The organism is Novosphingobium sp. SG720 (genome assembly GCF_012275365.1).
In the GTDB taxonomy this organism is placed as follows: Bacteria; Pseudomonadota; Alphaproteobacteria; order Sphingomonadales; family Sphingomonadaceae; genus Novosphingobium; species Novosphingobium rhizosphaerae.
In genome coordinates this window covers 389071-480131 of sequence record NZ_JAAZQN010000004.1, presented here as the reverse complement: position 1 = coordinate 480131, position 91061 = coordinate 389071, and the positions used below count along the sequence as shown (strand labels likewise).

Annotated in this window: 92 protein-coding genes and 2 pseudogenes; 22 read left to right on the top strand and 72 right to left on the bottom strand. The window is 65.7% G+C overall.

Annotated elements, in window-relative coordinates:
- Positions 1 to 373 precede the first annotated feature (373 nt).
- On the top strand, positions 374 to 1237 hold the full coding sequence (locus tag FHW94_RS16990; RefSeq protein ID WP_168556983.1) for an SDR family NAD(P)-dependent oxidoreductase: 864 nt from the start codon (positions 374 to 376) through the stop codon (positions 1235 to 1237).
- Between the two features lie 777 nt (positions 1238 to 2014).
- Here the strand turns inward: FHW94_RS16990 and FHW94_RS16985 are convergent.
- Genes FHW94_RS16985 through FHW94_RS16940 form a run of 10 tightly spaced genes read right to left on the bottom strand, consistent with a single transcriptional unit; the run spans position 2015 to position 12620 of the window.
- Positions 2015 to 2962 carry a hypothetical protein gene (locus FHW94_RS16985; protein ID WP_168556982.1) on the bottom strand — a complete coding sequence of 316 codons (948 nt, stop codon included), beginning with the start codon at positions 2960 to 2962 and terminating at the stop codon, positions 2015 to 2017.
- The gene (locus tag FHW94_RS16980) at positions 2959 to 4917 is read right to left on the bottom strand and encodes an ATP-binding protein (protein ID WP_246866189.1); all 1959 of its coding nucleotides are present in this window, start codon (positions 4915 to 4917) and stop codon (positions 2959 to 2961) included. The genes FHW94_RS16985 and FHW94_RS16980 overlap by 4 nt, the downstream gene beginning before the upstream one ends.
- Before the next feature lie 40 nt (positions 4918 to 4957).
- Positions 4958 to 5923 (bottom strand): P-type DNA transfer ATPase VirB11, encoded by a 966-nt coding sequence (gene virB11, locus FHW94_RS16975; RefSeq protein WP_349237540.1) that lies wholly within the window; start codon positions 5921 to 5923, stop codon positions 4958 to 4960.
- 10 nt (positions 5924 to 5933) lie between these two features.
- Positions 5934 to 7010 carry a TrbI/VirB10 family protein gene (locus FHW94_RS16970; protein WP_168556980.1) on the bottom strand — a complete coding sequence of 359 codons (1077 nt, stop codon included), beginning with the start codon at positions 7008 to 7010 and terminating at the stop codon, positions 5934 to 5936.
- Positions 7007 to 7855, bottom strand: a complete 849-nt coding sequence (locus FHW94_RS16965) for a TrbG/VirB9 family P-type conjugative transfer protein (RefSeq protein WP_168556979.1) — start codon at positions 7853 to 7855, stop codon at positions 7007 to 7009. The genes FHW94_RS16970 and FHW94_RS16965 overlap by 4 nt, the downstream gene beginning before the upstream one ends.
- Positions 7852 to 9021 (bottom strand): type IV secretion system protein, encoded by a 1170-nt coding sequence (locus FHW94_RS16960; protein ID WP_168556978.1) that lies wholly within the window; start codon positions 9019 to 9021, stop codon positions 7852 to 7854. Before FHW94_RS16960 ends, FHW94_RS16965 begins: the two co-directional genes overlap by 4 nt.
- A complete protein-coding gene (locus FHW94_RS16955; protein WP_168556977.1) occupies positions 9018 to 11414 on the bottom strand; it encodes a VirB4 family type IV secretion/conjugal transfer ATPase in 2397 nt (798 codons plus the stop codon). Before FHW94_RS16955 ends, FHW94_RS16960 begins: the two co-directional genes overlap by 4 nt.
- Positions 11411 to 11695, bottom strand: a complete 285-nt coding sequence (locus FHW94_RS16950) for a type IV secretion system protein VirB3 (protein WP_168556976.1) — start codon at positions 11693 to 11695, stop codon at positions 11411 to 11413. Before FHW94_RS16950 ends, FHW94_RS16955 begins: the two co-directional genes overlap by 4 nt.
- Before the next feature lie 5 nt (positions 11696 to 11700).
- A complete protein-coding gene (locus tag FHW94_RS16945; protein ID WP_168556975.1) occupies positions 11701 to 12018 on the bottom strand; it encodes a TrbC/VirB2 family protein in 318 nt (105 codons plus the stop codon).
- Positions 12015 to 12620, bottom strand: coding sequence for a lytic transglycosylase domain-containing protein (locus FHW94_RS16940; protein WP_168556974.1), 606 nt, complete (start codon positions 12618 to 12620; stop codon positions 12015 to 12017). Before FHW94_RS16940 ends, FHW94_RS16945 begins: the two co-directional genes overlap by 4 nt.
- Positions 12621 to 12845: 225 nt before the next feature.
- On the opposite strand from FHW94_RS16940, the gene FHW94_RS16935 reads away from it, so the two are divergent.
- The 3 genes from FHW94_RS16935 to FHW94_RS16925 all read left to right on the top strand — a co-directional run bounded on the left by FHW94_RS16935 (position 12846) and on the right by FHW94_RS16925 (position 16033).
- Entirely contained in the window at positions 12846 to 13610 is a 765-nt protein-coding gene (locus tag FHW94_RS16935) for a response regulator (RefSeq protein ID WP_168556973.1), read from the top strand.
- A gap of 86 nt (positions 13611 to 13696) precedes the next feature.
- Positions 13697 to 14644, top strand: coding sequence for an intradiol ring-cleavage dioxygenase (locus tag FHW94_RS16930; RefSeq protein WP_168556972.1), 948 nt, complete (start codon positions 13697 to 13699; stop codon positions 14642 to 14644).
- A gap of 18 nt (positions 14645 to 14662) precedes the next feature.
- Positions 14663 to 16033: a phospholipid carrier-dependent glycosyltransferase gene (locus FHW94_RS16925; protein ID WP_246866218.1), complete on the top strand. Its 1371-nt coding sequence runs from the start codon at positions 14663 to 14665 to the stop codon at positions 16031 to 16033.
- A gap of 84 nt (positions 16034 to 16117) precedes the next feature.
- Here the strand turns inward: FHW94_RS16925 and FHW94_RS16920 are convergent, their stop codons facing one another.
- Positions 16118 to 17494: a formimidoylglutamate deiminase gene (locus tag FHW94_RS16920; RefSeq protein WP_168556970.1), complete on the bottom strand. Its 1377-nt coding sequence runs from the start codon at positions 17492 to 17494 to the stop codon at positions 16118 to 16120.
- A gap of 62 nt (positions 17495 to 17556) precedes the next feature.
- Between FHW94_RS16920 and hutI the strand changes: the two genes are divergently transcribed.
- From hutI to hutU, 4 genes are read left to right on the top strand one after another with little or no spacing between them, the layout of a single operon-like run.
- Positions 17557 to 18756 carry an imidazolonepropionase gene (hutI, locus tag FHW94_RS16915; protein WP_168556969.1) on the top strand — a complete coding sequence of 400 codons (1200 nt, stop codon included), beginning with the start codon at positions 17557 to 17559 and terminating at the stop codon, positions 18754 to 18756.
- Positions 18753 to 20282, top strand: a complete 1530-nt coding sequence (gene hutH, locus FHW94_RS16910; protein ID WP_168556968.1) for a histidine ammonia-lyase — start codon at positions 18753 to 18755, stop codon at positions 20280 to 20282. The genes hutI and hutH overlap by 4 nt, the downstream gene beginning before the upstream one ends.
- A complete protein-coding gene (gene hutG / locus FHW94_RS16905) occupies positions 20282 to 21076 on the top strand; it encodes an N-formylglutamate deformylase (protein WP_168556967.1) in 795 nt (264 codons plus the stop codon). The genes hutH and hutG overlap by 1 nt, the downstream gene beginning before the upstream one ends.
- Before the next feature lie 2 nt (positions 21077 to 21078).
- Positions 21079 to 22746 (top strand): urocanate hydratase, encoded by a 1668-nt coding sequence (gene hutU, locus FHW94_RS16900; protein WP_168556966.1) that lies wholly within the window; start codon positions 21079 to 21081, stop codon positions 22744 to 22746.
- Positions 22747 to 22921: 175 nt separating this feature from the next.
- Here hutU and FHW94_RS16895 read toward each other — a convergent pair whose 3' ends face one another.
- The 3 genes from FHW94_RS16895 to FHW94_RS16885 form a co-directional block, all read right to left on the bottom strand.
- A complete protein-coding gene (locus tag FHW94_RS16895) occupies positions 22922 to 23578 on the bottom strand; it encodes a hypothetical protein (RefSeq protein WP_168556965.1) in 657 nt (218 codons plus the stop codon).
- A gap of 35 nt (positions 23579 to 23613) precedes the next feature.
- Complete coding sequence (locus FHW94_RS16890) at positions 23614 to 24048, bottom strand: YbjQ family protein (RefSeq protein WP_168556964.1); 435 nt, start codon at positions 24046 to 24048, stop codon at positions 23614 to 23616.
- 120 nt (positions 24049 to 24168) lie between these two features.
- A complete protein-coding gene (locus FHW94_RS16885; protein ID WP_349237539.1) occupies positions 24169 to 24798 on the bottom strand; it encodes a polysaccharide biosynthesis/export family protein in 630 nt (209 codons plus the stop codon).
- A 491-nt stretch (positions 24799 to 25289) separates the two neighbouring features.
- On the opposite strand from FHW94_RS16885, the gene FHW94_RS16880 reads away from it, so the two are divergent.
- The 4 genes from FHW94_RS16880 (at position 25290) to FHW94_RS16865 (ending at position 31316) form a co-directional block, all read left to right on the top strand.
- Positions 25290 to 27485, top strand: a complete 2196-nt coding sequence (locus FHW94_RS16880) for a polysaccharide biosynthesis tyrosine autokinase (RefSeq protein ID WP_168556963.1) — start codon at positions 25290 to 25292, stop codon at positions 27483 to 27485.
- A 298-nt stretch (positions 27486 to 27783) separates the two neighbouring features.
- Positions 27784 to 28929: a glycosyltransferase gene (locus FHW94_RS16875; RefSeq protein ID WP_168557023.1), complete on the top strand. Its 1146-nt coding sequence runs from the start codon at positions 27784 to 27786 to the stop codon at positions 28927 to 28929.
- 88 nt (positions 28930 to 29017) lie between these two features.
- Positions 29018 to 29764, top strand: coding sequence for an acyltransferase (locus tag FHW94_RS16870; RefSeq protein ID WP_168556962.1), 747 nt, complete (start codon positions 29018 to 29020; stop codon positions 29762 to 29764).
- Positions 29765 to 29807: 43 nt separating this feature from the next.
- Positions 29808 to 31316 carry a hypothetical protein gene (locus FHW94_RS16865; RefSeq protein WP_168556961.1) on the top strand — a complete coding sequence of 503 codons (1509 nt, stop codon included), beginning with the start codon at positions 29808 to 29810 and terminating at the stop codon, positions 31314 to 31316.
- A gap of 173 nt (positions 31317 to 31489) precedes the next feature.
- Here FHW94_RS16865 and FHW94_RS16860 read toward each other — a convergent pair whose 3' ends face one another.
- Both FHW94_RS16860 and FHW94_RS23370 read right to left on the bottom strand, forming a co-directional pair.
- Entirely contained in the window at positions 31490 to 31819 is a 330-nt protein-coding gene (locus tag FHW94_RS16860) for a hypothetical protein (protein WP_168556960.1), read from the bottom strand.
- Between the two features lie 213 nt (positions 31820 to 32032).
- Positions 32033 to 32482: pseudogene (locus FHW94_RS23370) on the bottom strand (IS5 family transposase); the annotation flags it as partial.
- 173 nt (positions 32483 to 32655) lie between these two features.
- Between FHW94_RS23370 and FHW94_RS16850 the strand changes: the two are divergent.
- Both FHW94_RS16850 and FHW94_RS16845 read left to right on the top strand, forming a co-directional pair.
- A complete protein-coding gene (locus tag FHW94_RS16850) occupies positions 32656 to 35208 on the top strand; it encodes a TonB-dependent receptor (RefSeq protein ID WP_168556959.1) in 2553 nt (850 codons plus the stop codon).
- A gap of 143 nt (positions 35209 to 35351) precedes the next feature.
- Positions 35352 to 35499, top strand: a pseudogene (locus tag FHW94_RS16845) (transposase); the annotation flags it as partial.
- 48 nt (positions 35500 to 35547) lie between these two features.
- On the opposite strand, the gene FHW94_RS16840 reads toward FHW94_RS16845, so the two are convergent.
- Positions 35548 to 36543 (bottom strand): AraC family transcriptional regulator, encoded by a 996-nt coding sequence (locus FHW94_RS16840; RefSeq protein ID WP_246866188.1) that lies wholly within the window; start codon positions 36541 to 36543, stop codon positions 35548 to 35550.
- On the opposite strand from FHW94_RS16840, the gene FHW94_RS16835 reads away from it, so the two are divergent.
- Positions 36542 to 37291, top strand: a complete 750-nt coding sequence (locus FHW94_RS16835; protein ID WP_168556958.1) for an SDR family oxidoreductase — start codon at positions 36542 to 36544, stop codon at positions 37289 to 37291. The two genes, FHW94_RS16840 and FHW94_RS16835, sit on opposite strands and share 2 nt — an antisense overlap.
- Positions 37292 to 37360: 69 nt before the next feature.
- On the opposite strand, the gene FHW94_RS16830 is transcribed toward FHW94_RS16835, so the two are convergent.
- From FHW94_RS16830 to FHW94_RS16810, 5 genes are all read right to left on the bottom strand, one after another.
- Positions 37361 to 39676 carry an EAL domain-containing protein gene (locus tag FHW94_RS16830; RefSeq protein ID WP_168556957.1) on the bottom strand — a complete coding sequence of 772 codons (2316 nt, stop codon included), beginning with the start codon at positions 39674 to 39676 and terminating at the stop codon, positions 37361 to 37363.
- A gap of 69 nt (positions 39677 to 39745) precedes the next feature.
- Positions 39746 to 41656: a glucans biosynthesis glucosyltransferase MdoH gene (gene mdoH, locus FHW94_RS16825; RefSeq protein WP_168556956.1), complete on the bottom strand. Its 1911-nt coding sequence runs from the start codon at positions 41654 to 41656 to the stop codon at positions 39746 to 39748.
- Positions 41653 to 43215, bottom strand: a complete 1563-nt coding sequence (locus tag FHW94_RS16820; RefSeq protein WP_246866187.1) for a glucan biosynthesis protein — start codon at positions 43213 to 43215, stop codon at positions 41653 to 41655. The genes mdoH and FHW94_RS16820 overlap by 4 nt, the downstream gene beginning before the upstream one ends.
- Before the next feature lie 39 nt (positions 43216 to 43254).
- Complete coding sequence (locus FHW94_RS16815; RefSeq protein ID WP_168556955.1) at positions 43255 to 44490, bottom strand: efflux RND transporter periplasmic adaptor subunit; 1236 nt, start codon at positions 44488 to 44490, stop codon at positions 43255 to 43257.
- A complete protein-coding gene (locus tag FHW94_RS16810; protein ID WP_168556954.1) occupies positions 44472 to 45596 on the bottom strand; it encodes a hypothetical protein in 1125 nt (374 codons plus the stop codon). Before FHW94_RS16810 ends, FHW94_RS16815 begins: the two co-directional genes overlap by 19 nt.
- A 195-nt stretch (positions 45597 to 45791) precedes the next feature.
- Here FHW94_RS16810 and FHW94_RS16805 point away from each other — a divergent pair, with 195 nt between their 5' ends.
- Together FHW94_RS16805 and FHW94_RS16800 are read left to right on the top strand one after the other, a co-directional pair.
- The gene (locus tag FHW94_RS16805; protein ID WP_168556953.1) at positions 45792 to 46571 is read left to right on the top strand and encodes an SDR family oxidoreductase; all 780 of its coding nucleotides are present in this window, start codon (positions 45792 to 45794) and stop codon (positions 46569 to 46571) included.
- A 27-nt stretch (positions 46572 to 46598) separates the two neighbouring features.
- A complete protein-coding gene (locus FHW94_RS16800) occupies positions 46599 to 48476 on the top strand; it encodes an ABC-F family ATP-binding cassette domain-containing protein (RefSeq protein ID WP_168556952.1) in 1878 nt (625 codons plus the stop codon).
- A 17-nt stretch (positions 48477 to 48493) separates the two neighbouring features.
- On the opposite strand, the gene FHW94_RS16795 is transcribed toward FHW94_RS16800, so the two are convergent.
- The gene (locus FHW94_RS16795; RefSeq protein WP_168556951.1) at positions 48494 to 49306 is read right to left on the bottom strand and encodes an APH(3')-I family aminoglycoside O-phosphotransferase; all 813 of its coding nucleotides are present in this window, start codon (positions 49304 to 49306) and stop codon (positions 48494 to 48496) included.
- 391 nt (positions 49307 to 49697) lie between these two features.
- Here FHW94_RS16795 and FHW94_RS16790 point away from each other — a divergent pair, with 391 nt between their 5' ends.
- From FHW94_RS16790 to FHW94_RS16780, 3 genes are all read left to right on the top strand, one after another.
- A complete protein-coding gene (locus FHW94_RS16790) occupies positions 49698 to 50693 on the top strand; it encodes a sterol desaturase family protein (protein WP_168556950.1) in 996 nt (331 codons plus the stop codon).
- Positions 50690 to 51352 carry a hypothetical protein gene (locus FHW94_RS16785; protein ID WP_349237538.1) on the top strand — a complete coding sequence of 221 codons (663 nt, stop codon included), beginning with the start codon at positions 50690 to 50692 and terminating at the stop codon, positions 51350 to 51352. Before FHW94_RS16790 ends, FHW94_RS16785 begins: the two co-directional genes overlap by 4 nt.
- A gap of 95 nt (positions 51353 to 51447) precedes the next feature.
- Positions 51448 to 52089, top strand: coding sequence for a hypothetical protein (locus tag FHW94_RS16780; RefSeq protein ID WP_168556949.1), 642 nt, complete (start codon positions 51448 to 51450; stop codon positions 52087 to 52089).
- Between the two features lie 30 nt (positions 52090 to 52119).
- Here the strand turns inward: FHW94_RS16780 and FHW94_RS16775 are convergent, their stop codons facing one another.
- The 3 genes from FHW94_RS16775 to FHW94_RS16765 are packed head-to-tail and all read right to left on the bottom strand — an operon-like array spanning position 52120 to position 55593.
- Positions 52120 to 53619, bottom strand: coding sequence for an oligosaccharide flippase family protein (locus FHW94_RS16775; protein ID WP_168556948.1), 1500 nt, complete (start codon positions 53617 to 53619; stop codon positions 52120 to 52122).
- A complete protein-coding gene (locus tag FHW94_RS23740) occupies positions 53616 to 54719 on the bottom strand; it encodes a glycosyltransferase family 1 protein (protein WP_168556947.1) in 1104 nt (367 codons plus the stop codon). The genes FHW94_RS16775 and FHW94_RS23740 overlap by 4 nt, the downstream gene beginning before the upstream one ends.
- 4 nt (positions 54720 to 54723) lie before the next feature.
- The gene (locus tag FHW94_RS16765) at positions 54724 to 55593 is read right to left on the bottom strand and encodes a glycosyltransferase (RefSeq protein ID WP_168556946.1); all 870 of its coding nucleotides are present in this window, start codon (positions 55591 to 55593) and stop codon (positions 54724 to 54726) included.
- A 761-nt stretch (positions 55594 to 56354) separates the two neighbouring features.
- On the opposite strand from FHW94_RS16765, the gene FHW94_RS16760 reads away from it, so the two are divergent.
- Positions 56355 to 56501 (top strand): hypothetical protein, encoded by a 147-nt coding sequence (locus FHW94_RS16760; protein ID WP_157088941.1) that lies wholly within the window; start codon positions 56355 to 56357, stop codon positions 56499 to 56501.
- A gap of 130 nt (positions 56502 to 56631) precedes the next feature.
- Here the strand turns inward: FHW94_RS16760 and FHW94_RS16755 are convergent, their stop codons facing one another.
- From FHW94_RS16755 to rpsL, 42 genes are all read right to left on the bottom strand, one after another.
- Positions 56632 to 57366, bottom strand: coding sequence for a sugar transferase (locus FHW94_RS16755; protein ID WP_349237537.1), 735 nt, complete (start codon positions 57364 to 57366; stop codon positions 56632 to 56634).
- Positions 57367 to 57581: 215 nt separating this feature from the next.
- The gene (locus FHW94_RS23605; protein WP_282599595.1) at positions 57582 to 57713 is read right to left on the bottom strand and encodes a hypothetical protein; all 132 of its coding nucleotides are present in this window, start codon (positions 57711 to 57713) and stop codon (positions 57582 to 57584) included.
- A gap of 307 nt (positions 57714 to 58020) precedes the next feature.
- The gene (locus FHW94_RS16750; RefSeq protein ID WP_210425705.1) at positions 58021 to 58842 is read right to left on the bottom strand and encodes an NUDIX domain-containing protein; all 822 of its coding nucleotides are present in this window, start codon (positions 58840 to 58842) and stop codon (positions 58021 to 58023) included.
- A gap of 333 nt (positions 58843 to 59175) precedes the next feature.
- Positions 59176 to 59499 carry a Grx4 family monothiol glutaredoxin gene (grxD, locus tag FHW94_RS16745; protein ID WP_168556945.1) on the bottom strand — a complete coding sequence of 108 codons (324 nt, stop codon included), beginning with the start codon at positions 59497 to 59499 and terminating at the stop codon, positions 59176 to 59178.
- Between the two features lie 24 nt (positions 59500 to 59523).
- On the bottom strand, positions 59524 to 59757 hold the full coding sequence (locus FHW94_RS16740; RefSeq protein ID WP_168556944.1) for a BolA family transcriptional regulator: 234 nt from the start codon (positions 59755 to 59757) through the stop codon (positions 59524 to 59526).
- On the bottom strand, positions 59757 to 60080 hold the full coding sequence (locus tag FHW94_RS16735) for a DUF1476 domain-containing protein (protein ID WP_168556943.1): 324 nt from the start codon (positions 60078 to 60080) through the stop codon (positions 59757 to 59759). The genes FHW94_RS16740 and FHW94_RS16735 overlap by 1 nt, the downstream gene beginning before the upstream one ends.
- 80 nt (positions 60081 to 60160) lie before the next feature.
- Positions 60161 to 62482, bottom strand: a complete 2322-nt coding sequence (locus tag FHW94_RS16730) for a prolyl oligopeptidase family serine peptidase (protein ID WP_246866186.1) — start codon at positions 62480 to 62482, stop codon at positions 60161 to 60163.
- 49 nt (positions 62483 to 62531) lie between these two features.
- Positions 62532 to 64703: a prolyl oligopeptidase family serine peptidase gene (locus FHW94_RS16725; protein ID WP_168556942.1), complete on the bottom strand. Its 2172-nt coding sequence runs from the start codon at positions 64701 to 64703 to the stop codon at positions 62532 to 62534.
- Between the two features lie 79 nt (positions 64704 to 64782).
- The gene (locus FHW94_RS16720) at positions 64783 to 65235 is read right to left on the bottom strand and encodes an RES family NAD+ phosphorylase (RefSeq protein ID WP_169477318.1); all 453 of its coding nucleotides are present in this window, start codon (positions 65233 to 65235) and stop codon (positions 64783 to 64785) included.
- Positions 65236 to 65357: 122 nt separating this feature from the next.
- On the bottom strand, positions 65358 to 65783 hold the full coding sequence (rplQ, locus tag FHW94_RS16715) for a 50S ribosomal protein L17 (protein ID WP_168556940.1): 426 nt from the start codon (positions 65781 to 65783) through the stop codon (positions 65358 to 65360).
- Positions 65784 to 66053: 270 nt separating this feature from the next.
- Complete coding sequence (locus FHW94_RS16710) at positions 66054 to 67115, bottom strand: DNA-directed RNA polymerase subunit alpha (RefSeq protein WP_168556939.1); 1062 nt, start codon at positions 67113 to 67115, stop codon at positions 66054 to 66056.
- Positions 67116 to 67236: 121 nt separating this feature from the next.
- The gene (rpsK, locus tag FHW94_RS16705; RefSeq protein ID WP_008065643.1) at positions 67237 to 67626 is read right to left on the bottom strand and encodes a 30S ribosomal protein S11; all 390 of its coding nucleotides are present in this window, start codon (positions 67624 to 67626) and stop codon (positions 67237 to 67239) included.
- A gap of 54 nt (positions 67627 to 67680) precedes the next feature.
- Positions 67681 to 68049 (bottom strand): 30S ribosomal protein S13, encoded by a 369-nt coding sequence (rpsM, locus tag FHW94_RS16700; RefSeq protein ID WP_022675075.1) that lies wholly within the window; start codon positions 68047 to 68049, stop codon positions 67681 to 67683.
- A 343-nt stretch (positions 68050 to 68392) separates the two neighbouring features.
- The gene (locus FHW94_RS16695) at positions 68393 to 69502 is read right to left on the bottom strand and encodes a hypothetical protein (protein WP_168556938.1); all 1110 of its coding nucleotides are present in this window, start codon (positions 69500 to 69502) and stop codon (positions 68393 to 68395) included.
- 66 nt (positions 69503 to 69568) lie between these two features.
- Positions 69569 to 70213: an adenylate kinase gene (locus FHW94_RS16690; protein ID WP_168556937.1), complete on the bottom strand. Its 645-nt coding sequence runs from the start codon at positions 70211 to 70213 to the stop codon at positions 69569 to 69571.
- Positions 70214 to 70245: 32 nt separating this feature from the next.
- The gene (secY, locus tag FHW94_RS16685; RefSeq protein ID WP_168556936.1) at positions 70246 to 71613 is read right to left on the bottom strand and encodes a preprotein translocase subunit SecY; all 1368 of its coding nucleotides are present in this window, start codon (positions 71611 to 71613) and stop codon (positions 70246 to 70248) included.
- A gap of 192 nt (positions 71614 to 71805) precedes the next feature.
- The gene (gene rplO / locus FHW94_RS16680) at positions 71806 to 72285 is read right to left on the bottom strand and encodes a 50S ribosomal protein L15 (protein WP_210425704.1); all 480 of its coding nucleotides are present in this window, start codon (positions 72283 to 72285) and stop codon (positions 71806 to 71808) included.
- Positions 72286 to 72519: 234 nt separating this feature from the next.
- Positions 72520 to 73293, bottom strand: a complete 774-nt coding sequence (locus tag FHW94_RS16675) for a hypothetical protein (protein ID WP_168556935.1) — start codon at positions 73291 to 73293, stop codon at positions 72520 to 72522.
- 187 nt (positions 73294 to 73480) lie between these two features.
- Positions 73481 to 73657 carry a 50S ribosomal protein L30 gene (rpmD, locus tag FHW94_RS16670; RefSeq protein WP_168556934.1) on the bottom strand — a complete coding sequence of 59 codons (177 nt, stop codon included), beginning with the start codon at positions 73655 to 73657 and terminating at the stop codon, positions 73481 to 73483.
- Between the two features lie 6 nt (positions 73658 to 73663).
- Positions 73664 to 74386, bottom strand: a complete 723-nt coding sequence (gene rpsE / locus FHW94_RS16665) for a 30S ribosomal protein S5 (protein ID WP_168556933.1) — start codon at positions 74384 to 74386, stop codon at positions 73664 to 73666.
- A 2-nt stretch (positions 74387 to 74388) separates the two neighbouring features.
- A complete protein-coding gene (gene rplR / locus FHW94_RS16660; protein ID WP_168556932.1) occupies positions 74389 to 74739 on the bottom strand; it encodes a 50S ribosomal protein L18 in 351 nt (116 codons plus the stop codon).
- Positions 74739 to 75272: a 50S ribosomal protein L6 gene (gene rplF, locus FHW94_RS16655; RefSeq protein WP_168556931.1), complete on the bottom strand. Its 534-nt coding sequence runs from the start codon at positions 75270 to 75272 to the stop codon at positions 74739 to 74741. Before rplF ends, rplR begins: the two co-directional genes overlap by 1 nt.
- The gene (gene rpsH, locus FHW94_RS16650; RefSeq protein WP_168556930.1) at positions 75272 to 75667 is read right to left on the bottom strand and encodes a 30S ribosomal protein S8; all 396 of its coding nucleotides are present in this window, start codon (positions 75665 to 75667) and stop codon (positions 75272 to 75274) included. The genes rplF and rpsH overlap by 1 nt, the downstream gene beginning before the upstream one ends.
- A 12-nt stretch (positions 75668 to 75679) precedes the next feature.
- The gene (gene rpsN / locus FHW94_RS16645) at positions 75680 to 75985 is read right to left on the bottom strand and encodes a 30S ribosomal protein S14 (RefSeq protein WP_168556929.1); all 306 of its coding nucleotides are present in this window, start codon (positions 75983 to 75985) and stop codon (positions 75680 to 75682) included.
- A gap of 28 nt (positions 75986 to 76013) precedes the next feature.
- On the bottom strand, positions 76014 to 76595 hold the full coding sequence (gene rplE / locus FHW94_RS16640) for a 50S ribosomal protein L5 (RefSeq protein ID WP_168556928.1): 582 nt from the start codon (positions 76593 to 76595) through the stop codon (positions 76014 to 76016).
- Positions 76588 to 76905, bottom strand: a complete 318-nt coding sequence (rplX, locus tag FHW94_RS16635; RefSeq protein ID WP_168556927.1) for a 50S ribosomal protein L24 — start codon at positions 76903 to 76905, stop codon at positions 76588 to 76590. Before rplX ends, rplE begins: the two co-directional genes overlap by 8 nt.
- On the bottom strand, positions 76905 to 77273 hold the full coding sequence (gene rplN, locus FHW94_RS16630) for a 50S ribosomal protein L14 (protein ID WP_022675053.1): 369 nt from the start codon (positions 77271 to 77273) through the stop codon (positions 76905 to 76907). The genes rplX and rplN overlap by 1 nt, the downstream gene beginning before the upstream one ends.
- A gap of 88 nt (positions 77274 to 77361) precedes the next feature.
- On the bottom strand, positions 77362 to 77631 hold the full coding sequence (gene rpsQ, locus FHW94_RS16625; RefSeq protein ID WP_110762456.1) for a 30S ribosomal protein S17: 270 nt from the start codon (positions 77629 to 77631) through the stop codon (positions 77362 to 77364).
- A gap of 11 nt (positions 77632 to 77642) precedes the next feature.
- Positions 77643 to 77849, bottom strand: coding sequence for a 50S ribosomal protein L29 (gene rpmC, locus FHW94_RS16620; protein WP_022675055.1), 207 nt, complete (start codon positions 77847 to 77849; stop codon positions 77643 to 77645).
- A 9-nt stretch (positions 77850 to 77858) separates the two neighbouring features.
- Positions 77859 to 78293: a 50S ribosomal protein L16 gene (rplP, locus tag FHW94_RS16615; RefSeq protein ID WP_110762455.1), complete on the bottom strand. Its 435-nt coding sequence runs from the start codon at positions 78291 to 78293 to the stop codon at positions 77859 to 77861.
- A gap of 22 nt (positions 78294 to 78315) precedes the next feature.
- Complete coding sequence (gene rpsC / locus FHW94_RS16610) at positions 78316 to 79011, bottom strand: 30S ribosomal protein S3 (protein WP_168556926.1); 696 nt, start codon at positions 79009 to 79011, stop codon at positions 78316 to 78318.
- A gap of 3 nt (positions 79012 to 79014) precedes the next feature.
- Complete coding sequence (rplV, locus tag FHW94_RS16605; RefSeq protein ID WP_168556925.1) at positions 79015 to 79392, bottom strand: 50S ribosomal protein L22; 378 nt, start codon at positions 79390 to 79392, stop codon at positions 79015 to 79017.
- Positions 79392 to 79670, bottom strand: coding sequence for a 30S ribosomal protein S19 (gene rpsS / locus FHW94_RS16600; protein ID WP_022675059.1), 279 nt, complete (start codon positions 79668 to 79670; stop codon positions 79392 to 79394). Before rpsS ends, rplV begins: the two co-directional genes overlap by 1 nt.
- Positions 79671 to 79676: 6 nt before the next feature.
- On the bottom strand, positions 79677 to 80513 hold the full coding sequence (gene rplB, locus FHW94_RS16595; RefSeq protein ID WP_168556924.1) for a 50S ribosomal protein L2: 837 nt from the start codon (positions 80511 to 80513) through the stop codon (positions 79677 to 79679).
- Positions 80514 to 80529: 16 nt separating this feature from the next.
- Positions 80530 to 80835: a 50S ribosomal protein L23 gene (locus FHW94_RS16590; protein WP_022675061.1), complete on the bottom strand. Its 306-nt coding sequence runs from the start codon at positions 80833 to 80835 to the stop codon at positions 80530 to 80532.
- Positions 80828 to 81451, bottom strand: coding sequence for a 50S ribosomal protein L4 (gene rplD / locus FHW94_RS16585; RefSeq protein WP_168556923.1), 624 nt, complete (start codon positions 81449 to 81451; stop codon positions 80828 to 80830). The genes FHW94_RS16590 and rplD overlap by 8 nt, the downstream gene beginning before the upstream one ends.
- Positions 81452 to 81454: 3 nt before the next feature.
- Positions 81455 to 82180 carry a 50S ribosomal protein L3 gene (rplC, locus tag FHW94_RS16580; protein ID WP_168556922.1) on the bottom strand — a complete coding sequence of 242 codons (726 nt, stop codon included), beginning with the start codon at positions 82178 to 82180 and terminating at the stop codon, positions 81455 to 81457.
- 336 nt (positions 82181 to 82516) lie between these two features.
- The gene (rpsJ, locus tag FHW94_RS16575; protein WP_011444906.1) at positions 82517 to 82828 is read right to left on the bottom strand and encodes a 30S ribosomal protein S10; all 312 of its coding nucleotides are present in this window, start codon (positions 82826 to 82828) and stop codon (positions 82517 to 82519) included.
- 149 nt (positions 82829 to 82977) lie between these two features.
- Entirely contained in the window at positions 82978 to 84168 is a 1191-nt protein-coding gene (gene tuf, locus FHW94_RS16570) for an elongation factor Tu (protein WP_168556921.1), read from the bottom strand.
- Positions 84169 to 84257: 89 nt separating this feature from the next.
- Positions 84258 to 86330, bottom strand: a complete 2073-nt coding sequence (fusA, locus tag FHW94_RS16565) for an elongation factor G (RefSeq protein ID WP_168556920.1) — start codon at positions 86328 to 86330, stop codon at positions 84258 to 84260.
- 105 nt (positions 86331 to 86435) lie between these two features.
- The gene (gene rpsG / locus FHW94_RS16560) at positions 86436 to 86906 is read right to left on the bottom strand and encodes a 30S ribosomal protein S7 (RefSeq protein WP_022675066.1); all 471 of its coding nucleotides are present in this window, start codon (positions 86904 to 86906) and stop codon (positions 86436 to 86438) included.
- Positions 86907 to 87012: 106 nt separating this feature from the next.
- Positions 87013 to 87384, bottom strand: a complete 372-nt coding sequence (gene rpsL, locus FHW94_RS16555) for a 30S ribosomal protein S12 (protein ID WP_022675067.1) — start codon at positions 87382 to 87384, stop codon at positions 87013 to 87015.
- 562 nt (positions 87385 to 87946) lie between these two features.
- Between rpsL and FHW94_RS16550 the strand changes: the two genes are divergently transcribed.
- A complete protein-coding gene (locus FHW94_RS16550) occupies positions 87947 to 88627 on the top strand; it encodes an energy transducer TonB (protein ID WP_168556919.1) in 681 nt (226 codons plus the stop codon).
- Between the two features lie 119 nt (positions 88628 to 88746).
- Here the strand turns inward: FHW94_RS16550 and FHW94_RS23360 are convergent, their stop codons facing one another.
- From FHW94_RS23360 to FHW94_RS16530, 4 genes are all read right to left on the bottom strand, one after another.
- Positions 88747 to 89280 carry a MarR family transcriptional regulator gene (locus FHW94_RS23360; RefSeq protein ID WP_221240683.1) on the bottom strand — a complete coding sequence of 178 codons (534 nt, stop codon included), beginning with the start codon at positions 89278 to 89280 and terminating at the stop codon, positions 88747 to 88749.
- A 34-nt stretch (positions 89281 to 89314) separates the two neighbouring features.
- Positions 89315 to 89761 (bottom strand): hypothetical protein, encoded by a 447-nt coding sequence (locus tag FHW94_RS16540; RefSeq protein ID WP_168556918.1) that lies wholly within the window; start codon positions 89759 to 89761, stop codon positions 89315 to 89317.
- Between the two features lie 37 nt (positions 89762 to 89798).
- Positions 89799 to 90197, bottom strand: a complete 399-nt coding sequence (locus tag FHW94_RS23355; RefSeq protein WP_246866185.1) for a hypothetical protein — start codon at positions 90195 to 90197, stop codon at positions 89799 to 89801.
- A gap of 66 nt (positions 90198 to 90263) precedes the next feature.
- Positions 90264 to 90812 (bottom strand): helix-turn-helix transcriptional regulator, encoded by a 549-nt coding sequence (locus FHW94_RS16530; RefSeq protein WP_168556917.1) that lies wholly within the window; start codon positions 90810 to 90812, stop codon positions 90264 to 90266.
- Positions 90813 to 91061: the final 249 nt, after the last annotated feature.

The following is a 91061-nucleotide window of genomic DNA, read 5'->3' as shown; positions in this document are numbered from 1 at the left end:
GCTGCTTCGCATGGAACAAGCTCGTCGATCAGCCATGGCGGATCATGTCCATCGGGATGCGCCAATGGGCAAATGGGTTCTGATCATTGCACCTTGGTATTAGCCAGCGTAATGGGCTTCGGAGAGCAACAGAAGGCTGAATCGGAGAGCTGGGCGTTAGCGATCCGCGTCTTCTCAGCTCACATATTGATCTTTGACGGGCGAGGCGGAGGGTTCCGGCTCGCTGATCACAATCGGCTGCGACCGAAAAGCTGGTCGGGTAGTTCTGCCGCAGCATAGCTGACAGTGACCTCGTCGCACTCACCTTCCGTCACCTCACGGGCTGCCAAATGCCGCCTATCAGTGTCTCGTTCTGAAAGTTGAGAGGTGCGTGATGCCGTCGAATGCCAACAACCTGGAAGGCCGTGTCGCAGTAATCACCGGCGGCGCTAACGGCATCGGCCTCGCGCTTGCGCTGGAAGCTGCGAACCGGGGCATGCACGTCGCACTCGCGGATATCGGCGAGGAAGCACTTCTCGACGCAAAGGCCCAGGTCGAAGCCCTCGGGGTCAAGGCGATCGCCGTGAAGACCGACGTCCGGGATATCGAGCAGATCCGACACCTCGAGCAGGAGACGATCGATCAACTCGGCGAACCCTGGCTCGTGTGCAACAATGCCGGCATCGCCAAGATCGCCCTTGCCTGGGAAACCAGCGAAACTGACTGGCGCCGTATGATGGACATCAACGTGTGGGGCGTCGTGAACGGCCTTCTCACGTTCCTGCCAGGCCTTCGCGCGCGTAAATCGGGATATATTTTGAATACGGCCTCAGTAGGCGGGCTGCTGAGCATGCCGGGGAATGCCGCCTATGTTGCGAGCAAGCACGCCATCGTCGGCTTGTCGGAGACGCTCTATCGCGAATTGTCGGCCGATAAGAGCCGCGTGGGAATTTCGGTTCTGTGCCCGGCACTCGTGCGGACGGCGATCGCCGGTACCCGCGAGGTCGATGGGAAGAAGGTGTCCGTCCTGGACTCCCCGGACGCGATGGATCCGGCAGAGGTCGCTCGCGTGACGTTCGACGCGATCGTCGAGGGGCAGTTCTGGATTCTCACCCACGCCAGTCACGTCGAACCCAAAATGCGGGCCCGCCTCGACCAAATGCTCGAGCAGCGCAATCCGGATCACAGCAGCGTCGATCCCGCCATCGAGCAGACGGCGACGAAGGCAACCGGCGTAGATTTCGTTCATTCGAGCTGAGTCGTACGTTCGCTTACTTGGCAGATCGAAGGCAGAATCAGAGGAATAGCATCCTTAACCCCGCCGACGCGCAGAATTCCTTCTGTCACTCATTCGGCGCCACCAACCCAGTGCACCATATCCGGCACATGCGCATTATTCGGCCCAAAAGGGCCGAAATCTGCGCTTTCGGCACTTCAGTGCCCTACCCCTTGCGCCGCGAATCGCGCTGTTGCATGACGATGTCGGATCAAATGAAAAGGCCGGATGTGCCACAGACCCTCAGGGGCTCTGAACTGCCTGTCCGATCAGATGGTCCAGGTTTCGTGCGCATCCGGGCTCGGACCTGCTCTTTGAACATGTGAACTGGATGAACGAACGAGGCGTGTTGCCTGCGGTTCGGGAACGGATGTGCCACAAGCTCCGCCAGGGGCCTGAACTGCCGCTCTCGTCCAACAGGGCTCCTTGGCTTCGAGCGGACCGTGCTACAGGATGCTCATGCGTCTTGAACTGCCGCTGGAATGTCAGGTGCCAAGTCATGCTTAAAATACAACCTTGCCGGACGCCCAAGGCAGAAACAGTTCGATTCTTCCCAACAAAATGCAAATGGCGCACCACACTTGTAGAGTGTAGCGCGCCAAATTTAAAATATGATCATTATCTTCAGGACGCTGCATTCTTAAATGCGGCGCGATAGCGCGCGACCAATTGACGGGATTCGACCGTTGGAAATCTGAAATAGTTCGAAATGTCTCCCACGAGGGGAGCCACCCTCAACATCGTCAGCCCAGCAACCGTTCAGAACGTGCGGCGCAGGCCAAGTCCCATTGCGCTGCTTTGCCCCGCCACCTGGCCCAGGCTGCGCGTGGCAAAGGCATCGAGCCAGAGATGGCGCGAAAGGCCGATGTTGGCGGCCACGCCCAATTCCACCCAGGTATCGGGCACCCGGCTTGCAACCAGGCCCACGCCTGGCCCCACGCTGCCGCTAGTGCCAACCCCGCCCGGCCCGGCACCCTCGCCCCCGCCAGCCACGCCGCCTGGCCCCACAGGCTGTAGCGATACCGCTGCGTTGCTGGTCCACCGGCCAGAGACGAACGCCCCCACGCTGCGCTCGAACGGGCCCTTGATCGTGCGATCGAGGCGCAGATGCAATGCGCCCGACCACGCCGGCATGGCCTGCGTGGCGCCGCTGCCGCCGGTGGCCAGGCGCGATTGCACGAAACCGGCCGAAAGTGTCGGCGTCAGCAGCCATCCCTGGTGCAGCGCCAGGTTACGGCCCACCGAACCGCTCAACCCGAACAATGTGGTGGTCGGCAACGCGGCACGCACGCGCGCCGGGCCCGGTTGGCCTGCCACGCGGCTTTGGCGCTGCCGCCCCAGCGTGCCCTGCAGTTCCACGATCCACCCGTCGAACGTGCCCCCGCCGGCCAGGCTGGCCACGCGATAGGTGCTGGGTGGATAGGGCGAAACCTGGGCCTGCGCGCTGCGATAGGCGGTGCCCGCCAGCCGCACATAGCCTTGGCCCAGCCGCCGGGTCAGCCCGGCCTGGGCAAACGGCGCCGCCACGCCGCCATCGGGGCGCGTGACGCCGCCAGACAGTGCCACCATCCACTGGTCCAACCCGGCGTTCGCCCCGGCAGCGGCGGGCGCTGCCGCCTGCGCCGTGCTCTCGTCAGCCCGCGCCGCGCCGGCTCCCAGCGCTTGCGCACAGCCGCAGGCCGCGATCAGAAAGGCCGCGCGCCTCATGCTGCCAGGCGCGCGCTTTCACCAAACAGGCGCGGCACGCGCACTTGCGTGACAAAGCCTTCCGCACTCTGGGCAAAGCGGATCTCGCCGCCATGGGCGCGGGCGATGGAACGGCACACAGCCAGGCCAAGCCCGCTGCCCGGCTTGCCCGAACGGCGGGCCGCCTCGCTGCGATAGAACGGCTCGAACACGTGCTCGCGGTCCTCCTCGGGAATGCCCGGGCCAGCGTCGACGATCTCGGCCACGACCTCGTCTTCTTCCGCCCGCACTCTCACCTTGGCGCTTTGCCCGTACTTGATCGCGTTTTCCAGCAAGTTGTCGAGCAGGCGGCGGATTTGCACCGGGTCCACTTCCACGGCCAGGGGCGCGGCCGGTTCTGCCGAAACGGCGCCGCCCACCAGCCGGGCATCTTCCACGCTGGCTGCCACCAGTTGCCCCAGGTCGACCACGCGGCGCGGCCCGGGGGTGGAAGCATCGCGGATGAAGGCGATGACCTGGCTGATCATCGCCTCCATCTCCATCACTTCCTTGAGCAGGCCCTCGCGCTGGTCATCGGGCACGTTTTCCAGGCGAAAGCGCAACCGCGTCAGCGGGGTGCGCAGATCGTGGCTGATCGCCCCCACCATCGCGGTGCGATCATCCACGAAGGCACGCAAGCGGTTGCGCATCTGGTTGAAGGCATGGGCCGCACGGCCGATCTCGGCCGGGCCGGACAGCGGCAGGATCGTGGCCGCCGGATCGCGGCCCAGTGTTTCGGCGGCGTGGGCAAAGCCTTCCAGCGGGCGCACGATCCGCTGGGCAAAGAGCCAGGCCAGCGGGCTGACGATCGCCAAGGACAACAGGAACCACAGCGCCACCTGCCGCTGCCAGCGGTTGGGAAAGGGTTCCGCCCGCGGCGCAACCACCGTCCAGCGACCATCGGCGCCGCGCACGCCGGCCACGAAATCCCCTTCGATGAACGGCGGCGTGGTCAGCGCGAGCCAGCCACCCTGCCCCGGCTGGCGAAATGGAATCGGTTGCGGCCGCGCGGCCGTGGCGGCGGTCGAAGGCCTGGCAGCCGGCCTGGGCTGGTCCACGGGTGGCGCGATGGCGCCCGACCCCGTCGGTGTGGCCAGGCCGGGCGCCGGTTCGGGCACGCTGGCCACGGTGTTGGCGCTGGCCGGTTCGGCCGGACGCACGGCCGGTGCGCGTGGGCGGACTGGGGCGCCGCCAATCCCGGGGGGCACTTGCGGCACGGGCGCGGGAATGAGCAGCGGGGCCGGCATGCCGGTGGGCAAGGCAATCGGCGCGCCGTTGACGGCAGTGGCCGGCGCGGGGCCGGCCAGGGGCGCCGCCGGGGTCCGGGCGCCACTCGATGGTGCCGGGGCCGATGCTGTCGGCGCCCGGCCACCCGGCATGCCGGCAGCGGGGCCCTTGGGCATCCCGCCGCCGGGAAATCCGCCGCCAGGCATGCCACCTTGCGGGCCGCCCGGAAAACCTCCGCCGGGAGGGCCACCGCCGCCAGGCATGCCCTGGGCGCGGGCCGTGCCCACCATCCAGCCGAGCGGCCCACTGTCCTGGCGCGCCAGCGCAGCCGGGTGCGCGGCAGGAACGGCGATCCCGCCCACCGGTAACTGCGTATAGAATGCCAGCACCACATCGTCGCCACGGCGGTGCAGCCGGGCGGCCAGCGCATCGCGCGCGGCCGGCGCCACCAGCCAGCCGGCACCGCCGATATCGGGCGGGCCGGCCAGTTGCGCGCGCTCGAGCCGGGTGGAAAGCGCCGCGCCAGACAGCCCCTGCGCCACTTCGTCGATCGACCAGCGCGACTGCGGACTGGGCGGGAAAAGCACGGTCAGCCCCAGCGTGACCGCCTGCGCCGCCACCAGCGCGCAGACCAGCAGGGCCATGAGCTGCATGCCCAGCGGCAAGCCGGCGCGCGGGCGGACGGCGGGGGCGATCAGGGGAAGCTTCATTGTCTCGTCCTTGCTGCCTGTGCTGCTTCACGCCGCGCCATCATGCCATCCCCGCCACCAGATCGCGCGCCAGGGCCATGCCCGTAATCGCCCGCCGCCCATCCTGGCGGCCCAGGTGCACCACAACATCGATCACTTGCGCTGCATAGTGCAAGGTTTCCCGCCGGGCGAGGCCCAGGCCCGCCTGCATGACCAGCAGCGCCAGTTGCTCCAGCGCGCCGGTACAGCTGTTGGCGTGGATCGTGGTGAACGAGCCCGGGTGGCCGGTGTTGATCGCGCGCAGGAAGGTGATTGCCTCGGCCCCGCGCAACTCGCCCAGCACGATGCGATCGGGGCGCAGGCGCAACGCGGCGCGCAGCAGCGCATCGGTATCCACCTGCGCTTCGCCAAGCTCCCCGCGCACCGCCACCAGGCCCAGGGCATTGGGCTGCGCCAGGCGAATTTCCGGCGTGTCTTCCACCGCGAGCACGCGATCGCCGCGCGGCACTTGCGCCAGCAGGGCATTGAGGAAAGTGGTCTTGCCGCTCGACGTGCCGCCAGCAATCAGCACGGTGCTCCGCGCGGCCACCGCCTGCGCCAGCCAACCCAGCGGATCTTCGGCCATGCCGTCCGTTTCGGGCAATGGCGGCAAAGCCAGCGGCCCTTGGGGCGCCCAGGCCGACAGTGGCAGGTCCACCACGCGGTGGCGGCGGATGGCCATGGCCCATCCGGTGCGGGTGGCAGGCGGCCCGACGAACTGGATGCGCGCGCCATCGGGCAATGTCGCCCCCAGCAGCGGCTGCGCGCGATTGACCCCCTGGTGGCTGATCCGCGCGACCTGCTCGGCCAGGCGGCGCAGCGCGCGCTCATCCAACGCAGGCACGTCATGGCATTCCATCTGCGGCGCGCCGGCCGCTTCCACCCACACTTGCCCCGGCCGGTTGACCATCACTTCGCAAACATCGGGCCGCGCCAGAAAGGGCAGGAGCGGCGCCAGCGCCGCCGCCAGGACGGGATCGGCAATCACCGCGCGCCCCTCACCGCGCCACCGGGGCAAAATCCAGGTCGCGCGCGGTAAATACGCGGATCGGCTGGCCCTGCGCCACATGCACCGTAGGCGGGATCTGCGCATCGCGCTGCGCCGCGACCGAAGCCGCGCTTGTCCCGCTGTTGGCAATCAGAACGCTGGCACTGCCCCCCGCAAGCGCGCCCAACCCGCCGATCACAGAAAGCATCGATGCCGCGCCAAAGCGCTTGAAGAAATGGTTGTCCACTTTGCCCGAAAAGCCCGACTGGCCGTTGAATTCCACGCCGGGCGAGGCCAGCGCCACCGTCACCCCATCGGGCCGGATCAGCCGCGTCCACATGACATAGGCGCGGGTCTGCCCGGCGGCGAGACCGCTCTTGTATTGCCCGATCAGGCGCGAGGACCGCGGGATCAGCACGCGCCGCCCGTCAAAGCTTTTCACATCCTGGCTTACCACCGCGCGCACATAGCCGGGCAGATCGCTGTCGATCGCGGTTTCCAGGATTGCCGGGATCAGCGTGCCCTGGGTGACGGTGTTGGAAAGATCGGCGATGCGCGTGGCACTGGCGGTTTCCACCCCGGCATTGCCCACGCGCGTGCCAAACGCTTCGTTCTCCGTCAGGTTTTGCTGGGGCGTGGCTGGCCCGCCGGGCGCAACAGGCGTGGCAGCAGTCCGCACGGGCGCTTCGGCGGCCGACGTATCATAGACCATGACCGGCGCAGCGCCGGGATCGGCCACCTGGCCTGCCGGCATGCGATCGAGCACGGCCTGCTGCGCGGGGGTGGGCGGCGGCGGGGTGGCAACCGCCGTGGTCGAAGCCGGGGCGGGCGCGATCGGCGAGGACAGCGCCGGCAGCGGCGTCGGGCTCGATGCCGGCGGGGCAAGCGGCGGGGCATTCTCGCTGCGGCCGTGCATGGTGAAGAAGGTAAGGCCGCCCAGTGCCAGGGCAATCGCCACGCCGGCCGTCATGCCCCCGCGATCCTTGCCCAACGTGCTGCCGGCCACCACCGGAAAGGCGTTGCGGCTGGCTTCGGCAAGGCTGTCTTGCGCCATGTCGGCGCGCGGATCGGTGAGGTCGTCGGTCATTTCGGCAAACCCTGCGGTTGCGCCGGCGCGCTCGCCACGGCGAGCGGCGGCGTGGGCACTTCGGCCATGGGCGCATCGCGTTCCAGCCAGGCCACATCCTTGCCCGAACGCAGCACCAGCGTAGTATGGCGCCCATCGATCACCAGGTAATCGCCCTGGCTGGCATAGTTGACCGGCCCTTCGGCCTGCCGCCGGGCCTTGGCACCATCGCCGGCAGTTACGCCGGCTGGCGCGGGCGCCAGCACGGCCGGCAGATCGCGCCCCTTGGGCCAGGCAAGGTAGACCGCGTGGCCATCATCGAACACGCGATCGGGCATGAGCGCGCGCGCGCCGCGCATGGTCCAGCCGAAATGCAGCGTGGCGGGATCGAGGGTGGGATTGGGCGCCGCCACCATTCCGGCATCGGTCGCAGCGGTGGTCAGCGCCGCTTCGGGCGTGGCCGGGGGCTGTGGCGGCGGATCATCGGGATAGGAAAAGCGCAGCAGGAACAGCGGCTCTCCCGCCAGCCCCACGCGCAGGGCGAACAGGTAGGTGTGCCGATCGGTGATCACGGTCATGTTGGTGGCCACGGCGCGCGCGCTGGTGGGCTTGACGAACACGCGGTCGGCCCGGCGATTGGGGGTGATCTGCCACATCGCCGAACTGCCGATCGCGATGTTTTCCACCTGCTCGCCATCGGCAAAGGCGATCGTGGCTTCATAGCCTGGGCGCGCGGCGATGGCGATCACCTGGTTTTCATGAAACGCCAGGTGCTGGACGCGCGCATCCGCGGCGCGCGCCTCGCCCGGCGCCAGTGCGAGCACCAGCGTGACGAGGGAGGACAGGAAAGCCTTGGCGGTCATCATGTGTTCTCCGGCGCGCCCAGGCTGCGGCCCAGGCTTTGTGCGCGGCTCACGCTGGGCGCGGATGTCGTTGCCGCCGATGGCTGCATCGCGCGGGCAAGGGACGGGCCAGCAACCGATACGCCCGGCATGGCGGCCGGCGCTGGCATGGCGGGCGGGGCCATGGCCGTAACAATGGCATGAATGCGCGGATCGCGGGGTGGCGCGCTCCCCGTCGTGCCACCAGCGGGCTGCCCAGCCTGCCCTGGCACCACCGCTGGCGCCATGGTGGGATAGGAACCTGGCGCGCGGACAGGATCGCCCGCGCCACCCAGCCACGGCGCGATGAGGGCGTCGATCCGCCAGCCGGCCACCAGCGTGGTCGCCACTTTCAAGACCATGGCCATCAGCGCGCAATGCACCGCCGCCACCAGGAACACCGCCGTGGCGCTGCGCATGTCCACCTCGCCCGCGCCCAGATCGGCCACCACCGGATCGGCCAGCGCCAGCGCGCCCGCGCCGATCAGCACGGTGAACAACGGCACCAGGGCAAACAGGACCGCCCCTTTCACCCAGCCTTCGAACAGCCCACGCGTGCCCGAAAACAGCGCCAGGATCAGGAAAACCGGCCCAACGGCAAGCAGCGCGGCCAGCGCGATGCGGCTGGTGACCAGCACGCCAACGGTGCCCAGCAACAGCAGCATGGCGGCGTAAGACAGCATGTCGCCCGGCGTGGTGCCCTTGGCATCGCCCTGCGCGGCATGGGCGCGTTCGGCTGCATCGCTCACCGCGTTGAACAGGGTGTCGAGATGCTGGGCAAAGGCGTGGGAAGCGCTGCCGCGGATGCCCAGCACCATGCCCGCCACCTGGTCGGGCCCGCCCGATAGCAGGCCCCACACGACGTTCTGGTACGCCATCCACGATGTGGCAAAGGTCAGCGCCAGGCCCAATGTCATCACCCGCGGGCTCAGGCTGGCGAGGCCCAGCGTGACCCGCCCGGTAACCAGCCCGATCGCGATCAGCGCGACATAGATCGTGAGCCCGATGGTCAGCGCCACGGTCAGCCCACCATGGCTGCCGAACAGGCGGGCAAAGGCCTGCGCGGTGGCCTGGCCCGACAGGCAATCCACCGCATCGAGCGCCGAAGCGATGGTGCTGCCATCGGCCACCGAGATCGCCGGGCAGATCATTCCGCCGCCTCCGCCAGCGCGGAAGGCACCAGGCCCGGCCACGCCACGCCAGTCAACGCCGGCAGCCACAAGGCGGGATCGTCGCCCAGTTCGGCCCGCAGCGAGTCGAGCCGGCGCACGCTCGCTTCCCGGCCAGACAGCACGGTGAGCACTTCCGGACTGCCCGCCAGGTCCAGCCGCGCCAGCACCGAAGTGTTGGCATGGCGCACCAGGAAGCAGCGGCTTTGCGCCGGCAGCGCGCGGATCAGGTCCACCTCGTGCGCGGAAAGGCCGAAACCCTCGCCATAGTCCTCCCACCGCGCGCGCGAATTGGGGGTGAAGATCATCGTGGCGGTCTGTTCCACCAGCGCGCTGGCAATCCGGCTGTCGAGCGCATCGCGCGCGCTTTGCGTGGCAAAGCCGACGATGGCGTTGCGCTTGCGCAGGGTCTTCAGCCAGTCGCGGATGCGCGCGGCAAAGACATCGTCGTCCAGCGCTTTCCACCCTTCGTCGATCAGCAGCATCGTCGGCGTGCCGTCCAGCCGCTCTTCCACGCGGTGGAACAGGTACATCATCGCCGGGGTGCGCAGCAGCGGCAGGTCCAGCAGCCGCGTCATGTCAAAGCCCAGCGTGCGCGCGGAAATATCCAATCGGTCGTGCGCGTTGTCGAACAGCCAGGCGTGCGGGCCATCGTCCACCCACGGCGCCAGGCGGCTGGCCAGGTCGCCCGGATCGGGACGCGCCTGCCCCGCAAGGTGATCGGCCAGGAAACGCAGGCGGCGCAAGTGCGGTGGCCCTTCGTGCAGGGCATCGATGGCATCGGCAATGCGCGCCCGCTCCGCCGCGGTTTCCGCATGGACCAGGCAGGCCACCAGATCGCGCTGAAACGCACGGTTCTCCGCGCTGTCGGCCAGGGCGAGCGGATTGAACCCGGTCGGTTCGCCCGGAATAAGCCGGGCATAGTGCGCGCCCATCGCCCGCAAAAAGATTTCCGCGCCGCGGTCCTTGTCGAAGAACACCATGCGCGGCGCCACCTTCTGCGCCTGCGACGCCAGGAAATTGAGCACCACCGTCTTGCCCGAGCCGGATGGCCCGATCACCGTGAAATTGCCCAGGTCCGCACGATGGAAATTGAAGAAGAACGGCGTGGCGCTGGTGGTTTCGAACACCGTGATCGCCTGGCCCCAATGGTTCCCCTGCGCCTGCCCCAGGGGAAAGCCGTGGAGCGAAAGGAACCCGGCGGCGTTGGCCGTGGAGATCAGCGCACGACGCACGGCATAGTGTTCGTTGCCGGGAAACTGCGCCCAGAATGCCGGCTCAAGGTTCACGTCCTCGCGCACGGCAATCGCGCCGAGGTCTGCCAGCGCATTCATCGCCGCCGCGCTCGCGCCTTCCAGCGCGGCCAGGCTGCCCTCGCGCACCATGACCGTGAGGTGATGGTCGCCAAACCCGGCCGCGCCCGCCCCCAGCGCATCGCGCGCGGCGTGCATCTGCGCGCGCTCGGCCATGGCTTCCTCGTCGGCCGATTTCAGCCGGCGCAACGCCAGGTCGATCCGCTCGCGCGCGATCTGGCGGTCGGCCGGGGCAAAGGTTTCGGTCAGCACCAGTTCGCATGGCAGGCGCAGCAGCGCATCGACCATGCCGGCGCGGGTGGTGTCGGGATAGTCCTTGAGGCTGATGATCGCGGCAAAATCGCGGCCTTGCGACCGCCGCGTCTCGATCGCCTCCAGCCCGAATGACACGCGGGAATAAGGGATGTGGTGGCCCAGATCGGTCGGCCCATCGGGCAGCGCCACCCCGCGCCACTCGCCGTTGTAGAGCGCGGACAGCAGCGCCAGCGGTTCCGACCAGCGCGTGCCGCCCTGCACCACCGTGCGCAAGGCCCGCGCGCCATAGCCGCCCAGCGCGCCGAGCAGCGCCGCACTCGCGCTTTCCAGATCGCGCAGGGCGCGTGGCGCATCGGCCGTGCTGCCGCGCGTCTTGCGCCCCAGCCGCTCCAGCCAGCCGGCCTTGCCGCGCGCCGGGCGCCGCACCAGGGTCAGGAACTGCTCGTTCACGAACAGCGGCGTGGCCGCCAGCCGCGCGCCCCACGCCGCATCGACCGCCGCCGAAAAGGGATCGGGAAAGGCCGCGTCAAGCCCGGCCGCCACGCGCCGCCGCACGACATGGTGATAGACCACGAAACGCGCGTCGAGCACGCTGCGCAACATCGTTTCGCGCACGGCCAGCATATGGTCGAGCTGCGCGGCGTCTTCGGTCTCGAACGGCAGCCCGTCCACACGGATCACGCGCATCAGGCTGCCATCGCGCAAGGCGAGCGTGGCGTCGTCCAGATGATGGGCATAAGGCAGCCGGTCGCCCGCCCGCGCCTCGCGCCGTGCCCAGGCGGCCGGGCCTTTCCAACGCCCGGTCATGGCGCGTAACTGTTGCAGCCCCAGCGGCGCCAGTTGCGCACGCGGGGGCAGCGGCTGACGCGCACGAGCCACAGGTCGAACACGCGCGGTTCGCGCAGCGCCGCCATATAGCCCAGGCCATGCACCACCAGCGCGATGGGCAACGACAGGAAGCTGTGGGTGATCAGGAAGGCCTCGGTCGTCACCGCCATGTTGATGACGAAGAACGAAAATGTCACTCCGGCAAACATCTGCGGACGGGTGAGCGCGCGGAACACCGGTGCCTGGGCGAGGCCGGCCATCGCGCTCAGCCCGCCGCGCCCGCGGCAGACTGGATGCCCGCCACGATCGCTGCCGAACCGAACAGGATGAAGCAGCCGACGATGACCGTGGCGCCAAAGCGCCAGTTCAGCCGGCCTGTCAGCATCATGAAGCCCACCATGGCCACGGCAATCACCGCCACGGTGGTCGCGACCTGGCCCAGCAGGGTATCGCGCAGCCAGCCCAGCGCCGACACGATCGGGCCGGAGCCGGCCGGCCCGCCGCTGCCCGCCGCATGGGCGGGGGTGGCCAGCACGGACCAGGGCAGCGCGGCAAGGACAAGACGTTGAGACAGGACTTTCATCGGGAAACTCCGGCAAGATTGGCGTTCAAGCGCCCCATCACGGCGCGCACATAGGCGCGGGTTTCGGCAATCGCCGGCACGCCGCCGGCCCGGGCCACGCGCTCTGGCCCGGCGTTGTAGGCCGCCAGTGCCCATTCGATGTTCCCACCAAAGCGATCCAGCAGGGCTTTCAGATACCGCGCGCTGGCGCGCAGGTTGGCCACCGGATCGCGGGGGTTCACGCCCAGCGTGCGCGCGGTGCCGGGCATCAACTGGCCCAGGCCCACGGCCCCGGCCGAAGAGACCGCTTGCGGGTGCCAGCGGCTTTCCTGCCACACCAGCGCCTCCAGCAAGGCAGGGCTGATCGCTGCTGCCTGTGCCGCAGCCGCCAGGTGCTCGCGCCATGCCAGCGGCGAGAGCGCATTGCCCGGAACCGTCAGCGCCTCGGCTTGCGACCCGAAAGGCACGGCACCGTCGATTTGTTCGGGGCCGTCACTGGGCTGGGCGGCTGCGACATCGACTCCAGCCCAGTGAACGGCCCCTGCACCGCTGCGTGCCCTCATCGTGCCGCCCGCGGTGATCTCGAAAACATCGGCGCGCGCTGCCTGGGGCAGCGCCAGCATGGCCGGCAGCAGGGGGCCAGCCAGTGCCCACGCCCTGCGGCGCGGCCATGGTGTGATTCGATGTCGCATCACCATTGTCTGGGCGGGGGCTGTTGCCGGCGAATTTCACGTGGATTGCACGCGGATTGCAGCGCGTTGCAACCAGCCGCAACTGGTCGAAATCGGTGAAATTCACCGGCTACGAAGGCTTTCTATGGCCGCGTAATGCTACTAGACATCAAGCCCATGGACTTTGCGACGCGCATCCTGATCGTTGATGATGACGAAGGTATCCGCACGCTGATCGGCGAATTTCTGGAAAAGCACGGCTTTTCCATCGCGACGGCAGCCGATCCGGCCGACATGCGCGACCAGATGGCGCGCGAGACCTTCGATCTCATCGTGCTCGACGTGATGATGCCGCGCGAAGACGGCCTTTCCGCGCTGCGCCAGCTGGGCGCCGATGCACCGCCGGTGATCATGCTCAGCGCCGTGGGCAGCGATGTCGATCGCATCGTCGGCCTGGAAATGGGCGCGGCCGATTACCTGGCCAAGCCGTGCAACCCGCGCGAATTGCTGGCCCGCATCCGCGCCGTGCTGCGCCGCCCCGCTGCCGCGGCGGCCAACGATGCGCCGGCGGCCCCGACCGCGGCAGCCGATGGCACCGGGCCGTGCCTGTGCTTTGCCGGCTGGCGGCTCGACATGGGGCAGCGGCTGCTGCACGATCCGGCAGGGCGCCTGATCGCCTTGACCGATGGCGAATTCCGCCTGCTGCGCGCCTTTGCCGAACACCCCCGCCGCGTGCTCAGCCGCGACCAGTTGCTCGATTGGTCCCGCGGGACCGAAAGCGAACAGTTCGACCGCGCGATCGACGTGCAACTCAGCCGCCTGCGCCGCAAGCTGGCCGAGGGCGAAGGCGGTGCCGACATCATTCGCACGATGCGCAACGAAGGCTATCTGTTCGTGCCCAGCGTCACCAGCCAAACTGCAAGTCTTCCGAAATCTGCCTGAAATTCCGCCGTTACAATCCTTTTCCACGGTGAGCGTCCCAGCCGGCTGCGACAGACGCCCGGCGCAGTTCACCGGATTTCTTGTCAATGGCACACGATCACCCCCCGCATGACGACACCGCCGGCCCGGCCCACGGCCATGGCCTGCACGAAGACCTGGTGCTCATGGCCCGCCTGATGGGCCGGCGCCGGGCCCTGGCCCTGCTGGGTTCGGCTGCCACCACGTCGTTGCTGGCCGCCTGTGGCGATGGGGACGGCTCGTCATCGTCGTCCTCCTCGTCCAGTTCCTCGTCCTCTTCCTCCACCGCGTCGAGCAGTTCGAGCACGTCGTCTTCGTCCAGCAGCAGCAGTTCGAGCACCAGCACCGATACCTGCATTGCCGATCCCACCGAAACCAACGGCCCCTATCCGGCCGACGGCACCAACACGTCGAGCGGATCGACATCCAACGTGCTCACGCAAAGCGGTATCGTGCGCAGCGACATCCGCTCCAGCTTCATTTCCTCCACTACTACCGCCCAGGGCGTGATGCTCACCATCACGCTCAAGCTGGTTGACGTGAACAACGCCTGCGCCGCCATTTCCGGCGCGGCGATCTATGTCTGGCATTGCAACGCGGCCGGCCTCTATTCGCTCTATTCCAGCGGCGTCACCACCGAAAGCTACCTGCGCGGGGTGCAGGTTACCGATTCGAACGGGGAAGTGACGTTCACCACGATCTACCCGGCCTGCTATTCCGGGCGCTGGCCGCACATCCATTTCGAAGTGTTCCTCGACGGGCTCACCAGCAGCAGCACCGGCAAGACCGCCTCCCTGATTTCGCAGATGGCCATGCCCGCCGCGGTCAACACCGTCGTGTTCAACGGCAGTTCGCTCTATAGCGCGAGCATTGCCAACTATGCCGCCATCTCGCTGTCCAGCGACAATGTGTTCGGCGACAACACTTCGGCCCAGTTGGCGCAAATGACTCCGTCGCTCACCGGCAGCGTCTCGGCCGGCTATACCGGGTCGGTGGTGATCGGCATCGCCCAGTAAGCCAACCGAGTGATCGCCATGGATCGCGCGCGCACGATTGCCCTGGTGGCCGTGCTGGGGGTGGCGGCCGCGCTGCTTCTGCCGCGCCTCGGCGCCGTGCGCGCGCCGATCTGGGACGAAGCCTATTACCTGCCCGCCATCGCGCGCCTGCACGAGGGGCGCATCCAGTTCGCCTCGCATCCTCCGCTCGGGCTGATGCTGCCGGCCGGTGGAGACTGGCTGGCGGGCGGCAATGCCCAAGCCGAATGGCGGATCATCGCCGCCACCCGCAGCGCGCGGGCAGAGATGATGCCCGATCCGTTCGACTATGCGGGGCCGCGCCTGGCCAGCGCAGGGGGTGCCGTGCTCGCCGCGGGGCTGCTGTTCCTGCTGCTGGCAGCGCTCACGGGCCACACGGGCCTGTCGCTTGCCCTCGCGCTGGTCTTTGCCGGCGACCCGGCCATCGTGGCGCAAGCCCGCGCGGCGCAGCTCGATGGCTTGCAACTGCCGCTCTTCCTTGGCGCGCTGCTGTGCCTGGTACGCGGGCTGGCACCGGGCGCCAGCGCCGGGTGGAGCGCCGGCTTTGGCGGGTTGCTGATGGCGGCGGCGCTGGTGCGGGCCAATGCCCTGGCGCTGGCCCCGCTGGGCCTTTTCCTGGCGTTCTGCCCCAAACAAAGCCTTGGCATGGCAGGCGCGCGGCTCGTGGCGAGCGTGACGGCGGCTTTGGCCGTGCTGGCGCTGACCCTGGCCACGATGCTGGCGATCGCGCCCCTTCCGCCCGACAAGGGCACGCCCGCCGGGGCGATCGACGCGCGCCATGCCAGCATCACCTATGCCATGCTGCCCGCACCGCGCGCGATGATCACCTATGGCACGGATTACGCCGCGTTCATGCGCGATGACTTGGCCGGCATGGCGCGCCGCGACGCCAACGCCACCCATCCCTGGCAATGGCTGCTGGGCATGGGTGCCACCACCTATCGCTGGGATGCGCGCGGCAACAGCCTGCGCGCGATCGGCGTGGTGCCCAATTTGCCGGGCTGGATCATGGCGCTGGCCGGCGTGATCCTGGCGCTCGGCAATCTGCTGGCCCGTCGCGCCGCGCCAGCGACGGTGGTGCTGTTGTGTGGGTGGGTCTTGGCGATGGGCAGCCTGGTCTGGCTCGACGGGCAGCGCGTCATGTACACGTACCACTATTTCCTGCCGCTGGTCGTGGGCCATGCCCTGCTCGCCGCCGCGTGGCACGAGCGCGGTTGGCCGGCGCGGCGGCTCTATCCCGCAGTGCCCATCGCACTCGCCTATGGCCTGGCGGCCATGCCGATGGCGCTCGCCCTGCCGGTGCCGCGCGAATATTGCCAGGTATTCCTGCCCGATTGTGGTCCGGCCCCACAGCCGTCGATGCGCCCCTGACCGCCCATGGATCGGCAACGTTCGCCCGGTTGGCTGCTGTGGTTCCTGTTCGCCTTTGTGCTGCTGGCGCTCTCGGGCGGGGTGCTATCGCGCCATTAGATCGGCGATCGTCGCGCGATAACGCGCGGCAATGGCATCGCGCGCGTGATGGCGGCCTTCTCGCACCACGTGCCGGCCGCCGCGCCACACCCCGTCGATCGCGGCAGTGCCACCGGCAAAGATCCAGGCGTCGATCGCGCTTGCCGGGCCGTGGCCCGCCAGCGCCGGATGCGCAGGATCGAGGCTGACCAGATCGGCCACTTGCCCCACGGCCAGCGCGGAGGATGCAGCCTGGCCCAGCGCCTGTACGCCGCCCGCCAGGCTCGCGCCCAGGAGCGTTTCACCGGTGCTTGCGCCCGGGCCTGACGCCAGCACGGCACGCCCGCGATGAGCCAGGCGCTGGCCATATTCCAGCACGCGCAGTTCCTCGGCCGCATCGATCCGCACGTTGGAATCGCTGCCCACGCCGATGCGCCCGCCTGCGGCCAGGAAGACGCCGGCCGGAAACAGGCCATCGCCCAGGTTCGCCTCGGTAATCGGGCATAGCCCCGCCACGGCGCCGCTGGACGCCAGGGCCAGCGTTTCGGCCGGCGTCATGTGGGTGGCGTGGACCAGGCACCATTGGGCATCGACCGCTGCATGGTCGAGCAGCCATTCCACCGGGCGCTGCCCGCTCCACGCCAGGCAGTCCTCCACTTCCTTGACTTGCTCGGCAATGTGAATGTGGATCGGCGCACCGTGCGCCAGGGCGGGCACTTGCGCCAGCTGGGCGGGCGCCACCGCGCGCAGGCTGTGTGGTGCCACGCCCACCACCGCATCGGGCAGCGCGGCGGCGTGGCGGCGCGTGGCGTCGAGCAGGCGCGCAAACTGGTCCACGTCGTTGATAAAGCGCGCCTGCCCCGCTCCCGGCGCCTGCCCGCCAAAGCCGCTGTGCGCATAAAGCACCGGCAGCAGCGTCAGGCCGATGCCGGTTTCCTGCGCGGCGGCCACCACGGCCGCGCCCATCTGCGCCGGATCGGCAAAGGGGCGCCCGGCCGCATCGTGGTGCAGGTAATGGAACTCGCCCACGCGGGTGAAACCGGACTCCAGCATTTCCACCTGCGCCTGCGCCGCAATGGCCAAGAGATCATCGGGCGTGATCTGGCCGACAAAGCGGTACATCGCCTCGCGCCAGGTCCAGAAACTGTCGGCGCCCGGCCCGCGCCGCTCCGCCAGGCCGGCCATCGCGCGCTGGAATGCATGGCTGTGCAGGTTGGGCAGGCCGGGCAGCACCCAGCCGTGCCGCTCTTCGCCCGGTCGTGGCACCGCATCGGGTTCGATGGCAGCAATCCGGCCATCGGCCAGGATCAGCCGCACATCGCGCGCCCAGCCGGCAGGCAGCCACGCCGCATCGAACAACAGGCTTTCAGAATCCGCTTGCATCGCCAGGCTCCTTGCCCGATTATGTATATACATTATTGCTCCCCCGGCAAGGACCAAGCGCCATGCAGTGCGACACGATCTGGACCAATGCACGCCTCGCCACCATGGCCGGGCCGGCGCTGGGCATGATCGAAAATGGCGTGGTGGCCGCGCGCAATGGCATGATCACCTATGCCGGGCCGGCTGCGGCAGCACCCACTTTCCAGGCGGCCCAAACCGTCGATTGCCAGGGCCGCTGGATCACGCCCGGCCTGATCGACGCGCACACCCACCTGGTCTTTGCCGGCAACCGGTCGGACGAATGGGAAGCACGCCTGGCCGGCGCCACCTATGAGGACATTGCCCGCGCCGGCGGTGGGATCATGGCCACGGTGCGCGCCACGCGCGGCGCCAGTGTCGATGGTCTGGTGGCGCAGGCCCTGCCCCGCCTCGATGCCCTGCTGGCGCAAGGCGTCACCACGATCGAGATCAAGTCGGGCTATGGCCTGACGCTCGATGCCGAACGCACGATGCTGCGCGCCGCGCGCATGCTGGGCATGGTGCGCCCGGTTCATGTCGTTACCACGTTCCTGGGCGCGCATGCCCTGCCGCCCGAATGGGCCGGGGATGCGGACGGCTATATCGCAGAGCTGGCCGATCATTGGCTGCCCACGCTGGCGGGCGAAGGGCTGGTCGATGCCGTCGATGCCTTTTGCGAGGGCATCGCCTTTTCCCCCGCACAAGTCGATCGCCTGTTCCACGCCGCCCGCGCCCTGGGTCTGCCGATGCGCCTGCATGCCGAACAGCTATCCAACCTGGGTGGAGCGGCCCTGGCGGCCGGGCATGGGGCGCTCTGCGCCGATCATCTCGAACACCTTGATGACGCTGGCGTTGCCGCCATGGCCAAGAGCGGCACCGTGGCCATGCTGCTGCCCGGCGCGTTCTATTTCATGCGCGAAACCATGAAGCCGCCGATCGCCGCCTTGCGCGCGGCCGGCGTGCCCATGGCGATCGCCACCGATTGCAACCCGGGCACATCGCCGCTCACCGCGCTGCTGCTGGCGATGAACATGGGTGCCACGCTGTTTGGGCTGACAGTGGAAGAATGCCTGATGGGCGCCACCGTCCATGCCGCCCGCGCGCTCGGCCTTGCCGGCACCGTCGGCCAGCTCTTGCCCGGCCAGCGGGCAGACCTGGCGATCTGGAATATCGCGCGCCCCGCCGATCTTGTTCACGGGATGGGCGCCGCGCCGCTCCATGCCCGCATCTGGAGTGGAAAATGAGCCCTATCGTCCTCACCCCCGGCGCCGCGACGCTGGCCGATTGGCGCGCGATCCATGCCGGCGCCGATGTGGCGCTGCATGACGCGGCCTGGCCGGCGATCGCCGCCAGCGCCGCCGCCGTGGCACGCATCCTGGCCAAGGGCGAGGCGGTCTATGGCATCAATACCGGCTTCGGCAAGCTGGCCAGCGTGCGTATCGCTGATCACGATCTCGCCGCCCTGCAACGCAATATCGTGCTCAGCCATGCCGCCGGCACCGGCGCCCCCTCGCCCATTCCCGTGGTGCGGCTGATGATGGCGCTCAAGCTCGCCAGCCTGGCCCAGGGCGCCTCGGGCGTGCGCGAGGAAACCGTGCGCCTGCTCGAAGCCATGCTGGCGCGCGGCCTCGTGCCGGTGGTGCCGTGCCAAGGTTCGGTGGGCGCCAGCGGCGATCTGGCCCCCTTGGCGCACATGACCGCGACGATGCTAGGTGTGGGCGAAATCCTGGTGAACGGCCTGGCCGTACCGGCGGCGCAGGCGCTGGCCGATCATGGCCTTGCACCCGTAGCGCTTGGCCCCAAGGAAGGTCTGGCCCTGCTCAACGGCACGCAGTTTTCCACCGCCAATGCCCTCGCCGGCCTGTTCGCCGCCGAACGCTTGCTCGCCACTGGGCTGGTGACGGGCGCGCTCTCCACCGAGGCGGCGCGCGGCACCGATACGCCGTTCGACCAACGCATCCATGCGCTGCGCGGCCACGGCGGCCAGATTGAAACCGCCGCCGCGCTGCGCGCGCTGATGGCCGGCAGCGCGATCCGCGCCAGCCACGCGGTGGACGATCCGCGCGTGCAGGACCCCTATTGCCTGCGCTGCCAGCCGCAAGTGATGGGCGCGGCGCTCGACATTCTGCGCCAGGCCGCGCGCACGCTGGAAATCGAAGCCAACGGCGTCACCGATAACCCGCTGATTTTCCCCGAGGCCGACGAAGCCCTTTCGGGCGGGAATTTCCATGCCGAGCCGGTGGCCTTTGCCGCCGACATGATCGCGCTGGCCCTGGCCGAAATCGGCTCTCTTTCCGAACGGCGCCTCGCCATGCTGGTCGATCCTGCGCTGTCAGGCCTGCCTGCGTTCCTCACCCCGCTGCCCGGCCTCCATTCGGGCTTCATGATCCCGCAAGTGACCGCCGCCGCGCTGGTTTCGGAAAACAAGCAGCGCGCAGCGCCGTGCAGCGTCGATTCCATTCCCACGTCGGCCAACCAGGAAGACCATGTCTCGATGGCCGCCCACGGCGCGCGCCGCCTGCTGGACATGGCCGGCAATCTCGACGCGATCCTTGGCCTGGAACTGCTCGCCGCCGTGCAGGGCATCGAATTTCATGCCCCATTGCGGTCGAGCGACGCGCTGGAAACCGTGCGCGCCATGCTGCGCGGGGCTGTGCCGCCGCTGGTGGAAGACCGCCACTTCGCGCCCGACATCGCCCTGGCGCGCGGCTTGGTGGAAAGCGGCGCCGTGCTGGCGGCCTGCCCGCTCGATCTGCCGGTGCTGGGCTGATGGATTGGCTGACGATCCATCGCGGCACCGCGCCGTTGATCGTCGCCTTTCCCCACGGCGGCACCGATCTGGCCGGCTGCGCGTTCGGTTCGGACTGGCTGGCCCGGCGCGACACCGACTGGTGGATCGACGAAGTCTACGGCTTTGCCCGCGATCTGGGTGCCACGCTGGTTGCCACGCGCGTGTCGCGCAGCGTGATCGACGCCAACCGCGATCCTTCAGGCGCCTCGCTCTATCCCGGCATGGCCACCACCGGCCTCTGCCCGGAAACGACCTTCGACGGCGAACCGCTGATCCCCACTCCGCTTGATGATACGGAGATCGCCCGCCGCCGGCAAACCTGGCACGCACCCTATCACGCAGCTTTGCGCGCGGAAATGGAACGGCTTCGTTCCATTAATCCGCAAGTCGTTCTTTATGATGCCCATTCTATCCGCAGCCGGGTGCCGCGCCTGTTCGATGGGGAATTGCCGCTGTTCAATATCGGCACCAACGATGGGCGATCCTGTGCCCCCGAACTGGAGCGCGCGGTGGCCGCTGTCTGCGCCGCCAGCGGGGAAAGCCACGTGGTCAACGGCCGCTTCAAGGGCGGTTGGACCACGCGCCACCACGGCGCGCCCGACGCGGGCATCCATGCCGTGCAGATGGAACTGGCGATGCGCGGCTATCTGGCCGAACCGCTTGAACCCACGCCCAAAAACTGGCCGCCCCGGCCAGACCCGGCGCGCCTTGCCCACCTGCAACCGATCCTCAAGCGCGTGCTCAGCGCCTGCCTTGCCTTTGCCGGAGAATGACGATGACCCGTATCGACAACAGCCGCGTGATCCGCCCCGCGACTGGCACCGAACTGACCGCCAAATCCTGGCTCACCGAAGCGCCCCTGCGCATGTTGATGAACAACCTGCACCCCGATGTGGCGGAAAACCCGCAGGAACTGGTGGTCTATGGCGGGATCGGCCGCGCCGCGCGCGACTGGGAAAGCTATGACAAGATCGTGGAAACCCTGCGCCGGCTGGAGCACGATCAGACCCTGCTGGTGCAATCGGGCAAGCCGGTGGGGGTGTTCCGCACCCATGCCGATGCGCCGCGCGTGCTGATCGCCAATTCCAACCTGGTGCCGCAATGGGCCAATTGGGAGCATTTCAACGAATTGGATCGCAAAGGCCTGGCCATGTACGGCCAGATGACCGCGGGTTCGTGGATCTATATCGGCACGCAAGGGATCGTGCAGGGCACCTATGAAACCTTCGTGGAAATGGGGCGCCAGCACCACGGCGGCGATCTTTCGGGCAAATGGCTGCTGACGGCGGGCCTGGGCGGCATGGGCGGCGCGCAGCCGCTGGCCGCCGTGATGGCTGGCGCTTCTTGCCTGGCCATCGAATGCCAGCGCAGCCGCATCGAAATGCGCCTGCGCACCGGATACCTCGACCACGCCGCCGAAACGCTGGACGAAGCCATGGCGATCATTCGCCAGTCCTGCGCCGAAAGGAAGCCTGTGTCGGTAGGCCTGCTCGGCAATGCCGCGGAAATTCTGCCGCAAATGCTGGAAGCCGGCATCCTGCCCGACCTGCTCACCGACCAGACCAGCGCGCACGATCCGATCAACGGCTATCTGCCCGCCGGCTGGACGGTGGCCGAATGGATCGAAAAGCGCGAGCGCGACCCCCAGGCCGTGGCCCGTGCGGCCCGGGCCAGCATGGCCACCCATGTGCGCGCCATGCTGGGGTTCCAGGCGCGTGGCGTGCCGACCACGGACTATGGCAACAACATCCGCCAGGTCGCGCTGGACGAAGGGGTTGGAAACGCGTTCGATTTCCCCGGTTTCGTGCCGGCCTACATCCGCCCGCTGTTCTGCCGGGGCATCGGCCCGTTCCGCTGGGCGGCGCTCTCGGGCGATCCCGAAGACATCTACAAGACCGACCAGAAGGTGAAGGAACTGCTGCCCGATAACGCCCACCTGCACAACTGGCTGGACATGGCGCGCGAGCGGATTCACTTCCAGGGCCTGCCGGCGCGGATCTGCTGGGTGGGCCTGGGCGACCGCCACCGCCTTGGCCTCGCGTTCAACGAAATGGTGGCCAGCGGCGAATTGAAAGCCCCGGTGGTGATCGGGCGTGACCATCTCGACAGTGGCTCGGTCGCCAGCCCCAATCGCGAGACCGAAGCCATGCAGGACGGATCGGATGCGGTGTCCGACTGGCCGCTGCTCAACGCCCTGCTCAACTGCGCCAGCGGCGCGACCTGGGTTTCGCTGCACCATGGCGGCGGCGTGGGCATGGGCTATTCGCAGCATTCAGGCATGGTGATCGTGGCCGACGGCACCCCCGAAGCCGCCCGCCGCCTGGAACGCGTGCTGTGGAACGACCCGGCCACCGGCGTGATGCGCCATGCCGACGCCGGCTACGCCATCGCGCAGGAATGCGCCCGCGAAAAGGGGCTGGACCTGCCGGGTATCCTGGGCTGAACGCCAAGGGCAAGCCTTTGCGCCGCGCAAAGGCTTGCCCGCTGATCGGCGTGGTTGGCATCTCGATCGGCCTTGGAGCATGATCACGTTTCGTTGAAACGCCCTCGTGCTCCAAATTTTTGTGTTCGCGCGATTTTTTTACAGAAAACCGGTTCCCACTTTTTGTCATCGCGCCTTAGTGCGCCGCCGCCGGTTGGGCAGCCGGCACGTTCGCCGGCTCTGGCGGAAAACTCCGGGCAACGGTTCCGATGAAGATATCACCGGCCCGCAGGCGCGCGCTGTCTCCTTGCGCCAGCAGGCCAAAGACCCCAAAGCCGACAACCGCCATGAGCACGCCGCCGGCGTTGCCATCGCCCTTGCGGGCAATCTTGCCCTCCAGCGGCACACGGCCAGTTGGCATGTCGAGATAAAGCAGTTGCGCGCCGAGCCGGCCGCTTTTGCCGGCAGCGCCATTGGCCTGCTGCGTCACCACTTCGCCCCAGGCGAGCGTGCCGACAGGAACGACCGTGACCCCGTCGAGCACGATCGCTTCGTTGACGCGCAGCTTGAAACGGTCGCCAGCATGTGCGGTGCGGCTCGTCACCTCGTTCAGCAGCATGAGCTGCAATGGCGTTCCCACCGCAAGGCCCGGCACCACCGCCGCGTTTGCACCCGGTGACGGCACCGCCGTGGCGGGCGGTGATTGCCCCGCATTGGCCGCCGAGGCCGCAGGAGCAGATTCGTTTGCCGCCGCAGCCGCCGGTACTGCCCCGGCCTGCGCCGCGACAGCGTCCCTGCCCGCCGCCTGGTCAATACCCGTCATCGCCATGACGCCGGCGCAAACCAGCGTCATGGCCGTGCGGCATTGCGCCGCAGCCGTGCGAAAGGTCACTGCGCGGGGGGCGGGGCAGGCTGCGCAGGCGCAGCTTCGCCAGGCGCGAGAAACTTGACCGCCACGCCCGACGCGCTGACCGAGCCCCAGCTGAACGCAGTCATGTGCGGATCGCCATAGGTGGCCTTGACCACCGCGTCGGCGCCCAGCTTCTGCGCCCGTTCCCACAGCTCCCGATAGACCTTGCCCTGGCTGGGCGCCTTGCTGAACACGGTGGCCTTGCGCACGCCAGCCTTCACCTCGCCAAGCACCTTGTAAGGGCGATCGGTGATATCATAGGGAAAAACCGGCACGCCGAATTCGGCGTTGGCCGCCACCTTGGCATCGGCAGCCTTGGCGTCGACAGCGGGTTCTGCGGCATGCGCCGGCGTCACCATCAAAAACCCGGCAAGCATCATCGCCTTGCACGAAACACCCCGTCCCGACATCATATCCCCCGTCGTTTTTCGGCCGTCTCTTGGCCGCGCCGGGCACGATAAAGGCGGCATATGTTTCGTCAAGTTTCCAAAACTTTCAATTTGCAGCCATTTTGGCCGTCGCGCGCAATCGGCTCAGAAATAGCGCTCGCCCACGCGGATCGTGTCTCCCGGCAGCACGGCAACGGGGGTGCCACCGCGCAGCAAGATGCTGCGTTCGCCGCCCGATGTTTGCCGGCGCAGGAACGCGGTCTTTTCATTGGCGCGATAGGTGAAGCCGCCCGCCTTGGCGATGGCCTGGTCGACAGTGAGGCCCGAGGCGTAAGGGTACTCGCCCGGCTTGTTCACTTCGCCCAGGATGTAGAACGGGCGATAGTTGAGCACTTCGACGCTGACACGCGGATCGTTGACATAGGCGCCCGACAGGCGGCCCGTGATCTCATGCGTGACGTCCTCGATCGTGCGGTTGCCCGCCTGGACCATGCCGATCAACGGAAAGGCCACGGCGCCGGTTGAGGTGACGTTGTATTCCCCCGTCAGCGTGGGTTCGTTGAACACCGTGATGCGCAGCTTGTCCCCCGCGCCGACGCGATAACCAGCAAGGCCGGCGGCCTGGTCTGCCACGGACAGCGGCTGGGCCGGGGCACCCGCGCAACCGGGCAGCGCCAGGGCAAGTGCGAGAGCGGTGGCCAGTGCGGCGGCGGGGCGAAAGCGCCAGGCCTGTGGCCCGTGGCGCGGCTGGCCAAGATTGATCTGGGGAATCACGTTACACCCTCCGTGTGCGTTCGTTTCCCTGTTGTTCTATGCCGGGGCGGCGTGAAGACAATGGAGCGGGCCGGGATGAAGGCTCCGACTTGGAGGCATTCCGGAGCGATCCGAATCGCCCCAAGGGCGTCAGCGAAGGGCTTACCCAGGCGGGCACGGCGCCATCCGACGCCCTGCGCATGGGCCCGGTACATGCGGGCAATCCCTACGCAATTTTCCGGTGGCATACGGTAATTTACCGATAGCCGACCCGCAGGCCCCACCCCTCCCTGCCCCGTTCCCCGCACCCCCCGGCGGCCCCGTACGGGCAAGGCCGCGGGGCGCCTTGCTGCGGGCCGTGCTATTGCTCCGCTGCGGATATGCTTGGCCTTCCTTGCGCGGGCGAACGGCCACAGGCTGAGGTCATACCGGGAACGGGCAACGGCTGATGGGGCAGAAATGCCGCCCTTGCCTGCCTGCCGGGTGGAAACCTTGACTGGCCGAAGGGGGCAATGGTGAACACCGCAATCGACTTTTATCGCGCGCCAGCCGGCATCATGCCGGCAACGCCGGCCGAGCCGCGCGCCAACAGCGCGGCAGCGACCGATCGTATCGATCTCAGGCGTCTTCTCGCCATGTTCCGCCGGCGCATCGGCGTGTTCCTGGGGGTTTTGCTGGGGGTGCTGGCGATCGGCATGGTGATCACCGCGCTGCAACCGCGCACCTACCAGGCCCGCGCCGAAGTGACGCTGAACAGCAAGCTGCAGCCCGTTGCCCCCACCAGCACCAACGACCGCGCCGATCAGCCTGCGATCCCCAGCGAAAGCTTTGTAGACACGCAAGTGTCGGTCATCACTTCGGAAACCAACACCGCCGCGGTGGCCGATGCCCTGGGCCTGGCGCGCGACCCGCGCTTTGCGCCCGAGGCGGGCAATGCCGCGGGCAAGGCCGGCACCGCGCAGCAAAGTTCGCGGGAGGCAGCGATCCGCTACCTGAGCAAGAACGTGACGGCACAACGCATCGGCACCACCTATGGCATCGCGATCACGTTCGACAGCCGCGATCCGCAAGAGGCGGCACGCATCGCCAATGCCTTTGCCGAGCAATACACGCTGGGCGCGCTGGAGAACAAGCGCAGCGGTGCGCGCGAAACCACCTCGGTGATCGCCAACCGGCTGGAACAGCTGCGCCAGCAGGCCCTGGCCGACAGCGCCGCCGTGCAGCGTTATCGCATTGCCCACAACCTGCTGAGCACCACGCAAGGCACGCTGACCGAGCAGGAAATCTCTTCCTACAACCAGGAAGTGACCGCAGCCCGCGCGCAGGCCAGCGAAGACGCCGCACGGCTGGAAGCGGCGCAGCGACAGTTGCAGGCCGGCGGCAGCGGCGGCGTGGGCGAAGCCTCGCTTTCCCCCGTGATTGGCCAGATGCGCGCGCAGCAAGCCGGGCTGGCGGGTGAATTTGCCGCGCTTTCCTCGCGCTATGGCCCGCAACACCCGGATGTGCTGCGCGCCAGGGCCCAGCTTGAGGCGGTGAACCGCCAGATCGCGGCCGAAACGCAACGCGTGCTGGCCAGCCTGGAAGCCAAGGCTCGTGTTTCGCAGCAGCGCCTGTCTTCTCTGGCGGGATCGCTCAATGCCTCGCGCGGCATGCTGGAACAGAACAACGCCGCGATGGTGGGGCTCAACGACCTGGAAAAGCGGGCGGAAACCTCCAACGCGCTCTATGAAAGCTATCTCAACCGCTACAAGGAATTGACCGCGCGCGAAGGCACCGAGCAGGCCGACGCCGATATGCTGCACCGGGCAGACGTGCCCCGCAATCCAAGCAGCCCGCATGTGTTGATCAACGCAGTGCTGGCCCTGGCACTCGGCACGGGCCTTGGCATTGCCACGGCGTTCCTGACCGAAATGACCTTCACCGGCCTGACCACCGGCGAAGACATTGAGGAACGCCTGGGCGTGCGCTATCTTTGCGCCATTCCCACGCTGCAATCGGTGGCCAAGCGCGGCGAGCGCGTGCCGGCAAGCGCCTTGCTGGAAGACCCACGCTCGGTCTTTGCCGAAAGTTTCCGTTCGCTGCGCGCCTCGATCGCGATGAACACCACCGAAGCGCGGATCATCGCCATCACCTCGGCCCTGCCGGAAGAAGGCAAGACCACCACGTCGATCTGCCTGGCCCGATCAATGGCGGCAGCGGGCGATCGCATCCTGCTGATCGATGGTGACCTGCGGCGCCAGGGCGTGAGCCGTTTCCTGCGCGGCGGCGAAGGGCGGCCCGGCCTGATGGAAGTGCTGCATGGCACGGCCTCGCTCGATGACGCCATGGTGGTCGACCCGGCGACCGGGCTGTCCATCCTGCCGCTCTCGGCCGAGAACACCGATCGTTCCGAACTGATGACCGGCGAGGAAATGGACCGCCTGCTGGCCACGGCGCGCGAACGGTTCGACGCCGTGATCATCGACACCGCCCCGGTGCTGCCGATTGCCGACGCGCGGTTGCTGCTGGGCAAGGCCGATGCCTCGGTCTTCGTGGTGCGCTGGCGCAAGACGCCGGAACAGGCGTTGCGTGCGGCCCTGCGCCTGCTGCCGATCGACCGGGTGCAACTGGCCGGCGTGGCGATGACACGGGTGGACATGCGCAAGCAGCCGCGCTTCGACTATGGCGAGACCGCGTTCTACCGCAGCTATGAGAGCTACTATGCCTGAGCGGCGGCGCCCGTCCCCCGGCCGGGTGCCTGGCCCGGCCGCGCCCGCCCTCGCGGGAAGCCGGGCCATGGCCCCGGCGGCAGAGGAGGCTGGCAGCGCTACACCCGGCGAAAACGGTGCACCGGCCGCAGCGGCAGTGGATGAACAGGTTACCGCCCTGCCCCTGCCCGCCGCGCTGCCCCTGTTCGAACCGTTGGCCGACCACCCCGCCGCACTGGCACCGATGCGGACAAGATCCCGGCCGGCGACCAGCCGGCTGGCGCAGGACCAGGGTTCGGCAACCGCCGGCGCGCGTGCGATGGGTCGGCTGGCACCGCCCGCGGCGGCGCCCAGCGCCGATCCGCGCGGCCGCTTTGCCCGCGTGGCCATCGTGCATTACTGGCTGGTGACGATGCGCGGCGGCGAGCGCGTGCTGGAACGGCTGCTGCGCCTGTTCCCCCAGGCCGATATCTTCACCCATGTCTATGATCCGGGCGCAATGTCCGACACGATCCGCCGCCACAAGGTGACCACCAGTTTCATCCAGCGCCTGCCGGGCGCGCGGCGGCACTATCAAAGCTATCTGCCGCTCATGCCCATGGCGCTCGAACAACTGGACCTGCGCGGCTATGACTTGGTGATCAGCAGCGAAAGCGGGCCGGCCAAGGGCGTGATCACGGCGCCCGATGCCTTGCATCTGAGCTATGTCCATTCGCCGATGCGCTATCTGTGGGACCACTACCACGATTATCGCGACGCGGCCGGGATGGTGAGCCGGGCGGTCATGCCGCTGCTGTGCCATCGCCTGCGCGCCTGGGATATGAGTTCGGCCGCGCGGGTGGATCGCATCCTGGCCAATTCGCACTTCGTCCAGCGGCGCATTGCCAAGGCCTGGCGCCGCGAAGCGGACGTGCTGCATCCCCCGGTCGAGGTCGACCTGTTCGGCGCTTCTGCGCAATTCGGCGCCAACGCAGTGGGCCCGGCCTGGCTGTGGGTGGGGCAAATGGTGCCCTACAAGCGGCCCGACCTGGCGATCGATGCGTTCAATGCGCTGGGGCTGCCGCTGGTGATGGTGGGCGATGGGCCGATGGCCGCTGCCATGCGACGCCGCGCCGGGCCCAATATCACGATCCTGCCACGGCTGGATTTCAATGCCTTGCGCCGCGCCTATGCCCAGTGCCGCGCGCTGGTGTTCCCGGCCGAAGAAGACTTCGGGATCGTGCCGGTGGAAGTGATCGCATCGGGACGGCCGGTGCTGGCCTATGCCGGCGGCGGCGCGCTCGACAGCGTGACGCAGGACGTTTCGGGACAGTTCTTTGCCAGCCAAAGCGTGGAATCGTTGATTGCCGGGGTGGAAGCGATGGAGGCCTGGCTGCCCCATTTCGATCCAGCCGCGGCCATGGCCGATGTGCGTCGCTTTGCGCCTGACCGCTTCGACGACGGCCTGCTCGCCGCTCTGGAATGACACCTTGATCGCACCCATGGCGCGCGGTGCCCTTCCGGCACTGGGCGGCCGCACCTTGTTCTTGCCACGTTCAATCCAGGGGATGCCCATGGCCACCACCATTGCCCAGCCCATACCCGCCGAACCGCCAGTTGCGCCACGCGATGGCGCCGTTTCCCACGCGCTGCCGCTTGGCACCCCCGATGCGCGAGAGCTGGAAAGCGTTTCTGTTGAAGCGGCTTGGGCCAGTACGGGACTTGTGGCGAGCGCGGAAACGGGCGGCCGCATCGCGCGGCTGACGCGGGCGATCCAGCCGGGCAATCGACTGGCCACGCTGGCCGCCCGCCTGGCGCTGCGCTTGCGCGGAACCCGGCCGGGACCGCGCTTTTTCGTGCATGGCCGGCGCCCGCGCTTTGTGGGCCAGGGCCGGATCAGTATCGGCGCGCGCGTCAACTTGCGCTGCGATGTGGCGCCGGTGCGGATCGAGGTGGCGCGCGGCGCCGGGGTGACCCTGGCCGACCGTGCCTTTCTCAACACCGGCGTCCAGGTGATCTGCCACAGCGCGATCGAGATCGGGCCACATTGCCGGATCGGCCCGGATTGCGTGCTGTGCGACACGAACCACCACCCCGTCCACGAAGGCAGCGCGGTGCGCGTGGCGCCGATCCGGCTGGGACGCAACGTGTGGCTGGGGCGCGGCGTGATCGTGCTGCCTGGCGTCACGATCGGCGATCATGCCGTGGTGGCCGCCGGATCGGTGGTGGCGAGCGACATTCCCGCCGGCCAGGTATGGCGCGGCAATCCGGCCAGCTTCGTCAAGGCCGTGCGCTGCTCGGCCGATTTCGTGCGGTCGTGATGCCAGGCCGGTTCTCTTCCGTTTCGTTGGTGCGGAGCCCAAGATGATTTTGACCTTCATCGGCGCGATCCAGGTGCTGTTTGGCCTGGGCCTGTTCCTGGCCGGTTCGATCGAGGCGATGTTCGCCTTCCTGCTGGTTTCGGCGCTGTTCGGCGGATCGGCGGCGATCGTGTTGCCGATGCTGGGCGGGTCGTCGATCCCGCCGGTGCAGTTTGCGCTGGCGTTCATGGCGCTGCGCCTGCTGGTGCCCGGCGCGGGACACGGGGCGGCGGTGGGCCAGGCGGCGCGGGCCAATATCTGGCTGGCCACTTTCATTCTCTATGGCGCGGCGCTGGCTTTCATCGGCCCGCGCCTGTTTGCCGGGCAGATCGACGTGACGCCGATGCGCGGCAAAGTGGAAGCGCGCTATATCTCCATGCGATCCTACATCTATTCCACCCGCCCCTTGGGCTTTTCCGCGCAGAATATCACCACCACCGTCTATCTCGTGGGCACGTTGCTGACCGCGATGGCCGCCCACGTGGTGTGCAGCGGCGAGCGCGGGCGGCGCGTGTTCGTGCGCACCATGGCGATTGCCGGGCTGGTCCATGCCATAATCGGCTTTGTCAGCGTGGTGGCCAAGGGCACGCCGGTGGACACCGTGCTCGCCCTGTTCCGCAACGGCTCCTATGCCCAGTTGGACCACAGCTATCGCGGGTTCGTGCGCATGGCGGGGCTTTGGCCCGAGGCTTCGGGCTTTGCCTGGTTCGGCATCAACTGGTTCGTGTTCCTGTTCGAATGCTGGATGCGCCGCGTGGACACGCGCTATACCGGGCCGGCGGCGTTCCTGCTGGCAGCAGCGCTGCTGTGCAGCACGGCGACCACCGCCTATGTCGGCCTTGGCCTCTACGCCGCGATGGTCCTAGCGCGCAGTCTGCTCTTGCCCGGCGCCATGCCGGCCGATCGCGCGTTGATCATTGCTGGCGCGGGGCTGGCGATGGTGGTGCTGATCACCGGCATGATGATCGCCCACCCGGCGCTGGTGAACGAGGCGGCCGATCTCTTGCGCCACATGACAGTGGATAAGGGCCAATCGCTTTCAGGCGAGCAGCGTGGCTTCTGGGCTTGGCAGGGGTGGCACGCCTTTGTCGAAACCCATGGCATCGGGATCGGGCCCGGCAGCTTCCGCTCCTCTAGCTTGGCCACCGCCATTCTGGGTTGCACCGGTCTGATCGGGGCGACGGCGATGATCGTGCACCTGGTCAGCGCGTTCAAGCCGACGCGGCTTTCGACCTACGTGCCCTCGCCCGACCAAGCCCTGTCCACCGGGGCCGCCTGTGCCTGGGCGGCGGTGATCGACGCCCTGGTGGCCTCGCTCTCTTCCCCCACGTGCGATCCGGGCACCGATTTTGCCATCCTGACCGGCGCCGCCCTGGCCCTGCGCCCGATCGTGCCCCGCCTCACGCCCTGGCGCGGGCCGGTGCGCCAGTTGCCGCCCTTGCAGCTTTCGCCCGCCATGGCGCTGGCCTCGGCCATGCCCGGGCCTGCGTTCTCTACCCAGCCGGCAGAGTAGTGGGGGGAGTGGCCATTTCCAGTCACGCGCTATCAATGGCGATTGACGCTGCTATCCGGGACGTTCAGCGCACTTGATCATGACGTCGCTAGCGAGCGTTCGTTCATGATTCAGGGCTAGGCGCCGATAAGCCAGTTTCAACGCTGCTCACCATAATGCAGATGGGGTAATACTCAAGGCATAGGCGCATTGTAGTGCTTGATCAGACAGATCGTCGCAGGATTCCAATCTGGGCCAAAACGCATTACCAGTTTGTTGTCGATCCAGCCGAATAGGCTTGCTGAGCCACTTCTGCCAATTTTGCGATATATCCCGCAAATGACATTGTGGCCTGCACGCTTCTCTTGGGTATATGCCAAAATTTCAACTGGAGAGTGCTCAAATTTCGACAGCGCAGCAACGATTATTCGATGTTGCTCAGAACCGTCCTGCCGCGCCAATGTCGGCTCACAGGAGCCAATGAACGCAAACAAGCTTGCTGCAACTAATGTCCCCTTCCGCATGTCATCTTGTACCTTCTACTGGGGCAGGTGTCATTGTTCGCAACGACACCTGGGCGAAGAGTCACATTCTTGGTTGGGAGTGGCGAGTGGCGATTGGCGCCTAGTGCGACCAAACGGGTCGGTGACAGCGGCGGGCTTCATTCCACGACCCGCGCCTCGCCAACAATACGACCTTCCCACAGTTAAAAAAGAACCGCGCGCTTCACGGCCTCTGACAGCGGTGTGGCGCTTGCGCCCCTTGATCCGCTTGCCAGCGTCATAGCCGCCGCCTGACGGAGCCGAGGGCGCCTTGATCGACTGGCTGTCAACCACGGCTGCCGAAGGGCTCTGCTCGCGCGCCTCGCTCTCCCGGTCGAGCATCAGCGCCACGTCGTGGATCGTGCGAAACAGGAGGCGGCGCACGAAGCGGCGAAACCATCAGTAGACTGTCTTCCATGGCGGGAAATCCTTGGGCAGCATCCGCCAGCCGCCGCCCGAACGAGCGAGATACCGTAAGGCGTTCAGCACTTCGCGCAGGTCCGTCGTGGGCTTGCATCCGCGCTTCGGTGGCGTCGGCAGGAACGGACGGACGATCTCCCACTCCGCATCCGTCAGATCAGTCGGATAGAGCTTCGCTTGCTTCTCTCGTTCAGCCATCCGGCCACGGCTCGCTCGGGTCCACATCCCGAGCTTGAATCACGCATGCCGCCGACGCTCAACCCCATTCCCAAACGGGCTTTCAGGTCTAAGTAAATCGACCATTCGCGGAATGGCTGTATCTTAAATAATCCTCAGCAAAATATGACTGCCACCCTGAATAAGGTAAAAATACCTTCTTGCGGGGAGATGAGGTATTTATGAATACTAACTATAGAAATCTTGCCAATCACAGCTCATCCATCTGCGTTATAGCCCTTATGCTTCACAGCGCGCCATCTCTTGCCCGCGACAATGAAAAGCCATTGACCGCTTGGGAAGCAAGCCGCGCGGACAATGACAGCGATATGGTGACAACTGGTGTTGCTCGCGCGCGCGATCGTCTCGACAGCGCCACTTCGACCAGTTCGCTCAAGGAAAATGAGATCGCGAAGCTGGCTCCCCGGTCGCTCGATGATCTTTTCCGCAACATTCCGGGCATTCGGGTCGAAGGCGGCTCGGGCGAAGGCATGAATGCCTATACTGTGCGCGGCCTACCCCTGGTCAACGGTGGTGCGAAATATCTCCAGATTCAGGAAGACGGCCTGCCCGTGCTGGAATTCGGCGATCTCGCGAACATGGGAGCGGATGTTTTCGTGCGTGCGGACCTCAACGTCGCGTCGGTCGATTCAATCCGCGGCGGCTCGGCATCGACGTTTGCTTCAAACGCACCGGGCGGTGTGATTAACCTGATTTCCAAGACGGGCGAAGTCGAGGGCGGCTCAGTTCAGCTGTCGTCCGGCCTTAACTATGGTAGCAACCGAGCTGATTTCGACTATGGCACCCGCTTGAACGATACTTGGCGTTTCCACATCGGCGGCTTTTATCGCGCTGGCGAAGGCCCGCGCAAGACGGGTTATAACGCAACCCAGGGCGGCCAGATCAAGTTCAACCTAACCAAGCAGTTCGCCGGCGGGTCGATCCGCTTTTATGGCAAATTTCTGGATGACAAGTTTCCCGGCTACATTGCCGGCCCGATGACGGTGAGCGGGACGGACGCCAAGCCGATCTATGGCAACCTGCCGCAGTTCAACGCTGTCACTGACACGGCAATGTCTCGCTATATCTCAAACATGAATCAGGTGGATGCCTTTGGCAATATCGTATCGACCAACGCGCAGGACGGATATCGCGTCAGCGCAAAAAGCGTTGGCACCGAAGTCCAGTTCGGGTTGGGCGGCTGGAGCTTTACGGAGCGTTTCCGTTATTCGGACATGTCGGGCCAATCCGATATTGTTGATCCCCAGCTACAGCTGAACGCTCCCTTTGTGTTGCTTGGCGTGATCGCGCCGGGCGGCACCGCAACCTATGCCACCGGCCCCAATGCCGGCCATGCCATCAATCCGCTCACCGTCAGCGGCAATGGGCTCGTGGCATTGTCCACCATCGGGCATACCAAAATCAACAGCCTGCGAAACTTCACCAATGATTTTCGCGCCAGCAAGGTTTGGCAGATTGGCGGCGGCGACCTGACGACAACGGCGGGCGTCTACAAATCGCTGCAAAAGCTTGACCGTGAATACTTTGGCTCGGTCGTGATTCAGGATATCGTGGGCAATGGCAATTCCGCGCTGATCAATGTTCAGGACCCTTCCGGCGTCTATATGTTCCGCAACGGCGTGCTGCAGTATAACGATGCGCTGAACCCCAACCGCCACGTGAATGTGGATTACGACGTTCTGGCGCCTTATGGATCGTTCAACTTCCACAAGGGCAAAGTGGCGATCGGCGGCTCGGTTCGTTATGATCGGGGCAGGGTTACGGGCAGCATTGCTCAGGCCAACGCCTCGCAGAATGTCGATGTTGATCGCAACGGTATCCTCGACATGGCTGAACGGGGTTTTGCCAACGGTGTGGCCATTGGCATCCCGTTCATCTCGCCCAGCGCGTCGCAGCCTGTCGATTACAGATATGGCTATGCGTCCTATTCGGTGGGTATCAACTATCGCATGGCTGAATCCCTCGCCCTTTTCGCCCGCCACAGTCTTGGCGGCCGTGCTGGCGCCGACGCCCTGTTGTTCTCGCCCGCCATCAGCGCAAGGACCGGCGCGCTCCTGAACAAGGATGCAGGGCACGATTCCGTGCGCCAGAGCGAGGTCGGTGTGAAATTCCGTCGCAACGGCATCACGCTCAATCTGACCGGCTTCTACGCGACCACGCGGGGAACCTTCCTTCCGAATCTGCCCGATGCGTTCGGCCTCAAGACGCCAACGCTGGTGTCTCGCTCCTATCGTACCTTTGGTGCGGAATTCGAGGGTTCTGTCCACCACGGTCCGTTCAGCCTCGCCGGCAGCGCAACGCTCACAGGTGGCGAGATCACGGCCGATGCGCCTGCGTTCTCCAACACCTTGTTCCCGGTTGCGAACCCGATAAAATTGGTCGGAAAGACGCCGCGTCGCCAACCGACTCTGCTCTACACGCTAACGCCGCAATATGATTCCGATCGCTTCACTGTCGGGGCTAACGTGGGGGGCCAAACCTCCAGCTATGCCGATGATTCGGATATGCTGAAAATGCCCGGGTTCACGACTGTGGGTCTGTTTGCACAGTATCGGCCCGTTGATCGCCTCTCGCTGGGCGTCAACGTCTCGAACGTCTTCAACACGACGGCAATCCAGGAAGTGAACGCAACGACCATCCCGCTCAACGGGGTCGCTACCGCGCGCACGCTTTATGGCCGCCTGGTCTCGGCTTCAGCGCGGTTTTTCTTCTAAAAAAGAATACCTTTAGGCTGCTTCGGCAAAGCCCCCCACGGGGCTCGCCGAAGCGGCTTTGTTAGAGCCCACCCCAACGGTTGTTTAGCAATAACAGCACGTTGTGATTCACGCCGTCCTGAGAGAGATAGAATGAAGGATGGCGCCATTCCAGCGATGTGACTGACCGGGGGTGGGCCTTGGTAGCGCCGTTCATCGCTGCCGCCAAGCGCGGAGGCCGACGCCGGACAAACGGACATGCGCAAAGTCGTGAACGCCTTGCTGTATGTTGCGGCGGGTGGTTGCGCCTGGGCGGGCGGCACCGTTCGGCAGTCCCGTTTCTTATCTCCATCGCATGGATCAAGCCGCCGCGCGTGCGAACTTGCCTGGCGGGCAGCCCAGCCGCTTGCGAAACGCCGTGCTGAAGGCGCTGGCTGACCCATAGCCTATCTCTTCTGCGATCCGATCGAGCGTCTTGTTGCCGCGCGCCAGCGCGTCCTTGGCGATCGCCATGCGCCAGCGCAGAAGATACTCGATTGGGGCGCATCCCAACACTTCACCGAACCGGGCTGAGAAGGCCGAGCGCGACATGCCCGCGACGCTTGCGAGTTCTGCCACTGTCCAGTTGGCACGGACATCGGCATGGATCGCCTGTAACGCCTGAGCGATCGCCGGGTCCTGCATCCCGTTCAACAGGCTTGCGGGGACAGCCTCGCTGCCAAGGCTGCGCCAGCGAAGCGCCTCGACCAGCAGAGTTTCCAGCATGCGCCGAATGATCAACGCCTTGCCGGGGTAATCGGTGGCGCATTCCTCAGCCAGCAGATCAATCAAACGCCCGAACCGTGTCGAACGGCCTTCGGAGGCCGGGATGTGGATACGCTCGGGCAGAAGGGAAAGCAGGAGAGGAGCATTCACCCGCTCGAAGGCGAAGCTCCCGCCCAACGCCACGAAGTCAGGCGCTCCATCAGGGTCGCCATGCCGGACGGCTTCGTCACGCGGCGTGACACGTGTACTCGCAATATGAGGCCCGCTTGCCAACGAGAAGGGTGGCGTGGTCGGCAGCAAGAGAAAATCTCCTTGAGCCAGACGCAGCGGCTCCTTGCCATCAACGGTCAGCCACGCCTCGCCCGAGAGGATGATCGTAAAGCCCGGCGCGTCGTGCGCGTCGTAATGAACAGCCCAGCGCCCCTTTCCGGAGATCGGCTTCGACAATGCGGCGCTTGGGCGCAACAAGGCGACCATGTCGCTGAGAGGATCCATATTCTTGGACGATCCATAAATTAATGTGGATTCCCCATTATAGATCGTGCACATCACCTCGTCTATCTCTTGGTCAACGAAACTGGAGACTGACATGACCAAGACCGTCCTCATCACCGGAACCTCGTCAGGCTATGGCAAGGCGATCACCGAACATTTCCTGGCGCAGGGTTGGGATGTGATCGCCACGATGCGGCGGCCCGAGGCGGCCAATTTCGCTGGCGACACCAGCCGCTTGCGGGTTCTGCCGCTCGACGTCACCGACGAAGCGAGCATTGCGGCGGTGATCGACGCCGCTGGTCCCATCAATGTGCTGGTGAACAATGCTGGCATCGGCGCGGTCGGGGCGTTTGAGGCAACGCCAATGTCGCTGGTGCGCCAGCTATTCGAGACCAACACGATCGGCGTGATGGCGATGTGCCAGGCGGTCATCCCGCAGATGCGGGCGCGCCGCTCAGGCATCATCGTCAATGTAACATCGAGCGTCACGCTCGGCGCTTTTCCGCTGGCAGCCGCCTACACCGCGAGCAAGCAGGCGATCCAAGGATTCACGGGCTCGCTTGCCCACGAGCTCGCCTACTTCGGTATCTCGGTAAAGCTGGTCGAGCCCGGCTATGCCCCAACCACCAACTTCGGCGCGAACGCCATCATTCCATTCGACCAGTTGCTCCCGGGCGAGTACGCCGACTTCGCCAAGCCAATCATGGAAGGCTTCGCCGCGCCGGCACTGACCACGCGAGAGAGCGATGTGGCCGAAGGCGTTTGGAACGCCGTGCATGATGTAACCGATCGGCTTCGGTTTCCTGCGGGGCCAGATGCTGTAGCGCTCGCGGCAACCAACTGACCGCCAATCCTGTGCCGGGCCGCGGAAACGAGCCGGGGCCTCCCCGCATCCGCCCCCTCGCACCGCTTCTCAGGCCCGTTTGGCCTGTTCGGGCGCGGCCGCCTGCTCGGGCGTCGTCTGACCAGGCGTGGCGGCGCGGCCGAACAGGTAGCCTTGGGCTTCGTCGCAGCCTTCTTCCATTACCAATTGGCGCTGGCTTTCGGTTTCCACCCCTTCGGCCAGGACCGGGAGACCAAGGCTGCGCCCCAGGCCGACGACGGCGCGGATGATCGAGCGGGCCTTGGCGTCGGTCAGGGCGCGGGCGACGAAGCTCTGGTCGATCTTGAGCTTGCTGAACGGGAAGCTTTGCAGGTTGCTGAGCGAGGAATAGCCCGTGCCGAAATCATCCATGCTGATATGAACGCCCAGCGCGCGGATCTGCTCCAGGATGGCCAGGGCACCATCGCGGTTGGCAATCAGTGCGGATTCGGTGATTTCCAGCTCCAGCCGCGCGGGTGCCAGGCCGGTCTGGCGCAGCGTGCTGGCGACGATGTCTGGCAGATTGAGCACCTGCAGCTGTACCGGCGAAATGTTGACGGCGACGAAGGCATCGCCCGACCACTGGCTGGCCGCAAGACAGGCCTGTTGCAGCACCCATTCGCCGATCGTCACGATGGCACCGCTGGCTTCGGCCAGGGGGATGAACTCGCCCGGCGCGATCGCCCCGAGATCGGGGTGGCACCAGCGCAGCAGGGCTTCATAGCCCTGCACGGCATGGGTGGCGGGATCGACGATCGGCTGGAAATCCAGGTGAAACTGCTGGCGCGCCAGGGCATGGGCCAGGTCTGCCTCCAGCCGCAGGCTGGCCCTGGCCGAGGCATCCATGGCGGAATCAAAAAAGCAGATCTGCCCACGGCCGGACTGGCGCGCGCGATCGAGCGCAAGGACTACGGCAGACTTGAGCGTTTCGGGGGAATGGCCGTCGCACGGATAAGTGGCGATCCCGGTGCTGAGCGCGACGGCGCTGGGATCGCGTGCCACGTCCCAGCGCGCGGCCATGGCTTCGGCCACGGCGGCGACCAGGCGGCGGGTGTCTTCCGGGCCATCGGCCATGCGCTGGATAATGCAGAATTCGTTGCCGGCCACGCGGCACACCACGTCTTGCGGATGGGCCACATGGCGCAGGATATCGGCCACCTCGCGCAGGATATCGTCGCCCACCGGCGGGCCGAACACCTTGTTGATCGTGGCCAGGCGATCGATTTCGAACGCGACGAGCGCGCAATAGGGCGGTTCGTCGGCCAAGGTTTCATCGAGCACGCGACGCGCCAGGCTGCGATTGCCAAGGCCGGTCAGCGTGTCGTGCGAGGCGAGGTATTCCACGGCATCCTGCGCTTGCAACCATTGGCCGATGGTCGTTTCGAAATCGCGGGAAATGCGCTCGTATTCGGCGGGCAGATTGGGCTGGGCCTGGGCCAGATCCCCCTTGGCCATGGCCGAAAGCGCGCAGGAAATGCGATCGATCACCACCTCGCGCTTGCGCTCCTCTTCGCGCGCCTGCTCGGCCAGGCGGCGTTGCACGGCAAGTTCCTGGTTGGCCTTTTCGCGCACCTTTTGCGCCACCAGCCGCTTGATCGCGTGGAGCGCCTGACTGATCGCGCCGATTTCATCGCTGCGCTGGGCGCCGGGAATGGCATGGTCCAGCGCGCCTTGGGCCATGGCCCGCATGGCATCGGCCAGACGCACCAGCGGCGTTGTCACGCGTTGCAGCAGGCAGGCGATGATCAGGCCGGCCACTGCCACCATCACCGCGCCAAGGCCCACGGCCAGGCGCACGGCCTGGCGGATATTGTGCGCTTCTGCCCGCGCCACGGCCATCGAGCGCCCCTGCTGGTGACGGATCAGGGCATCGACCGCGCTGCCCACGTTTTCGCCCACGCGCGGCGCATCGACCTGGTAAAGCGCGGCGGCCGCGGCATAATCGCGCAAGGTGAGGCGCAGCACGCCTTCGCGCGCGGCTTTCCATTCGTGCCAGGCCGCCTCCACCGGCACGAACAGCGCCTGTTCCTGCGGTTCGCGGATCGTGTCGCGATAGCGCTGGATCAGCCGATCGGCCTCCATGATCGCTTCGCGCGTGGCGGTGGTTTCGGCGCTATGGCGCTCGGGCGAGCCGTCGATCAGCGCCTTGGCCATGTGCTGGCGCGCGCCGGTCACGGCTGTCTTGATGTGATCGAGTTGCACCAGACGGGGGATCACGTCGTGCTCGATCTGCTGGATATGGCGATCGGCATCGATGGCCGACCGCACGGGAACCAGAACGGCAGTCAGCGCCACCAGCAGCAGCACGGCAAAGCTGCCCAGAACGAACGATCGGATCGTGATACGATTGACGACGCCCAATGGCACGAACGGGCTCCTGGCAGCAAACACGGCTGCCCGGCTTAGCCGTGCGCCGGCAAGAACCTGCCAAGCAGCCTATCCGTGTTTTTGCGCAAAGGCGGATTCGCCATCCGGCAGGGTCTGTCCGGCGGGACCATTGCCGGCCGGCCCGTCGCCAGCCGGCCCATCGCCAGCCGGATCTGGCACTTCGGCCCGGCCCACGCGCATGGTGCGGGCCGGCACGCGGAACAGCCCCCGCCGCGCGGCCGCTTCGCCCAGATCCTCGCGCGAGGTGAGGCTGACCAGCCAGGGCGCGCCCAGCAGGCCGATGGTGAGCGGAAGCAGCCACATCGCGGTTACGGTATCGAGCCACAAGGTGCCGGCAAAGGCCAGGCCCAGCAGGATATGCTCGCGCATGGCGGGCAGGATGGCGCGCAGCGAAATGGCCTGCGCATCGCGGTTCTGCGCGTTCCATTGCGAAGGGATGCCCAGCAGCAGGCCAAGCAGCGCCTTGATCTGCAAGACCATCGAGACGGGTGCGAACAGCGTGGACAGCACCAGTTCGGCCAGGACTGACTTGAGCGCGCGCCACGGGCCGCCAAACGCGGCGCAGCGCTGCCCATCGGCGAGGATCCAGATCAGCCCCATCAGCTTGGGCCCGAACAGCAGCAGCACGGTGAGCGCCAGCACGCCTGCCGGCACCGTCATCAGCACGTTGCCTTCCACGCCCCCGCCCACTTTGGCCATGGCCACTTGGGCAATCGTGGCCAGGATCAGCAAGAGCCAGCCTGGCGAAGTGAGATAGGCCGATGCCCCGATCAGCAGGTGCAGGCGGCTGGTGGCGGCGAGGCCCGAGGCGCCAATCAGGCGCAAGTGCTGGAGGTTGCCCTGCATCCAGCGCCGATCGCGCAACGCGTGATCGACGATGGTGGGCGGATATTCTTCATAGCTGCCACCGATCATCACCATGTGCACGGCCCAGCCGCGCCGCCGCAACAGCGCGGATTCGACCATGTCGTGGCTGAGGATGTGGCCGCCAAACGGCGCCTTGCCGGGCAGATCGGGCAAGCCGCAGCTTTCGGCAAAGGCGCGGGTGCGCACGATCGCGTTGTGACCCCAGAAGTTGGCCTCGGCCCCGCTCCACCACAGCAGCCCGGCCGAAGCGATCGGGCCATAGGCCTCGCTGGCGAACTGCATCCAGCGCTGGAACAGGGTGCGGGCGTTGGTGATCATCGGCACGGTCTGAAGCAGGCCGATCGAGGGACGCGCTTCCATGATCGAGGCCAGCCCGACGATGGCCGCCCCGGTCATCACGCTATCGGCATCGAGCACCAGCATGTTTTCATACGATCCCCCGAACCGGCGGACCCATTCGGCAATATTGCCCGGCTTGCGGGCAATGTTCTGTTCGCGCCGACGATAATAGAGGTTGATCGGCGCGCGGGCGGCAAGTTCGGCCCAGGCGGCTTCCTCGCGCTTGCCATGCAGGGCGCTGGAATCGCTGAGCACGAAGAAATCGATCCACCGCGCGCCGCCGGCACGATCGATCGCAAAGGCCATGGCCTCTACCCGTGCGAAAACGGCGTCGACGTCTTCGTTGTAGACCGGCATGAGCACGGCCGTGCGGTGCGCCAGGCTGGCGGCCGGTGACGGCACGGGGACGAAACCGGGATGCGCGCCGCTGATCAGTTGCACGAAACCGATCGTCGAACTGACAAAGCCGAACGCCACCCAGCTGAACAACGGGACGAAGAACAGCAGCAGCACCACTTCGATTGCGTTGAGCCCGTCGCGCGAGAAGGCCACGCGCACTTCGCTCGATGCCGCCAAGCCGAGAACCGCGGTCAGCGCGATCAGCAACCAGCGCTTGACCATCAGCCCATGGGGCCGCGTTTCCACCTCGCGCCGCGCGGGCGCATTGCCGAACAGGCGCTGCACCGGCATGTCGAGCGGGGCTTCGGGCGGAAGCGCCGGGGCGACGGGCCGGAGCGGCGGGCTGGCGGTCATGGTTGCACGGCCTTGATCACCGTTTCGCTGAGCGCGCCGCTGCCGCGCTTGAGGAACAGGCGAAACTCGCGCTGGGCGAGGCCCTGCGTCTTGATATCGAGCGTTACGCGCCACTGCTTGTCGCGCCCGGCGATCGGGCCCACCGCCCTGTGCAAGACGGCCGCGGCGGGCAGGTCAACTTCCACGCTCACGCCACTGCCACGGTTGAGCCCGGCCAGCGCCTCGCCTTCGAAATCGAGGACATAGCGCGTGGCGCCGGGAATGGGATCGCCGCCCGGCACCCCGCCCGGCCCGACGAAGACCTTGATACAGCGGGCGTTGGCATTGGCGGCCAGATCGCGGCTGGTCCAGGTGAGGCGATAGGCAAAGTCCTGGCGTTGACCCGCCTTGGCCGGGCGATCACTGAGCCAGAAGGCCGCCACATTGTCCACCGTTTCGGAAATCGTGGGAAAGGCATAGAGCACCACGGCCCCTGCCCCCCAATCGCCTTGGGGTTCCACCCAGAGCGAGGGGCGCCGATCGTAGAAATTGAGATCGTCCTGGTAATGGTCGAACACCTGGTCGCGTTGCACCAGGGCAAAGGCCTTGACCGAGTCCGCCCGAAACGTGTTGGTGCGCGGCTCCGGCGGGTTTTCCAACGGGCGCCAGATACGCTCGCCATTGGCCATCCATATCGCCAGGCCATCGGAATCGTGCACTTCGGGGCGCCAGTCCCGCCGATCCATCGTGGTCGCTTCGTCGAAGCAGAACATGCTGGTCATCGGCGCAATGCCGAGCCGCGCCACGTCCTTGCGCAGGAAGAGCGCCACTTTGACGTCTTGCACCACACCGGTCTGGGTCTGTCGCGTGTCGAACGCATAGGCCCCCGTCAGCGACGGGCCTTCGAGCAGGGCATGGATGACCATGTGCTGCGTGCCCTGTTCGCTGCCGAGATCCTCGATCCAGAATTCCGTGAATTCGGGAAATTCCTCGGCACCGGGCATCGTGCCAGTGTCCACCGCGATGCCGCGTGCGGAAAGGCCGAACTGATCCTTTTCCCCGGCCGCGCGGAAGTAGGACGCCCCCAGGAACGCCAGCCAATCGGCGTGGCCATCGGCATACATGACCCGAAAACCGGCGGGATCGACGTTCTGCGCCGCCCCGAACAGGCCCTGCGTGTTGACCACTGCCCGCGCCTGCCCCCCTGCCACCACATTGACGGCGACGGCAAAGGGCGCGGTCTCCAGCCGGGTGGGAAACAGGCGCACATGGCCGGGCAGGCTTTGCGCATCGCCATAGGTCAGCCGCGCCGCATCGTCGAACGTGGGGGCGGCATGACGCGACACGGTGCGCGGAACGAACGCACGGCGCGCCGAACCTTGGGCGCGGGCCACCAGGCTGTCCCAGGAAAAGGACCGCGCAGGGCCAAGATTGCCGGGCCCTTGCGCCATGACGCGGCCGGGCAAAGCGGCAAGGCCGGCCAATGCCAGCGCCATGCCACCCAATGCGCGGCGGGACAGGCCGTTGGCCGATGGAGCCCCGGAAAAGTCGATGGGGGGATAATCGGTGGGATCGGTCATGCCTGCCCTAACGCTGACTCTGCTGGATAGTTTCGCGCTTCATGGCCGGGACGCTGGTGCAGCGGGCCGGGCCGAAGGCGAGGCACCGGGTGCCCGGCGCCCGATGATGACCTGCACGCCCGGCTCCAACCCGCTGGCGAGCACTTCGGTGCGCTTGCCATCGCTGGCCCCGGTGGCAACCGCCACCTGGCGCGGCTCGTTGTCGTCGGCCACCACATAGATCGCCCCGTTTCGCGCCGGCACGCCTTCGGGGGTAAAGCCCAAGGCCGCGTTGGGAACAAGCAGGACGCCCTCGCGCGCGGGCAGGTCAATCTCGACCGTGGCCGCCATGCCGGGGCGCAGTTGCACCAGAGGCGTGCCCTCGCCACCGGTTACGGGATCGAGCGCGAAGACCGCCAGCCGGTCAAGCCCACGGGTATCGTCGGTGGGATCGATCCGCACCAGGCGCGCGGTGCGCACCTTGTCTGCCATGCCCGACAGCAGCACGCGGGCGCGGGCATTGAGGGCCAGGCGCTGTGCATCGGCGGCTGGCAACGGCACGGTCACGACCAGGCGATCGAGCCCGGTGGCAAGCGAAAGCAGCGGCATGCCGGGCTGGACAAGCTGGCCCGGCGCCACGGCGCGGGCAACGACCAGACCATCGAACGGCGCACGGATCGTGGCGTCGGCCAAGCGGCGACGGGCGAGCACTTCATCGTTGCGCGCCTTGGCCAAGGCTGCCGTGGCCGTGGCCAGCGCCGCGGCGGTGCGCGAAAGTTCGGCACGCGCGCCATCCATTTCGTTGAGCGAGGGCACCCGTCCACCCGAACGGCGCCAAACCCCGTCATAGCGTTCCAGTCGCGCGCGTGCGCCATCCACATCGGCCTGCGCGGCGGCCAACGTGCCCTCGGCGGCAGCCCGCGTGGCTTCGGCACTGGCCAGGTCGGCCTCGAACGGGGCGGTATCGAGCATCGCGATGGGCTGGCCCGCGCGGACGACCCCATCGCCCGGGCCGAGCAGGCTGTGCACCACCCCGCCCTGCGGCGCGCGCAGGATCACTTCATCTTCCGCGTGCAAGGTGCCCGTGGCGCTCAATGCCGGGGTCAGGCTGCCGCGTTCGAGCGGAACCGTGTAATAGGGCAATTCCGGACCATCGACGAACCGCACGAACAGCCACAAGGCGGCGACGCCGGCTGCCAGCAGCGCCAGCACCATGCCCCAGCGCGCCAAGCGCCGGCGCGGACGGGCGCCCAGGAAATCGTCGAGATCGCGCTCGGTCATGGCTGCGCCGGGCATCGTGCGGGTGCTTCGCCTGGTGCGGCCGGCGCAAGATCGGCCGAAGTCCAACCCAGGCCCTGCGCCGCCCACAGCCGCACGTGCGCCCGGGCAAGGCCGCTGCGGGCGGCAGCGTCGGCCTCCGCCGCGGCAAGCGCCGATGCCTCGGCAACATAAAGCGTGGCAAAGGTTTCCGTCCCCGCCCGATAGCCGGCACGCGCATCGCGCACGGTGCGATCGGCCTGGGCGAGCGTGCGCGCGCTGGCGGCAACCAGGGCCTGTGCGGCGGCGAGGGCCTTGGTTGCACTGTCGATCTCTTCTGCGCCGGCGGCCGTGGCGCTGGCCAGGGCAGCGCGCGCCTCGTCCAGGCTGGCCTTGCCCTGCACCACGGCCTGTCCCTGCTGCTGGCGCAGCGCCAACAGGGCGGCACGGCGCGGCGCGGCATCGGGAATGTCGGCCAGGGCGGGCACCGCCGCGCCGTCGCCCAGCAACACGAGCAAGGCCTCTGCCGACAGGCCCGTTTCCTGCGCCAGCCGGGCCAATGCCTGCGACAGCTCGGTCTGCGCCTGCGTCACGGCATCGGCATCGAGATCGACCATCACGCCGCCCAGCGCGCCATCGATCGCCGAGACGAGGCCCGCCTCGCGGCGGAAGCGGGCAATCTCGGCATTGTCTTGCCAGGGGGCGACAGCGGCCCGGCGCGCGGCGAGGCGCGCCTGCGCGAGGCGGACGGCAAGATAGGCCTCTGCCATAGCGGCAGCGCGCGTGTTGACCAGGGCCGCGTGGGCATAGGCGCCAGCAGGCGGCCCGTCGGCCACGCGCTCCTTGCTGAGCAGCCCGGCCAGCCGCCCGCCCAGATGCCGCCGCCGGGCATCGGCACGCGCGGCATCGTCGTGCAAGTGCCAGGCACTGCAGGCCAGCACCGGATCATGCGCCAGCCCCTGCGCCACCACTTGGGCCAGCACGGGATCGCCCGCCGCGGTCCACCATGGCGCGGCATCGGCCTGCGCGCTTTCCACCGGCGGCAGGTCAGGCTCCACCACGCGCGGGGTCGAAACCGCGCAGGCAGCACAGCTGAAGGCCAGGGCAAGGGCTGTCACCCTGCCGGCAAGGTTGGATGGTTTCACGCGGAGCACCGGCTGGCGATTAGCAAAATATCACCGTGTGGCAATCAAATGGCGGGGCTGCCAAAATGCTTGCCATGCATTTCGGCGCATGGACGGGGCGTTTCAGCATATGTGCGAACGCATCATCGCCCCCGCTTGTTCCCTGCGCCGGTTGCGATAGATCGGCAGGCAATCCCGCAGACAAAGGAAGTGACGATGGATCTTGGCATTACCGGGCGCAAGGCAGTGGTCTGCGCCTCGTCAAAGGGGCTGGGCCTGGCCTGTGCCACGTCCTTGGCGCGCGAAGGTGCGCAAGTGTGGATCAACGGGCGCGACGCCAGCCGCCTGGACGCGGCGGCCGCGCGCATCCACGCGGAAACCGGGGCGCAGGTCACGCCGGTGGTGGGCGATCTCAACACCGCCGATGGCCGTGCCGCGCTGCTCGCCGCGTGCCCCGATCCCGATATCCTGGTCAACAACAACCACGGCCCACGGCCCGGCAAGCTCGACGTGCTGGAAGAAGCCGATTTCCTCGCCGCGCTCCAGGCCAACATGCTCAGCCCGCTGGCCCTGATCAAAGCCGTGGTGGGCGGCATGCGCACGCGCAAGTTCGGCCGTATAGTCAACATCACTTCGGCCCAGGTGCTGATGCCGCAAGCCGACATGGGCCTGTCGGTTTCAGCCCGCGCCGGGTTGATGGCCATGGCCAAAGTGCTGCAATTCGATTGCGTGGCCGACAACGTGACGGTGAACAACCTGCTGCCCGGCCCGTTCGACACCGATCGCCTGGCCGGCCTGGCGCAGCGCTATGTGCAGGAGGATGGGATCACCCTGGACGAGGCCTATGCCCGCATCGGCGCACGCGGCCCGGCCGGGCGCATCGGCCAACCGGGCGAATTCGGTGATGCCTGCGCATTCCTGTGCGCGGCGCAGGCGGGCTATATCTCGGGCCAATGCCTGACCTTGGACGGCGGCGCCTATCGCGGCTTGTTCTAAACGCGCGGGGCCGCTAGGCGCACGGCCATGCTCACGATTTCCGGCATCACCGTGCGCCTTGGCGGCCGCACCATCATCGATCGCGCCTCTGCCACTTTGCCCACGGGCGCAAGGGTGGGGCTGATCGGCCGCAATGGCGCGGGCAAGTCCACGCTGATGAAAGTGCTGATCGGGCAGATCGAGCCCGACGAAGGCAGCGTGGACATGCCCCGCCGCGCCCGCCTGGGCTATATCGCGCAGGAAGCGCCCACCGGCACGGCCACGCCGTTCGAAACCGTGCTGGCCGCCGATGCCGAGCGCGCCGCCCTGCTGGACGAAGCCGAGATCTGCACCGATCCCGATCGGCTGGCCGACGTGCACGAGCGACTGATCGCGATCGATGCTTATACCGCCCCGGCACGCGCGGCGCGCATCCTGATCGGCCTGGGCTTTACCGAAGCGATGCAGGCCGAGCCGCTCGACAGTTTTTCGGGCGGGTGGAAAATGCGCGTGGCGCTCGCCTCGTTGCTGTTTTCCCAGCCCGACCTGCTGCTGCTCGACGAACCATCGAACCACCTCGACCTGGAAGCGACGCTGTGGCTGGAAAATTTCCTGCGCAGCTATCCCGGCACGCTGATCGTGATCAGCCACGAGCGCGACCTGCTCAACAACGTGGTCGACAATATCCTTCACCTGCAAGGCGGCAAGATCACGCTTTATGCCGGCGGCTATGACAGTTTCGAGCGCCAGCGCGCCGAACGCGCGGCGCAAGCCGCCGCGGCCAAGGCCTCGCAGGACGCGCAGCGGGCCAAGCTGCAGGACTATGTCCGCCGCAACAGTGCGCGTGCCTCCACCGCCAAGCAAGCGCAATCGCGCGCCAAGATGCTGGCGCGGATGCAGCCGGTGATGGCCATGCTGGAAGATCCCAGCCTGACGTTCGATTTCCCCAGCCCCAGCGAGTTGCGCCCGCCGCTGATCACGCTGGATATGGCCGCGGTGGGCTATGTGCCCGATACGCCGATCCTCAAGCGGTTGAACCTGCGCATCGATCCGGATGATCGCATCGCCTTGCTGGGCCGCAACGGCAACGGCAAGACCACGCTGGCGCGCTTGCTCGCCGGGCAACTGCCTGCGATGGAAGGCGGCATGACCACGTCGGGCAAGCTCGCCATCGGCTATTTCACGCAATACCAGGTGGAGGAACTGGCCGGTGGGGACACGCCGCTGCTGCACATGACCCGCGCGATGACGGGCAAGACGCCCGCCGCCGTGCGCGCGCAACTGGGCCGCTTCGGTTTTTCCGGCGACAAGGCGACGACCGAGGTTTCGCGCCTTTCGGGCGGGGAGCGCGCACGGCTGGCGCTGGCGCTGGTCACCCGCGATGCGCCACACCTGCTGATCCTCGACGAACCGACCAACCACCTCGACGTCGACGCGCGCGAGGCGCTGGTCCAGGCGCTCAATGCCTATCAGGGCGCGGTGATCCTGATCAGCCACGATCGCCATATGGTGGAAATGACGGCCGACCGCCTGGTGCTGGTCGATGACGGGGCGGCCGTGCCCTATGACGGCAGCATGGAAGACTATATCGACTTCGTCCTGGGCCGGAACCAGCCGAAGGCCGATGCCCCGGCCAAGGCCACGGCGGCCAGCCCCAAGGCCGAAGCCGACAAGGCCGCCACCCAGGCCGCCTGGCAGGCCCGCCGCGAACTGGGCAAGCAGATCAGCAAGGCCGAAAAGGACATGGCCAAGCTGCAGGCGCGCATCGCCGAAGTCGATGCCACCCTGGCCGATCCGGCCAAGGCGCCCAAGGCGCTGGCGGGGATGAACCTGGGGGCGCTGGGCAAGCTGCGCGATGACTTGGAGGCCGAACTTGCCCGCGTGGAAGCGCAGTGGCTGCAATGGAGCGAGCAGGTCGAAAGCTAAGGGCCAAGCCGCCTCAATCAGAACAGTTCATCCAGCATCAGGTGAAACTGCAGCTTGCCCTGATCGATATCCGGCTCACCGTAAGCGACCATGAACCTGTCCTGCAATTCCCCCGCGAACTCTCCCAGGCAGTTCCACAGGATCGCAAGGTCCTGGTAGCGGTCGGCAATACCGGCCCGGCCCGTGTCTATGCAGCCGGTGACCACGCCCCCGGTGATGAACAGATTGTCGAGCGAGAAGTCCCCGTGCGTGACGACCGGACTGGGCGCGAGAGGTAGCAGCTGCTGCATTGCCTGCCAGACTTGTTCCGCGCTCCAGCCTTCTCTCGCCGCGTCGAATTCATCCGCTTCGACCAGTCCTTCATTGATCCGGTTCCGCGCCAGGCCAAGCCGCAAGGCATGATCGCTGTTGAACGGGCATTCGCTGACGGGGATCGCGTGGAACCGTCGCAGAAAGGCGGCCAGCGCATCGACGATCGCCATCCGTTCCGCCGGCCGTGCCTGGAGCGCCTGAAAGGCCGTCTCGCCCGGCAAGGCTGCGGTGACCAGCCACGCTTCGCTTGGGGTGCTGGCAAAGTGCAGCACCGGCGGTACCGGCACGTAGCCGGCCAGCCAGCGGAGCCTGACCATTTCGTCGGTGATGGCATCGGCAACTGAGCCAAGGCCGTGCTTGAGATAGAGTTCAGGCGCGCCCGGCTTGCCATGGAGCCGGTAAACCGCGCCGCCGGATTCACCGACCAGGTCGCGCGCCCATGCATAGCCCTCCAGCGCTTGCGCCAGTCCGGCCGGCAGGGCGGGCGCCGCACAAAGTTTCTCACGATCGGATGTCACCGTATCCAGCGCCTCGTCAATGCGATGTCCATGGCACGGAGAATAGCGCTCGATTGCCTGGCAACAACAGCGCGTGATGCGGAACAGCTGCCTTGGCGCAGCGCCGGCCGGCCGCAGCCTGGCCTGTGCTCGGACGATTCCGGTTGTGCAAGGCAAGAGAATTTCCTGGCGCGAATCGGGACGACGGCAGCGTGCCTGGCCCAACCATCGCCCCCGCAAACGGTGCACTGCACCATCGCGCCGGGCCCAAAATGCGCAAACCGGCGTATTTTCAACGCAAATCCATCAATAAGCATATGCAATATGGTATAGACGAAGCATTCGATCCGTATTACCATCTGATCAGTTAGTATTACTGACACAGGTACCCAAGTATTACGAGGGCAGGCAGATGGAAGGCATTCGGGTCGGCAAGCGGTTGATTGGCACCCAGGCACCGGTCACGGTGGGCTGGGAAAACATCCCGCGCGTGGAAGGCGGCCCGGTCAAGCGGCTGTTTTTCTCGTGGTTTCAACCCACTGTGCTCTTCGCGCTGATCCTGTTCTGGTATTATGCGCCAAATTCCATCGCCAAGGCATCGACCGCGATCGGCATCGGCATCGGTTTCCGCGTGTTTCTTCTGGGCCTGGAATTCTTCTTTCCGCGCCATGAAAGCTGGCAACTGACGTGGAAGGAGGTAACCACCGATCTGTTCTATGTCGGCCTGGGCTACACCGTTCTGCGCCTTGTCGATGGCTTTATCGGTTCCGATGTGATGGTTGGGGCCATCCAGGATTCCTTTCACTGGAAAAGCTTTGATTGGTTCACCGGCCTGCCGATACTGCTTCAGGCCTTCATAATCTCGTTCATCTTTGATTTCGGGCAGTATTGGATGCATCGCGGCATGCACAACTGGTATCCGCTGTGGCTGCCGCACTCGGTGCACCATTACATTACCCAGCTCAACATCAACAAGGGCGCCGTGGGCAATCCGATCGAACTGTTCCTGATCGGCCTGGGCATCGGCGGGTTCTTCGATTTCGTGCCCCGCGCATTCCTGCTGGCCGGCGCGATCGGCCTGGCCGTGGGCAGCTATCAGCATATCAACGTGCGGTTCAATTCGCCGCGCTGGTGGCGCTTCTTGTTCCACACCACCGAACATCACAGCCTGCACCATTCGCAAGACTTTGAAGCGACGCGCAGCAACTATACCAACACCTATATCTTCATTGACCGTATGTTTGGCACCTGCATCGATGGTGAAGCCGAACTGCTGGGCATGGAAGGCGGCCGCCGCATGGGCCTGCGCGAGCAGATGACCTTTCCCTTCACCGAGGGCTGGCGCGCCATCAAGGGCAAGTTCGCCCGGCAAGGGCAGGACGAAGCCACCGCGGTGCCGGCAGAATGAGCAACGCCATCGCCCTGCCCTCGGCACGCCATGGATCGGCCATGAACCTGCGCTTCATCGATTGGATCTGGCATATTCGCGGCAGCGTTGACCTGCCGCCCGGACAAACCAGCGAGGAAGCCTTTGCCAGGCTCGAGCCGCTGCTGCGCCAGCCGGGCACCAGCCAGCAGCGTGGCGGCGAAGCCTTGCGCTTCACCAAGATCGATCCAGCCTCGCAAGACAAGCTGGCGGTGTTCGAAAACGGCCTGTTGCAAGTGGAACAGGACAGCGCCGGCCCGGTGCTCCGCTATCATTTGGTCAGCCGTGCTCTGTTGCTGTGCTTCCTGGCACCGCTGCTGTTCCTGGCCTTTGCGCAGCTGACGATCGCGGTGGGTCAATGGCAAAAGCCGGCAGCCGAAGCGGCGGCAAAAGCCAAGGCGGACAAGAAAAAGGACGCCAAGAAGGACGACGTCCGGCCGATGAATCCCATCGACAAGGCGCTTGGCGCGCCCGCCCCCGAAAAGGACGGCAAGAAGCCCGATCGCAAGGGCGACAAGTATTCGCCCACTTCGGCCTATGTCTTTGCCAGCCTGTTTGCGCTGCTCTATGTGATCGGGCGCATCCTGGAGGCCCGGCTCGTCAAGGCCCGTCTGTGCAAGAGCTTGCTCGGCGCCGAATAGGCGCGCCGCAAACGTCTCGCCTTGGCAAGGTGCACCGGCATGCCTAATCCAGCGCTTTGAGCCGTGGGAGGATGGGCGTGCCAATGTTGCTTGCAATGGCCGGGGCGCTTGCCGCGACGGCGCTGATGAATGCCGACACCGTAATCACCCCCGACGATTATCCCCAGGGCATGGTGGACGCCGGGCAGAGCGCGATCGTCGATATCGAAGTGCTGGTATCGCCGACTGGCCAACCGGAAACCTGCCACGTGATCGGCGTTGTCCGCGCTCGCGGTTTCGTCGAACAGAGCCCAGCCGAGAAACGGACCTGCTCCCTGTTTCTCAAACGGGGGAAATTTACGCCCGCCCGCGATGCCGATGGCAACGCCGCCTATGGCACGTATCGCAACTGGGTTCGTTGGGCGACCGGCGACGGCCTCGATGCCGGGATGCCGGCCCAGGTCGATCTTGAGATACAAGTGGCCGCACTCCCTGCCGGGGTGCCCAGCAGATCGAGAGTGGCGGTCGACCTGGCTGTGTCGGCCGACGGCAAGCCGGGCCCCTGTGCCGCCGCCGTTCTCACCGCGCCAAAGCCAACAGAGATCCTGTCGCCACCTCTTGCGCGCGCTGCCTGCGCCACGCTGGCAGGCAGCGCCACACTTGGCACGATTGTCAACTTTGCCGGCCAACCAGTGCCGACAGTTAGGCGCATGACGGCCCGCTTTGTGGTCGAGCAAGCGCCGGACAAGACTTCTTGATCACCACATGCCGCCGCATGGCTGCGCCCCTTACCGCCCCAGCGCCGCGATCCCTGCGCGCAGGGCGCGGCGGACAGCGTGGAGGGAGAGGCACCAGCCGGCAAGGCCGAGCGGGACAACCAGGCCCAGCGTTTGCCCCGGGAGCAAGTGCCAGTGCAGCGCCAGCAGGCGACCGCCCCAGGCCAGGCCCAGCGTCGCCAGCGTGGGCCACAGGACGAGCAGCGCCAGATCACCCAGCGCCCCGCCATGAACCCGGCGCGCGCGCCAGGCTGCCACGGCAAGGGCCGCGGCCCAGCCCAGCGCGACCAGGGTGGTGGCAAAGGCGGCCGCAATCGGACCTTGGCTGGCAAGCGCCAAGGTAAGCACCGCCGTGGCGATGGCGGCAGCGGATTGAATCCACAGCACGCGGTTCTGCCGGTCTTCGATCACCAGCACGGACGAAGCGACAGCAATCGGCAGCGCCGCCATACGCGCCACGCAGAACACCGCGATGATCGGCCCCGCACCGGCCCAGGCAGGCCCGAGCATGACGGGGGCAATCTCGTCAGACACCACGGCCAATCCGGCCAGGGCCGGCCAGCACAGCGCGCCGAACAGGCCCGACAGGCGCAGCCAGGCGCCATCGCCGGCGCCGCCCCGCGCTCGCTCTGCGGCAAGGCCGGTGGTGACGAGCAGGCCGGCGGGCTGCACGAACATGTCGGCCAGGGCCGAAACCACGCGGTTGCCGGCGCGATAGAGCCCCGATGCCGCCGGTGAGAACACCGCGCCGAGCAGCAGGTCGCCGCTGTAATTGGCGAGGAACCCAACCATGACGGAGCCATAGCGGCTCCACGACCAGGCCAGCACCTTGTGCGTCTCGCGCACAGATGGGCGCGGCAGCGGCGGCAGCACCAGCACGGCGCGATAGGCGACGATGAAGATCACCAGCCGCGCATAGACTTGCGCCACAAGCGCCCACAGCCCCCAGCCCAGCACCAGCAGGAGAGCAGCCCCCAGGCCGGCCGCGATTTCGGTCACGACAGTGATGGCATAGTAGCGGCGCACCAATTGTCCGCGCAGCAGCATCGCCTCTTCCCAGCCGGCGAGGGCGGCGAGAAGATTGGACGGCGCCAGGCAGAACAGCAGCAGCGCCACGCCAGGCCCACGAAACACGAAAGGTGCGGCAAGCCCGGCGCCGCACAGCAGCACGACCCAGCCCAGCGCCACGGCCAGGTTGGCAGCGAGCCCGGCGCTGGCCACCGCCGGCCCATCGGCCTGCGGCGCCTTGAGCACATATTCGAAGGGCCCGGTGTAAAGCATCGTGCGCGACAGGGTGAGCAGCGCGGCCGCAATCGCGAAGACCCCGAAATCGGCCGGCGCCAGCGTGCGCGTGGCAACGAGGGTGACACCCAGCAGCGCCAACTGGCTGCTGGCCCGCGCGGCCATGGCGATCACGGCGGTAAAGCTGCCGCCGCGCCACCAGCCACCTATCCGCCCCAGCAACGCGCGTGCGGGCGCTGGCAGTGTCGAACCGCCCAAGGCCCCGCTCACGCGGCGCATTCCATCAAAAGGTTGAGCAGGTTTCGCCCTGCCCCCACCCAGGTATAGCGGCCGGCCCGCGCCAGGCCGGCGGCCACCATGGTTGCCCGCGTGGCAGAGTCTTCCAGCGCACCGATCTGTTCAAGCCAGGCGGTGGGATCATCCGGATCGGCCATGAGCGCGGCCGCCCCGCACACTTCGGGTACGGCACCACAGGGGGCGGCGATAACCGGGCATCGGCAAAGCATCGCTTCGACCGGGGGCAGTCCGAACCCTTCGGTGCGCGAGGGGAACAGCAGCGCCTGCGCGCCTTCATACAGTGCGCGCAGCACGGCATCGTCGCACCCGCCGGCAAAGACCGCATCGGCCGGCGGCACCAGCCCGGCATTTTCCAGCGCGGCGCGGCCTGGCCCCACGATCACCAGGCGGCGCGGCGGCCAGCCCAGTCCCGCCGCATGCGCCTGCGCGGCGAGCGCCAGGGCATCGAACACCACCTTGTTATTCTTGTAGGCCTTCACGCTGCCGAACATCAGCAGGTATTCGCCCGTGATCAGCCCCAGGCGCGCCAGGGCGCCGGCATCGGCGGCCATCTCCAGAATATGATCGGCACCGTTATGAAGGATTTCCACGCGTCCACCGCCGATCACGCCATATCCGGCAAGATCATGGCGCGAATAGTCCGACACGGTGAGCACCAGCTTGCTCGACCGCGCCATCAGCGGGGCCAGCAGGCGATAGCCCATGCGCTGGCGCCAGGGATAGGAGCAGTCCGGCCGGCAGAACTGGGCATCGTGCAGCATCGTCACCTTGGGGCGATGGAACACCGGCGCCAGGTTGGCGAGGTTGACGAGCAGGCTGCCCCGCGCCAGCGCCGGAAGCCGCCGCTGTTCCCAACTCTGGCTGGGGCCCTGGCCATCTTCCTCCACCCGGATCACACGATAGGGTTCGGCCGCCGGGCAGCCGGCCGGCACGATCACCCGGACATCGGGCCGTGCCGCCATGGGCATATCGGCCAGCAGGCTGTCTACCTCGCGGATCAGGCGATCCGACACGCGCCAGACCCCGTTGTGCTTGCCCGCGCGGAATTTGCCGTTGAAGGCGATCGTGCGCACGAGGTCACATGCTTTCGATCTTGCGCGGATCGATCCGCCCGCGCAGCAGATCGACAAAGGCCAAGCCGTTGCCGCGCAGTCGGCCCAGCCGGTCCACATGCGGTTCGGGGAACAGCGCGCGCAGCAGGTTGGCCGCCACGTTGCGCCACAACAGCTTGCGCGCGAGGGCGCCAGGCATCGTGCCTTTGCGGCGCAGATAGACGATGTTGGCCACTTGCGAGTAGCCCAGCCGCCGGCCCGAGGTGCGCCCGCCCTTCACTCCCAGATGCACCCCGGAAACCAGGCCGGTGGAGACGAGCCGCCCGCGCCGCGACAGGCGCATGGTAAAATCGATGTCCTCCTGCCAACCATAGAGCGGCAGCGCCTCGTCAAAGCGCAACGCGCCGACATGGCCCATGCGCAAGGCCATGTTGCAGCCATAGAGCGCCTCGCGCGGGATGATCGCGGGATCGAGCAGCAGAGTTTGCGCGGCGATCATCGCCTGCGCCTGGGCAATGCCATAGCCGCCGTGGCGCACGCCATCGCCCACCAGATTGCCGGTGATGCCCGCAACATCCGGGTGCGCCAGGAAAATCCGCTCAACCGCGGCGAGATAATCGGGCGAAGGGACGAAATCGTCGTCGAAGAACACGACCACATCGGCCCGCCCCTCCAGCAATTCGAGCGCACGGTTGCGCTGCCGGCACAGGCCGCGCTCTGCCAGCGCCAGATCGGGCTGCATCACACTGTCCCCGATGCCGGCAATGTCTGCGTCGGTCGCGCCGACAACCAGCACGCCATCGGGGCGGCGGGATTGCCCGGCAAGCAGGTCGATCGTCTCGCGCGCCAGGTTGGCGCGACCGACGGTGGCGATGGCAACATGGATTCGCAGCATGCTCTGCGTGGTCCCCCTTGGTGGATTTCCCCTATTGGTAGGGCGACATGCCGTGCGGTCCCACGCAGGTTGGCTCCGTTACCGAGACACTATGCCCTGCGGATTCGCCCCTATCCCACGCGACCCATCGGCCGCCGCCCCGCAATCCAGCGAAAAAATTGCATTTTTGCAGCGCAAAAAATGCCCATCAGGGATAGCCCGCCCCCCGACGGCCACAGTGCCAATTTGGCGCCTTCGCATGAGCAACATCTTGGGCTCGCGCGTTACGGCGCGCGCACACACGGCCGGACGCAAAAAAGCATCGTCCTGACGCAGAGAGCCTTTTGCCTCGACTCGCCGCGATCAGGCGGCATCAGCCTGACTTTATTTCAACTTTATGGCATTGTCGGCGGCTGTACCACGCCCCCCGGCACCCTGCCCGATGGCTGCGCTGTCATACCACCATCAAGGTTGCAGTGCAGCACTAGCCATGTGCAATGCAACAAGAACCAGTCACACAGCAAGAATGGCGGAATCGTGCGATGCAATAGTCCACCTGTTGCATCGCAATCGTGCGCAAAAACGGTGGTATTCACGGGTTTACAACTATCCTGCGCTATGAAAAGCGTGTGTCAGACGGTCGAGCGGAAGACGGCAAAGCCCTTATTCCCCAGCCGGACAAGCAGGAGCACAGCGGGAACAAGCTAGCCCTGTGACGCGTTGGAAATGGTGAAGCGGCCACTGCCGCCAAGGCCAAAAACACTGGTTACAAGGGTTGCAGGATGTCCACTCAGTCTTTCCGTGAAGATGGTTTCGTCTCGTTCCACGATGCCCCCGCTGGCGAAGGCACTGCCGCCGCCAAGGGACTTCTGATCGGCCTGGCGTTGAGCCAGGTGTTCTGGATCGGACTGGCGCTCCTCATCTTTTAAAACATAACGAATGCCGGGTTTTCGGCTCGGTCCATTTACCTGCGCGAGACGGGAGAAGCGTGGCGACCGCGCTTCTCCCGTTGGCGTTTCAAGGTCCGTTCGCTGGCAAAAGCAGCGCTTGCCGTCCAGTTCAGTAAGCCCCGCGTGCAAGAATGACACTGGGCACGGTCAACAGCAGGATGCGGAAGTAGAGCCGCAAGGAACGCGCGCGGCGATAAAGCAGATCGCAGGCAACCCGCCGACGATACGTGGTATCGTGGCGCCGCGCCACCTGCCAAAGCCCGGTAACGCCGGGGCGCACCGCGCAATAAGCAGCGAAATGGCGTCCATACCGAGCGACTTCGGCGTCGACGATCGGACGTGGCCCCACCAGGCTCATGTCGCCACGCAGAACGTTGATCAACTGGGGCAGTTCATCCAGGCTGCTTTTGCGCAGCAGCCGGCCCACCGCCGTGATGCGCGGGTCCTTTTGCAACTTGTGCGTTGCTTCCCACTCCGCACGGGCGGCGGCATCGGTGGCCAGCACATGGCGCAGGCGGGCGTCGGCATCCACGCACATCGAGCGGAACTTGAGGCAGGCAAAGTGGCGCCCGCCAGCCCCGACGCGGCGGTGGCGAAACAGGATCGGTCCGCCGTCAGAGAGCCGCACCAAAGTGGCGATGGCCAGCATCAATGGCAAAAAGACCAGCAGCGCGCAGAACGCCACGGTCACGTCGATAGCGCGAATCCAGGCCTCGGCGCTGTCTGCGCCGGGCATGGTGCGCGGGTGCCGCCAGCGGGTGCCGGTGGCCCGCAGCGCTGCCACCGGCGGGGCAGAGGCCGATGCACCGATCGCCGGTGCGGCAAGGTCTGGCGCAGCAGCCATGACCGGCCCATTCCACCCGCCAGCCGCCAGATTGCGAGCGACATCATTGCGCGCCGCGAGATTGTGCTGATGATTCACCGTTGCTGGTCCCCACATCGGGCGGTGCCGTGATCGCGGCACCCGTTGTGAGGCGATGATAGGAACAGCCCGTTGACCCCGTCAGCGAGCGATACAGCCGAGATGGTTCGTTAGCTGACGCCCAAACGGCGAATCAGCTAACCCAGGCGCAGCGCGCCCCAGATGATCAAACCCCATGCCAGCGCCGACGATCCGCCGATGATGGCAACGCGCAGCCACAGCGGATAAAGCGCCTCGACATGGGCAGGCGCGGCTGTGGCGAGCGGCAACAGTTCTTGCTGCAGCGCATGAACTGGCGAAAAAACAGGATCTTCCGTGCCAGACGCGAGTCTTGGCGCTGGGGCGGCATCCGGGCGTGGCGCATCGACAGGATAGGATGGCTTGGGTTGGGCAACGGGCATCGGGCAATACCTCCACCTGGGTTTTACGCCCGCCCGCTTACCGCGTTCTACGGCCAGCCATCGGGGCCTATACGTATTGCCCTCAGGAACATTGCTTATCCGATCTGGCGATTTGCCGCCCGCGGATATTCTCGAATGTGGATGCAAGTGCACCTGCCACGGGGGATGGGCGCGTTCAGGCGCGATGCGCCTCGGCCAGCGGCTCGCCCAGCACGGGATAGCCGTAGCCGTCGGGAATGGTCAGCCAGGGAACGCCATCGCGCAGCACCGTGCCCGGGATGATCGGCGCGATCGGAAACGCGGCGGCATGGGCCCGTGCGGCGGCGAAATCGGCGCATTGCGCCAGCCGTTCCAGGTTGCGGCGGGTGGGAAAGATCAGATGCAACGCACCACGTTCGGCCGCGTCCAGCGCCTCGTAGGCGGAAGACCAGAACAAGTGGCGATTTTCCGTGTTGTCCACTGCCAGATCCACGGCCCCGCTGCCAAGGTCCGCCAGATAGAACCGCGTGTCGAACACCCTCCCCGGCTTTCCACGCGGCCACCAGCGGGCCCAAGGGACCAAGGCGCCCAGATCCGGCCGCCACCCGAAATGATCGAGCACCGGGCCCATCTGCCCGGTTTCCGCGAGCATCGCCCGCGCCGCGACCGCGGCCGTGGCATCGCGCGGCGCGGCATCCGGCCGCGCCGAGGCCATGCCCACCAGCAGACCGGTTTCCTCCAACGTTTCACGCAGGGCAGCCAAGCGAGCGGCAGCATCATCCTCGTCAAGGCCCTGAACCCAGGCAGGACGCGCGGCGGCCAGCGCCTTGTCAGCCTGATCGACCTTGCCGCCAGGAAAGACCGTAGCCCCGCCGGCAAAGCGCAATTGTGCCGATCGCTCTACCAGCAGGATCTGCGAAGCCTGGCCGGGCACCCCCTTGCGAAACACGATCAGCGTGGCCGCAGGCTCGGCCCGTTCGCCCGGCAGGGCAGCAGGTGGGGAAAGCGGATCGGCCATCGCGGCACCATGCTTTGCCAGGCGCCCCTTGCCAAGAGGGGGGAGATGTCGGCCAATTTTACAATTTGCGTAACCCGGCAACCCTGCCCGAGGCGTTCTTGCCCGAAGAATTCGGCGATTTGTAAAACTGGCACGGTCCGTGCTTAGTCTTGGATACCCCGAAGACTTCTTCTTCGTGAGGCGGAGCCGGCAACCCCCAAGTCTCCCCGGCTCCGCCTCCCCCGGGGTTCAACACATTCAGCAGACACAAAAAAACGCGGCCTCCCCGTGGGAAACCGCGTTTTGGGACGGGCCCTGTCCGCCCGGCAATCGCTTGCCAGGGCGGCAGCCGTGTCAGGCCGGCTTGACTTCGGCCTCTTCCATCAACTGGGCGAGTTCGCCGGCTTCGTACATCTCGGTCATGATGTCAGAACCGCCGACGAATTCGCCCTTCACATAGAGCTGCGGAATGGTCGGCCAATCGGAATAGGACTTGATGCCCTGGCGGATGTCCATGTCCTGCAAGACATCGACGCTGGCATATTCGACGCCCAGGCGTTCGAGGATCGCCACGGCCCGGCTGGAAAACCCGCACTGCGGAAACAGCGGCGTGCCCTTCATGAACAGGACAACATCGTTGCCCTTGACGATTTCGTCGATGCGCTGCTCGGTAGACATGGTGGGATCGGTTCCTTTCGCGCCTTATTTGGGGGCGGCGGTGGTCAGTTGCAAGGCATGAAGCACGCCGCCCATGCGACCGCCCAGCGCGGCATAGACCGCCTTGTGCTGCGCCACGCGGCTCATCCCGGCAAAGCTGGCGGAAACGACGTGAGCGGCAAAGTGATCGCCGTCCCCGGCAAGGTCGGTGATCGTCACCTGCGCATCGGGCAGCGCGGCGCGGATCATCGTCTCGATTTCGGCAGCGGCCATTGCCATCAGACTTCGCCCATCAACTGGCGGCGCGCGTCGATCGACTTGGCATCCATCGCGGCGCGGATTTCAGCCTCGGTGCTATCCACCCCGGCGGCGATCAGATCACCCAGCAACTTGCGTACGACGTCTTCGTCGCCGGTTTCCTCGAAATCGGCCTGGACCACCGCCTTGGCATAGGCTTCCGCTTCGGCCTGGGTCAGCTTCATGCGCTCGGCCGCCCACTGGCCCAGCAAGCGATTGCGGCGGGCATGGATGCGGAACAGCATTTCCTCGTCGTGGGCGAACTTGGCTTCGAACGCGCGCTCGCGATCATCGAACATGGTCATAGTGGTCGATCCCGTTGGTGGTCCCGCCATTGCGGATAGTGAGCCACTGCCCGGCCTGCAAGGAGAACATAGGGTGGAATCTAGGGGGCGGGTGGCGGCGCATCAAGCCCGGTATAGGCCGCCAGGAAGGCCAGGACATCGGCGCCACCAGCGATCACCTTGTCCACGCTCTTGCCCCCGCCATGGCCCGCGCCCTGTTCCACGCGCAAGAGATGGGGGCGCGTGCCGATGTCAGCCGCCTGCAACGCGGCAACGTACTTGAAGCTGTGCGCGGGCACGACGCGATCGTCGGTATCGGCGGTGGTCACCAGGATGGCGGGATAGCGCGCACCGTCGCGGATGTTGTGATAGGGCGAATAGGCGCGCAGCACCTGCCAATCGGCCGCACGTGCCGGATCGCCGTAATCGTCCACCCAGAACCGGCCGGCGGTGAACCGATCGAAGCGCAGCATGTCCATCACGCCCACATCGGGGTTGGCGGCGGCAAACAGGTCGGGTCGCTGGTTGACCACGGCGCCCACCAGCAAGCCGCCATTGGAACTGCCCTGGATGGCAAGCCCGCCCTTGGGCGTCACGCCCTGGGCAATGAGATATTCGCCAGCGGCAATGAAATCGTCGAAGCTGTTCTGCTTGGCCGCAAGGCGGCCGCCATCGTGCCAGGCCTGGCCGAATTCGCCCCCGCCGCGAATGTTGGCAAGGGCAAAGGCGCCGCCCGCGGCCAGCCAGGCCATGCGCACTGGCGACCATCCGGGGGTAAGCGCCACGTCGAAACCGCCATAGCCATAGAGCAGCGTGGGCAAGGCCTGCCCGGCCTGGGCCGCGCGGCGGCTGCGCACGAGATAGAGCGGCACCATCGTGCCGTCCTTGGAGCGATAGCGGCGTTGTTCCACCACATAGTCTGCCGGGTCGAACGAAAGGCGCGGCTGGGCAAAAGGCGTGGCCGCGCCGGTCTTGAGATCGAGGCGAAAGATCGTGGGCGGCAGGTTGAAACTGGAGAATTGATAGAACGTCTCGCTGTCACCCGGCTTGCCGGCAAAGCCCGAGGCCACGCCGATGCCGTTGAGCGTGATCGCGCGCGCCGGCTTGCCCTTGAGATCGGTAACGACCGCAGTGGTCGCGCCATCATGCTGGTAGGACAGGATCAGCCGATCGCCCACCACATTGCCGCCCGCCAGCGTCTGGCGACGTTCCGGGACCACCACGCGCCACCGCGCCGCCGCGCCACCCAGATCGAGTTCCGCGACCATGCCATTGGCCGCGCCCGAGGTGGTGATGAACCACAGGCGATCGCCCAGCCCTTCGACCATTTTCCATTCGTGATCGAAATTGTCCACCAACGGCAGGACCTGCCATTGCCCGTTGCGCCAGGCACCGCCGCGCAGATCCACCAGATGGACCATGCGCCGCGCATCGGTGCTTGCCTCGGTGGTGATCACCGCCCAGCGCCCATCCGAGGTGACGAAAGCCTTGTGGCCCCATTCGGGATGATCGGGCGTGGCAAAGACCAGTTCGTCGGCCGATTGGGGCGTGCCCACGCGGTGGAACCACACCGCCTTGCCCGAAAGCACCGCGCGATAGGCCTGGCCCTGCGCCGGAGCGGGATAGCGCGAATAGAGGAAGCCTTCGTCCCCCAGCCACCCGATCAGCGTGTCGTTTGCCCATTCCAGGGCATCGTCGAGCACCTGCCCGCTGCGGGCATCGACAACGCCCAGCGTGCGCCAATCGCTGCCATCGCGCTGGCGACCAAAAGCCAGGAACCGCCCGCTGCGCGATGGCACCCACAGGTCCAGCGCCTGGCTGCCATCGGCTGACCACGCATTGGGATCGAGCAAGAGGCGCGGCGTGCCGCTTTGCCCTTCCTGTACATAAAGCGCCGATTGGTTCTGCAAGCCGGTGTTGCGCAGATAGAAATAGCTGCGCCCCGCCTTGCGCGGCAGCGACACGCGCGGATAATCGAACAGGTTGCGGATGCGCGCGGCAAAGGCATCGCGACCGGGCAGGCTCTTGAGAAATTGTGCCGTCAGGCTGTTTTCGCGCGCCACCCAGTCGGCCACGTCAGGACTGGCGCGCAAGTCGGCTTCCAGCCAGCGCCAGGGATCGGCCACGGCCTGGCCGAACGGCTTTTCCACCACACCATCGCGCCGCGCAAAGGGATAGGCCGTGCGTGGCAGAACAAGGCCGGTGACCGGTGCCACCGTGGGTGCCCCGGCAATGCCCGTACTGGAAAGCGCGCCCCCGCCGCCGTGTGTCACATCAACTGCAACATCGACGGCCGCATCGGGCGCAGGCGCAGGAACGGGTGCGGCGGCGGCATGTCCGTCATCCGCCCCCCAGCCCGCCATCGACGCCGCCAGCGTTCCCGCCAGCAGCGCCGCGCGCCATCCTGTCCCAAACCTTGTCATTGTTCGCAATGCTCTAGCACCGGCGCGGGGCCGGCGCCAGAGCGGCCCTTCACGGGCGCGGCGTTAATCCCGTGAAATGCGCGAGGAACGCCTGGACGTCGGCGGTTTCCTCGATCTGCTTGTCGATCGGCTTGCCCGACCCATGCCCGGCGCGGGTTTCGATGCGGATCAGGTGTGGCTTGGGCCCGATGGCCGCCGCTTGCAACGCGGCGGCATACTTGAAGCTGTGCCCGGGCACCACGCGATCGTCCGTATCGGCCGTGGTGATCAGGATCGCGGGATAGTCCACGCCGGCGCGGATGTTGTGGTAAGGAGAATAAGCGCGCAGCACGCGCCAATCGGCTTCCTTTTCAGGATAGCCATAGTCATCCACCCAATAGCGGCCGGCGGTGAACTGGTCGAACCGCAGCATGTCCATCACGCCCACCGCCGGGCTGGCGGCGGCGAACAGATCGGGCCGCTGGTTGGTCACGGCACCGACCAGCAGGCCGCCGTTAGAGCCACCTTCGATGGCCAGGCCGTGGCGCGGGGTCACGCCCTTGGCGATCAGGTATTCGCCAGCGGCGATGAAATCATCGAACACGTTCTGCTTCTTGTCGCGCCGCCCGGCATCGTGCCACGCATCGCCGTATTCGCCGCCACCGCGCAAGTTGGCCAGTGCAAAGGCCCCGCCGCTGTCGATCCAGGTCATGAACGCGGCCGAAAACCACGGCGTGAGCGCAATGTTGAAGCCGCCATAGCCATAGAGCAGCGTGGGCAGCGGCCCGGTGGCATCCTTGCGGCGCACGATGAACATCGGCACCCTTGTGCCATCCTTGCTGGGATAGAACACCTGCTCGACGCGGAAATCGGCCGGGTTGAACGTCAGGTGCACCGGCTCCCACGGGCTGGTCTGCGCCGTCGCCGGGTCTAGCCGCAGCACGGTACCCGGCTGGGTGAAGCTGCTGAACGAAAGGAACGCCACCTTGTCGCCAGGGCGGCCGCTCAGCCCCGCCGCACTGCCGATTCCCGGCAGAGTGACGGCACCGGCCGGCTTGCCATCCAGATCGAACGCCAGCACCTGGCTCTTGGCATCGTGGATGTAGCTGGCAAAGATGCGGTCGCCGGCAATGCCCACCGATTCAAGGTTATCCTTGCTTTCGGGCACGATCGTTTCGAAACGCGGCGCGCCGCCGGCCAGATCGACACGCACGATCTTCTTCAACGGCGCGCCATCACCCGAAACGAACCACAGCTTGTCGCCCACGCCGTCGACGAAATCCCATTGCGCCTTGAGATCGGGCACCAGGCCGATGACCGGGCCGATCTTGCCATCCGTGACGCGCGCCACATGGACGGTGTTGACCGGATCGGTCCCTTCGCTGCTGGTGATCACCACCCAGCGCCCGTCGCTCGAAACGCTGGCGCCGTGGCCGCGCTTAGGCAGGTCGGGCGTGGCAAACACCGGCTGGTCGGCGCTTTGCGGCGTGCCCAGGCGATGGAGCCACACGGTCTGGTTGTAGTTGAGCGCCTGGAACGCCTGGCCTTCCTTGGGTTCGGCAAAGCGGGAATAGAGCAGCGCATCGTTGCCCAGCCAGGCCAGTCCCGAGAATTTCACCCACTTGAGTTCGTCAGCCAGCGGCTTGCCATCGGCAACACCGACGAACTTGACCGTGCGCCAGTCCGAACCGCCATCCTGCACCGAATAGGCCAGCAAGCGGCCATCGTCGGAAGGCGCCCAGGCATCGAGCGCGGTGGCGCCATCCTTGGCCCAATGATTGGGATCGAGCAGCACGCGGCCTTTGGTGCCCACGGCAGCGTCGGCGGGGCGCACCAGCAATTGCGACTGGTTCATCAGTCCGCTGTTCCAGGTGTAGAACACCGTCCCGCCGCGCTGCACCGGCAAGCCGAACCGCTCATAGTCGATCAGCGCCTTCATCCGCTTTTCCAGCGCGGCACGCTCTGGCAGTTGCTTGAGATAGGCGGCGGTATAGGCGCTTTGCGCCTGAACCCAGGCGGCCACCTTGGCATCGGTGCGCACGTCTGTCTCAAGCCAGCGCCAGGGGTCCGACACCTTCTCTCCGAAGTGGCTTTCCACCAGCGGCACTTGCGGGCTGGCAGGATAGGGCGGCAGTGGCGGCATGGCCTGGTCCTTGGCAAAAGCGGGCAAAGTGGCGGCAAGGGCGAGCGGCACGGCAAGCGCAAGCCGGGCAACGGGGGCCAGCCACAGGGGGTTCTTCATCGCGGCATCCTGACAGACGGGGTGGTTACGCAGGAAACTAGCGCCGGATCGATGCCACGCAACACGGCGTTTGCAAAAGTCAGGAATATTGTTCGAGCATCGGTGGGCGATGCAGGCACTGATCAAAGCGGAACGGCCGCACCGTGAGCGGCGGCACCACTGCGGCCGCTGGGTGGCCGGCATTCATCAGCACCACGTCGGCCTCGGGCAGGACGGCCGAGCGCACGGCGACAAGCAGCGATCGCCCGCTGCGTGCCCAGGCATCGACCCATGCGGTCGTCTCCGCACGATCCAGCCCGTCGGGCACCCGTTCCGGCACGGCATCGCTCTGCGTCCAGCCCAGTTCGAACGGCTCTTCGCAAGCGTCGGGTGGCCCGACAAGGTAGCGCATCTGCACCAGCACGGCGAGGCCGGCCTCGCTCGCGAAGTGCACGATCGGCTGGCCTGGCGAACAATAGCGCCCGCCAAACCGCCGCGCCCCTGCCCCGTCCAGCGCTCGCTGACCCGCTTTTGCCAATCGCCACAAGATCATGCGTCTTGCTACCGCGCACGTGCACGGCCGGCAACGGCATGGCCAACGAAAAACGGGCGGCAGCCTTGCGGCCCCGCCCGTTATCCGGTTCGTCCGATCTTGGGGCTTTCACCCCAATACAATCAGGCGTTTTCGAGTTCGTCTTCGTCGGCGGTCAGCACCGGACCCGAATCGAGGCCCTTGGCCGAGGTGTCGCGGTCCACCAGTTCGATCACGGCGATCGGCGCGGCGTCCGAAGCGCGGTAGCCGGCCTTGATGATGCGGGTGTAGCCACCTTCACGGTCGGCATAGCGAGCAGCCAGAACTTCGAACAGCTTCTGTTCCTGCGCATCGTCGAGCAGACGAGCGTGGGCCAGACGGCGGTTCGAAAGGCCACCGTGCTTGGCCAGCGTGATCAGCTTTTCGACGTAGGGACGCAGTTCCTTCGCCTTGGGCAAAGTGGTGGTGATCTGCTCGTGCTTGATCAGCGCGGCGGCCAGGTTGCGCAGCAGCGCAATACGGTGCGACGAGGTACGACCCAGCTTACGCTGGCCCAGCTTATGACGCATAACTCATTCTCCGTTCGTAGGGGGGCCGTGCGAGGTACCCCGATCCAGGCCGGCTTGAGGGGCGGCCCGTGCCCTGTTGCCACTGCCAAAGCAGAGGCGAATTTATTGCAAGGTTGCAGCGTTGTGCTGCGGCCAGGCCGACACGAGAGTTAATCCCGTGTCGTCAGACGGCCCTGCGGGCCGCTGGCCGGGCAGGCCGCTGATCCTTGTCCAGGCTACCGTTTTGCGATGCAAAACGTCGCCTGCCCAAGGGCGGCCGCTTTTGGGCTATCAGCCCAAAAGCTCCTGCTCAAGCTTCTTGGCCATTTCCTCGATGTTTTCCGGCGGCCAGCCAGGGATGTCCATGCCGAGGCGCAGGCCCATCGACGAGAGCACTTCCTTGATCTCGTTGAGCGACTTGCGGCCGAAGTTCGGCGTGCGGAGCATCTCGGCCTCGGTCTTCTGGACCAGGTCGCCGATGTAGATGATGTTGTCGTTTTTGAGGCAGTTGGCCGAACGCACCGACAGTTCCAGTTCGTCCACCTTCTTGAGAAGGTAGCGGTTGAGCTGGTTGGCGTCGCTTTCTTCCGGCGCATGGGCGGCAACACCGGCCAGCGACGGCACGTGGCCGGTGGGAACCTGGTCGTCGAAGTGGACGAACAGGGCCAGCTGGTCCTGAAGAATGCGCGCAGCATAGGCCACGGCGTCTTCCGGCGTCACCGTGCCATCGGTTTCCACCGAAAGGCTCAGCTTGTCGTAGTCCAGCTCTTGGCCGATACGCGCGTTGTCCACCTTGTAGGAGACCTGGCGCACGGGCGAATAGAGCGAGTCGACCGGGATGAGACCGATGGGGGCATCGACCGGACGGTTCGACACGGCGGGGACATAGCCCTTGCCGGTGTCGCAGGTGAGTTCCATGTTGAAGGTCGCGCCTTCATCCAGGTGGCAGATCACCAGGTCCTTGTTCATCACCTCGATGTCACCGGTCACGGCGATGTCGCCGGCCTTGACTTCGCCAGGCCCGATCGCGGAAAGCTGAAGACGCTTGGGGCCTTCGCCCTGCATCTTGAGCGCGATCTGCTTGACGTTGAGCACGATGTCGGTGACGTCTTCGCGCACGCCGGCGAGCGACGAGAATTCATGCAGCACGTTCTCGATCTTGATCGACGTGACCGCAGCCCCCTGAAGCGAAGAGAGCAGCACCCGGCGCAGCGCGTTGCCGAGGGTAAGACCAAAGCCACGCTCAAGCGGTTCGGCAACGAAAGTCGCGCGACGCTTCGGATCGTGGCCGGGCTTGATTTCGAGATTGTTGGGCTTCTTCAGTTCCTGCCAGTTCTTGATGTTGACAGTCATGGAATTCCCCTAGGGTTTTTCGAGAGCGCCGGCAGTCGGCCAGAAGGGCGCCGCAACCGGTCAAGATATTGGGCGGGTGTGGCGCGCGTGGTACCTCGCGCGCCACTCGCCAAAAGGCAGGTCAGACGCGACGGCGCTTGGAAGGACGCACGCCGTTGTGCGGGATCGGGGTCACGTCACGGATCGCCGTGATGGTGAAACCAACCGCCTGCAGCGCGCGCAGCGCGCTTTCGCGGCCCGAGCCGGGGCCCTTGACTTCGACTTCCAGGGTACGGACGCCGTGTTCGGCGGCCTTCTTGCCGGCGTCGTCCGCAGCCACCTGGGCGGCGTACGGGGTGGACTTGCGGCTGCCCTTGAAGCCCATCATGCCGGCAGACGACCACGAGATGGCGTTGCCCTGGGCATCGGTGATGGTGATCATGGTGTTGTTGAAGCTGGCGTTCACGTGCGCAACACCGCTGGTGATGTTCTTGCGCTCGCGGCGCTTAATGCGCTGGGGTTCGCGTGCCATGTGTTGAATTCCTGTCGAGAAACCGTTGGGAAGATCCTGCCTATGCGGCGGATCTTACTTCTTCTTGCCGGCGATCGGCTTGGCCTTGCCCTTGCGGGTGCGCGCATTGGTGTGCGTGCGCTGGCCACGGACCGGAAGACCCTTGCGGTGACGCAGGCCACGATAGCAGGCCAGGTCCATCAGGCGCTTGATGTTCATCGCGGTTTCGCGACGCAGATCGCCTTCCACGGTGTGCTCGGCGTCGATCGCTTCACGGATCTGGAGCACTTCGGCGTCGGACAGGTCCTGAACGCGGCGGGCATGATCGATGCCGAGCTTGTCGGCAATCTGGCGGGCCTTGAACGAGCCAATGCCATGAATGTAGGTCAGCGCCACGATCACGCGCTTGTTGGTGGGGATGTTGACCCCGGCAATACGAGCCACTTGTTTCTCCGTTTGCTCCACAGGGCGCCGAATCGGCTTCTTGCACCCTATCTCATCGCGACAACACCCGCCGAAAAACGCCAAATTGCAGCCCGCGCAAGCATTTGCCCCGGACTTCAAAAGACCCTTCTCGTTCGAGTGAAAGGCGCGCTTAGGCTTTTTGCAGGGAAAGGTCAACCACAAAGGGCACGTTCACCACGCTGTCGGGTGAACGTGCGGCCATCCCGTAAGCGCGGGGGCCACCTTGGCGACGCCACCTTATACGCCACAAGCGCGTCGGCGCAAAGCATCGATTCGCGTGAGCAGCCATCGATCGCCCATCCAGGCATGTCGCCCGCGTCACTCAGTGGCTGTCATCCCCGCCCAAGGCGGCGTCGAACGCGGCCTGGGCATCCTTTTGCGCCGACGCCTCATCGCCAGGCGCCACCGGCGCAGGGCGAGGCTTGGTCTTGGGTGGCGCCACCTTGGCCGGCGCGGGCTTGGCGGGTGCCGGCTTTGCAGGCGCCGCCCGGGTCGGCTCTGGCTTGGCCGCAGCGGAAGTCTTTTCGGCCGGCTTTGGCGCGGGACGCGCCGGCGCGACCTTGGCCGGCGCAGGCCGTACCGGGGCAGCCTTCACCGGCGCGGCGGGCACAATCGCGCCACCCTCGTCCGGCACGCTCAGGCCGTCATCGTCGTCCACCGGCGGCACCGTGGTCCGCTTGCGCGGCAAAGCCGGCAGCCCACGCAGCGTGGCGGGCGGGCGCCCGCTGATGGGCGCCCCATCGGGATCGAGCGAAGGCCCTTGCGGCACGCTGCGCACCAGTGGAACGACCGGCGTCGCCTCGCCGCTGCCAACCGAGGCGGGCGGCGTAACGATCGGCACCGCGCCGTCGGCCGCCAGAGCGCCGCCCAGCTTGTCTGCCAGGCGGGCGATCTGCTGCCCCAGCATGCGATCGACCGCCGGGGCGATCTGGTCGGGGCGATAGCGCATGTAGCCACCCACGACATATTCGAAGAGAATGCGGGTCCCGCGCTCATTGCTCTTGAGCGTGATGGTCAGCGCGCCAAGCAGCGCTTCGCTCTGCAACGGACCCAGCGCGCCCGACAGCCGCAAGGCCCGGCCCGGTTCGGCATAGATCACGCGCATGTGCTGGACGCTGCCAGCCAAGGCCCCTGCCCCGCCCTGCTTGGAAGGCGGTAGCTTCTCGCAGAAGCAGCCACCGGCCACGGGATCGAGCGTGAGATTGGCCGCTTCACCCGAAAAGGTGTGCTCGCTCGACCACCATGTGGCCGGCTTGACCAGCGCGCGCCAGGCTTCCGGCGCGGATACGCCGACATCGGCAGTCTGGCGCACCACGAAGCCGCGTTCATCGCTCGCCAGGATTTCGGCATGCGCGGGCGTAGCGAGCGCCGCGGCGCCCGCAAAAGTGGGGAAAAGGAGCGCTGCGACCCTGCCTGCAAGCCGTGATCGCACCATTGCACTCCTTTTCCGCCGCCAAAATCCGTCTTCCTGCCGAAAATAGCAGAAAGCAGCGGCGAATTAAGCCAGAATCGCCTCGATCGATGCGGTTACCGCATCCATGTCCGCCATCCCGTCCACGCGCGAAACGATGCCGCGCGCTTCGTAGATCGGCAGGATCGGCGCGGTCTTGGCACGATATTCGGCCATGCGCGTGCGCACGGTTTCCTCGTTGTCGTCGGGCCGGCGCTTGAATTCGTGGCCACCGCACTTATCGCAGGTGCCCTCGACCTTGGGCTTCTCGAACGTGTCGTGATAGCCCTTGCCGCACGTGGCGCAGGTGTAGCGACCGGTGATGCGGGCAACGAGCGCGTCCTCGTTCACCTCAAGCTCGATCACATGGTCGAGCTGGCGGCCGCGGCTGGCCAGGATCGCATCGAGCGATTCGGCCTGCGCCGCGGTGCGCGGATACCCGTCGAAGATCGCCCCGGTGCCGGCGCCCATCGCGTCGAGTTCGTCACCGATCAGCGCCGAGACGATCTCGTCCGAGACCAGCTGGCCCGCTTCCATCACGGCCTTGGCCTGGAGGCCGACCGGCGTGCCGGCCTTGACGGCGGCGCGCAGCATGTCGCCGGTGGACAACTGCTTGAGGCCGTGGCGCTCGACTAGGCGCTGGGCCTGGGTGCCTTTGCCGGCGCCCGGCGGGCCGAGAAGAATGATATTCACTGTGGCAGTCCCCCTCTTTGTCACCTGCGCCTTCAGCGCAGTCGGCCTTTCAGCTTGGCCTTCTTGATCAGGTCGCCGTACTGGTGCGCCAGCAGGTGCGACTGGATCTGGGTGATCGTATCGACCGTCACGTTGACCACAATCAGCAGGCTGGTGCCGCCGAAGAACAACGAGCCCATGCCTGTCTCGGCCATGATCCATTCCGGCACGACGCAAACGAACGTGATGTAGGCCGCGCCCAGGACGGTGATGCGGGTCAGCACATAATCGAGATATTTCTCGGTGTTCTTGCCCGGGCGAATGCCGGGGATGAAGCCGCCGTTGCGCTTGAGGTTCTCGGCCGTTTCTTCCGGATTGAACACCACTGCGGTGTAGAAGAAGCTGAAGAACACGATGCCCAGGGCATAGAGGATCATGTAGAGCGGCTTGCCATGGCCCAGGTACTGGTTGAGCCCGATGATGATCTGGCCCCAGGTGGTATCGGGCGAGATCGACTTGCCGGCGAACTGGGTGATGGTGAGCGGCAGCAGCAGCAGCGAGCTGGCGAAGATCGGCGGGATCACGCCTGCGGTGTTGAGCTTGAGCGGCAGGTGGCTGCGATCGGCGGCCATCATCCCGCGCTGTGTCGCGCGCTTGGGATACTGGATCAGCAGGCGCCGCGTGGCGCGCTCGAAGAAGCAGATCAGGATGATGACACCGACCAGGAGCGCCATGACCCCGGCGATGACGAAGCCGTTGAGCTGGCCCGAACGGCCCTGCTCGAACAGGTTGCCCACGAACTTGGGCATCTGCGCCACGATGCCGGCCATGATGATCAGCGACGTGCCGTTGCCGATGCCGCGCGCGGTGATCTGTTCGCCCAGCCACAGCAGGAACATGGTGCCGCCGATCAGGCTGATCACGGCGGTGATGCGGAACAGCACGCCCGGCAGCACGACCGCCTGGATACCGCTCGATGCGCCATAGGCTTCAAGGCCGGTGGCAATCGCATAGCCCTGCACGGCGGTGAGGAACACCGCGCCATAGCGGGTGTACTGGTTGAGCTTCTTGCGCCCGCTTTCGCCTTCCTTCTTGAGGGCGGCGAGCGCGGGGTGGAGCGAAGCCGCCAGCTGCACCACGATCGAGGCGGTGATGTAGGGCATCACGCCGAGCGCGATCAGGCTCATGCGCTGGAGCGAACCGCCCGAAAAGGCGTTGAAGATGTCGAGGATCCCGCCGCGCGTCTGGTTGTACAGCGTTTCCAGGATCAGCGGGTTCACGCCGGGCAGCGGCACGAAGCTCAAGAAGCGGAACACGATCAGCGCACCGATGGTGAACCAGATGCGGTTCTTGAGTTCGGTCGCCTTCGAGAAGTTCGACAGGTTGAGATTGCTGGCGATGTTGTCGGCGCGGGATGCCATGGTCGGGTATCAAGCCTTGCTGTGGCCCGGTCCGGCCGACGCCCGTTTCCAAAGCATCCGCTTCGGATGGTGTCAGGCCCCGCCCGGCGGGCTGCGCGTCAATATGGTGCGTTCAATACTGTACGGGCCATATAGGACGGGCGCAGGGATGCAATAACCCCCGCGCCCGTTTTACGCGATAATTAAAAGGTCTCAGGCTTCGGCAGCAGCCTTGGCGACGGTCACTTCGACCGCACCGCCCAGCTTTTCCACCGCAGCCACGGCGCCCTTGGAGGCACCGGCCACCTTGAAGCTGACCTTGGTGGTCAGTTCGCCCTTGGCCAGCAGGCGCACGCCATTCTTGCCACCGCGGGCCAGGCCGGCGGCCTTGAGCGCCGCGTGATCGACCACGCCCGACACGTCGAGCTTGCCGGCGTCGATGAACTTCTGGATCAGGCCCAGGTTCACTTCGGCATAGTCCTTGGCGAAGATGTTGTTGAAGCCGCGCTTCGGGATCCGCATGTGCAGCGGCATCTGACCGCCTTCGAACCCGTTGACGGACACGCCCGAACGCGCCTTGGCACCCTTCTGGCCGCGGCCAGCGGTCTTGCCCTTGCCCGAGCCGATGCCACGGCCCACACGCATCCGGCCCTTGCGCGAGCCGTCGTTGTCGGAAATCTGGTTGAGCTTCATGATGTGCACTCGCTTTCGCTTTGAGTCGCGCTGATAGGAAGTTGCGGCCCTTAGTGGCTCGCGGCGGGCTTGTCACCCCCTGAGGGTGATTCGTGGGCCGACATCCCGGAATCCTTTGGATGGAACGGCCAGGCCAAGCGCCATACCCACGCCCTTCGACAAGCTCAGGGCGAACGGACGCTCGGTTATCAAGTCCGTCCGGGCTCAACCGTAGCCATCCGGTGAACGCCGCTGTCAGGTCGCGGCGTTCCGACGTTTTACACGCTGCTCGATCCACCAATCGTTTTGCCATTCTTCGTAGCCAAGCAGCGAGCCTTGAAGTCGTTCAAGATCATCATCCCAATCGGATGTCCGATTTTTGATTTTGTCGAAGTATGCGTCAATCCGCCATTCCTCACCCGGAATTGCGAAGAACACGTCTCGCATTCCTTCCAGGTCTGGTCGATGCTTCTTGAGGTGGGGCATTGGTGTGTCGATGATCCGGCGGATGAGCCGCCCCGAAGCGACAAATGGCTCAAATGGGGCAAGGAATTCATCAAACCATTCAGACGGATAGCCATCTCCAAACACAGCCAGCGGCTTGCGTCCTTCCAGCATGAGCGGAAGCTCAAAGTTTGTGTGTATCAAATATGGTATTTCATCGAAGGCAAGGAATGGTCGGCAAATCGCGGTGAAGATGGAATCCGGCACAATGGGAGGCAGACAAAGTTTTCCGATCCGGCAAATGTCGGTCCGCGACAGTCCGTCGTAGCAGTATTCCAGAGCGGGATCGCCGTCGCTTTCAGCGCCCAAGATCGACCTGAGCTGGTCTTGATCATCGATCTGGACACGCCATTCAGCGCAGACGGTTCGCGTTATTTGATCGAATGCCTGGAAGACGAAGAGGTTGTGGCAAGCATGTTCTGACATGAGAATATCGCCTTGGTCCCCCAACCTTGCCGCGTTTAGACTGGTTTCCCGCAAGATACCCAATCTGCGCAAGGTGGGGCCAGAACGGCGCTTACGCATCAACCGCACCTGAGTGCGCTCTCAAGAGCGTTCGCTCAGGAGCAGCCAAAGCCGGGGAACGCCGGGTGGATACGCCGAGCCTGTCGGAGCCGACATATCTGAGAGCGCAACGCAGCCGCAAACGAAAAGCCCCGCGCATCAAACGATGCGCGGGGCTTTTCAAAAGCCTCTGCCCTGGAGGCTATGGTCAGTCGACCACGGCCACCATGTGCGGCAGCTTGGCGATGGCGCCACGGGTTTCGGCGGTGTCTTCCACCTCGACCACGCGGTGCATCTTGCCCAGGCCCAGACCGATCAGAATCTTCTTCTGATGTTCCGGGCGACGGATCGGCGAACCGATCTGCTTGATCTTGATCTTCGCCATGACCGATTACTCCGCGATGGCTTCGGCGGCGGCTTCGGCTTCGACTTGCGAAGCGCCACCACGACCGAGCAGATCAGCGACCTTCTTGCCGCGACGCTGGGCGACAGACTTCGGCGAAGTCTGGTCCTGCAGCGCGTCGAAGGTGGCGCGGATCATGTTGTAGGGGTTCGAGGTGCCGACCGACTTGGTCACCACGTCGTGCACGCCCAGGCTTTCGAAGACGGCGCGCATCGGGCCGCCCGCGATGATGCCCGTACCGGCCGGGGCCGAGCGGACATTGACCTTGCCCGCACCGAAACGGCCCTTGCCGTCGTGGTGAAGGGTGCGGCCTTCCTTGAGCGGAACGCGAACCATCTTCTTCTTGGCCGAGGCAGTAGCCTTGGTGATGGCTTCAGGCACTTCGCGGGCCTTGCCGTGGCCGAAGCCCACGCGACCCTTGCCATCGCCGACCACGACCAGCGCCGCGAAGCCGAAGCGCTTACCGCCCTTGACCGTCTTCGAGACGCGGTTGATGTGAACGAGCTTTTCGATCAGCTCTTCACCCTGGTCCTCGTCGTTGTTGTTGTTGCGGCCACGACGGTCGTCGCGACGGCCACGGCCGCCACGTTCACCGCGTTCGCCACGCTCGCCGCCACGGCCACGACCGCGACCGCGACCTTCGCGCTGCTCGCCACCGGTCTGTTCGACGGGGGCAGCGGCATCGCCCTGCAGGTTGGTTTCGTCAGCCATGATCAGAACTCCAGGCCGCCTTCGCGGGCAGCATCAGCCAGCGCCTTGACGCGGCCATGGAACAGGTAACCGCCACGGTCGAAGACGACGGTGGTGACACCGACTTCCTTGGCCCGTTCGGCGATCTGCTTGCCCACCAGGGCAGCGGCGTCGATGTTGGCGCCGATCGACTTCTCGCCCTTCACCAGCGACGAAGCGGCAGCCAGGGTACGGCCGGCAGCATCGTCGATGATCTGCGCGTAGATGTGACGGCCCGTGCGGTGCACGGAAAGACGCGGGCGACCGCCCGAGCGCGCCTTGAGCGCGGTACGGACGCGGCGGCGGCGGCGATCGAAGAGAGACAGCTTGGCCATTACTTCTTCTTCCCTTCCTTGCGGAAGATGAACTCGCCACGGTACTTGATACCCTTGCCCTTGTAGGGTTCGGGCTTGCGCCAGCGGCGAATTTCGGCCGCAACCTGGCCGACCTTCTGCTTGTCGATACCCGAGATTTCGACCGTGGTGTTATCCGGGGTCTTGATCTCGATGCCTTCCGGCACGGCGAAATCGACGTCGTGGCTGTAGCCGAGCTGCAGCTTCAGGTTCTTGCCCTGAGCGTTGGCGCGATAGCCGACGCCGGTGATGTCCAGGATCTTGGTATAGCCCTGGGTCACGCCGGTGACGAGGTTGGAGACGAGGGTGCGCTGCATGCCCCAGAACGCGCGAGCGCGCTTGGTGTCGTTGGCAGGCTTCACCGAGATCGTACCGTCTTCGACGGCATAGGCGATGTCGTCGACGAGCGAGAGCGTGAGGGTGCCCTTGGGGCCCTTCACGGTCAGCACGCCGTTCGCGATGTCAGCGGTGACGCCACTCGGGATCGCCACCGGCTTCTTGCCGATGCGGCTCATCAGAACACCTCCGCCAGCACTTCGCCACCGACGTTGGCAGCGCGTGCTTCGGCATCCGAAAGCACGCCCTTGGGCGTCGAGACGATGGTGATGCCAAGGCCGTTGCGCACAACCGGGAGTTCCTTGGAACCCGAGTAGACGCGGCGACCAGGCTTGGAGACGCGGGCCACATGCTTGATCGCGGGCTGGCCTTCGAAGTACTTCAGCTCGATGCGCAGCTGCGGGTGGGCGCCAGTGGCGTCCTCGCTGAAGCCGCGGATATAGCCTTCGCGCTGGAGAACTTCGAGAACGTGCGCACGCAGCTTGGAAGCGGGCGAGAGGACCGAGTCCTTCTTCGCCTGCTGGCCGTTGCGGATACGGGTGAGCATATCACCCAGGGGGTCGGTCAATGCCATCGTAGAGGCTCCTTACCAGCTCGACTTCGTCACGCCGGGGATGAGCCCCTTGTTGGCGAGATCGCGCAGTTCGATGCGGCAGAGACCGAACTTGCGGTAGTAGCCACGCGGGCGGCCGGTGGTGTTGCAACGGTTGCGGACACGCGTGGGATTCGCGTTACGCGGCAGCTCGGCCATCTTCAGACGGGCAATGAGGCGCTCGGTTTCGTCGAGCGATTCATCGTCGGCCTGGGCCTTGAGCGCGGCGTACTTGGCCGCAAACTTTTCAACGAGCTTCTTGCGACGCTCGTTCTTGTTGATCGAACTCAGTTTCGCCATGGACTTAAGCTCTTTCCTATGACTGGCTTCAGGCGGCCTGCGCCTGTTCGGCGGCTTCCTGCGGGAACGGGAAACCGAACAGGCGAAGCAGTTCACGTGCCTCGTCGTCGGTCTTGGCGGTGGTGGTCACGATGATGTCGAGCCCGCGCACCTTGTCGATCTGGTCGTAGCTGATCTCAGGGAAAATGATCTGTTCCTTGAGACCCATCGCATAGTTGCCGCGGCCGTCGAACGACTTGGGGTTGAGACCCCGGAAGTCGCGAATGCGGGGCATTGCGATGGTGATCAGGCGGTCCAGGAATTCGTACATACGCTCACGGCGCAGGGTGACCTTGCAACCGATCGGCATGCCTTCACGCAGCTTGAACTGCGCGATCGACTTCTTGGCCTTGGTGATCACAGGCTTCTGGCCGGCGATCAGCTCCATTTCGGCAGCGGCGGTCTGGACCTTCTTCTTGTCCTGGCTCGCTTCGCCAACGCCCATGTTCAGCGTGATCTTGTCGATCCGCGGAATTTCCAGGTCGTTCTTGTAGCCGAACTTCGCCTTCATCGCGGCAGCGATTTCAGCGTCGTACTTGCCCTTGAGGCGCGGAGTGTACTTGTCAGCCATCGATGGCCTCCCCGGACTTGACGGCCACGCGAACCTTCTTGCCATCGCGGGTTTCGAAGCGGACGCGGGTGGGCTTGCCATCCTTGTCGGCCACGGCGACCTTCGAGATGTGCAGCGGCGCTTCGAAGCGATCGATGCCACCCTGCGGGTTCTGCTGGCTGGGCTTGCGGTGACGGGCAGCGACGTTCACGCCGGCAACGACGACCTTGTCTTCCTTGGGAAGAACCTGGAGGACGGTGCCGGTACGGCCCTTGTCCTTGCCCGAACGAACGACGACGTTATCGCCCTTCTTGATCTTGGCGGCAGCCATTACAGCACCTCCGGGGCAAGCGAGATGATCTTCATGAAGCCCTTGCCGCGCAGTTCGCGCACCACGGGGCCGAAGATACGGGTGCCGATGGGCTCTTCGTTCTTGCCGACGAGCACGGCAGCGTTGCCGTCGAAGCGGATCACGCTACCATCGGGACGACGAACGTCCTTCTTGGTGCGCACGATAACCGCGCGATGGACGTCGCCCTTCTTGACACGGGCGCGGGGCTGCGCCTCCTTCACCGACACCACGATGATGTCGCCGACGCTTGCGGTACGACGCTTCGACCCGCCCAGCACCTTGATGCACTGGACGCGCTTGGCGCCGCTGTTGTCCGCGACGTCGAGATTGGATTGCATCTGGATCATTGATCCGGTTCCTTCTCACTGGCTTGCCGGAACCAGTCCGGCAGTTCCAAAAACGTGACGCTCCCTAAGACCGAGAACGGACGTTTTGTCAAACGTCCGCTTCGATCGCGGCGGTCTTCCCAGCCAGAACCCGGTCGATAACCTTCCAGGTCTTGAGCTTGGAGTAAGGTGCGGTCTCTTCGATCCGCACCGTTTCGCCGGTCTTGAAGGCATTCGCCTCGTCGTGGGCGTGATACTTCTTCGAGCGGCGGATGATCTTCCCGTAGAGCGGGTGCTTCACCTTGCGCTCGACCTTCACGACCACGGTCTTGTCGGTCTTGTCGGAAACCACGGTCCCGATAAGGATACGCTTGGGCATCGTGTGTCTCCTTAAGCCTTTGCAGTGCGAGCGCGCTCGCCCTGCAGAGTCTTGATCCGCGCGATGTCGCGGCGCACTTCCTTGATGCGCGCCGGACGCTCCAGCTGGCTCGTCGCCGCCTGGAAGCGCAGGTTGAACTGTTCGCGCTTCAGCTCGGCGAGGTCAGCAGTCAGCTGGTCGTCGCTCTTGACGCGGAGGTCTTCGAACTTAGCCATCATTCCCACTCCTTACTCGCCACCAAGGTGCGAGGTATCGCCGAGGCGAGCCACAACCTTGGTCTTGATCGGCAGCTTCATCGCTGCACGGCTGAAAGCTTCGGCGGCCAGGGGGCCGGCGACGCCGTCAAGCTCGAACAGGATCTTGCCGGGCTTCACGCGAGCGGCCCAGTATTCCACCGAACCCTTGCCCTTGCCCTGGCGGACTTCGGCCGGCTTCTTGGTCACCGGAAGGTCGGGGAAGATGCGGATCCAGAGACGGCCTTGGCGCTTGATGTGACGGGTGATCGCGCGGCGAGCCGCTTCGATCTGGCGAGCGGTGACCCGCTCCGGTTCCAGGGCCTTGAGGCCGTAGGAGCCGAAGTTGAGGTCGGTACCGCCCTTGGCGTTGCCGTGGAGACGGCCCTTGAACGCCTTGCGGAACTTGGTCTTCTTGGGTTGCAGCATGGTGCTAGCCTATCCTCAAGCCTCAGCGCGCCGGACGGACACCGGAGGTCTGTGCCTCCAGCATCAGGCGGTCCTGCGCCAGCGGGTCATGACCCAGGATCTCGCCCTTGAAGATCCAGGTCTTGATGCCGATCACGCCGTAGGCGGTGTGGGCTTCGGCTTCGGCGTAGTCGATGTTCGCGCGCAGGGTGTGCAGCGGAACGCGACCTTCACGGTACCATTCGACGCGGGCGATTTCCGCCCCGCCGAGACGGCCGCCGCAGGTGATCTTGATGCCTTCGGCACCAAGACGCAGGGCCGACTGCACGGCACGCTTCATCGCACGGCGGAAAGCCACGCGGCGCACGAGCTGGTCGGCAATGCCCTGGGCAACGAGCTTGGCATCGATTTCCGGCTTGCGGATTTCAACGATGTTCAGCTTCACGTCGCTGTTGGTGAGCTTGGCAAGCTTGGCGCGGAGCTTTTCGATGTCCGCACCCTTCTTGCCGATGATCACACCGGGACGGGCCGCGTAGATCGAGATGCGGCACAGCTTGGCCGGACGCTCGATCACCACCTTCGAGATGGCTGCCTGGGGCAGGCTCTCGACGATGAACTTGCGGATCTGAAGGTCTTCCTTCAGCAGCTGCTGATAGTTACGCCCTTCGGCGTACCAGCGGCTATCCCAGGTGCGGTTGATCTGCAGGCGCAGACCGACGGGGTTCGACTTGTGACCCATGGATCAGGCCTCCTCGACTTCACGGACGACGATCCGAAGCCGAGAGATCGGCTTCAGGATGCGGGTCGACTTGCCGCGACCACGGGTGTGGAAGCGCTTCATCGTGATGGACTTGCCAACCGAGGCTTCCGCCACGACCAGCGAGTCGACGTCCAGGTTGTGGTTGTTTTCCGCGTTGGCGATCGCCGAGGCGAGCACCTTGCGGGCATCAACCGCCATGGCCTTCTTCGAGAAGGTCAGGACATTGAGGGCGTCTTCGGCCTTCATGCCACGGATCAGGGCGGCGACAAGGTTGAGCTTCTGGGCCGAACCACGGATCGTGGTGTTGACCGCAAGAGCTTCCTTTTCACCGACGCGGCGGGGAGCAGCAGACTTGCTCATCAGCGCTTGCCCTTCTTGTCAGCGGCGTGGCCGGGGAAGTTGCGCGTGGGCGCAAATTCACCAAGCTTGTGGCCGACCATCTCTTCGCTCACGGAGACGGGGATGAACTTCTGCCCGTTGTAGACGTTGAACGTCAGACCAACGAACTGCGGAATGATGGTCGAACGACGCGACCAGGTCTTGATCGGGCCAGCGCGGCTGCCAGCATCCTGGGCCACTTCGGCCTTCTTCAGGAGGTGCAGGTCGACGAAGGGGCCCTTCCAGACGGAACGTGCCATGGGGTCTTACCTCTTCTTCTTCGCGTGGCGCGAACGAATGATGAACTTGTCCGTCTTCTTGTTGTGACGGGTGCGGGCGCCCTTGGTCGGCTTGCCCCACGGAGTAACCGGATGACGGCCACCCGAGGTGCGGCCTTCACCACCACCGTGCGGGTGGTCGACCGGGTTCTTTGCCACACCGCGCGTCAACGGACGACGGCCAAGCCAGCGGTTGCGACCGGCCTTGGCAAGGTTCTGGTTGGAGTTGTCGGGGTTCGACACGGCGCCAACGGTGCCCATGCAGTCGCCACGCAGGTAGCGCTGTTCGCCCGAGTTCAGGCGAACGATCACCATCCCGCGGTCACGACCGACGAGCTGGACGTAGGTACCGGCCGAACGGGCGATCTGACCGCCCTTGCCCGGCTTCATTTCCACGTTGTGGATGATGGTACCCACCGGCATCTGCGACAGGAGCATCGCATTGCCCGGCTTCACGTCGGTCTTTTCACCGGCAACCACCACGTCGCCCACGGCCAGGCGCTGCGGCGCCAGGATGTAGGCCTGCTCACCGTCTTCGTACTTGACGAGGGCGATGAACGCGGTGCGGTTGGGATCGTATTCCAGACGTTCCACAGTGGCCGGCACGTCCCACTTCCGACGCTTGAAGTCGATGAAGCGGTACTTCTGCTTGTGACCGCCCGCGATACCGCGGCTGGTCACGTGGCCCTTGTTGTTACGGCCGCCGGTCTTGCTCTTGCCTTCGGTCAAAGCCTTGACAGGCTTGCCCTTCCAGAGCGCCGACTTGTCGACGAGGACCAGGCCGCGACGGGCGGGGCTGGTCGGGTTATAGCTCTTGAGTGCCATGGTCTATGCCTTCGCCTCAGATACCGCTGGTGACGTCGATCGACTGGCCGGCGGCCAGAGTCACGACGGCCTTCTTGACGTCGGTGCGCTTGTAGGGCTTGCCCTTCCAGCGCTTGGTCTTCCCCTTCTGGGTCAGCGTGTTCACCTTGGTGACCGTGACATTGAAGAGGGCTTCCACCGCCGCCTTGATCTCCGGCTTGGTTGCCTTTTCGGCAACCTTGAAGACCACGGCATTGTTTTCGCTCAGCAGCGTCGCCTTTTCGGTGATGTGGGGAGCCACGATCACGTCATAGTGACGCGTGTCGATTGCGTCCTTAGCCATTGAAACGCGCCTCCAGCTTCTCGACCGCGGCGCGCGTCAGCACCAGCGTATCATGCTTCAGGATGTCGTAGACGTTGGCGCCGATCGCGGGGAGGACGTTGACGCCGACGATGTTGCGGGCCGCGCGGGCGAAGCCCTCGTTGACCTGCTCACCGTCCACGACGAGCACCTTCTTGCCGAAGCCCGCCTTGGCGAGCGTGCCGGCCAGGGCCTTGGTCTTGGCTTCGTTCAGTTCCAGGGTGTCGATCACGACCAGGCCGCTCTTGGCCTTGGACGAGAGCGCCATCTTGAGACCGAGCGCGCGCACCTTCTTGTTCAGCGAAACGCTGAAATCACGAACGCGCGGACCATGGGCCTTGCCACCGCCGATGAAGATCGGGGCCTTGCGGTCGCCGTGACGAGCGGTACCACCACCCTTTTGACGGCCGAACTTCTTGCCGGTGCGGGCAACGTCCGAACGCTCGCGAGCGCCACGGGCCGTGCCACGACGGTTTTCGAGCTGCCAGGTCACAACGCGGTGCAGGATGTCGGCGCGCGGTTCGAGACCGAACACGTCATCTGCAAGTTCCACGTCGCCGGCGGCCGAACCGTCCAGATTGAGGACTTGAACCTTCACGACTTAGCCCTCCTGGCCATCGGCGGCTTCGGGAGCGGCCTGTTCGTTGGTGTTGGCGGCCTTGAGGCCGGCGGGATAGGGTGCTTCCGCGTGGCGAGCGACCTTGACCGCGTCACGAACGAGCAACCAGCCATTCTTCGCGCCAGGGACCGAGCCCTTGACGAAAATCAGGCCGCGCGCATCGTCGGTGCGAACGATTTCAAGGTTCTGCTGGGTGCGCTGACGGTCGCCCATGTGGCCGGCCATCTTCTTGTTCTTGAAGACGCGGCCCGGATCCTGGCGGTTACCCGTCGAACCGTGGGCACGGTGCGAGATCGACACGCCGTGCGTGGCGCGCATACCGCCGAAGCCCCAACGCTTCATGGCGCCGGCAAAGCCCTTGCCCTGGGTGTGGCCAGTGATGTCCACGTACTGCCCTGCAACGAAGTGCGAAGCGGCGATGCTGGCACCGACATCGAGCAGCGCGTCATCGGCGACGCGGAACTCGGCGACCTGCATCTTCAGCGGAACTTCGGCCTTGGCGAAGTGTTCGCGCTGCGGCTTGGCAACGTTCTTCTGCTTGGCTTCGCCAGCACCCAGCTGAAGCGCGACGTAACCGTCACGTTCGGCAGTGCGGACCGAAACCACCTGGCAATCTTCGAGCGAAAGGACGGTGACCGGCACGTGCCGACCATCTTCCTGGAACAGGCGGGTCATACCCACCTTCTTCGCGATCACGCCGGTGCGCATGATCTCATACTCCTCACAGAGGCCTTCGAGGGCCCATCCCCCAAAGGCGTGTTCAGCCCGTATAAGAAGCATGCCCCGTCCGGGCTGAGTGCCCCTGCCTGAACAGGAGCGAACGGGGGACGCTTTCCCGACCCTTTGCGCAGCGCCCTGGAGAGGGCAGCGGCACGAGCGGGCCGGAGGTATCCCTTTTGTCGCGGCAGAACGGATTTTCCGCCAAACCAGCCTCAGGGCCGGAAGAGATGGTGGATCACAAGTGATCCGAAACTGGAAACCGATGAGGCTCGGTCAAGCCGCCCTGCCCGCCACACATGTGGGGGCGGGGCCAGGGCGCTGGCGTCAGGCCAGCTTGATTTCGACGTTCACGCCGGCAGCGAGGTCCAGCTTCATCAGCGCGTCGACGGTGGCAGCGTTGGGCTGCACGATGTCAAGCAGGCGCTTGTAGGTGCGGACTTCAAACTGTTCGCGCGACTTCTTGTCGATGTGCGGACCGCGGTTGACGCAGAACTTCTCGATGCGGGTCGGCAGCGGAATGGGACCACGAATCAGGGCGCCGGTGCGGCGGGCGGTGTCCGCGATTTCACCAGTGGCCTGGTCCAGCACGCGATGATCGAAGGCCTTGAGGCGAATGCGGATGTTCTGGGCTTCCATGTCCGTTTACCGATGCGAAAGAGCGAATAACAAAAACCAGCCGCCCTGCCCTTACAATCCCCTCCCGATGGATGGGGAGAAAGCGGGACGACTGATCGAAAAAGACCGTCCGGCGGGAGAGCGAATCTCCCGCCGGTCCGGCGCCTATATTACTTCGTGATCTTGCTGACAACCCCCGAACCGACGGTACGGCCGCCTTCGCGAATTGCGAAGCGGAGACCTTCGTCCATGGCGATCGGCGCGATCAGCTTGACCGACAGGGTGAGGTTGTCGCCCGGCATCACCATTTCGGTGCCTTCGGGGAGAACCACTTCACCGGTCACGTCGGTGGTGCGGAAGTAGAACTGCGGGCGGTAGTTGGCGAAGAACGGCGTGTGGCGGCCACCTTCGTCCTTCGACAGCACGTAGACTTCGGCCGAGAATTCGGTGTGCGGCGTCACCGAACCGGGCTTGGCAAGAACCTGGCCACGCTCGACTTCTTCACGCTTGATGCCACGGATCAGGGCGCCGATGTTGTCGCCAGCTTCGCCCTGGTCGAGCAGCTTGCGGAACATTTCCACGCCGGTGACGGTGGTCTTCTGGGTGTCCTTGAGGCCGATGATTTCGACTTCTTCACCCACCTTGACGATGCCGGTTTCGACGCGGCCGGTCACAACCGTACCACGGCCCGAGATCGAGAACACGTCTTCGACGGGCATCAGGAAGGGCTTGTCGGTCGGACGCGGGGGCTGCGGGATGTAGCTGTCGACAGCTTCCATCAGCGCGTTGATCGAGTTCTTGCCGATGGCGTCGTCGCGGCCTTCGAGAGCAGCCAGAGCCGAACCCTTGACGATCGGAATATCGTCGCCCGGGAAGTCGTACGACGAAAGCAGTTCGCGCACTTCCAGCTCGACGAGTTCGAGGATTTCCTCGTCGTCAACCTGGTCGACCTTGTTCATGTACACGACCAGAGCCGGCACGCCGACCTGGCGGGCGAGCAGGATGTGTTCGCGGGTCTGCGGCATCGGGCCGTCAGCAGCGTTCACCACCAGGATCGCGCCGTCCATCTGGGCGGCACCGGTGATCATGTTCTTCACGTAGTCGGCGTGACCCGGGCAGTCGACGTGCGCGTAGTGACGGTTGGCGGTTTCATACTCGACGTGTGCGGTCGAGATGGTGATGCCGCGTTCGCGCTCTTCGGGAGCCTTGTCGATGTTGGCATAATCGGTGAACTGGGCGCCGCCGGTTTCCGACAGGACCTTGGTGATCGCTGCGGTCAGCGTGGTCTTGCCATGGTCAACGTGACCGATGGTGCCGATGTTGCAGTGCGGCTTGTTCCGCTCAAACTTAGCCTTGGCCATTGTTCAAACCTTCTATTCGCTTGTCTGTGAATTCTGCGGGGTACGGCACCCGACGGAATCAGGCGCCGCCCCTAGCCTGATCAGAGTGATCAGGCAAGCTTCTCCTTGACCTCAGCCGCGACATTCGCCGGAACTTCGTCATAGTGGGAGAATTGCATGGTGTACTGCGCGCGACCCTGCGTGAAAGAACGCAGCTGGTTCACGTAGCCGAACATGTTCGCGAGCGGCACCATGGCCTCGACGACCTGGGCATTGCCCCGGCTGTCGGTGCCCTGGATCTGCCCACGACGCGAGTTCAAGTCGCCGATGACGTCACCCATGAATTCCTCAGGGGTCACCACTTCGACGCTCATGATCGGCTCGAGCAGCTTGATGCCGGCCTTCTGGGCGGCTTCACGCATGGCACCGCGACCGGCGATTTCGAAGGCCAGGGCCGACGAGTCGACGTCGTGGTACGCACCGTCGTAGAGCAGGATTTCAAAGTCGATGATCGGGAACCCGACGAGCGAGCCGGTAGCGGCCGTTTCGCGCATGCCCTTTTCAATCGCGGGGATATATTCCTTGGGAATATTGCCGCCCTTGATTTCGTCCTTGAAGATGATGCCCGAACCACGTTCGCCCGGCGTGACCTTGACCTTCACGCGGCCGAACTGGCCGGTACCACCCGACTGCTTCTTGTGGGTGTAGTCGAGGTCGACCGGCTTGCCCAGGTATTCGCGGTAGGCCACCTGCGGTGCACCCACGTTCGCTTCAACCTTGAACTCGCGACGCATGCGATCGACGATGATGTCGAGGTGCAGTTCGCCCATGCCCTTGATGATCGTCTGGCCCGATTCGTGATCGGTCGAGACGCGGAACGAGGGATCTTCGGCGGACAGGCGATTGAGCGCGATGCCCATCTTTTCCTGGTCGGCCTTGGTCTTGGGCTCCACCGACAGCTCGATAACCGGCTCGGGGAATTCCATGCGTTCGAGCACGATCGGCGCGCGTTCGGCGCAGAGCGTGTCGCCCGTGGTGGTTTCCTTCATGCCGGCCAGCGCGATGATGTCGCCAGCGAACGCTTCGTCCACGTCCTTACGGTCGTTGGCATGCATTTCGAGCATGCGGCCGACCTTTTCCTTCTTCTGCTTCACCGAGTTCAGGTACGTGCCCTTGGTCAGCGTGCCCGAATAGATGCGGATGAAGGTGAGCGAGCCCACGAACGGGTCGTTCATGACCTTGAACGCCAGAGCCGAGAACGGCGCGTCGTCCTGGGGCGGACGGCTGTCCTTCTCGTCGCTGTCGACCTTGACGCCCTGGACGTCTTCGATGTCGAGCGGCGAAGGCAGGTAGTCGACCACGGCGTCGAGCAGGGGCTGCACGCCCTTGTTCTTGAACGCCGAGCCGCAGCACACCGGCACGAACGAGTGGTTCAGCGTGCCCTTGCGGATCAGCTTCTTGAGCGTTTCGGCGTCGGGCTCGTTGCCTTCGAGATAGGCTTCCATCGCCTCGTCGTCCTGCTCGACGGCGAGTTCGATCAGTTCCGAACGATAGATCGCGGCTTCGTCAGCCAGGTCGGCCGGGATTTCTTCATAGAAGAATTCGGCGCCGAGCGATTCGTCCTTCCAGATGATCGCGCGGTTGTTGACCAGGTCGACCAGGCCCTTCAGGTCGGCTTCGAGACCGATCGGAATGTAGAGCACGGCAGGCTTGGCACCGAGGCGGTCGATGATCGACTGCACGCAGTACTTGAAGTTGGCGCCGGTGCGGTCGAGCTTGTTGATGAAGCACATGCGCGGCACGCCGTACTTGTCGGCCTGGCGCCACACGGTTTCCGACTGCGGCTCAACGCCGGCAACGCCGTCGAAGCAGGCAACCGCACCGTCGAGCACGCGCAGCGAACGTTCGACTTCGATGGTGAAGTCCACGTGGCCGGGGGTGTCGATGATGTTGATGCGGTGGTCGTTCCAGAAGCAGGTCGTCGCGGCCGACGTGATCGTGATGCCGCGTTCCTGTTCCTGTTCCATCCAGTCCATGGTCGCGGCGCCGTCGTGCACTTCGCCGATCTTGTAGGACTTGCCGGTGTAGTAAAGGATGCGCTCGGTCGTCGTCGTCTTGCCGGCGTCGATGTGCGCCATGATACCGATGTTGCGGTAACGCTCGAGCGGATGGCTGCGGGCCATGGTGGTGTTCCTTGGGTTCGGGAAGGGCCGGATTGCTCCGGCCCACCCCATATGGTTACTGCTGTGACCGTTTGAAGACGGCCACGTGACCAGTTTTTCGGAAGCTTACCAGCGGTAGTGGCTGAACGCGCGGTTGGCGTCGGCCATGCGGTGGGTGTCTTCGCGCTTCTTGACGGCGTTGCCGCGGTTGTTGGCAGCGTCCAGCAGTTCAGCCGACAGGCGGGCCGACATGGTGGTTTCCGAACGGTTGCGCGCGGCCGTGATCAGCCAGCGGATCGCCAGGGCCTGGGCGCGCTCGGGGCGCACTTCCACGGGAACCTGGTATGTCGCACCGCCGACGCGGCGCGAACGCACTTCGATGTGCGGCTTCACGTTGTTGAGCGCATCGTGGAAAAGCTGAACCGGGTCAGCCTTCGCACGGGTCTGCATGGTGTCGAGAGCGCCATAGACGATGCTTTCGGCAACCGACTTCTTACCATCGAGCATGAGGTTGTTCATGAACTTCGACAGAACCTGATCACCGAACTTCGGATCGGGCAGGATGACCCGCTTTTCCGGACGACGACGACGTGACATATTGAATTCCTTCTGACCGGGCCAGCATCAAAGCCAGCCGCTCATTTCCGGCATGGTGGCCTGGCGGGGCACCGCGTGCCCCCACCCGCCACGCTTGCGGCCACGATTACTTGGGACGCTTGGCGCCGTACTTCGAACGGCTCTGCTTGCGGTCCTTCACGCCCTGCGTGTCGAGCACGCCGCGCAGCACGTGGTAGCGCACGCCGGGAAGGTCGCGCACACGGCCGCCGCGGATCAGCACCACGGAGTGTTCCTGAAGGTTGTGGCCTTCACCCGGAATGTACGAAATGACTTCGCGGCTGTTGGTCAGACGGATCTTGGCGACCTTGCGGAGAGCCGAGTTCGGCTTCTTCGGGGTGGTCGTGTAGACGCGGGTGCAAACGCCGCGCTTCTGCGGGTTCTGCTCCATCGCAGGGACCTTGCTCTTGGCCTTCTGCGGGACGCGACCCTTGCGGATCAGCTGGTTGATCGTAGGCATGAAGTACTCTTCACCTTGGTTGTGGCAACGCCGGAACAGGTGAAGGAAGACGCATCTCATGCAATGCACCAAGGCAGCGGCGCAGAAGGCCACGGCGTGGGACGCATCGTATGAGCCGAAAACACTCCACCCAGGCCAACGGCACCGGGTTACTTTGACGGCTGGCATCCCGGTGGACCGACCGGCGATTCGGCATGATCCGAATCAGCAAGGCCAAGCCCAATGGGAAAAGGGCCACCATGGCGGATTACCCGCCACTTGCAGCCCCATGCGCACCGGCAATGTTCAGCTCTTTGACTGGCCGGCGGCATGAAATGCCCCCGGAACGAAAGCGCCCCTACGCCAAGGCACCGCCAAGGTCAAGCCGGACGCCCGCGATCCTGGCCAGTCACAAATTCTACCGTTGCGGTTGAGAATCTGCTTGGGGCGGGAACGCGATGTGATACCATCACCGATGCAACCGCCGCCGCGATCCGCCCGGGTCCGCTGCGGCCGTTGCCCGGGACGCGGCCTTGCCTGTCATCAAAAGGCCGGACCGGAATATGGCTGAGAGGAGAAACGCATGGCTTATGTCGATCAGACTGCCCGTCGTCCTTCGCTGCGCATCGGCCTTGCCGTCGGCCTGCTCCATGTGGGCGTCGGCGCCGCGCTGCTCACCACTTTCGCCGGCGGGGCCATCCGTGCGGTAATCCACGATACCTTGCAGGCCAACGACTGGACCTATGTCCCGCCCCCACCACCCAAGACCCCGGATCGCAAACCACCGCCACCCACGACCGGCCAAGTGCCCCCTGCACAAACGCCGGCAGACCCGCGCACGCCAGCCAATCCGCTCCCCCAGACCGGGCCGCTCATCTTGCCCCAGGGCGATACCGGCCCGATCGGCGTGCCCACGCCGGGACCGATTGCCATGCCTTCGCCAGAGCCGCTGCCCACGCCAACCGTCACGCCGCAGCGCGCGGTGCCGCGCGGCGATCCGGGCGGGTGGGTCACGCGCGATGATTATCCGACACAGGCGGTGCGTGAGAACTGGACCGGGGTCACTCGCTTTCGCCTGACGATCGGCCGCGATGGCCGCGTGCTGGACTGCGCCATCACCGGCAGCAGCGGACACGACCTGCTTGATGCCACCGCCTGCAACCGCATCACCAGCCGTGCGCGGTTCCGCGTGGCAACCGACGAAACCGGCGCCGCGACGACAGGTATCTATCTCGGCTCGATCCGCTGGGAATTGAGCGAGTAAGGACACCTTACGCCTTCACCCTGCCTGCCGGCCGCGCGGCGCGAGGAATCTATCCCCGCATCCCCGTGCGGCCGGGCTTTTCATCCCAGGGGCGATGCCCGACCGGCCATAACCTGGTGTCAGTCGGCCGCCAGGTCCTGAAAATCCAGCATGGCCAGCGCGGACGCTTCGGCGCTGCGGCCAGTCTGCACCGCCGAACCCATGCCCGTCTGCCAGTTGAGCATCAGATCGGTCATGGCGGCCATGCCACGCGCGGTCAGGCACACGAACGTGCGCCGCCCATCGCGGCCATCGTCCTCGCGTTCGACCAGCGCGCGCGCTTCCAGAATGCGCAGCCAGCGCAGCGCCGTGGTCGGCGGCACATTGGCGCCGATGCACGCGCTGGTGGTGGGCACGCGCCGGCCTTCGCCGGCCGCGATATAGAGATCGAGCAGGATGTCCCAGGTCGGCTCGCCGAACAGGTCGGCCGCCAGGAAGCGCTCGCGCCGGCGGCGGCCGGCATAGATTTCGCGCGCCATCGCCAGCGCCGCTGTCGGCAGCACGGGGCGCTGCGGCGCCACCACTGCCGATACGGCGATCGGTTCTGCCGGAAATGCCATTGCCCTGGCGCCATCGCCGCGACGGGCAGCAGCCCGCATCGAACGCACGGTCATGCCACGGCCCTCCCCTTGCCCGAAAGCACAGCGATCAGGTCAGCCGCCAGCCGTGATAGTCGCCCAGCCGCCGCGTGCGCAGCACATGTGCCGCGGTGCCAAAGATCAGCAACAGCAGTTGCAGCGTGAAAGGCACCTGGGTCATGACCCAGTACGCCTTGCGCACCATGGCCAGTTCCCACAGCTTGGCCGCGTGGCCCAGCAGCACCACCGCCTGGGCCGCACTGACCGCCAGGGGCCATGCCCGGTTGGCCCGCAAGGCCACCCACAGCAAGACGATAAACGCCCATATATCGATTACCAGGTGTCCAGGGTTCACCGCGAACCATGCGGGATCTCCGAAAATAGCGTGGTTGGCGACGTCGAGCGCGAACGTTGCGAGCAGGATCGCCGCCACCGATTGTTCCGGTTCGCCGCCCCTGCGGGCGGCGAACAGCACGGCAAACGCCAGAAGAATGCGGGGTAGCCAGAGCGAAAGCATCGGGCGTCACATCCTCCTTGCGCGTGCGGACGGCCGGTCAGGCCGCGCGTGGAAGGGCTGCGGCAGCCGCATCGCCGGCGTCGGCCGGATCGGCCAGGGTGGCCGTCTTGGGGCACTGGTCGTTGCCGCCCATGGTTTCGGCGGCAATCGCGCTCAGGCGCCCATGAACCCGCGCCAGTTCGCCCCCGGCATCGACCATCGCCTGCTGGCTCTTGAGCAGGCGCATCAGCGCGTCCTGCCCCTGGAACGGCGGCAGGCCGGCCTCGCGGCGCGCCGTCACCATCGACGAAAGCAGGTTGGCCTGGCGGATCAGCGCTTCATCGAGCGCTGCTTCGGCTTCGTGCAGATCGCGGGTGACGCGCATCTGGGCGACAGCCGGGGTCATCGCGGCAGCGCCGCGAACAGAAAGGGTCTGATTGTGCTTGTTGCTGGTCATCGTCATGTGCCTCCACTCGGCGCCAAGGGCGCCGTCCCCGTTTTGACGCGGAGGATGATCGACGGTTCAGCGATCCACGATCCGTGACAGTTGCGAAAACATCGTCAACCCGCCCAGCACCGTGAGGATCAGGACCATCGCGATCAGGGCCGTGGCCCCCAGTCGCATCAGTGTCCCATATGGTCCGTCAAACATCTCCGGAAGGACGCGATGATATCCCTCATCCCGTTGGTTGACCGGTGCGCCGTCAGCGTGATCCCCATCAACGCTGCCGTACCCGGTCGGGGCTTGGGCCCCATCGCTGCCTTCCTCATGCTTGTGCGTCGGATTATTGCGCATGGCGACGTCCGGCGAACCATATACGGGTTTTCCGGATAGGCCTTCGGCGGCCGTCCGCTCCAGCAAAAGTCTATATGCCTGCGCCACTTCGCTGCGCGACGTGACCTGCAGCTTGCCCCGCGCCAAAAGGATACGCTGATCAACCGTATAGGGAGAGATCCCCAGAATCCGCGAGATCTCCTTGGAGGTCTTGTGCTGGATCAACAGGTCCAGAACCTCCCGCTGCTTGGCGGTGAGTGCATCGAGCGGAGATTCGGATAGTGGCGAGATGGTCATGGTTTCCAACCGATCCTATCGGCAGTGCCGGCCATGTGCCACCCTGCAAGGGAGAGCAGGCGAATCAAAAGTCGATAAAGAAAGGGCATCAGCGATATGTTCATGAACCGGCAAGCGTGATCGGTGGCATGGTACTCTCTGTAACAATGGTTAACGCAAAAGCACACCCATGGGCAGCGCATTGCATATCCCGCGCGGGTGCCACATATCTTTTCATATAGGGGAGGCCGCAGGCTTGGAGGTCCGTCA

Excerpts from the sequence above, each read along its gene's own strand:
- FHW94_RS16990 (WP_168556983.1), top strand. The coding sequence starts at position 374 with ATGCCGTCGAATGCCAACAACCTGGAAGGCCGTGTCGCAGTAATCACC.
- FHW94_RS16985 (WP_168556982.1), bottom strand. The coding sequence starts at position 2,962 with ATGAGGCGCGCGGCCTTTCTGATCGCGGCCTGCGGCTGTGCGCAAGCG.
- FHW94_RS16980 (WP_246866189.1), bottom strand. The coding sequence starts at position 4,917 with ATGAAGCTTCCCCTGATCGCCCCCGCCGTCCGCCCGCGCGCCGGCTTG.
- FHW94_RS16970 (WP_168556980.1), bottom strand. The coding sequence starts at position 7,010 with ATGACCGACGACCTCACCGATCCGCGCGCCGACATGGCGCAAGACAGC.
- FHW94_RS16965 (WP_168556979.1), bottom strand. The coding sequence starts at position 7,855 with ATGATGACCGCCAAGGCTTTCCTGTCCTCCCTCGTCACGCTGGTGCTC.
- FHW94_RS16960 (WP_168556978.1), bottom strand. The coding sequence starts at position 9,021 with ATGATCTGCCCGGCGATCTCGGTGGCCGATGGCAGCACCATCGCTTCG.
- FHW94_RS16955 (WP_168556977.1), bottom strand. The coding sequence starts at position 11,414 with ATGACCGGGCGTTGGAAAGGCCCGGCCGCCTGGGCACGGCGCGAGGCG.
- FHW94_RS16950 (WP_168556976.1), bottom strand. The coding sequence starts at position 11,695 with ATGGCCGGCCTCGCCCAGGCACCGGTGTTCCGCGCGCTCACCCGTCCG.
- FHW94_RS16945 (WP_168556975.1), bottom strand. The coding sequence starts at position 12,018 with ATGAAAGTCCTGTCTCAACGTCTTGTCCTTGCCGCGCTGCCCTGGTCC.
- FHW94_RS16940 (WP_168556974.1), bottom strand. The coding sequence starts at position 12,620 with ATGCTGGCGCTGCCCCAGGCAGCGCGCGCCGATGTTTTCGAGATCACC.
- FHW94_RS16935 (WP_168556973.1), top strand. The coding sequence starts at position 12,846 with ATGGACTTTGCGACGCGCATCCTGATCGTTGATGATGACGAAGGTATC.
- FHW94_RS16930 (WP_168556972.1), top strand. The coding sequence starts at position 13,697 with ATGGCACACGATCACCCCCCGCATGACGACACCGCCGGCCCGGCCCAC.
- FHW94_RS16925 (WP_246866218.1), top strand. The coding sequence starts at position 14,663 with ATGGATCGCGCGCGCACGATTGCCCTGGTGGCCGTGCTGGGGGTGGCG.
- FHW94_RS16920 (WP_168556970.1), bottom strand. The coding sequence starts at position 17,494 with ATGCAAGCGGATTCTGAAAGCCTGTTGTTCGATGCGGCGTGGCTGCCT.
- hutI (WP_168556969.1), top strand. The coding sequence starts at position 17,557 with ATGCAGTGCGACACGATCTGGACCAATGCACGCCTCGCCACCATGGCC.
- hutH (WP_168556968.1), top strand. The coding sequence starts at position 18,753 with ATGAGCCCTATCGTCCTCACCCCCGGCGCCGCGACGCTGGCCGATTGG.
- hutG (WP_168556967.1), top strand. The coding sequence starts at position 20,282 with ATGGATTGGCTGACGATCCATCGCGGCACCGCGCCGTTGATCGTCGCC.
- hutU (WP_168556966.1), top strand. The coding sequence starts at position 21,079 with ATGACCCGTATCGACAACAGCCGCGTGATCCGCCCCGCGACTGGCACC.
- FHW94_RS16895 (WP_168556965.1), bottom strand. The coding sequence starts at position 23,578 with ATGACGCTGGTTTGCGCCGGCGTCATGGCGATGACGGGTATTGACCAG.
- FHW94_RS16890 (WP_168556964.1), bottom strand. The coding sequence starts at position 24,048 with ATGATGTCGGGACGGGGTGTTTCGTGCAAGGCGATGATGCTTGCCGGG.
- FHW94_RS16880 (WP_168556963.1), top strand. The coding sequence starts at position 25,290 with ATGGTGAACACCGCAATCGACTTTTATCGCGCGCCAGCCGGCATCATG.
- FHW94_RS16875 (WP_168557023.1), top strand. The coding sequence starts at position 27,784 with ATGGGTCGGCTGGCACCGCCCGCGGCGGCGCCCAGCGCCGATCCGCGC.
- FHW94_RS16870 (WP_168556962.1), top strand. The coding sequence starts at position 29,018 with ATGGCCACCACCATTGCCCAGCCCATACCCGCCGAACCGCCAGTTGCG.
- FHW94_RS16865 (WP_168556961.1), top strand. The coding sequence starts at position 29,808 with ATGATTTTGACCTTCATCGGCGCGATCCAGGTGCTGTTTGGCCTGGGC.
- FHW94_RS16860 (WP_168556960.1), bottom strand. The coding sequence starts at position 31,819 with ATGCGGAAGGGGACATTAGTTGCAGCAAGCTTGTTTGCGTTCATTGGC.
- FHW94_RS16850 (WP_168556959.1), top strand. The coding sequence starts at position 32,656 with ATGAATACTAACTATAGAAATCTTGCCAATCACAGCTCATCCATCTGC.
- FHW94_RS16835 (WP_168556958.1), top strand. The coding sequence starts at position 36,542 with ATGACCAAGACCGTCCTCATCACCGGAACCTCGTCAGGCTATGGCAAG.
- FHW94_RS16840 (WP_246866188.1), bottom strand. The coding sequence starts at position 36,543 with ATGTCAGTCTCCAGTTTCGTTGACCAAGAGATAGACGAGGTGATGTGC.
- mdoH (WP_168556956.1), bottom strand. The coding sequence starts at position 41,656 with ATGACCGCCAGCCCGCCGCTCCGGCCCGTCGCCCCGGCGCTTCCGCCC.
- FHW94_RS16820 (WP_246866187.1), bottom strand. The coding sequence starts at position 43,215 with ATGACCGATCCCACCGATTATCCCCCCATCGACTTTTCCGGGGCTCCA.
- FHW94_RS16815 (WP_168556955.1), bottom strand. The coding sequence starts at position 44,490 with ATGCCCGGCGCAGCCATGACCGAGCGCGATCTCGACGATTTCCTGGGC.
- FHW94_RS16805 (WP_168556953.1), top strand. The coding sequence starts at position 45,792 with ATGGATCTTGGCATTACCGGGCGCAAGGCAGTGGTCTGCGCCTCGTCA.
- FHW94_RS16800 (WP_168556952.1), top strand. The coding sequence starts at position 46,599 with ATGCTCACGATTTCCGGCATCACCGTGCGCCTTGGCGGCCGCACCATC.
- FHW94_RS16790 (WP_168556950.1), top strand. The coding sequence starts at position 49,698 with ATGGAAGGCATTCGGGTCGGCAAGCGGTTGATTGGCACCCAGGCACCG.
- FHW94_RS16785 (WP_349237538.1), top strand. The coding sequence starts at position 50,690 with ATGAGCAACGCCATCGCCCTGCCCTCGGCACGCCATGGATCGGCCATG.
- FHW94_RS16780 (WP_168556949.1), top strand. The coding sequence starts at position 51,448 with ATGGCCGGGGCGCTTGCCGCGACGGCGCTGATGAATGCCGACACCGTA.
- FHW94_RS16765 (WP_168556946.1), bottom strand. The coding sequence starts at position 55,593 with ATGCTGCGAATCCATGTTGCCATCGCCACCGTCGGTCGCGCCAACCTG.
- FHW94_RS16760 (WP_157088941.1), top strand. The coding sequence starts at position 56,355 with ATGTCCACTCAGTCTTTCCGTGAAGATGGTTTCGTCTCGTTCCACGAT.
- FHW94_RS16755 (WP_349237537.1), bottom strand. The coding sequence starts at position 57,366 with ATGGCTGCTGCGCCAGACCTTGCCGCACCGGCGATCGGTGCATCGGCC.
- FHW94_RS16750 (WP_210425705.1), bottom strand. The coding sequence starts at position 58,842 with ATGGCCGATCCGCTTTCCCCACCTGCTGCCCTGCCGGGCGAACGGGCC.
- grxD (WP_168556945.1), bottom strand. The coding sequence starts at position 59,499 with ATGTCTACCGAGCAGCGCATCGACGAAATCGTCAAGGGCAACGATGTT.
- FHW94_RS16740 (WP_168556944.1), bottom strand. The coding sequence starts at position 59,757 with ATGGCAATGGCCGCTGCCGAAATCGAGACGATGATCCGCGCCGCGCTG.
- FHW94_RS16735 (WP_168556943.1), bottom strand. The coding sequence starts at position 60,080 with ATGACCATGTTCGATGATCGCGAGCGCGCGTTCGAAGCCAAGTTCGCC.
- FHW94_RS16730 (WP_246866186.1), bottom strand. The coding sequence starts at position 62,482 with ATGACAAGGTTTGGGACAGGATGGCGCGCGGCGCTGCTGGCGGGAACG.
- FHW94_RS16725 (WP_168556942.1), bottom strand. The coding sequence starts at position 64,703 with ATGAAGAACCCCCTGTGGCTGGCCCCCGTTGCCCGGCTTGCGCTTGCC.
- FHW94_RS16720 (WP_169477318.1), bottom strand. The coding sequence starts at position 65,235 with ATGATCTTGTGGCGATTGGCAAAAGCGGGTCAGCGAGCGCTGGACGGG.
- rplQ (WP_168556940.1), bottom strand. The coding sequence starts at position 65,783 with ATGCGTCATAAGCTGGGCCAGCGTAAGCTGGGTCGTACCTCGTCGCAC.
- FHW94_RS16710 (WP_168556939.1), bottom strand. The coding sequence starts at position 67,115 with ATGACTGTCAACATCAAGAACTGGCAGGAACTGAAGAAGCCCAACAAT.
- rpsK (WP_008065643.1), bottom strand. The coding sequence starts at position 67,626 with ATGGCACGCGAACCCCAGCGCATTAAGCGCCGCGAGCGCAAGAACATC.
- secY (WP_168556936.1), bottom strand. The coding sequence starts at position 71,613 with ATGGCATCCCGCGCCGACAACATCGCCAGCAATCTCAACCTGTCGAAC.
- rplO (WP_210425704.1), bottom strand. The coding sequence starts at position 72,285 with ATGAAGCTCAACCAGATTTCCGACAACGACGGCTCGCGCAAGGGCCGG.
- FHW94_RS16675 (WP_168556935.1), bottom strand. The coding sequence starts at position 73,293 with ATGCGTAAGCGCCGTTCTGGCCCCACCTTGCGCAGATTGGGTATCTTG.
- rpmD (WP_168556934.1), bottom strand. The coding sequence starts at position 73,657 with ATGGCGAAGATCAAGATCAAGCAGATCGGTTCGCCGATCCGTCGCCCG.
- rpsE (WP_168556933.1), bottom strand. The coding sequence starts at position 74,386 with ATGGCTGACGAAACCAACCTGCAGGGCGATGCCGCTGCCCCCGTCGAA.
- rplR (WP_168556932.1), bottom strand. The coding sequence starts at position 74,739 with ATGGCCAAGCTGTCTCTCTTCGATCGCCGCCGCCGCCGCGTCCGTACC.
- rplF (WP_168556931.1), bottom strand. The coding sequence starts at position 75,272 with ATGAGCCGCATCGGCAAGAAGCCGGTGGCGATCCCGAGTGGCGTCACC.
- rpsH (WP_168556930.1), bottom strand. The coding sequence starts at position 75,667 with ATGGCATTGACCGACCCCCTGGGTGATATGCTCACCCGTATCCGCAAC.
- rpsN (WP_168556929.1), bottom strand. The coding sequence starts at position 75,985 with ATGGCGAAACTGAGTTCGATCAACAAGAACGAGCGTCGCAAGAAGCTC.
- rplE (WP_168556928.1), bottom strand. The coding sequence starts at position 76,595 with ATGGCTGACAAGTACACTCCGCGCCTCAAGGGCAAGTACGACGCTGAA.
- rplX (WP_168556927.1), bottom strand. The coding sequence starts at position 76,905 with ATGGCTGCCGCCAAGATCAAGAAGGGCGATAACGTCGTCGTTCGTTCG.
- rplN (WP_022675053.1), bottom strand. The coding sequence starts at position 77,273 with ATGATCCAGATGCAATCCAATCTCGACGTCGCGGACAACAGCGGCGCC.
- rpsQ (WP_110762456.1), bottom strand. The coding sequence starts at position 77,631 with ATGCCCAAGCGTATCCTTATCGGGACCGTGGTTTCCGACAAGACCGAC.
- rpmC (WP_022675055.1), bottom strand. The coding sequence starts at position 77,849 with ATGATGGCTAAGTTCGAAGACCTCCGCGTCAAGAGCGACGACCAGCTG.
- rplP (WP_110762455.1), bottom strand. The coding sequence starts at position 78,293 with ATGCTGCAACCCAAGAAGACCAAGTTCCGCAAGGCGTTCAAGGGCCGT.
- rpsC (WP_168556926.1), bottom strand. The coding sequence starts at position 79,011 with ATGGGTCACAAGTCGAACCCCGTCGGTCTGCGCCTGCAGATCAACCGC.
- rplV (WP_168556925.1), bottom strand. The coding sequence starts at position 79,392 with ATGAGCAAGTCTGCTGCTCCCCGCCGCGTCGGTGAAAAGGAAGCTCTT.
- rpsS (WP_022675059.1), bottom strand. The coding sequence starts at position 79,670 with ATGGCACGTTCCGTCTGGAAGGGCCCCTTCGTCGACCTGCACCTCCTG.
- rplB (WP_168556924.1), bottom strand. The coding sequence starts at position 80,513 with ATGGCACTCAAGAGCTATAACCCGACCAGCCCCGCCCGTCGCGGCCTG.
- FHW94_RS16590 (WP_022675061.1), bottom strand. The coding sequence starts at position 80,835 with ATGGCTAAGGACGCAATCGACACGCGTCACTATGACGTGATCGTGGCT.
- rplC (WP_168556922.1), bottom strand. The coding sequence starts at position 82,180 with ATGCGCACCGGCGTGATCGCGAAGAAGGTGGGTATGACCCGCCTGTTC.
- rpsJ (WP_011444906.1), bottom strand. The coding sequence starts at position 82,828 with ATGGAAGCCCAGAACATCCGCATTCGCCTCAAGGCCTTCGATCATCGC.
- tuf (WP_168556921.1), bottom strand. The coding sequence starts at position 84,168 with ATGGCCAAGGCTAAGTTTGAGCGGAACAAGCCGCACTGCAACATCGGC.
- fusA (WP_168556920.1), bottom strand. The coding sequence starts at position 86,330 with ATGGCCCGCAGCCATCCGCTCGAGCGTTACCGCAACATCGGTATCATG.
- rpsG (WP_022675066.1), bottom strand. The coding sequence starts at position 86,906 with ATGTCACGTCGTCGTCGTCCGGAAAAGCGGGTCATCCTGCCCGATCCG.
- rpsL (WP_022675067.1), bottom strand. The coding sequence starts at position 87,384 with ATGCCTACGATCAACCAGCTGATCCGCAAGGGTCGCGTCCCGCAGAAG.
- FHW94_RS16550 (WP_168556919.1), top strand. The coding sequence starts at position 87,947 with ATGGCTTATGTCGATCAGACTGCCCGTCGTCCTTCGCTGCGCATCGGC.
- FHW94_RS23360 (WP_221240683.1), bottom strand. The coding sequence starts at position 89,280 with ATGACCGTGCGTTCGATGCGGGCTGCTGCCCGTCGCGGCGATGGCGCC.
- FHW94_RS16540 (WP_168556918.1), bottom strand. The coding sequence starts at position 89,761 with ATGCTTTCGCTCTGGCTACCCCGCATTCTTCTGGCGTTTGCCGTGCTG.
- FHW94_RS23355 (WP_246866185.1), bottom strand. The coding sequence starts at position 90,197 with ATGACCAGCAACAAGCACAATCAGACCCTTTCTGTTCGCGGCGCTGCC.
- FHW94_RS16530 (WP_168556917.1), bottom strand. The coding sequence starts at position 90,812 with ATGACCATCTCGCCACTATCCGAATCTCCGCTCGATGCACTCACCGCC.